Annotated in this window: 84 protein-coding genes, 2 tRNA genes and 2 pseudogenes; 39 read left to right on the forward strand and 49 right to left on the reverse strand. The window is 63.6% G+C overall.

The window, feature by feature from the left end; translation table 11 throughout:
- Nucleotides 1-119: 119 nt before the first annotated feature.
- Entirely contained in the window at nt 120-1,142 is a 1,023-nt protein-coding gene (gene cobT / locus BM075_RS13910) for a nicotinate-nucleotide--dimethylbenzimidazole phosphoribosyltransferase (RefSeq protein ID WP_093361301.1), read from the reverse strand.
- Between the two features lie 71 nt (nt 1,143-1,213).
- Here cobT and BM075_RS13915 point away from each other — a divergent pair, with 71 nt between their 5' ends.
- Nucleotides 1,214-1,969, forward strand: coding sequence for an adenosylcobinamide-GDP ribazoletransferase (locus BM075_RS13915; RefSeq protein WP_093361302.1), 756 nt, complete (start codon nt 1,214-1,216; stop codon nt 1,967-1,969).
- Nucleotides 1,970-2,096: 127 nt separating this feature from the next.
- Here BM075_RS13915 and BM075_RS13920 read toward each other — a convergent pair whose 3' ends face one another.
- The 5 genes from BM075_RS13920 to BM075_RS13940 all read right to left on the reverse strand — a co-directional run bounded on the left by BM075_RS13920 (nt 2,097) and on the right by BM075_RS13940 (nt 7,403).
- Nucleotides 2,097-2,606 carry a CarD family transcriptional regulator gene (locus BM075_RS13920; RefSeq protein ID WP_093361303.1) on the reverse strand — a complete coding sequence of 170 codons (510 nt, stop codon included), beginning with the start codon at nt 2,604-2,606 and terminating at the stop codon, nt 2,097-2,099.
- A 299-nt stretch (nt 2,607-2,905) separates the two neighbouring features.
- Nucleotides 2,906-3,241, reverse strand: a complete 336-nt coding sequence (fdxA, locus tag BM075_RS13925) for a ferredoxin FdxA (RefSeq protein ID WP_093361304.1) — start codon at nt 3,239-3,241, stop codon at nt 2,906-2,908.
- A gap of 48 nt (nt 3,242-3,289) precedes the next feature.
- The gene (locus tag BM075_RS13930; protein WP_093361305.1) at nt 3,290-3,664 is read right to left on the reverse strand and encodes an RNA-binding S4 domain-containing protein; all 375 of its coding nucleotides are present in this window, start codon (nt 3,662-3,664) and stop codon (nt 3,290-3,292) included.
- Nucleotides 3,665-3,679: 15 nt separating this feature from the next.
- Nucleotides 3,680-6,694 carry a helicase-related protein gene (locus BM075_RS13935; protein WP_093361386.1) on the reverse strand — a complete coding sequence of 1,005 codons (3,015 nt, stop codon included), beginning with the start codon at nt 6,692-6,694 and terminating at the stop codon, nt 3,680-3,682.
- Nucleotides 6,695-6,833: 139 nt separating this feature from the next.
- Nucleotides 6,834-7,403 carry a tetratricopeptide repeat protein gene (locus tag BM075_RS13940; RefSeq protein WP_245758851.1) on the reverse strand — a complete coding sequence of 190 codons (570 nt, stop codon included), beginning with the start codon at nt 7,401-7,403 and terminating at the stop codon, nt 6,834-6,836.
- 73 nt (nt 7,404-7,476) lie between these two features.
- Here BM075_RS13940 and BM075_RS13945 point away from each other — a divergent pair, with 73 nt between their 5' ends.
- From BM075_RS13945 to nusB, 5 genes are all read left to right on the forward strand, one after another.
- Nucleotides 7,477-7,764, forward strand: coding sequence for an SCP2 sterol-binding domain-containing protein (locus BM075_RS13945; protein WP_093361306.1), 288 nt, complete (start codon nt 7,477-7,479; stop codon nt 7,762-7,764).
- A gap of 47 nt (nt 7,765-7,811) precedes the next feature.
- The gene (locus tag BM075_RS13950; protein ID WP_245758852.1) at nt 7,812-8,729 is read left to right on the forward strand and encodes an alpha/beta fold hydrolase; all 918 of its coding nucleotides are present in this window, start codon (nt 7,812-7,814) and stop codon (nt 8,727-8,729) included.
- 114 nt (nt 8,730-8,843) lie between these two features.
- The gene (gene ribB, locus BM075_RS13955) at nt 8,844-9,950 is read left to right on the forward strand and encodes a 3,4-dihydroxy-2-butanone-4-phosphate synthase (protein WP_093361308.1); all 1,107 of its coding nucleotides are present in this window, start codon (nt 8,844-8,846) and stop codon (nt 9,948-9,950) included.
- Nucleotides 9,951-9,953: 3 nt separating this feature from the next.
- Nucleotides 9,954-10,505: a 6,7-dimethyl-8-ribityllumazine synthase gene (locus BM075_RS13960; protein WP_093361309.1), complete on the forward strand. Its 552-nt coding sequence runs from the start codon at nt 9,954-9,956 to the stop codon at nt 10,503-10,505.
- Complete coding sequence (nusB, locus tag BM075_RS13965) at nt 10,502-10,957, forward strand: transcription antitermination factor NusB (protein WP_093361310.1); 456 nt, start codon at nt 10,502-10,504, stop codon at nt 10,955-10,957. Before BM075_RS13960 ends, nusB begins: the two co-directional genes overlap by 4 nt.
- Before the next feature lie 744 nt (nt 10,958-11,701).
- Here nusB and BM075_RS13970 read toward each other — a convergent pair.
- Nucleotides 11,702-12,820 carry an NAD(P)/FAD-dependent oxidoreductase gene (locus BM075_RS13970; RefSeq protein ID WP_093361311.1) on the reverse strand — a complete coding sequence of 373 codons (1,119 nt, stop codon included), beginning with the start codon at nt 12,818-12,820 and terminating at the stop codon, nt 11,702-11,704.
- A 192-nt stretch (nt 12,821-13,012) separates the two neighbouring features.
- Here BM075_RS13970 and BM075_RS13975 point away from each other — a divergent pair, with 192 nt between their 5' ends.
- Both BM075_RS13975 and BM075_RS13980 read left to right on the forward strand, forming a co-directional pair.
- Entirely contained in the window at nt 13,013-13,336 is a 324-nt protein-coding gene (locus tag BM075_RS13975) for a hypothetical protein (RefSeq protein WP_093361312.1), read from the forward strand.
- 395 nt (nt 13,337-13,731) lie between these two features.
- The gene (locus tag BM075_RS13980) at nt 13,732-14,217 is read left to right on the forward strand and encodes an MmcB family DNA repair protein (protein ID WP_093361313.1); all 486 of its coding nucleotides are present in this window, start codon (nt 13,732-13,734) and stop codon (nt 14,215-14,217) included.
- 2 nt (nt 14,218-14,219) lie between these two features.
- On the opposite strand, the gene BM075_RS13985 is transcribed toward BM075_RS13980, so the two are convergent.
- Nucleotides 14,220-14,414: a DUF6324 family protein gene (locus BM075_RS13985; protein WP_093361314.1), complete on the reverse strand. Its 195-nt coding sequence runs from the start codon at nt 14,412-14,414 to the stop codon at nt 14,220-14,222.
- A 186-nt stretch (nt 14,415-14,600) separates the two neighbouring features.
- On the opposite strand from BM075_RS13985, the gene BM075_RS13990 reads away from it, so the two are divergent.
- Nucleotides 14,601-14,677, forward strand: a tRNA-His gene (locus BM075_RS13990).
- Between the two features lie 197 nt (nt 14,678-14,874).
- A complete protein-coding gene (locus tag BM075_RS13995; protein WP_093361315.1) occupies nt 14,875-15,738 on the forward strand; it encodes a branched-chain amino acid aminotransferase in 864 nt (287 codons plus the stop codon).
- On the opposite strand, the gene BM075_RS14000 is transcribed toward BM075_RS13995, so the two are convergent.
- Complete coding sequence (locus BM075_RS14000; RefSeq protein ID WP_093361316.1) at nt 15,735-16,490, reverse strand: hypothetical protein; 756 nt, start codon at nt 16,488-16,490, stop codon at nt 15,735-15,737. The two genes, BM075_RS13995 and BM075_RS14000, sit on opposite strands and share 4 nt — an antisense overlap.
- Before the next feature lie 228 nt (nt 16,491-16,718).
- Here BM075_RS14000 and BM075_RS14005 point away from each other — a divergent pair, with 228 nt between their 5' ends.
- The 10 genes from BM075_RS14005 (at nt 16,719) to BM075_RS14050 (ending at nt 25,580) form a co-directional block, all read left to right on the forward strand.
- On the forward strand, nt 16,719-17,174 hold the full coding sequence (locus BM075_RS14005; RefSeq protein ID WP_093361317.1) for a universal stress protein: 456 nt from the start codon (nt 16,719-16,721) through the stop codon (nt 17,172-17,174).
- A gap of 88 nt (nt 17,175-17,262) precedes the next feature.
- Entirely contained in the window at nt 17,263-17,829 is a 567-nt protein-coding gene (locus tag BM075_RS14010; protein WP_093361318.1) for a NifU family protein, read from the forward strand.
- A complete protein-coding gene (tsaB, locus tag BM075_RS14015) occupies nt 17,819-18,490 on the forward strand; it encodes a tRNA (adenosine(37)-N6)-threonylcarbamoyltransferase complex dimerization subunit type 1 TsaB (protein ID WP_093361319.1) in 672 nt (223 codons plus the stop codon). Before BM075_RS14010 ends, tsaB begins: the two co-directional genes overlap by 11 nt.
- 86 nt (nt 18,491-18,576) lie before the next feature.
- The gene (locus BM075_RS14020; RefSeq protein WP_093361320.1) at nt 18,577-18,900 is read left to right on the forward strand and encodes a GNAT family N-acetyltransferase; all 324 of its coding nucleotides are present in this window, start codon (nt 18,577-18,579) and stop codon (nt 18,898-18,900) included.
- A gap of 165 nt (nt 18,901-19,065) precedes the next feature.
- Complete coding sequence (locus BM075_RS14025) at nt 19,066-20,064, forward strand: BMP family lipoprotein (protein ID WP_093361321.1); 999 nt, start codon at nt 19,066-19,068, stop codon at nt 20,062-20,064.
- A gap of 81 nt (nt 20,065-20,145) precedes the next feature.
- Entirely contained in the window at nt 20,146-21,729 is a 1,584-nt protein-coding gene (locus tag BM075_RS14030) for an ABC transporter ATP-binding protein (protein ID WP_093361322.1), read from the forward strand.
- Nucleotides 21,729-22,832, forward strand: a complete 1,104-nt coding sequence (locus tag BM075_RS14035) for an ABC transporter permease (protein ID WP_093361323.1) — start codon at nt 21,729-21,731, stop codon at nt 22,830-22,832. The genes BM075_RS14030 and BM075_RS14035 overlap by 1 nt, the downstream gene beginning before the upstream one ends.
- Nucleotides 22,833-22,835: 3 nt before the next feature.
- Nucleotides 22,836-23,804, forward strand: a complete 969-nt coding sequence (locus tag BM075_RS14040) for an ABC transporter permease (protein ID WP_093361324.1) — start codon at nt 22,836-22,838, stop codon at nt 23,802-23,804.
- Between the two features lie 94 nt (nt 23,805-23,898).
- Nucleotides 23,899-24,819, forward strand: coding sequence for a sulfite exporter TauE/SafE family protein (locus tag BM075_RS14045; protein ID WP_093361325.1), 921 nt, complete (start codon nt 23,899-23,901; stop codon nt 24,817-24,819).
- Nucleotides 24,816-25,580 carry a TIGR02186 family protein gene (locus BM075_RS14050; RefSeq protein WP_093361326.1) on the forward strand — a complete coding sequence of 255 codons (765 nt, stop codon included), beginning with the start codon at nt 24,816-24,818 and terminating at the stop codon, nt 25,578-25,580. Before BM075_RS14045 ends, BM075_RS14050 begins: the two co-directional genes overlap by 4 nt.
- A gap of 33 nt (nt 25,581-25,613) precedes the next feature.
- Here BM075_RS14050 and BM075_RS14055 read toward each other — a convergent pair whose 3' ends face one another.
- Complete coding sequence (locus BM075_RS14055; RefSeq protein ID WP_093361327.1) at nt 25,614-26,114, reverse strand: Lrp/AsnC family transcriptional regulator; 501 nt, start codon at nt 26,112-26,114, stop codon at nt 25,614-25,616.
- Between the two features lie 199 nt (nt 26,115-26,313).
- Here BM075_RS14055 and trxB point away from each other — a divergent pair, with 199 nt between their 5' ends.
- Together trxB and BM075_RS14065 are read left to right on the forward strand one after the other, a co-directional pair.
- Nucleotides 26,314-27,318 carry a thioredoxin-disulfide reductase gene (gene trxB, locus BM075_RS14060; RefSeq protein ID WP_093361388.1) on the forward strand — a complete coding sequence of 335 codons (1,005 nt, stop codon included), beginning with the start codon at nt 26,314-26,316 and terminating at the stop codon, nt 27,316-27,318.
- Nucleotides 27,319-27,585: 267 nt separating this feature from the next.
- Entirely contained in the window at nt 27,586-29,298 is a 1,713-nt protein-coding gene (locus BM075_RS14065) for a bifunctional sulfate adenylyltransferase/adenylylsulfate kinase (protein WP_093361328.1), read from the forward strand.
- A 207-nt stretch (nt 29,299-29,505) separates the two neighbouring features.
- Here BM075_RS14065 and rplI read toward each other — a convergent pair whose 3' ends face one another.
- The 3 genes from rplI to rpsF are packed head-to-tail and all read right to left on the reverse strand — an operon-like array spanning nt 29,506 to nt 30,755.
- Nucleotides 29,506-30,129, reverse strand: coding sequence for a 50S ribosomal protein L9 (gene rplI / locus BM075_RS14070; RefSeq protein ID WP_093361329.1), 624 nt, complete (start codon nt 30,127-30,129; stop codon nt 29,506-29,508).
- Nucleotides 30,130-30,141: 12 nt separating this feature from the next.
- Nucleotides 30,142-30,369 carry a 30S ribosomal protein S18 gene (gene rpsR, locus BM075_RS14075; RefSeq protein WP_093361330.1) on the reverse strand — a complete coding sequence of 76 codons (228 nt, stop codon included), beginning with the start codon at nt 30,367-30,369 and terminating at the stop codon, nt 30,142-30,144.
- A gap of 29 nt (nt 30,370-30,398) precedes the next feature.
- Nucleotides 30,399-30,755: a 30S ribosomal protein S6 gene (gene rpsF, locus BM075_RS14080; RefSeq protein ID WP_093361331.1), complete on the reverse strand. Its 357-nt coding sequence runs from the start codon at nt 30,753-30,755 to the stop codon at nt 30,399-30,401.
- A gap of 253 nt (nt 30,756-31,008) precedes the next feature.
- On the opposite strand from rpsF, the gene BM075_RS14085 reads away from it, so the two are divergent.
- A complete protein-coding gene (locus BM075_RS14085) occupies nt 31,009-31,590 on the forward strand; it encodes a YceI family protein (RefSeq protein ID WP_093361332.1) in 582 nt (193 codons plus the stop codon).
- A 59-nt stretch (nt 31,591-31,649) separates the two neighbouring features.
- Here BM075_RS14085 and BM075_RS14090 read toward each other — a convergent pair whose 3' ends face one another.
- The 4 genes from BM075_RS14090 to BM075_RS14105 form a co-directional block, all read right to left on the reverse strand.
- Nucleotides 31,650-32,012 (reverse strand): hypothetical protein, encoded by a 363-nt coding sequence (locus BM075_RS14090; protein WP_093361333.1) that lies wholly within the window; start codon nt 32,010-32,012, stop codon nt 31,650-31,652.
- Nucleotides 32,009-32,944, reverse strand: coding sequence for a DnaJ C-terminal domain-containing protein (locus BM075_RS14095; protein WP_093361334.1), 936 nt, complete (start codon nt 32,942-32,944; stop codon nt 32,009-32,011). Before BM075_RS14095 ends, BM075_RS14090 begins: the two co-directional genes overlap by 4 nt.
- 207 nt (nt 32,945-33,151) lie before the next feature.
- The gene (tig, locus tag BM075_RS14100) at nt 33,152-34,483 is read right to left on the reverse strand and encodes a trigger factor (protein WP_093361335.1); all 1,332 of its coding nucleotides are present in this window, start codon (nt 34,481-34,483) and stop codon (nt 33,152-33,154) included.
- Between the two features lie 26 nt (nt 34,484-34,509).
- A tRNA-Leu gene (locus tag BM075_RS14105) sits at nt 34,510-34,594 on the reverse strand.
- Between the two features lie 210 nt (nt 34,595-34,804).
- Here BM075_RS14105 and BM075_RS14110 point away from each other — a divergent pair.
- Nucleotides 34,805-35,278, forward strand: coding sequence for a Hint domain-containing protein (locus BM075_RS14110; RefSeq protein WP_093361336.1), 474 nt, complete (start codon nt 34,805-34,807; stop codon nt 35,276-35,278).
- A gap of 73 nt (nt 35,279-35,351) precedes the next feature.
- Nucleotides 35,352-36,653, forward strand: a complete 1,302-nt coding sequence (locus BM075_RS14115) for an HlyC/CorC family transporter (protein WP_093361337.1) — start codon at nt 35,352-35,354, stop codon at nt 36,651-36,653.
- 314 nt (nt 36,654-36,967) lie between these two features.
- Here BM075_RS14115 and BM075_RS14120 read toward each other — a convergent pair whose 3' ends face one another.
- The 4 genes from BM075_RS14120 to BM075_RS14135 form a co-directional block, all read right to left on the reverse strand.
- A complete protein-coding gene (locus BM075_RS14120) occupies nt 36,968-38,818 on the reverse strand; it encodes a glycosyltransferase (RefSeq protein WP_093361338.1) in 1,851 nt (616 codons plus the stop codon).
- Between the two features lie 380 nt (nt 38,819-39,198).
- A complete protein-coding gene (locus tag BM075_RS14125; RefSeq protein ID WP_143089874.1) occupies nt 39,199-40,320 on the reverse strand; it encodes a hypothetical protein in 1,122 nt (373 codons plus the stop codon).
- 27 nt (nt 40,321-40,347) lie between these two features.
- Nucleotides 40,348-41,481, reverse strand: a complete 1,134-nt coding sequence (locus BM075_RS14130) for a hypothetical protein (protein WP_093361340.1) — start codon at nt 41,479-41,481, stop codon at nt 40,348-40,350.
- A 94-nt stretch (nt 41,482-41,575) separates the two neighbouring features.
- Nucleotides 41,576-42,745, reverse strand: coding sequence for a glycoside hydrolase family protein (locus BM075_RS14135; RefSeq protein ID WP_143089875.1), 1,170 nt, complete (start codon nt 42,743-42,745; stop codon nt 41,576-41,578).
- A 337-nt stretch (nt 42,746-43,082) separates the two neighbouring features.
- Between BM075_RS14135 and BM075_RS14140 the strand changes: the two genes are divergently transcribed.
- The 3 genes from BM075_RS14140 to BM075_RS14150 all read left to right on the forward strand — a co-directional run bounded on the left by BM075_RS14140 (nt 43,083) and on the right by BM075_RS14150 (nt 46,980).
- Entirely contained in the window at nt 43,083-43,838 is a 756-nt protein-coding gene (locus BM075_RS14140) for a hypothetical protein (protein WP_143089876.1), read from the forward strand.
- A gap of 47 nt (nt 43,839-43,885) precedes the next feature.
- Nucleotides 43,886-44,872 carry a hypothetical protein gene (locus BM075_RS14145; RefSeq protein ID WP_093361343.1) on the forward strand — a complete coding sequence of 329 codons (987 nt, stop codon included), beginning with the start codon at nt 43,886-43,888 and terminating at the stop codon, nt 44,870-44,872.
- 326 nt (nt 44,873-45,198) lie between these two features.
- Nucleotides 45,199-46,980: an SLC13 family permease gene (locus BM075_RS14150; RefSeq protein WP_093361344.1), complete on the forward strand. Its 1,782-nt coding sequence runs from the start codon at nt 45,199-45,201 to the stop codon at nt 46,978-46,980.
- A gap of 15 nt (nt 46,981-46,995) precedes the next feature.
- Here BM075_RS14150 and BM075_RS14155 read toward each other — a convergent pair whose 3' ends face one another.
- Genes BM075_RS14155 through BM075_RS14185 form a run of 7 tightly spaced genes read right to left on the reverse strand, consistent with a single transcriptional unit; the run spans nt 46,996 to nt 54,756 of the window.
- Entirely contained in the window at nt 46,996-48,054 is a 1,059-nt protein-coding gene (locus BM075_RS14155; RefSeq protein ID WP_177208356.1) for a glycosyltransferase family 4 protein, read from the reverse strand.
- Nucleotides 48,051-49,643 (reverse strand): ABC transporter permease, encoded by a 1,593-nt coding sequence (locus BM075_RS14160; RefSeq protein WP_093361345.1) that lies wholly within the window; start codon nt 49,641-49,643, stop codon nt 48,051-48,053. The genes BM075_RS14155 and BM075_RS14160 overlap by 4 nt, the downstream gene beginning before the upstream one ends.
- On the reverse strand, nt 49,640-50,443 hold the full coding sequence (locus tag BM075_RS14165) for an ABC transporter ATP-binding protein (protein ID WP_093361346.1): 804 nt from the start codon (nt 50,441-50,443) through the stop codon (nt 49,640-49,642). Before BM075_RS14165 ends, BM075_RS14160 begins: the two co-directional genes overlap by 4 nt.
- Entirely contained in the window at nt 50,433-51,431 is a 999-nt protein-coding gene (locus BM075_RS14170) for an ABC transporter substrate-binding protein (protein WP_093361347.1), read from the reverse strand. Before BM075_RS14170 ends, BM075_RS14165 begins: the two co-directional genes overlap by 11 nt.
- 54 nt (nt 51,432-51,485) lie before the next feature.
- Nucleotides 51,486-52,451, reverse strand: a complete 966-nt coding sequence (locus BM075_RS14175) for a lysylphosphatidylglycerol synthase transmembrane domain-containing protein (protein ID WP_093361348.1) — start codon at nt 52,449-52,451, stop codon at nt 51,486-51,488.
- Between the two features lie 2 nt (nt 52,452-52,453).
- Nucleotides 52,454-54,073: a sulfatase-like hydrolase/transferase gene (locus tag BM075_RS14180; protein WP_245758854.1), complete on the reverse strand. Its 1,620-nt coding sequence runs from the start codon at nt 54,071-54,073 to the stop codon at nt 52,454-52,456.
- Nucleotides 54,074-54,087: 14 nt separating this feature from the next.
- Nucleotides 54,088-54,756 carry a CDP-alcohol phosphatidyltransferase family protein gene (locus tag BM075_RS14185; RefSeq protein ID WP_177208357.1) on the reverse strand — a complete coding sequence of 223 codons (669 nt, stop codon included), beginning with the start codon at nt 54,754-54,756 and terminating at the stop codon, nt 54,088-54,090.
- A gap of 180 nt (nt 54,757-54,936) precedes the next feature.
- On the opposite strand from BM075_RS14185, the gene BM075_RS14190 reads away from it, so the two are divergent.
- Nucleotides 54,937-55,485, forward strand: coding sequence for a cytochrome b (locus tag BM075_RS14190; protein ID WP_093361351.1), 549 nt, complete (start codon nt 54,937-54,939; stop codon nt 55,483-55,485).
- Between the two features lie 179 nt (nt 55,486-55,664).
- Nucleotides 55,665-55,859 carry a hypothetical protein gene (locus tag BM075_RS14195; protein WP_093361352.1) on the forward strand — a complete coding sequence of 65 codons (195 nt, stop codon included), beginning with the start codon at nt 55,665-55,667 and terminating at the stop codon, nt 55,857-55,859.
- 33 nt (nt 55,860-55,892) lie between these two features.
- Here BM075_RS14195 and BM075_RS14200 read toward each other — a convergent pair whose 3' ends face one another.
- The 7 genes from BM075_RS14200 to BM075_RS14230 all read right to left on the reverse strand — a co-directional run bounded on the left by BM075_RS14200 (nt 55,893) and on the right by BM075_RS14230 (nt 62,526).
- Nucleotides 55,893-56,654, reverse strand: coding sequence for an ion channel (locus tag BM075_RS14200; RefSeq protein ID WP_245758856.1), 762 nt, complete (start codon nt 56,652-56,654; stop codon nt 55,893-55,895).
- A gap of 164 nt (nt 56,655-56,818) precedes the next feature.
- Nucleotides 56,819-57,850 (reverse strand): ABC transporter ATP-binding protein, encoded by a 1,032-nt coding sequence (locus tag BM075_RS14205; RefSeq protein WP_093361354.1) that lies wholly within the window; start codon nt 57,848-57,850, stop codon nt 56,819-56,821.
- Nucleotides 57,850-58,629, reverse strand: coding sequence for an ABC transporter permease (locus BM075_RS14210; RefSeq protein ID WP_093361355.1), 780 nt, complete (start codon nt 58,627-58,629; stop codon nt 57,850-57,852). The genes BM075_RS14205 and BM075_RS14210 overlap by 1 nt, the downstream gene beginning before the upstream one ends.
- Nucleotides 58,626-59,489 carry an ABC transporter permease gene (locus BM075_RS14215; RefSeq protein ID WP_093361356.1) on the reverse strand — a complete coding sequence of 288 codons (864 nt, stop codon included), beginning with the start codon at nt 59,487-59,489 and terminating at the stop codon, nt 58,626-58,628. The genes BM075_RS14210 and BM075_RS14215 overlap by 4 nt, the downstream gene beginning before the upstream one ends.
- Before the next feature lie 10 nt (nt 59,490-59,499).
- The gene (locus BM075_RS14220; RefSeq protein ID WP_093361357.1) at nt 59,500-60,531 is read right to left on the reverse strand and encodes an ABC transporter substrate-binding protein; all 1,032 of its coding nucleotides are present in this window, start codon (nt 60,529-60,531) and stop codon (nt 59,500-59,502) included.
- Between the two features lie 34 nt (nt 60,532-60,565).
- Nucleotides 60,566-61,486, reverse strand: coding sequence for a PfkB family carbohydrate kinase (locus tag BM075_RS14225; protein WP_093361358.1), 921 nt, complete (start codon nt 61,484-61,486; stop codon nt 60,566-60,568).
- A complete protein-coding gene (locus BM075_RS14230; RefSeq protein WP_093361359.1) occupies nt 61,483-62,526 on the reverse strand; it encodes an ADP-ribosylglycohydrolase family protein in 1,044 nt (347 codons plus the stop codon). The genes BM075_RS14225 and BM075_RS14230 overlap by 4 nt, the downstream gene beginning before the upstream one ends.
- Before the next feature lie 266 nt (nt 62,527-62,792).
- On the opposite strand from BM075_RS14230, the gene hmgA reads away from it, so the two are divergent.
- On the forward strand, nt 62,793-64,094 hold the full coding sequence (hmgA, locus tag BM075_RS14235) for a homogentisate 1,2-dioxygenase (RefSeq protein ID WP_245758857.1): 1,302 nt from the start codon (nt 62,793-62,795) through the stop codon (nt 64,092-64,094).
- Nucleotides 64,095-64,272: 178 nt separating this feature from the next.
- Here hmgA and BM075_RS14240 read toward each other — a convergent pair whose 3' ends face one another.
- The 4 genes from BM075_RS14240 to BM075_RS14255 form a co-directional block, all read right to left on the reverse strand.
- Nucleotides 64,273-68,691, reverse strand: a complete 4,419-nt coding sequence (locus BM075_RS14240; RefSeq protein ID WP_093361361.1) for a DUF4082 domain-containing protein — start codon at nt 68,689-68,691, stop codon at nt 64,273-64,275.
- Between the two features lie 393 nt (nt 68,692-69,084).
- Nucleotides 69,085-71,277 carry a GumC family protein gene (locus BM075_RS14245; protein ID WP_093361362.1) on the reverse strand — a complete coding sequence of 731 codons (2,193 nt, stop codon included), beginning with the start codon at nt 71,275-71,277 and terminating at the stop codon, nt 69,085-69,087.
- On the reverse strand, nt 71,274-72,389 hold the full coding sequence (locus BM075_RS14250; RefSeq protein WP_093361363.1) for a glycosyltransferase family 4 protein: 1,116 nt from the start codon (nt 72,387-72,389) through the stop codon (nt 71,274-71,276). The genes BM075_RS14245 and BM075_RS14250 overlap by 4 nt, the downstream gene beginning before the upstream one ends.
- A 161-nt stretch (nt 72,390-72,550) precedes the next feature.
- Nucleotides 72,551-73,798 (reverse strand): polysaccharide biosynthesis/export family protein, encoded by a 1,248-nt coding sequence (locus tag BM075_RS14255; protein WP_093361364.1) that lies wholly within the window; start codon nt 73,796-73,798, stop codon nt 72,551-72,553.
- Nucleotides 73,799-74,115: 317 nt separating this feature from the next.
- Here BM075_RS14255 and BM075_RS14260 point away from each other — a divergent pair, with 317 nt between their 5' ends.
- The 5 genes from BM075_RS14260 (at nt 74,116) to BM075_RS14280 (ending at nt 80,866) form a co-directional block, all read left to right on the forward strand.
- Nucleotides 74,116-75,333, forward strand: a complete 1,218-nt coding sequence (locus BM075_RS14260) for an O-antigen ligase family protein (protein ID WP_093361365.1) — start codon at nt 74,116-74,118, stop codon at nt 75,331-75,333.
- Nucleotides 75,334-75,660: 327 nt separating this feature from the next.
- The gene (locus BM075_RS14265; RefSeq protein WP_093361366.1) at nt 75,661-77,049 is read left to right on the forward strand and encodes a sugar transferase; all 1,389 of its coding nucleotides are present in this window, start codon (nt 75,661-75,663) and stop codon (nt 77,047-77,049) included.
- A 78-nt stretch (nt 77,050-77,127) separates the two neighbouring features.
- Nucleotides 77,128-78,177: a UDP-glucuronic acid decarboxylase family protein gene (locus tag BM075_RS14270; RefSeq protein ID WP_093361367.1), complete on the forward strand. Its 1,050-nt coding sequence runs from the start codon at nt 77,128-77,130 to the stop codon at nt 78,175-78,177.
- Nucleotides 78,174-79,373: a glycosyltransferase gene (locus tag BM075_RS14275; protein WP_093361368.1), complete on the forward strand. Its 1,200-nt coding sequence runs from the start codon at nt 78,174-78,176 to the stop codon at nt 79,371-79,373. The genes BM075_RS14270 and BM075_RS14275 overlap by 4 nt, the downstream gene beginning before the upstream one ends.
- Nucleotides 79,374-79,417: 44 nt before the next feature.
- A complete protein-coding gene (locus BM075_RS14280; protein WP_093361369.1) occupies nt 79,418-80,866 on the forward strand; it encodes an oligosaccharide flippase family protein in 1,449 nt (482 codons plus the stop codon).
- Here BM075_RS14280 and BM075_RS14285 read toward each other — a convergent pair.
- The gene (locus BM075_RS14285; protein ID WP_093361370.1) at nt 80,811-81,608 is read right to left on the reverse strand and encodes a LuxR C-terminal-related transcriptional regulator; all 798 of its coding nucleotides are present in this window, start codon (nt 81,606-81,608) and stop codon (nt 80,811-80,813) included. The two genes, BM075_RS14280 and BM075_RS14285, sit on opposite strands and share 56 nt — an antisense overlap.
- A 433-nt stretch (nt 81,609-82,041) precedes the next feature.
- Here BM075_RS14285 and BM075_RS14290 point away from each other — a divergent pair, with 433 nt between their 5' ends.
- A complete protein-coding gene (locus BM075_RS14290) occupies nt 82,042-82,665 on the forward strand; it encodes an acetyltransferase (protein ID WP_093361371.1) in 624 nt (207 codons plus the stop codon).
- A gap of 31 nt (nt 82,666-82,696) precedes the next feature.
- Here the strand turns inward: BM075_RS14290 and BM075_RS14295 are convergent, their stop codons facing one another.
- The 9 genes and pseudogenes from BM075_RS14295 to BM075_RS24445 form a co-directional block, all read right to left on the reverse strand.
- A complete protein-coding gene (locus BM075_RS14295) occupies nt 82,697-83,857 on the reverse strand; it encodes a DegT/DnrJ/EryC1/StrS family aminotransferase (protein WP_093361372.1) in 1,161 nt (386 codons plus the stop codon).
- Complete coding sequence (locus BM075_RS14300) at nt 83,854-84,849, reverse strand: NAD-dependent epimerase/dehydratase family protein (RefSeq protein WP_093361373.1); 996 nt, start codon at nt 84,847-84,849, stop codon at nt 83,854-83,856. The genes BM075_RS14295 and BM075_RS14300 overlap by 4 nt, the downstream gene beginning before the upstream one ends.
- Complete coding sequence (locus tag BM075_RS14305) at nt 84,846-85,973, reverse strand: DegT/DnrJ/EryC1/StrS family aminotransferase (protein WP_093361374.1); 1,128 nt, start codon at nt 85,971-85,973, stop codon at nt 84,846-84,848. The genes BM075_RS14300 and BM075_RS14305 overlap by 4 nt, the downstream gene beginning before the upstream one ends.
- The gene (locus BM075_RS14310) at nt 85,974-86,990 is read right to left on the reverse strand and encodes a Gfo/Idh/MocA family protein (protein ID WP_093361375.1); all 1,017 of its coding nucleotides are present in this window, start codon (nt 86,988-86,990) and stop codon (nt 85,974-85,976) included.
- A 71-nt stretch (nt 86,991-87,061) separates the two neighbouring features.
- A pseudogene (locus tag BM075_RS25180) lies at nt 87,062-87,292 on the reverse strand (DapH/DapD/GlmU-related protein); the annotation flags it as partial.
- A 60-nt stretch (nt 87,293-87,352) separates the two neighbouring features.
- A pseudogene (locus BM075_RS25185) lies at nt 87,353-87,616 on the reverse strand (hypothetical protein); the annotation flags it as partial.
- Nucleotides 87,617-87,817: 201 nt separating this feature from the next.
- Nucleotides 87,818-90,928: a DUF4082 domain-containing protein gene (locus tag BM075_RS14320; RefSeq protein WP_093361377.1), complete on the reverse strand. Its 3,111-nt coding sequence runs from the start codon at nt 90,926-90,928 to the stop codon at nt 87,818-87,820.
- Nucleotides 90,929-91,789: 861 nt separating this feature from the next.
- Nucleotides 91,790-92,053, reverse strand: a complete 264-nt coding sequence (locus BM075_RS24185) for a hypothetical protein (RefSeq protein ID WP_143089877.1) — start codon at nt 92,051-92,053, stop codon at nt 91,790-91,792.
- Nucleotides 92,054-92,066: 13 nt separating this feature from the next.
- Nucleotides 92,067-92,243 carry a hypothetical protein gene (locus BM075_RS24445; RefSeq protein ID WP_177208359.1) on the reverse strand — a complete coding sequence of 59 codons (177 nt, stop codon included), beginning with the start codon at nt 92,241-92,243 and terminating at the stop codon, nt 92,067-92,069.
- 146 nt (nt 92,244-92,389) lie between these two features.
- Here BM075_RS24445 and metK point away from each other — a divergent pair, with 146 nt between their 5' ends.
- Nucleotides 92,390-93,571 (forward strand): methionine adenosyltransferase, encoded by a 1,182-nt coding sequence (gene metK / locus BM075_RS14325; RefSeq protein WP_093361378.1) that lies wholly within the window; start codon nt 92,390-92,392, stop codon nt 93,569-93,571.
- A 61-nt stretch (nt 93,572-93,632) separates the two neighbouring features.
- Nucleotides 93,633-95,024 carry an adenosylhomocysteinase gene (ahcY, locus tag BM075_RS14330; RefSeq protein WP_093361390.1) on the forward strand — a complete coding sequence of 464 codons (1,392 nt, stop codon included), beginning with the start codon at nt 93,633-93,635 and terminating at the stop codon, nt 95,022-95,024.

Genomic DNA, 95,024 nt, shown 5'->3' on the forward strand with positions numbered 1-95,024 from the left:
ATCTGCAGATGCACCCTCGCCGGTTGGGCCGGGCCGCGCGCGTTCCGCGCGCGGGCGATTTTTCAGCCGAAAAAACGTGCCTCCGGCGGGGATATTTTCAGACACAAGAAGGCCTGAGGTCAGGCTTCGGACACGCCAGCCTCGCCAAAGGTGGCCATGCCGGAATGGCAAGCGATCGCCCCTTTCAACACCCCGATCGCGAGGGCTGCGCCGGTGCCTTCACCCAGGCGCAAACCGAGGCTGAGCAACGGCACCTTGTTGAGCCGCGAAAGAAGTGCCGCATGCGCTCCTTCGGCAGAAACGTGGCCGGCGACCGCGTGATCCAACGTACCGGGTGCTGCCGCTTCCAGCACCGCCGCGGAGGCGCAGCAGATGAAGCCGTCAAGGATCACCGGAACGCGGTGGTGACGCGCGGCCAGGATCGCGCCTGCCATCGCGGCCAGCTCGCGTCCTCCGAGGCAGCGCAGCACATCCAGCGGGTCGTCGAGCGCATCGCTGTGCAGCGCCAGACCGGCGTCGACGACGGCACGTTTGCGGGACAGCGCCTCATCGGTTACACCGGTGCCGCGGCCCACCCAGATCTCCGCACCGCCGCCATAGAGCGCGGCGGCCACCGCAGCCGCAGTCGTCGTATTGCCGATCCCCATTTCGCCCGTCACCAAGACGCCAGCCGCTGGGTTCACGGCCTGCCATCCGGCAGCCATCGCGGCCACGAACTCCTCTTCGTCCATCGCGGGGCCTTCGGTGAAATCTCCCGTTGGCCGGTCCAGATCCAGCTCAACAACGTCCATCGACGCGCCGAAGGTGTCCGCCAATTGGTTGATCGCAGCGCCACCGGCGCGGAAGTTGGCCACCATCTGGACCGTCACCTCCGGTGGAAACGCCGAGACCCCACGTGCCGCAACCCCGTGGTTTCCGGCGAACACGATCACCTGAGGCTCCGCCATCTCGGGCCGTGCGTCTCCCCGCCAGCCGGCGTACCAGATTGCCAGATCTTCCAGCCGCGACAGAGCCCCGGGCGGCTTTGTAAGGGCTGCGTTGCGGGCCTGTGCGCCCTCGACCGCCGCCGAGTCCGGCTGCGGCAGATCGGTCAGCGCTTCACGGATACCTTGGATATCGGAAAAGGGAGGTGTGGATGTCATCTTTCGCCTCAGACTTGTTTCCCCGCTTCTGCGCGCATATGCCCGCGCCTACAAGAGCTTGCGAGCCGAAGATGACATCACGCCCCACCCCGCTTCTCGACATCGCCCTAGCGACTGCGTTGCTGACGCGCTTGCCGATCCCGGTGCCACCGGATTACGCCGCGACACGCGGCGCGGGGGCGGCCTGGGCCTACCCTCTCGCAGGCGTCCCGGTGGCAGCAGCCGCTGGGATACTCGCGTGGGTCGGAATGCACCTCGGCCTTCCTGCGGCCACCACGGCGGGTCTCGTAATCGTGGTGCAGGTCGTGCTGACGGGGGCTATGCATGAGGACGGCCTGGCGGACACAGCGGACGGCCTCTGGGGGGGGTGGTCGCGGGAGCGCCGGCTCGAAATCATGAAGGACAGCCGAATCGGCAGCTATGGCGTCATGGCGCTGATCCTGTCTGTCGGCCTGCGGTGGAGCGCGCTGTCTGCGCTCGGCTCCGCAATGCTGCCCACGTTGATTGCCGTGGCGCTCATCAGCCGCGCTACCATGATCGGGACCATGACCATTCTGCCGAATGCCCGAGCCGACGGACTGTCGAAGTCCATCGGACGTCCCGGCCCAAGGTCTTTTCTCGTCGCGGCAGTGGTGGCATCGGCACTCTCAATGCTCACGACAGGAGGCATGACTTTCGCCCTGATAGCGTCGGCGACTCTGGCAGCCCTCGGCTTGGGGGCGATTGCGCGCGCTAAGATCGGCGGGCAGACGGGCGACATCCTCGGGGCCACGCAGCAGGTCTCCGAAATCGCCGCACTCGCGACCGCCGCTACCTTGACTCAATAGCAGTCTTCGGAGCGGTTGCGTCGCTGAGGGCTTGAACGGATCTCATGCTCACGGACGGTGATAAACCGAATGAAAAAAAGGGGGCCGTTGTCTGGCCCCCTCGGAATACCTCACGATGATGAAACCCTCAGGCCGCGCGGCCGACGAGGACGGCATCCACCTTTTTCTGCGCGTCGGTTTCGCCTACGCCGGAAACAGCCGCGACTTCGCGGGTCAGTCGCTCAAGCGCCGCCTCGTACAGCTGGCGTTCCGAATAGGACTGCTCGCGCTGGTCGTCGGTGCGATGTAGGTCGCGGACGACTTCGGCGATGGCGATCAGATCGCCGGAATTGATCTTCTGCTCGTATTCCTGAGCCCGGCGAGACCACATCGCGCGCTTGACCTTGGCCTTGCCTTTCAGCGTGGTCATCGCCTTGGACACCACATCGGGCGAACTCAGGCTGCGCATCCCGACTTCGCTGGCCTTGTGGGTCGGCACGCGCAGGGTCATCTTGTCCTTCTCGAAGGAGATGACAAAGAGTTCCAACGAAAGTCCGGCAATCTCTTGCTCTTCGATCGAAATAATTTGCCCGACGCCATGCGCCGGGTACACAACATAATCGTTCGGGCGGAACTCGGATTTTTTTGTTTTAGTCATATGAACCCCTCGAAAGAGACGCCGGAGGCCACAAAAAACAGCGCTGGAAAGGAGGTTTTCCAGCGTGGTTTGCTACAGGGCGCTATCGGTTCGCCATCGCGGCGATCAAGTCCCGATGGCGGGCTTCAGGCGTCAATCATCATCGTTCGATCAATATAGCAAATCGATACAGAATTTCAACGTTCCCCGCCGCAGCGCAGCAGGAAACGTGAAGATTCCCCGACGTCAATCGGCGGAAACCTGCGGAAAAGTTATGCTATCTGGGGGGCCGACATCCATTCGACGGCGCCACCAGGGTGTCAGCCGCCCTCACCCGGCGATTCGGAGAAGAGGTCCATCTTGCCGGGTTTGCCGTCCATCTCTTCCGCGCCCGGCAGTGGGTCCTTCTTGGTCACGATCACGGGCCAGAGTTCGGAATACTTGCGATTGAACTCCACCCACTTCTCCATTTCGGGTTCGGTGTCGGGGCGGATGGCGTCTGCGGGGCACTCGGGTTCGCACACGCCGCAGTCGATGCACTCATCCGGATGGATCACCAGGAAGTTCTCGCCCTCGTAGAAGCAGTCCACAGGACACACCTCGACGCAGTCGGTGTATTTGCAGGCGATGCAGTTTTCCGTGACGACATAAGTCATTGGTACGCTCCGGATCGAGTTGGGAGTGACCTATCCGCTCGAAGCGGCCTATTCAAGCGGCCCCGGGCGGGAATTGGCAAGTTGGCGGCGTTCTTTTTTGGTTGGCCGCGGACCACCCCGTGCGAGCGGGCTTTGCGCAGGCTGGGTTTCAGGGGGTGAAAGGTCTTCGTAGAGCGACTGTGCTTCGGGCGCGGGCCCGCGTCGCTCTCCGAGCGCCACGATCCGCACCACCCGGATTGCACGACCTTGGGGAAAGGTCAGCACGTCCCCGGGTACGATGGCGCGTGCAGGCTTGGAGATGCGCACCGAATTGACGCGCACCTTCCCCTCGGCGACCTGGCGGGCCGCGAGGCTGCGGGTCTTGAAGAACCGCGCCTGCCACAGCCACTTGTCGATACGCAGGGACGCAGCGGCATCAGCCATGCGCGGCTCGCCCGGTCACTTCTTCTCCGTCAGGCCCATAAGCGCAGCGGCGAAGGGGTTGTCGGGATCGATGGGCTTCTCCTTCTTCGGCGGGCGGGCCTGGTACACCCGCGCACCGTCCGGCTTGCCACCGCCCTTGCCATCATGGCGCGGCGGACGTTTTCCGCCCTTACCCTTCGGACCCTTGCCCTTTGGCTTGCCCGGCCGTTCGCCGCGCTCCCCATTCTGCGCTCTGCCAGCGTCCCGACGTGGACGACCGCCGGCCTGGCGGCGGGGAGCCCAGGTGAAGGTGTAGAACGATTCGACCTCTGGCTCGGACGAGTCGCTTTGCTCTTCCACCGCGTCTCCCTCGGGAGTCTCCGCGGCAGCGGTGACATACTCGGCGGGAGTCTCCTCCGCGTCGGTGGCAGCCTCCTGAGGCCCTGCGCCTTCTGGCGTCTCGGCGGCGTCCGGAATCGCATCCTCTTCACCGGGATTAGGCGTGGGGGCTTCGGCGGCGTCGGCCGCGGCCTCATCGACCGTCTCAGTTACATCAGGTTCGGGCGCCTCGGTGCCTTCGGGGGCGGCCGTCTCGTCAGGGGCGGATGCCCCCTCCTCGACGGCGTCAGCGGCCACGGCCGCTTCCGGCGGCGTGTCGTCGGTGCGCGGCGGCTTCACCTTCGCCCGCTCGCCCTTTTCGGCGTGGTAGCCGAGCCCTTGCATCAGGTCGGCGAACTGCTCCAGCGTCATGCCGGTGATGGAGAGCATGTCGGGCGTCGCCTCGAAACCGGCGCGGCTGTTCTCCGCCCGCAGCATGTCCGCGAGGCGCTCCAGCATGTCGATGCGAATCGCCCGCGTGCCGGCGATCCGGTAGCCCGACATCGCGGCATGTTCCTGCGGCGTACCTTCCGGCACCGGGACCGTCACCAGCCCCGGCGGCGGTGCCTCCGGGAAGATGTCGAGGTTATTCCAGAGCGACCAGAGCACCAGTCGAAGGCGGGTCGGCGCGGGTTTCAGCAGCAGCGGCAGGAAAACCGTGTACTGGCCGAACCGCACGCCGTGCCGGCGCAGCTGGCCGCGCGCATCCTGATCCAGCGCCTTCACGTCGGCCGCTACCCCGTCGCGCGGCAGCACCCCGAAGGATTCCATGAGCTGGAAGGCGAACCCACGCGGCAAGCCCGTCAGCGCCTCGTCCCGGCTCATCGCCAGAAGCGGCTCAAAGAGCGTGGCAACCTTGCGATCAATGAAATGCTGGAGCCGCCGGGTGACCTTCTCGGAGATCTCCCGTCCGGCATCCTCCTCGACGAAGGCCTCCACGGACGGCTTGAGCGCCTCCGCGCCTTTCACCAGCTTGCCCACCGCATGTTCGCCCCACATCAGGCCGCCCTGCTCGGTGAAGTCGATCTCGGTATCGGGCGCGTTGTAGAACCGGTCCGCCCGCAGGTGGAACTCCGGTCGGAGCGCGGTCATTGCCGCCTGGCGCAGCATCTTGGCTTCTTCCGGCGTGGCGGACTTGTCCTGACGGAAGCGGAAACCCTCCATCCGGCCCACATGCTGTTCCGCGACCGTCACCTCGCCGCTGTCGTTCACCTCGGCCACCAGGCCCTCCTTCTGCTTCAACCGCCGCAACAGAACGGACGTGCGGCGGTCTACAAATCGCTGCGTCAGCGCCCCGTGAAGGGCATCCGACAGGCGGTCTTCTACCGCGCGGGTTTCGCCGCGCCAATGGATTTCGTCGTCGAGCCACCCGGATCGCTGCGCGACGTACGTCCACGTGCGGATATACGCCAATCTTTTCGACAATGTGTCGATATCGCCGTCACTTCGGTCGATTCGCTTCACCTGGCGGGCCATCCAGTCGTTCGGCACCCGCCCGACGTCATGAAGAAAGCTGAAGATCTGGCCCAGAAGGGTGGCGTGCTCGGCATGGCTGATGCCGCGAAAATCGGGAATGCGGCAGACGTCCCACAGGAGCCGAACGTCACGGCCGCCACGGATACGGCCGGTGACCTCCGTGTCGGCCGCGAGCGACTTCAGCGCCATCAGGTCGTCGGCCTCCCGCGTTCGGGTGAGCCATTCGTCGTCCGTCCGCGCCTCCAGCGAGCCGATCAGACGGTCGACCGAGCCAAAGGACAAGTCCGCGTTGCGCCACTGCAGCTTGCGCACCGGCGCGAAGCGGTGGTCCTGAATCGCCTCGACGACTTCCTCGTCGAGAGGATGGGCCTCGCCGGTCACGCCGAAGCTGCCATGAGTCTTGTAACGCCCTGCCCGCCCGGCAATTTGCGCGAGTTCCGGCACCGAAAGGTCTCGCATCCGCCGCCCGTCGAACTTGCGCAGGCCGGAGAAGGCCACGTGGGTGATATCCAGGTTGAGACCCATTCCGATGGCGTCGGTCGCCACGAGGTAATCGACCTCGCCGGACTGATAGAGTTCCACCTGCGCGTTGCGTGTCCGGGGGGAGAGTGCTCCCATGACCACCGCCGCCCCGCCCTTCTGGCGCCGCAGCAGTTCGGCAATGGCATAGACGTTCTCCACGGAGAACCCGACGATGGCGGAGCGCGGCGGCATCCGGCTGATCCGGCGGGACCCGGCGTAAGTCAGCTCCGAGAATCGCTCCCGGCGCAGAATCTGCACCCCCGGAACCAGCGCTGCGATGGCCCCACGCATGGTGTCCGCCCCAAGAAACATCGTCTCGTGCAGGCCGCGCGCGTGCAGGAGGCGGTCGGTGAACACATGTCCCCGTTCCAAGTCCGCGCAGAGCTGGATTTCATCCACCGCGAGAAAATCCGCTCCGATCTCGGCGGGCATCGCTTCGACGGTGCAGACCCAATACTGCGTCCGCTCTGGAACGATTCGCTCCTCGCCGGTCACGAGAGCCACCACAGAGGGGCCACGCAGGGAGACGATGCGATCGTAGACCTCCCGCGCCAGCAGACGCAGCGGAAGGCCGATCACGCCCGTCCGATAGGCCAGCATCCTCTCGATCGCGTAATGGGTCTTGCCGGTGTTGGTGGGACCGAGAACGGCCGTCACGTGCGCTGCACGGGCCATCATGCGGCCCCTTTCCAGCGGAGCGCGCGCTTCATCTTCTCCGGCTTGCGCGCGGCTACGGCTTCCGAGCCGCCATCCGCCCTTCGGAGGGCCTCGGGATTCCGCCGCATCACAGTGTGTCCTCTGGGTCCGGGCAAGCTCAGATGCGCTCGCCCTCGACCTCTTTCTCCAGCCGTTCTATCGCATCTTTTACGTTCGGCCGGTGGGGATGTATAGCCTCCACCGCCCGGAAGGCCTCCAGCGCCTCGCGGTCGTATCCCAGTTCTTCGAGAATGATCGCCAGCCCCGACAAGGCCCCGAAATGCTTCGGGTTCAGCGCGAGCGCCCGCTCGATGTCGGCCAGCGACAGGCCGTATTCGTCGGCCATGAAAAAGGCCGTGGCCCGGGCGTTCCACCCTTCGGCAAAATCCGGCGCATGATCCGTCAGCGCCGTGAAATGCCCGATGGCCGTGTCGATATCGTTTTCCTCCAGCGCCTTTTCTCCCCGGTGGAGCAGAAGGTCCATGGCCGGAGAGCCGGATTTCGACCACTCCCGGACGATACTGTTCTCGATCTGTTGCCAGCCGGGCTGGTCCGGCTTGGCCAATTCGCCGAGAAGGCGTTCAATCTCCGCGCTGTCCGCCCCTTGCGCCGCCGCGGGCAGGCAAAGAAGAACCGTCGCGGCAGATGCGAGCAGGAAGCGGTTGAGAGATGCGATGATGCGACCCATAACAGGGGCAAGTCTAACGCCATCGCGGCAAATGCCAATCGGTTCCGCGATCACAACCCCCGGAGGTACTCGCGTGAGTGAAATGATCGACAAGGCCGTGGCCGCCCTGAGCGCACGGCTGAACGGCCCGGTAAACGGCACTGCCAAATTCGTCATCGAGGACGAAGGCAGCCTGATCATCGACGAGGCCGGCGTTCGCAAGGGCGATGCCGACGCCGACGTCACTCTGAAGGCCGATGCCGATACCTTCCGGTCGATCCTCGACGGCGAAACCAATCCCACTGTCGCGTTCATGACGGGCAAGCTCTCTGTCGAGGGCGACATGGGGCTGGCGATGCAGCTCGGCGCTGCACTCTCCTGACGCGCCCATTGGGAATGGAGCCCGCACCGTTCCATGATGACATCACCGTGGCACCCGAGGGCGCCGCGGCATTCGTGGTGGAGGCCGAAGACGGCATTCGCCTGCGCCTTGCATATCTGGCGCCGCCGCCCAAGTCCTGTCGGGGTACGGCGCTGATCTTTCCCGGCCGGACGGAATTCGTCGAGAAATACGGCCCCGCCGCGGCGGAACTGCAGGACCGCGGGTTTGCCTGCGTGTCGATCGACTGGCGCGGACAGGGCCTGTCGCAACGGTTGCTGGACGACCCCGCGACGGGCCACGTCACCCGTTTCACGGAGTATCAGCACGATGTGGACGCGCTCATGTCCCTTGTGGACCGGCTGCGGCTGCCCGGCCCGATCTTCCTGATCGCGCATTCGATGGGGGGCGCAATTGGCCTGCGAGCCCTGCACCGGAAGGTGCCTATCAGCGCGGTCGCGTTTTCCGCACCCATGTGGGGGATCAAGGTTCCCGTCGCCGCCCGCCCGCTCATCGGCCCGATTGCAGCGGGCGTCCACGCTGCGGGCTTCGGCACCCGCTACGTTCCATCAACGCGGCCTGTCACCTACATCGCGCACGCCCCTTTCGAGGATAACACGCTCACGACGGACCGGGGCATGTTCGACTGGATGAAGCGTCAAGCCGCGGCGCATCCGGAGCTTGCCCTCGGCGGCCCCTCGATCACCTGGCTGAACGAAGCGCTCCGCGAGACCCGGGAGCTGCGCCGCCTGACCCCGCCCCGCCTGCCCTGTCTTGCCTGGGTGGGCGGGCAGGAACGCATCGTCGAAACGCGCGCGATCCGCAGGCTGGTGGCGCGCTGGCCGGGCGCGGAACTGACCGTGATACCGGAGGCCGCGCACGAGTTGATGATGGAGCTTCCGCCAACGCGGGACAGCTTCTTCGACGCCTGCGCCGCGCTCTTCTCCCGCGCTGGCGGCACGGCCTGATACCGGAGGTGCGGCGGTGGCGCTCATGATCGGCCGATCCGGGCCGCCGGCGGTGCGCTCCCTCTGGCCTTCCTCGCCAGCATCGCCTATGTGCGCCCCCAAGGAAGGACCGCCATGACCGCCACGACCGAATCCGAATTCCGCCACGCAATCTCCCCGGTGGAGGAGATCCTCGAGGACGCCCGCAACGGCCGCATGTTCATTCTCGTCGATCACGAGGATCGCGAGAACGAAGGCGACCTCATCATACCGGCGCAGATGTGCACGCCCGACGCCATCAACTTCATGGCAACCCATGGGCGCGGCCTGATCTGTCTGTGCCTGACGGCGGCGCGTATCGACGCGCTCGGCCTACCGCTGATGGCCACGGTCAATTCCTCGCGCCATACGACCGCGTTTACCATCTCGATCGAGGCCCGTGAGGGTGTCACCACCGGCATCTCCGCCGCGGACCGTGCCCGCACCATCGCAGTCGCCATCGACAGCGCGTCGACGCCCGCCGATATTGCGACCCCCGGCCACGTCTTTCCGCTCCGCGCCCGCGAGGGGGGCGTGCTGGTGCGCGCCGGCCATACCGAAGCGGCGGTGGACGTCTCCCGCCTGGCTGGCCTGAATCCATCGAGCGTGATCTGCGAGATCATGAACGAGGACGGCACCATGTCCCGTCTGCCGGAACTTGTGGAATATGCGAAGAAGCACGGGCTGAAGATCGGCACCATCAGCGACCTCATCGCCTATCGCTTGCGGCACGACAACCTCGTGCACGAAACCGAGACCCGACCGATCACCTCCGTCTTCGGCGGCGAATGGACGATGCGGGTCTTTGCCGACGTGACGGACGGCACCGAGCACGTGGCGCTTGTCAAAGGCGACATCTCCACCCCGGAACCCGTGATGGTCCGCACCCACGCGCTCAATGCGCTGGAAGATCTGCTCGGCATCGGCGTCAAGCGCCCCGACACGCTGGGCCGGGCGATGGAGATCATTGCCCGCGAAGGCCGCGGCGTCGTGTGCCTCTTCCGCAATCCCGACAGGAAACTGATGCTGGACGGAGAGGACGAAGGTCCACGGACCGTCAAGCAGACCGGACTGGGCGCGCAGATGCTGTCCAACCTCGGCCTGCACCAACTGATCCTGCTCACAGATTCGCCAGCGACTCGTTATGTCGGTCTGGAGGCCTACGGGCTTTCCATCGCCGGCACCCGCCGCATCACGGAGTAACCCATGGCCGAGGCCGAAGCCCACCATATCCTGCCACGTCCCGAGTTCGACAAGCCGCTGAAGCTGCTGATCGTCGTGGCCCCGTACTACCGCGATATCGCCGACGAACTGATCGCGGGCGCGAAGGCGGAGATCGAGGCCGCCGGCGGAACCTGGGAACTGGTCGAGGTGCCCGGCGCCCTCGAGGTGCCCATCGCGATCCGCATCGCCTACAGGCAGTCGAACTTCGACGGGTTCGTCGCGCTCGGCTGTGTCATCCGGGGGGAGACCACCCACTACGATACCGTCTGCAACGACAGCTCCCGCGCCTTGACCCTTCTGGGCCTGGACGGCGCCTGCATCGGAAACGGCATCCTGACGGTCGAGACCCGCGCCCAGGCGGAAGTGCGCGCCGAAGCGCAAGGGCAGAACAAGGGTGGCCACGCGGCAGCGGCGGCGATGCACCTGATCGCCCTCTCCCGGCGGTTCGGCCTTGAAGAAAAACGTATCGGTTTCAAACCTCTGCGGGATGAAATTCAGCTTGCAGGCGAGGCCGAGGGGCCAACCCGCGCATGAGCGACCGACGGCAAAGACGATCCGCCGCGCGGCTCTATGCGGTGCAGGCGCTGTTTCAGATGGAGATCTCCGGCCAGACCACCGACGCGGTGGAAAAGGAGTTCGAGGACTATCGCTTCGGTGCCGAGTACGAGGGTATCGAGATGGCCGAGGGCGACCCGGCCACATTCCGTGCGCTGGTGGACCGGGCGGTGAACGAACAGGCGCGTATCGACCAGATGACGGACCGCGCCCTCGTCGCCAAATGGCCGATCGATCGGATCGACCCGACGCTGCGTGCCCTTTTCCGGGCGGCCGGCGCCGAACTGGTCGCGGCGGAGACCCCGCCGAAAGTGGTGATTACGGAATTCGTGGACATCGCAAAGGCATTCTTCCCCGAAGGTCGTGAGCCCAAGTTCGTGAACGCCGTGCTGGACCACATGGCGCGGGAGGCGCAGCCGGAGAAGTTCTGACCCGGCTCCGGCGGGCTCCCGCCCCTGTTCCGCGCCCTTTCGGGCTTGAAGTCAGGGTTGGGCCGGGCGCGCTTCGCGCGCGGTTGCGCGGGAGACCTGCCGCTTACCAGTGTATTTGATCCGTTTTCCCCGCCAGAATTGCGGAATCAGGGTCGTCGTAGAGCGGACGCTGATTGTCGCTCTCTCGCATGGGCGTTTCGCGCGGACGTCCGACAACGTCCCTTTGATTTGGTCACCGTCTTAGTACGACCGCCGCGCGCGAATGCACGCGGCATGGCCCAACAGGAGGCGCGGTATCGAAGATGCCGCAACGACGGGCGGGAGCCCTACCGAGGAGCTGACGTGCCTTTAGGTCACTCGCCTTTCAACAAGATCTTGAACCCGCCGAAGATCATGAGGCTCACGTCGAAAGGCATGGCTTCGGGTCCGAAATCCTTCCATCTAAGATCGGTCTCCATTGCTGGATCTCAGGCCGGACGCCGGCGGCTGGTGCTTACGGAGGCGGGACGCAACCTATCCCGGTCTCGCGTGCAACGCAGGACGCCGTGGAATCGTATTTGGCAGACCTGACGGACGAAATTCGGCGGGAGCTTAATGCGGTGCGTTCCCCGGCCAGATTGTTCCCACGAACCGCCCCGTAACGTTCCATGCGCGACTCAACTTAGGTAGGCCGCGAACGATGACGTAGGGTCGGCGGGCCGAACAGGTCAGCCAGGACTTCGCATCTGAGTTCCGCCGTCCGCGTCAGTCAGAAATAACGTCGGCCACATGCTCTGCGATGGCGAGGGAGGCGGTAAGCCCCGGGCTCTCGATCCCGAACAGGTTCACGAGGCCGGACACCCCATGTGTGCTGGCGGTCTCGATGGTGAAATCGGCAGCGGTCGCGCCGGGTGTGCTCAGCTTCGGGCGTATCCCGGAATAGTCCGGGTACAACGCGCCGTCCGGCAGCGCCGGCCAGTAACGGCGGACAGCCTCGTAGAACGCAATTCCACGGGCAGGGGGCACCCGGTAGTCAAGGTCCGCCTCCGCCAGATTGTCCAGCCACTCCACGTCCGGCCCGAACCGAACACGACCGGCCATGTCGATGGTCGCATGGACCCCGAGCCCGCCATCTACCGGCGCGGGATAGACCAAACGTTTGAAAGGCGCCCGCCCCTGCAGGCCGAAATAGCAGCCTTTGGCATAGCGCAAATCCGGGACCTCACCCGACACACGCCCGCCGATGAGGGTGGCAACCTCTGTGGCCGAAAGGCCGGCGGCGTTCACCAAGACGCTGGCCGTCACCTCCGTCGGATCGTCTCCGTCGGTCCAGACGCGAAACCCCTCGCCCTCCGGCTCGGCGCGGATGAACGGCGTCCGCAACGCAACATGGCCGCCCTGGGCCTCGATCCTTGCGACCAGCGTCAGCATGAAGGCGTGGCTGTCGAACACCCCCGTCTCCGGCGAGAGCATCGCCGCCACAGCGGAGACTTCGGGCTCGAGTTGGTGCAACTCGCCCTCACTCAGCATCCGTATGCCCTCGACGCCGTTTTCCCGCGCCCGGGCGGCCAGCGCTTCGATCGCCGGGATTTCCGTAGTTTGCGTCGCGACAACGATTTTTCCGCACTTCCGGTAAGGAACGCCACACGACTCCAAGGTGTCGTAGAGCATCCGCCGCCCGCGCACGCAGAGGCGGTGCTTCAGGCTGCCGGTCGGATAGTAGAGCCCGGCATGGATAACCTCGCTGTTCCGCGAAGAGATCCCCGCACCCACCGTCGGCTCCCGCTCGAGGACGAGCGCAGGCCGGCCCGCTTCCCCGAGCGCAGACGCACAGGCAAGGCCAACGACGCCGCCTCCAATGACGATGGCACCGAAATCGGGCATCTGACCTCCATCCAGTTCGTGCGCAGGCCTGATCCGTCTATGCCGCCTGGCGCGCGATGGAGCAAGAGCGGGGCCGGAATCGCACTGGCGTTCGGCTGGGAAGCGGCCATCACATTCATGAAACCGATTGGAAAGGCAGCCCGGATGCGCTACCCTCGTATCCATTCACAGCGAGGTTTGGGGGAACATCAAATGCCAGAACTTGTCCGCCTGTATATCCGCCAGGTCATCGTCGGTTTCGGGCTGTCCGCGGCGTTCGTGACCTTGCTCCTGTGGTTGAACGTCGCCAACCTCTGGCACCTCGTCACGCACGCACAGGGCGGCTGGATCGCCTTGCTCATGCTCTGGGTCTTCAACGGCATCGTCTTTGCCGGGGTGCAGTTCGGTATATCGATCATGCGGATGAGTCAGAACGACGACGATACGGGACGCGGCAAGCGTATCACATTCGCAACCCCGACGGTGCCGCGTGACGGCCCCGTCGCTGTGCGATCCGGAGACAGCTCCACGTCCTGAAGTTCGGCGCTGAAGGACATGCCGCCGTTTCAAGAACGGGTTGGCGGGGAGGATGCGTCTCAAAATCCTGAAAGTCTCAGCCCACTCCCCCGCCGCCGAAACGGCTGAGCGGGGGACGTGGGATTGCGGCGGGGACCGTACGCGACCGTGAGGGTGTTTCATTCCCGAGGACCTGTATATACAGGTGGGCGCCGGGTAACCGGACCAGGATCCGGACAGAGCCAACTCCCTCGGAATTGCTTAAGGCCACCGGAATTTAGCCCCGGCACGGGAAGGACAGATCCGCCAAACCCCTAGGTAGGAGAAGGTCCTGCCCCCGGCAAGGGGGATCGAAAGAAATTGCGAGCCGCTTTGTCGGCCTTGCAAAGTGTTCTCATATTGTTCACATTCACCGCATGTCGGCTCCACCCACCTCTCCGCTCGACCTCCTCATGCCCGGTCAGCTTTTGGCGCGGGGCGTATGCCGTCATCTTGTGGGCCACGGCTTCGTCACTGTGGAGGAGCTGGTGCCGCGCCCTGGATTGCGGGTGGATGTTATGGCGCTCGGGCCCAAGGGCGAGATCTGGATTGTGGAATGCAAATCGAGCCGGGCCGATTTCATGACCGACCAGAAATGGCATGGCTACCTGGAATGGTGCGACCGTTTCTTCTGGGCCGTCGATTCCGATTTCCCGACCGAATTACTGCCGGCGGAGTCCGGCCTCATTCTGGCTGACCCCTACGACGCCGAAATCCTTCGAATGGGGCCGGAGAGCAAGCTGGCGGGGGCGCGGCGCAAGGTCATGACGCAGAAATTCGCCCGCCACGCGGCGCGCAGACTACAGGCGTTCCGCGACCCCGGAGTCCGCGCCCTTCTGCCGGACGAGACGCCGCCCGGCTGAGCCTACTTCCGCTTGCCCATCTCGCGCGCACGCATGGCGGCGGCGCGAAGTTCCTCGGCGATCTCCTCGGCCTCCTCGGGATCGAAATCGAGCGGGAGGTCGATTCCCTCCCCCTCAAGATAGATCCGCACCATGCCGAGCGACGTCGGACCGATTTGCAGGTTGGCAGTGACGTCGCTTTCCTTGTTGATGCCCATTGCGGAAGCTCCCCGATATCTGGCCGTCCGGCAGTCACATGCCGCGCCCGGCTGGGTGCTCCCTCTATCGCGCCCGTGCCCGGACGACAAGCATGCAGGCCCCGGGCGGGAGGCGTCGAAAACGTCCGCCCAAGATGGACCGGGGGCTTGCGCTTACCCGCATCCCAAGCTAAATGACCGCCCTGTGCCGCCTTAGCTCAGTTGGTTAGAGCGCTGGATTGTGGATCCAGAGGTCCCCTGTTCAAGCCAGGGAGGCGGTACCACCTCCCCCCCCGGCATACGTTCCCGCATCCGCCAGACCGTTGTCATTGGCGACAAGATCGCGGGTATGGACATTGCGGCGCTCCGTAAGCCACGTGAGCAAGCGCGCGACCACGACAGGACTTCGCGTCAGGCGTCCGACGTCTGGACCCTGCCCCGCAACGCTCCTAAGTTGCGCCGCGCTTTAACGGAGATTCACATGGCGGTCGGCACAAACATCCGCACCTATTTCGAAGGCACCTGGCACGACGGGGACGTGCCGATCATGCGCGCGGCCGATCACGCCACATGGCTTGGCAGCTCGGTTTTCGACGGTGCGCGCATGTTCGAGGGCGTCACACCGGACCTCGATGCCCACTGCGCCCGCGTCAACCGCTCCGCCGAAGCGTTGATGATCACGCCGACGGTTTCGGTCGAGGACATGATGGCGATCATCCATGAGGGCCTCGCGGCCTATGGACCCGGCGCGGCAGTCTACATCCGCCCGATGTATTGGGCGCTGGAAGGCAACGAGCTCGGCGTACTGCCGCTGCCTGGGGCCACCGGCTTCGCGGTCTGCCTCGAAGAGATGCCCATGCCGCCCGCGCACAAGGCCACCACCCTCACCCGGACGCGCTTCTGCCGCCCAGTGATGGAATCGAGCGTCTGCAACGCCAAGGCGGGCTGCCTTTATCCCAACAACGCGCGCATGTTGGCGGAGGCCCAGGCCAAGGGCTTCGGCAACGCATTGGTGGCCGACGCGCTCGGCAATGTCGCCGAAACGGCGACGGCGAATGTTTTCATGGTGAAGGACGGCGCGGTCTTCACTCCGATCGCCAACGGCACGTTCCTCTCGGGCATCACCCGCGCCCGACACATCGCGAATTTGCGCGCGGATGGGGCCGACGTGATCGAGACCGTTTTGACCTTTGAGGATTTCGAGGCTGCCGACGAGGTATTCCTCACCGGCAACCTTTCGAAGATCACCCCAGTCACGGCGTTTGACGACGTCACCTACCAGGTTGGCCCTGTCGCCCGACGTGCCCGTGACCTCTATTGGGACTGGGCGCTTTCAGCCGCTTAACGATACCGGCGGCTGACGCGGTCGGCCGTCGTCGCCCACAGGACGTAGAGCGTAAAGGACAGGAAGCCCATTCCCAGCAGCAGCTCGAACGGCTCCTGCTCCTTGCCCGACACCATCTGCGGCTTCAGGAACTCCGCCACGCTCATGCCTTGCGGGATGGCGTAGAGATGGGGAACCAGCTCGTAGTAGATGTAGAGCAGCGCCGGCAGCAGGAAGTACAGCATCAACAGTGTCGGCGCCGTGAGCAGCTCGAGCACCCTGGGCGCTCTGTCCCGCAACAGCGGCGTGAGGAGCAAACGCGCGAAGGCTCCGTAAAGGCCGATGAAGATGAAGGCGCTGTGGAGCGGGAACCCCTTCATGTTATGGAGGTTGAACTCGTTCTTCTGGTTTATCTGTGCGACGGCTTCGGGCGTGCCATAATCGAAGATCCGTTGCCCCCAGCTCGCCTCCTCGCCCGCGATCACGAACAGGCCGGCTGCGAATACGAGATAGAGCGCGAAGAGCACCCAGCTCTCACGGCGGATGCGAAATGCGACCACAATGGCAATCACAGACGCCGCAACGTAGGCCAGGGCCGTCAGCCATTCGACAGGCCCGTCTTCGCGAATGATCCAGAGGTACTTCTGGGCGTTGCTCGCCTTCATCCCGAAGATCAGAATGGTCGCCAAAAGCGGCAGGCATGCCACGGCGGCAGCGACAGGTTTGTTAAGGGTGGGGTACGCGAGCGGCGCAATACGTTCCGCAGTCATCATGATTGTCCTCGTTACTACACACGCCAAATCGGCGGTCGGTCAAAGTTAGGTCGGCGGAATGAACATCATGGGGGCCGACACGAATGTCATAAAACATTTAACGATTTATGCATCATGGCGATTCGGGTTTGCAAGGGGTATCTGGCGCATAGCGGAACGCGGCTGGAAAAGGCCCATTGAATGCGGCACATGCCTCGTCCAACATCCGCCTGCCGGAGGGAGTAGCCGATGCGCAAGTTTCTCGTCGTTCTCGACGATACCCGTGAGTGCCTGAACGCGATGCGATTCGCGGCGATGCGGGCGGCACATACCGGAGGGGGCGTGGAGATCCTGTCGGTGATTCCGCCGGATGAATTCCAGCACTGGATCGGTGTGGCGGACATCATGCGAGCGGAGGCGCGCGAGCGGATCGAGGCGCATTTCGAGGTCTTTGCGAAGTGGATGCGCGACCGCCAGGGCGTGGACCCGCATCTCATCATCCGGGAGGGGGACCCGGTGCCCGAACTGCTGGCTCAGATCAAGGACGACCCCGCAATCGGTGTGCTTGTTCTTGGCGCGGGCACTGGCAAGGGCGGGCCCGGTCCGCTCGTCAGCCAACTGGTACGAAGCGCGGGAACGTTGCCCATCCCGATCACCATCGTACCCGGCGGGTTGTCCAAGGATCAGCTCGAAGCCGTGACCTGACACGGCTTAGTTTACAATTATTCTAAGTTATTGACTTGCCGCCATCGAAGGCGCATATACCACTGACTCTTTCAGAGAGGCTTGCCCCATGTTTATCCAGACCGAATCCACCCCCAACCCGGCAACGCTCAAGTTCCTGCCTGGGCAGACCGTTCTCGAGACCGGAACGGCAGACTTTCCGTCAGCCGACGGCGCAAGCGGCTCGCCGCTAGCTGCGCGAATCTTCGACGTGGGCGGTGTGACGGGCGTGTTCTTCGGCACCGACTTCGTGACCGTCACGAAATCCGACGAGGTCGATTGGGAGCATGTGAAGCCCGCCATTCTCGGCGCGATCATGGAGCACTTCCAGTCCGGCAAGCCGGTGATGGCGGAAGGGTCCGGCGCGGCGTCCGGCGGGCATGCGCTCCACGACGGAGAGGACGCGGAGATCGTCACCCAGATCAAGGAACTGCTCGACACGCGGGTTCGCCCGGCGGTGGCGCAGGACGGCGGCGATATCACCTTCCACGGCTTCGACAGGGGCGTGGTCTACCTTCACATGCAGGGCGCCTGCGCCGGCTGCCCTTCCTCGACGCTCACCCTCAAAATGGGCATCGAAAATCTGCTCCGTCACTATATCCCGGAGGTGGTAGAGGTTCGCCCCGTTGCGGTCTGACCCTACGATCCTGGCGTTCGACACATCGGCCGCGCATTGCGCGGCCGCTTTGCTGAGCGCGGGCGAAATTCGGGCCGAAAAGACCCTGGAGATGGGACGCGGGCAGGCCGAAGCGCTCATGCCGCTCTTGGAAGAGGTGCTGGCCCAGAGCGGTCTGGCAATGAGCCATCTCGACGCGATTGGTGTCGGCATCGGGCCCGGCAACTTCACAGGCATCCGGATTTCCGTCGCCGCCGCGCGTGGTCTTTCGCTGGCGCTCGGGGTGCCGGCGGTCGGGGTGTCGATGTTCGAGGTGATGGCCTCGGAAACGCCCGAAGGCGGTGCCCTCGTCAGCCTCCCGGCCCCCCGCGGGATGACCTACGTTCAACCGTTTCACGACGGCCGACCGAATGGGCCGGCCCAGCTTTTCAACCCGGGCGGACCACCGGAGCCAGGATTCGCCGGTCTGACCGTGATCGGCGCGGCGTCAGAGGAGATCGCCCGCCTGCACCACGGTGTCACTGCACCGGCAGACGCCCCCCCGATCGCGCCTCAAATCGCGCGCATCGCGGCTTCCCGCCTCGCTGAAGGCCACGCCCGCGGTGAACGACCCTGCCCGCTCTATGTCCGGCCCGCGGACGCGGCTCCGCCGGCAGATCCGCCGCCTGCCATCCTGCAGTGACGCCCGAAGAACTCGCCGCACTTCACGTCCGCTGTTTCGAGACACCTCGTCCCTGGACGGCCGCAGAGTTTCGGAACCTGCTCACCATGACCGGCGTTTTTCTCAACGCGACCGACGCCGGCTTCGCCCTCGGCAGGGTTATCGTGGACGAGGCGGAACTGCTCACGCTCGCCGTCGACCCACCGGCCCGCAGGCACGGCCTCGGCCGTGCACTTCTCGCCGACTTCGAGACGTCCGCCGCTAGCCGTGGCGCAACCTCGGCGCTGCTCGAAGTCAGCGCCGCCAACGCCCCGGCCATCGCGCTCTACACAGCCGCAGGCTTCCTGCGCACCGGCCACCGGCCGGGTTACTACCGCACCCCGCACGGCGCCCGCATAGACGCACTCCTGTTAGCCAAAGCGCTGTCCTGACGCAGGTTTCCGGCCCCCGGTCGCCTTGCGTAAACCGAAAAACCGGTTGACCCCCTCCGTTCGCTGCGGCCTTAATCGTCGCGTGATCCGAAAGAGATCCTTCAAGTTTGTCGCGTCGGGCCAGTCGGCCCTTCGCGTGAATAATATCCAACCGGGAGACACCCTATGACTTTCATGCGGAGCATCCTCGGCGCGGCTGCAAGCCTTGCGCTGATCGCCGGAGCGGCCTCGGCCGAACCCGCCGTCATTTTCGACCTCGGCGGCAAGTTCGACAAGTCGTTCAACGAGTCGGCCTACACCGGCGCCAAACGCTGGGCCGAGAAGACCGGCGAGAGCTTCAAGGAAATCGAGATGCAGTCCGAAGCGCAGCGCGAGCAGGCGCTGCGCCGGCTGGCCGAGGCTGGCGCGAACCCGATCGTTATGACGGGCTTCGCGTTCGGCAATGTGTTGACCGAGGTCGCGCCGGATTATCCCGACACGTCCTTCGCCATCATCGACGCCGTGGTCGAAGGGCCGAACATCCGCTCTGTGATCTTCTCGGAGCATGAAGGCTCCTACCTCGTCGGCACGCTGGCGGGGGAAGCTTCCAAATCCGGCACCGTCGGCTTCATCGGCGGGATGGACATTCCGTTGATCCGCAGATTCGCCTGCGGCTACGCGCAAGGCGTGCTGGATGTGAACCCGGAAGCAACCGTGCTGTCCAACATGACCGGCACCACGCCCGCCGCCTGGAACGACCCGGTGAAGGGCTCCGAGTTGACCAAGGCGCAGATCTCGCAAGGCGCTGATGTCATCTATTCCGCGGCCGGCGGCACCGGCGTGGGCGTTCTGCAGGCCGCGGCGGACGCGGACGGTGTGCTTTCCATTGGTGTGGACAGCAACCAGAACCACCTGCATCCGGGCAAGGTGCTGACTTCCATGGTCAAACGGGTCGACAACGCGGTGGAGAAAGCCTTCGACGACGGTCCCGGTTTCGAGACGGGCGTGATGGTCATGGGGCTGGACAACGAGGGTGTCGGCTACGCCATGGATGAAAACAACGGCGACATAGTTGACGCCAACTGGAAGGCCGCCGCCGACGAGGCTGCCAAGAAGATCGCCGCCGGCGAACTCGAGGTTCACGACTACTACGACGACAACGCCTGTCCCTATCTGCAGTTCTGATACCCGTCAGTCTGGAACGTGACAAAATGGGCCGCGTAGCGCGAGGCCGCGCGGCCCGTTGAAAAATGCGAGGTGTGGTCGATGAAGGACCTGGCAGAAAACTCTGGTCCAACGCCCGACGCGGGCCCGGACGCTCCCCCGGCGATCGAACTGCGCGGCATCTCGAAAGCGTTTGGCCCGGTTCAGGCGAACAAGGACATCTCGTTGAAGGTGGCCAAGGGTACGATCCACGGCATCATCGGTGAGAACGGCGCCGGCAAGTCGACGCTGATGTCCATCCTCTACGGCTTCTACAAGGCCGACTCCGGTGAGATCCTCATCGACGGCAAGCCCACCGAGATCCCTGACAGCCAGGCGGCCATCGCGGCCGGCATCGGAATGGTGTTCCAGCACTTCAAGTTGGTGGAAAATTTCTCGGTGCTGGAAAACGTGGTGCTGGGCGCCGAGGACGGCGCGCTGCTCCGGCCGACGCTTTCCAAGGCGCGCAAGCACCTGACCCAGATCGCCAAAGAATACGAGATGAACGTCGACCCCGACGCCCTGATCGAGGAGATCGGCGTCGGAATGCAGCAGCGGGTGGAGATCCTGAAGTCCCTCTACCGCCACGCCGACATCCTGATCCTCGATGAGCCCACCGGCGTGCTGACCCCGGCGGAAGCCGACCACCTGTTCCGCATCCTTCGGGGCCTGAAGGACGAGGGGAAGACGATCATCCTCATCACCCACAAACTGCGAGAGATCATGGAAGTGACCGACACGGTCTCGGTTATGCGGCGCGGGGAGATGACGGCGACGGTGAAGACGGCGGAAACGTCGCCGGAGGAGCTGGCGGAGTTGATGGTAGGCCGCAAGGTTCTGCTCCGGGTGGACAAGACGCCCGCGACGCCCGGGAAGACAATTCTGAAGGTCGAAGATCTGAAGGTCGTCGATGAGGACGGTGTGGAGCGCCTGAAGGGTGTGTCCTTCGAGGTGCGCGCAGGTGAGATCCTGGGTATCGCAGGCGTGGCGGGCAACGGCCAGTCGGAACTGCTGGAGGTGCTGGGCGGCATGATGGCGGGCACCGGCCGGGTGGAACTCAATGGCGAGTCAATCGACCTCACCGGCAAGCATTCCGACGGGCTCTCGCGGCGTAAGCGGGGCATCTCCCATGTGCCGGAGGACCGTCAGCGCGAGGGGCTTATCATGGACTTCGCCGCCTGGGAAAACGTGGCTTTCGGATACCAATACGACGACAGTTACAAGTCCGGCTGGCTGATGGACAACGCGGGCATCCGGCGGGACACCGAGGGCAAGATGGAACGCTTCGACGTGCGCCCGCCAAACCCGCAACTCGCCGCAAAGAACTTCTCCGGCGGCAACCAGCAAAAGATCGTTCTGGCCCGCGAGATCGAGCGGAACCCGGACCTGCTGCTGGTGGGCCAGCCGACGCGGGGTGTGGACATCGGGGCGATCGAGTTCATCCACCAAAGCCTCATCCAACTGCGCGACGCCGGCAAGGCGATCCTGCTGGTCTCGGTGGAGCTGGACGAGATCATGGGTCTTTCCGACCGCATCGCCGTGATGTTCGACGGCCGGATCATGGGCGAACGGCTGCCTGGCGAGACGACGGAGGGCGAACTGGGCCTCCTGATGGCGGGTGTTACTGACGGCGAAGGAGCGGCGTGATGGATGTGATGCCCAAATGGGCCGACGTGTTGCTGGTGCCGATCATCAGCCTGCTGCTGGCCTTCGCGATTTCGGCTCTGGTAATCCTCGGCATTGGCAAGGACCCGGTCGAAGCCGTCAAGCTGATGGTTTCTGGTGCCTTCGGCTCGACCTATGGCTGGGGCTACACGCTGTTCTATGCCACCAACTTCATCTTTACGGGCCTCGCCTTCGCCGTCGCCTCCCACGCCAGCCTGTTCAACATCGGCTCCGAGGGTCAGGCAACGCTCGGTGGGCTTGGCGTGGCGCTCGTCTGCCTCGCCCTGCCGTGGCCGCACTGGACGTTGGCACTGCCCGCCGCGATGATCGGCGGCGCGCTTTTCGGGGCGGCGTGGGCCTTCATTCCCGCCTGGCTTCAGGCCAAACGCGGGAGCCACATCGTCATCACCACGATCATGTTCAACTTCATCGGCGCCGCGGTTTTGAACTACATGCTGGTCAACGTGATGCGCCCGGAAGGCTCCATGGACCCGGCCTCCGCGAAGTTTCCGCCGGGGGCCAGCCTTCCGACTTTGCACGACATTCTCGCCGTCTTCGGCATTCCGTTTTCCAAGTCCGCCCCCGCAAACATCAGTTTCCTGATCGCCCTGCTTGCCTGCGTTCTGGTTTGGCTGTTGATCTGGCGCACGCGCTTCGGGTTTGAACTGCGCGCCTACGGCAGATCCGAGTCCGCCGCCGTTTACGCGGGCATCTCGCCCTCGAAGATCATCATCGTCGCCATGCTGATTTCCGGCGGGCTGTCCGGCCTGATGGCGATCAACAATGTGATGGGCGAGGCCGAGCGGCTTGTGCTGAACTCCGTCGAAGGGGCGGGCTTCATCGGCATCGCGGTGGCGCTCATGGGGCGCAACCATCCCATCGGCGTGGCCCTCGCGGCGATCCTGTTCGGTTTCCTCTACCAAGGCGGCGCAGAGCTCGCGCTCTGGATGTCGATCCCACGGGAGCTCATCGTGGTGATCCAGGGGTTGGTGATCCTGTTCACCGGCGCACTCGACAACATGGTGCGAATGCCGATCGAGCGGATTTTCCTCGCCCGTCGCCTCAGCGCCAAGTCGGGAGAGTGAGCCATGGACTTCTCCACCCTCATCCAGATCCTCGACTCCACGCTGCGCCTTGCCACGCCGCTGCTGCTGGCTTGCCTCGCCGGACTTTTCTCGGAGCGGTCGGGCATCTTCGACATCGGGCTGGAAGCCAAGATGCTGATCGCGGCCTTTTTCTCGGCCGCCGTTGCCTATGACAGCGGGTCGGTCTGGCTCGGGCTGCTGGCGGGCATCGCGGCCTCGATGGTATTTGCGGCCATTCACGGCGTTGCCTCCATCACCTTCCGTGGCAATCAACTCATCTCCGGCGTGGCGCTCAATTTCCTCGCTTCGGGCATGACGGTGCTAATTGCGCAGAACTGGTTCCAGCAAGGCGGCCGCACGCCATCGCTTCTTGGCAAGGCTCGGTTCGAGCCCCTCACCCTGCCCTTCGCCGACGCGCTGAAAGACGTGCCGATCCTCGGGCCGCTCTATTCGGATCTGCTGTCGGGCCACTCGATCCTCGTCTACGTCGCCTTGCTGGCGGTGCCGGCGTCGTGGTGGGTGCTGTTCCGAACCCGCTTCGGCCTGCGCTTGCGCGCGGTCGGCGAGAACCCGGCGGCCGTCGATACCGCGGGCGTCTCGGTGATCGGACTGCGGTATGCCGCCGTCGCTATCGCCGGGCTGCTCTGTGGCATCGCGGGCGCCTATCTCGCCACCGGCCTGCAGGCGGGCTTCGTGAAAGACATGACGGCCGGACGGGGCTACATCGCTCTTGCGGCGCTGATCTTCGCCAAATGGCGGCCGTGGTACGCGCTCGGCGCCTGCTTGCTCTTCGGTCTGCTTCAGGCGCTGGCGCTGAGGACGGACGTCGTCGCTGCGATCTTCCCGTTCAAGATGCCGGTACAACTGCTGGACAGCCTCCCCTACATCCTGACGGTCGTGATCCTCGCGGGCTTCGTCGGCAAGGCGATCCCGCCTCGGGCCGGTGGAGAGCCCTACGTCAAGGAACGGTAAGGCAGGCAACCGCTCGGGCGTAGCGCGCCCGCGCGCCTTGTCCTAGACTCGCGCCTGAGGTGCGCGTGCAAGGGCGCCGGAGCAGGAGTGCAGGATGCAGATCTACCTTCCGATCGCGGAGGTTTCGGTAAACGCCTTTTACCTGCTCGGCCTTGGCGGGATCGTCGGCATCCTGTCCGGCCTGTTCGGCGTCGGCGGCGGGTTTCTCCTTACGCCGCTCCTGTTCTTCATCGGCATCCCGCCTGCAGTGGCCGTGGCCACCGGCGCCAACCAGATCGTCGCGTCCTCCTATTCCGGGGTCCTCGCCCACTTGCGCAGAAAGACGGTGGACCTGCGGATGGGCGTCGTCTTGCAGGTCGGCGGGGTCATCGGGGCGGCCCTCGGTATCTTGCTATTCAACCTGCTGAAGTCGCTCGGGCAGGTCGACCTTCTCATCACGCTAAGTTACGTGGTCTTTCTGGGGATCGTCGGCGGGCTGATGTTCGTCGAATCCCTCGTCGCCCTGCGCCGCTCCCGCAAGCAGGGCGCGGCGCAACGACCGCTCCACCGGCGGCAGCGCAACTGGGTGCATACGTGGCCGTTCAAGATGCGCTTCCGCACGTCCGGCCTTTATATCTCCGTGATCCCGCCCATCCTCGTCGGCATGATGGTGGGGGTGCTGGCCGCGATCATGGGCGTGGGCGGCGGCTTTATCATGGTGCCGGCGATGATCTATATCCTGGGTATGCCGACAAAGGTCGTCGTCGGCACCTCGCTGTTCCAGATCATTCTCGTCGCGGCGTTCACAACGATGCTGCACGCCATCACCAACCATACCGTCGACCTGCCGCTGGCGCTGCTCCTGCTGGTCGGCGGCGTGTTCGGCGCACAGATCGGCAGCCAGTTGGGAACGCGGCTGAAGGCGGAGCAGCTTCGCGTCCTTCTCGCCGCGCTGGTCCTACTGGTCTGCGGCAAGCTGGCGCTCGACCTTTTGCTTGAGCCGAGCGAGCTCTACTCCGTCGCGGTGTCGGCATGAGACGCTGGGTCGCCTGCCTGCTGCTCGTCCTTGGGATGGCCAGCGCCGCGCAGGCGCAACAGGTGGTCGCGGACCTGAGCCAGAGCCGCATTTCCATCACAACGAGCTTTGCCGGGTCGCATATCCTTGTCTTCGGTGCCGTGCGGGAAGACCGTGATGCACCGCAGGAGCCGTTCGACATCATCGTCACGGTCTCCGGCCCGGTGGAGCGCACGCTGGTCCGGAAGAAGGAGCGTGTCGCCGGTATCTGGGTCAACACCCGCTCCGCGACCATCAGTGCCGCCCCAACGTTCTACAAGGTCTCCAGCACCTCGACCCTCCATCACATCCTGTCGGAAGAAGCGGACGAACGCTATTCGATCACCATTCCGCGGGCGATCCGGGCCGTCGGCCTCGCAGACGATGCCCCCACGGGCGAACCCTTCACCAAGGCGCTCGTGCGGATCCGAGAGAAGGACGGCACCTACACTGTGGACGAAGGCGGCGTGACCATGATCGGTGACGTGCTGTTCCGGGCCGACATCGAGCTTCCGTCGAACATCGTGGAGGGCAACTATTTCGCACGGATATTCGTGATGCGGGACGGCGAGGTCCTCGCATCCTTCACCGATCTTCTGGGGGTGCAAAAGGTTGGGCTGGAGCGCTGGATCTATGCGCTGGCGCAGGAACAGGCGGCGATCTACGGGCTGCTCTCGCTGGCCATTGCCATCGCCGCGGGCTGGGCGGCGTCGGCAGTTTTCACCTACCTGCGAAAGAGCTGAGACCGTTTCGCCGGCACCGCGGCGGTGAAGGCCTCACGCCAGACGGCTCAGCCGCTCTTCGAGCACCTCGAAGGGCACCGCAGGTTCGTTCTTTGCGTCCCGGATCACGAGCGACGTCTTGACGCTCGCCACGTTCGGAGCTGCCGTAAGCTGGCCGGTCAGAAAAGACTGGAAGGTCGATAGATCAGGCGCGACGCATTTCAGGATGAAGTCGATCTCGCCGTTCAGCATGTGGCACTCACGCACCAGCGGCCACTCCCGGCATTGCTGCTCAAACGCGGACAGGTCCGACTCCGCCTGGCTATTGAGGCCCACCATAGCGAACACCTGCACTTCAAAGCCCAATTTCCGAGGATCGACCTCCGCGTGATAGCCGCGAATGTATCCGGCTTCCTCCAGCGTGCGGACCCGGCGGAGGCACGGCGGCGCAGATATTCCGACCCGCCGCGCAAGTTCGACATTGGTCATCCGACCGTCGGCCTGCAACTCGGACAGGATATGACGGTCGATGGGGTCAAGTTTGCCACCCGACATTCAGCCCTCCAGTGAATTTTGCAAACCTTAGCGAGACCCCGCAATGAGCGCAACAAAGTTTCACAGTTGCGCAACTTTTGTCGGGTTTGTGCTGACCGCATAGCTCTGCGCAGGAAAGGCTTCCAGATCGCGAAACAGACCCCTATATCGGGCGGAGCGCAAAATGCGTGGAAGCGCACAGTTTCACAAGGGGCTCCAGATGTCCAGCAACCGCCACACCCGCGTTCTCATCATCGGCTCCGGGCCGGCCGGCTATACCGCCGGTGTCTATGCCAGCCGCGCGATGTTGGAGCCACTGTTGGTGCAGGGCCTTCAACCGGGCGGGCAGCTCACGATAACGACGGAAGTCGAGAACTGGCCCGGGGAGAAGGAGATCCAGGGGCCGGACCTGATGGTCAACATGGAAGCGCACGCGCGCGCCGTCGGAACGGAGATCGTCTCCGACGTGATTACCTCCGTCGACCTCTCAACCCGTCCGTTCGTGGCGCAGGGCGACAGCGGCACCACCTATACCGCGGACGCGGTGATCCTGGCGACCGGCGCGCAGGCGAAGTGGCTGGGGCTCCCCTCCGAGGAGAAATTCAAGGGCTTCGGCGTCTCCGCCTGCGCCACCTGCGACGGATTTTTCTATCGCGGTAAGGAGGTGGTGGTAATCGGCGGCGGCAACACCGCGGTCGAGGAGGCACTGTTCCTGACCAACTTCGCCTCCAAGGTCACGCTGGTTCACCGCCGCGACGAGCTGCGCGCCGAAAAGATCCTTCAGCATCGGCTGTTCAAGAATCCAAAGGTCGAGGTTTTGTGGGATCACACCGTCGAGGAGGTCCTCGGCACGGACACCCCGCCGGGCGTGACCGGGGTGCGGACGACGAACGTGAAGACCGGGGCCGAAACCGTCGTTCCCTGCGACGGCTTCTTCGTCGCCATCGGCCATGCGCCGGCATCCGAACTGGTGAAGGACCAGTTGGAGACGCACATGGGCGGCTACGTGGTCACCCGCCCGGATTCCACGGCGACCTCGATCCCCGGCGTTTTCGCGGCGGGCGACTTGACCGACCATATCTATCGCCAGGCGGTGACGAGCGCCGGGATGGGGTGCATGGCGGCGCTGGAAGCGGAGCGGTTCCTCTCCGAGCAGGGTCTCGACGAGGGCAAGGACGAGACCGCACCGCTGGGCTATGGCGCCCCGTTGAACGAGCAGGCCTGACAGTCTCTGTAAGTTCAGCGAGAGGACGCGCCGCTTCGAACGAACTCGCACGGGTCAACAAGGCAGGCGGTTCGGCCATGTCTGTCCCGAAGCGGGACACAACGGCGGCCTCGGTACGCGAAAAAGCGCGGCCTTTTCGCCGCACCTCCGCGCGTCCTCAGCGAACGGCTTGAACTCCCCTCCAAACCGGTCCTATAGGCGCGCAGCACGGGCCGGACGGGAGGCCGGTTTACGTCCGTATTGAATCAACGATAGCCGAGAGTTTAGATGTCCATAAATCAGCACGCTCCGATCCCGGAACTTTACGTTTCCTACGACAGCGCCCAGAAATTGAAGGTCGAAGCCGGTGACCTGCCGAGCTGGGACCTCACCCCCCGACAGCTCTGCGATCTGGAACTGCTGATGAACGGCGGCTTCAGCCCCCTGAAGGGGTTCCTGACGGAGGACGACTACAACGGCGTCGTGGAGAACATGCGTCTCGCCGACGGTTCGCTCTGGCCGATCCCGATCACCCTCGACGTGAGCCAGGAGTTCGCCGATAGCATCGAGATCGACCAGGACATCGCCCTGCGCGACCCGGAAGGCGTGATCCTGGCGATCATGTCCATCTCCGACCGCTGGACGCCGGACAAATCGCGCGAGGCCGAAACGGTGTTCGGTGCCGACGACATTGCGCACCCGGCGGTGAACTACCTGCATCACCACGCGGGTCCCGTCTATCTCGGTGGCCCCGTCACCGGCATCCAGGCGCCGATGCACTATGATTTCCGCGCCCGCCGCGACACGCCCAACGAACTGCGCGCCTACTTCCGCAAGCTCGGCTGGCGCAAGGTCGTCGCGTTCCAGACGCGCAACCCCCTGCACCGCGCCCACCAGGAGCTGACCTTCCGCGCTGCGAAGGAAAGCCAGGCGAACCTGCTGATCCACCCCATCGTCGGCATGACGAAGCCGGGCGACATCGACCACTTCACGCGCGTGCGCTGCTACGAGGCGGTACTGGACCAATACCCGGCCGCCACCACCACGATGAGCCTGTTGAACCTCGCAATGCGCATGGCCGGCCCCCGCGAGGCGGTTTGGCACGGGCTGATCCGCAAGAACCACGGCGTGACCCACTTCATCGTCGGCCGCGACCACGCTGGCCCGGGCAAGAACAGCAAGGGCGAGGACTTCTACGGCCCCTACGACGCGCAGGAGCTCTTCAAGCAGTACGAAGAGGAAATGGGCATCGAGATGGTGCCGTTCAAACACATGGTCTACGTCCAGGACCGTGCCCAGTACGAGCCGGCTGACGAGATCGAAGAGGGCGTCACCGTCCTGAACATCTCCGGCACCGAGCTGCGCCGCCGCCTGGCCGAAGGGCTGGAGATTCCCGAGTGGTTCTCGTTCCCCGACGTGGTCAAGGAACTGCGCCGCACACGGCCGCCGCGGTCCAGGCAGGGCTTCACGGTGTTCTTCACCGGCTTCTCCGGCTCCGGCAAGTCCACCATCGCGAACGCTCTGATGATCAAGCTGATGGAGATGGGCGGACGTCCGACCACCCTGCTCGACGGCGACATCGTGCGGAAGAACTTGTCCAGCGAACTGGGCTTCTCCAAGGAGCACCGGGACCTCAACATTCGCCGTATCGGCTACGTGGCCTCGGAGATTACCAAGAACGGCGGTATCGCCATCTGCGCCCCCATCGCACCCTATGCGACCACCCGTCGTGCGGTGCGTGAGGAGATCGAGCAGTACGGCGCCTTCGTCGAAGTGCACGTTGCCACGTCCATCGAGGAATGCGAACGGCGGGACCGCAAGGGCCTCTACAAGCTCGCCCGCGAAGGCAAGATCAAGGAATTCACCGGTATCTCTGACCCCTACGACGTCCCCGAGAACCCGGAGCTGAGCCTCGACACGGAGACCGTGGACGTGGATTATTGTGCCCAGCAAGTGCTGCTGAAGCTGGAAAGCATGGGGTTGATCGGCGCCGAATCCTGATCGCCGCACTTTCAAAGTTAGAGACGCGCCCCGTTCGATGGACGGGGCGCTTTCTTTTGCGATTACCTTTCCGGTCAACCGCCCTGCCCCGGATTTGACCCTCAGCCGGACCGTCATGCCAAAAAAATGGCGCGCCGCCGAAGCGACGCGCCATTCAAAACTCTGCGGTGTGGCCGCACGCTTAGGTGCGACCGTCTCCCGTCAAGATCAGTCCTCGATCGGTTCCTGAGGAGCTTCCTCGGAGGTCGCGCCACGCAGGTCTTCGTCGTCCACGGCAGCAGAGCCGATGTCGTCGAACAACTCGGCGATCTCGAATTCCGCGGCGGCTTCCTCTTCCTGCGCAAGTTCCTGGATGGACTTGCCGGAAGCTTGCAGCTCGGCCTCTTCTTGGGACCGGGCGACGTTCATGACGATGGTCACTTCCACTTCGGGGTGGAGGATGACGTGCACGTCATGCAGGCCAAGTTCCTTGATCGGCTTGGCAAGCGCGACCTGCTTGCGGTCCAACGAGAAGCCACCGTCGGTGGCAGCGTCCGCGGCGTCGCGGGTCGTGACAGAGCCGTAGAGCGCGCCGGAATCCGACGCAGAGCGAATCACGATGAACTGCTTGCCTTCGAGATCCTGGGCGAGCTTCTCGGCCTCTTGCTTGGACTCGAGGTTGCGGGCTTCGAGCTGCGCCTTCTCGGCCTCGAAGCGGGCCTTGTTGGCCTCCGAAGCACGCAGGGCCTTGCCCTGGGGCAGCAGGAAGTTGCGGGCAAAGCCCTCCTTGACGGAGACGACCTCACCCATCTGGCCAAGCTTGGCCACGCGTTCCAGTAGGATAACGTCCATGGGTCTGGCTCCTTACTTCACGGCGTAGGGAAGCAGGGCGAGGAAGCGGGCGCGCTTGATCGCGCGGGCCAGCTCACGCTGCTTCTTGGCCGAGACGGCGGTGATGCGGGAGGGCACGATCTTGCCGCGCTCAGAGATGTAGCGTTGCAGCAGACGGGTGTCCTTGTAGTCGATCTTGGGCGCGTTCTCACCGGAGAACGGGCAGACCTTGCGGCGGCGGAAAAACGGTTTCGTGGCCATGGTTTATGCTCCTTGTCTCAGGTGATGGTTCAGCGGCGGTCGCGACGGCGGTCGTCGCGGTCGTCGCGCTTCTGCATCTGAATCGACGGGCCTTCGGCATGCTCGTCAACCTTGATGGTCAGAACGCGCATGACATCGTCGTGCAGACGCATGAGGCGCTCCATCTCCTGAATGGCCGGCGCGGGAGCGTCGGTCCGAAGGAAGGAATAGTGGCCCTTGCGGTTCTTGTTGATCTTGTAGGCCATGGTCTTGACGCCCCAGTACTCCTGGTCGACGACCTTGCCCCCGTTATCGGCGAGAACCGTGCCGAAGTGCTCGATCAGCCCCTCGGCCTGCGCGTTGGACAGATCCTGACGCGCGATGAAGACATGCTCGTAAAGCGGCATGCGTGCTCCTGTCATTTCTATAGCGGCCTTCATAGGGCGGGCGTCCGGCTCCGCGGCCCGTCCACGAGAGGTGCCGCTGGTCACATTCGTATCGCGGAGATGCGGGCTGGTACGCCAATTGTGGGCTTGATGCAAGGCCGAAGGCGCTGCGCGCGGAGTGTAGCGACCCTGTGCGGCAGTGCGGAATTTCCCTGAGCGAAAATGCTGCCATGTCTTGGGGCGTCAAGACATTCACAGAAAATAGGACGACCTGATGACGCCCTTTACCAAGATCGCCACCCTGGCCGCGGCGACCACCCTTGCGATGACCGTTGCGGCTTCGGCCGAAAAATATGTGCTGGACCCCAGCCACAGCCAGGTGGTGTTCACCTACAACCACCTCGGATTCTCCACCACCACTGGCATGTTCTCCGGCTTCGAAGGTGAGATCGACTTCAATGCCGACGATCCGGCGACGAGTTCGGTCTCCGTTTCTTTGCCCGTGTCGGCGATGTTCACCGGCTGGGAAGCGCGTGACGATCACTTCGAGACCGAGGACTTTTTCGGGATCGAGGAGAACGACACTGTGACCTTCGTCTCCACCAGCATCGAAGTGACCGGCGAAGATACCGCGGAGATCACCGGCGATCTGACCATGAACGGCGTCACCAAGGAAGTCGTTCTGGATGCCAAGCTGAACACGATGGGCATGCACCCGATGGAGGAAAAGGAATGGGCCGGCTTCAACGCCACCACCACCGTCCTGCGGTCCGATTTCGACATGGGGATGTTCGCGCCGTATGTCAGCGATGAAGTCCAAGTCGCCATCTCGATCGAGGCGATGAAGGCCGAGTAAGGCGCCTCTCACCCCGCATCATTGGGCCACCGCCGGCAAGCTCCGGCGGTGGCCTTTTCTTATTGTTCGTCTGGCTCCGCCACTCCATGCCGTTGGTAGAGGATCGACTGAACCTCACGGCGGAGGGCATCCGGGCCTGCGTCCACCAGCGACAAAACCGCGTGAAGATCGGCCCGCAGCGCGTGGACCTGGTCGATCAGCCCCATGACGACGGCCAGTGCGTCCTCCTGCAGCTCCAGGCAGTCACCCAGTTCGCAAGCCAGCCGCAAGCGCGCCACGTCGATTTCCCGGAAGATGGGGGTGGCGCGGGTCGGCGCCTGAACCGGGATCACGACTTCCGCCGCGACGAACCGCACCAGCATGGCCCGGTCGAGTTGCGGCACTTCGGCCAGCACCTGCTCTTCGGTATATTCCATCATCATGCCGTCATTCCCTTACGCGGATCGTAGGAATTCTTCTTGCGCCAGTCCGCCATGAAATCGGCGAGAGCGTCGTCTACCTTTGGCGGGGCGACGATCTTCAGCTCCACCAGTTGGTCGCCGCGCGCGTCCTTTCCCCTTAGCGCCACCCCGCGCCCCCGCAGGCGCAGCACCTGGCCCGAACTGGCGCCCTTCGGCACCGTCACGTTGACCGGCCCGCTGATCGTGGGAACCTCCACCTTGGCGCCCAGTATCGCCTCGTCGATCGTGATGGGCAGTGTCACGCGAATGTTGTCCCCCTCCCGGCGAAAGAGCTTGTGCGGGGCCACTGACACCGTGATGAGCGCGTCGCCCGGCCGCCCCTTGCCGATGGGCGCCCCCCCCTTGCCGCGCAGGCGGATCGTCTGGCCGTCCGCGATGCCGCGCGGGATCTGCACCTCTAGCGAGGCGCCGTCCGGCAAGGTGATCCGGGTCGACCCGCCCAAAGCGGCATCCATGAAGGAGACTTCCAAACGGTATCGCATATCCGCCCCATCGGCGTGGAAGCCGCCATGCATATGATCGTGCCCTGCCCCGCCCCGCTCGGCGCGAGCCCCTCGGGTGAAGCTGGCAAAGAAATCGGACAGGTCCTCGTAGTCGTCAAAACCCTGGGTGCCCCTGTATGGGTTGTCCTGTGCGCCGGCATATTGGCGATAGAAGTGCTGTTCCGGCCGCTCCTGACCGGACGCATCGATCTCGCCCCGGTCGAAGCGGGCGCGCTTTTCGGGGTCCTTCAGCAGGTCGTAGGCCGCCGCCGCGGCCTTGAACCGCTCCTCGCCGGCCTTGTCGCCGGGGTTGATGTCGGGATGGCTCTCCTTGACGATCTTGCGGTAGGCCTTCTTGATCTCCGCCGCCGTCGCCGTCTTGCTCACCCCCAAAGCTTCATACGGATCCATTGGTGTTCCTATGCGAATGGGTTGCAGCAACGCGGAAGGCACACCGCGCGCGTTGCCCTTTGATATTGTACCGGAACGGGCCGTTTTGAAGTGCGCCCGAACGGCGCGCTTCCAGTCATCGTGCTCGGAAAAGAGACCTCGCAAAAAGAAAACCCGGCCAGAGCGGCCGGGCTTTGCATGTCTTGGTCTCACGGACGTGGAGAAGGATCACTCCTCGTCGAGCTTCTCGACGGCTTCCTTCAGGGCGTCTTTATCGGCTTCGACTTCTTCGATGGTCGCCAGTTCGAAGACATAGTCAACGACCTTGTCTTCGAAGAGCGGCGCACGGATCTGCTGCTGCACCTGCTGGTTCTGCTGCACGAACTCGAAGAACTCCCGCTCCTTGCCCGGGTACTGCCGCGCCTGGTTCAGGATCGCCTGGGTCATCTCGGCGTCGGAGACCTTGATCTCGTTCTTGGTGCCGAGTTCCGCCAACAGGAGCCCAAGTTTCACGCGCCGTTCGGCGAGCTTGGTGTGCTCCTCGGTGGTCTCGATTTCCGGATGGTCATGGCCGTGCACCTCCGGATTTTCCTCGTGCCACAGCTGGTGGGCGATCTGGCTGGCCTCCGCTTCGACGAGGGTCGGCGGCAGGTCGAAGGTCACCAGGTCGTCGAGCTTGTCCAGCAGGCCGCGCTTCATCACCGCGCGAGCAGCACCGGCATATTCGGCCTCAAGCCGTTCCTTGATCTGCTCTTTCAGCGCGTCAAGGCTCTCGGCACCGAACTGCTTGGCCAGGTCGTCGTTCAGCTCCGGCGCGGCGGGCGACTTGACGGCCTTGATGGTGCAGGTGAACTCGGCTTCCTTGCCGGCCAGATGGCTCGCACCATACTCCTCGGGGAAGGTCACGGTGACGACCTTTTCCTCGCCGACCTTTGCCCCAACGAGTTGCTCCTCGAAGCCCGGAATGAACTGGCCCGATCCGAGTTCCAGCGGGAAGTCCTCCGCGGAGCCACCTTCGAAGGCTTCGCCATCGACCCGGCCCACGAAATCAATTGTGACCTGGTCGCCATTCTCCGCCGCTTCGCCCTCGGCGCGGTCTTCGAAGTTCCGGGCCTGCTCGGCGAGCCCGTTCAGGGCCTCGTCGATCGCGGTATCGTCGGCCTTCACCACCAGTTTCTGCAGCGTGACCTGCGACAGGTCTGGCTGGTCGATCTCCGGCAGCTTCTCATAGGACATGGAGACAACGATATCGTCGCCTTCCTTCCAGTCCTCGCCTTCCATCTTGATCTCGGGCTGCATCGCAGGACGGTCGCCGGATTGCTCGAGGTGGTCGCTCATCGCGCCATCGACGGCTTCCTGCATAGCTTCGCCCAGAAGGCGCGTGCCGAACTGCTTCTTCAGAAGCGCCATCGGCACCTTGCCCTTGCGAAAGCCTTTCATCTCGATCCCGGGCTGGGCCTCGGTCAGTTTTTCGTTGACCTTGGCATCCAGTTCGTCCGCAGTGATGGTAATCTGGTACCCGCGTTTCAGGCCGTCGTTCAGGGTCTCGGTGACCTGCATGGCTCTTTATTCCTTCCTCACGTTCCTGGTGCGGGTGAAGGGACTCGAACCCCCACGCCTTGCGGCGCCAGAACCTAAATCTGGTGCGTCTACCAGTTCCGCCACACCCGCGCTGTTCTGAAACCGGAAGCGACCGCGCGCCGTTTCCAGCACCGCAGCCGCCCGATCCAAATTCGCGCCCTTCTATCAAGGGTGATGGCCGGATGCGAGAGGAAAAACATCCCTGCAACGGTCGCCGAAATAGTTAACATCCGTCTGGCGAGATGCGCCGCGCGGGCCTAATCTTATTGACAAAATCATAAGGGCCATCCGAGCAGAGCCATGCATATTCCCTTCTTCCGCGGAGCCGCGGCGCGCAATCTCGGCGCATCGGTGCTGCCTGCGCCCGACCGAGCCGTCGGAATCACCGGCTCCATCATGCTCTATACGGCAAACGGAGCGGTCCCGGCCGAGCACCTGACGCCGGGGGATCGGATCATCACCCGCTCCAGCGGACAGGTGGTTTTGCGGGATGTGCGCGTCACGGAGGTACATGGCCTGATGGTCCGCGTCGGCCCGGCCACGCTCGGTCGCGCACGACCGGAGACCTTCGTGCTGCTTCCGCCCGACCAGAAGGTTGTCCTTCGCACCGCCACCGGCGCCGGGCGCGACGGCATCTTTGCTGCCCGGGCGCTGATCGACGACACGCATGTGACATGGCACGAGACCAAGGCCCCGGTCCGGATCGTGCACCTTTTCTTCGACGGCCCGGAAATCGTCCATGCCGGTGGCCTGGAACTGGTCATCGACGGCTGATCGGCCCTGCACGGCTTGCAGTGCCTTTCGCGCCCGCCCATAACGATGCGCGACCCCTGCCTGAGAGCCTGTAATGGATACCGCCACATTCGCCGACGTCACCTTCTGGATCACCGCCGGGGCGATCCTCGTGCTTCTGGTCCTGTCCGGATTCTTCTCGGGCTCGGAAACAGCATTGACCGCGGCCTCCCGTGGGCGGCTGCGCAGCGCAGCAGACAAGGGCGATGCGGGCGCGCAAGCGGCCTTGGCACTGAAGGAGGACAATGAACGGCTGATCGGCGGTATCCTCCTTGGCAACAACCTCGTCAACATCCTCGCCACATCGTTGGCAACCGCCGCCTTCACCCGCGCCTTCGGAGACAGCGGCGTTGCGCTGGCAACGCTGGTGATGACGCTGCTGGTGCTGATCTTCGCGGAGGTGCTTCCCAAGACCTATTCGATCTCCGACCCCGAGCGCGCCGCCGCCCGCAGTGCCCCCCTGATTGGCCCCGTCATAACGGTACTTTCGCCGATGGTGACCGTGGTTCGGGTCATCGTGCGCGGAGTGCTGCGGATCTTCGGAATGCGGGTCGACCCGGATTCGATGCTGAGCGTCCGAGAAGAGATCGTTGGGGCGTTGCAAATCGGCCATTCGGAAGGCGTGGTCGAAAAGGAAGATCGCGACCGCCTGCTCGGTGCGCTCGACCTGAGCGAGCGGACCGTGGAGGAGATCATGCTGCACCGCTCCCAGATCGAGATGATCGACGCCGAGGCGGCCCCCGAGGAGATGGTGCGCCAGGTGCTGTCCTCCGCCTATACCCGCCTGCCGGTCTTTCGCGGAGAGCAGGAGAACATCGTCGGCGTGGTCCACGCCAAGGACCTGCTCCGGGCGCTGGAACAACTGATGCGCCAGTCCGAGTCGATAGACGCGGCAATGGAAAAGTTCGACGTGATGGCCGTGGCCAAGGCCCCGTACTTTGTGCCGGAGACGACGACGCTGGACGACCAGATGCGCCAGTTCCTCCGCCGCCACACGCATTTTGCGCTGGTCGTGGACGAATACGGTGCTCTGCAAGGGCTCATCACGCTGGAGGATATCCTTGAGGAAATCGTCGGCGAGATCACCGATGAGTTCGATGTGGATGCCGAGCACCCGATCCGACGGACGGAAACGGGCGATTTCCTGGTTGACGGCGCGATGACCATCCGCGACCTGAACCGGGCCAAGGACTGGCACCTGCCGGACGACGAAGCGAATACGGTCGCCGGCCTCGTCATCCACGAAGCACAGACGATCCCGACCCCCGGGCAGGTCTTTTCCTTCCACGGATTCCGCTTCGAGGTCGTCGCCCGCGAACAGAACCGCCTGACCCGGTTGAAGATCCGTCCGCTTTGAGCCGATCGGTGGCGGAGTCGAGGGGTACGGACCTAGGTGCTTGCCCCGAACCTAGGGCTAACGGCACGAATGAATAGCAGCCGGGTCGAATCCATCGTGTCGCACGTCCTATCAAATGCGCTCGGAGTTGCAGAGGAGCAAAAACAAGGGCGAAAGCTTCGTATTGGTCACGCCTTTCGGCGGGTGCTACTGAGCTTGCAAGCCCGTGCCGGACGTGCCTGCCGAGTAGGATAAGCCGTCCTCTCGAGTGCTAGGACATCCGGGACCGGCATCGCCACCCGTCGGTTTGACCTACAGCCGCAGGCCCTCTGCCGTCAGGGCGACGGACGCTCACCGAGCTTTAGCGTTCGCTCCCAATAATCATCGGTGGCGATTCGCCTATACCCAGCCTGCCAGTCCTGTCTCAATCGGCCATAGCAGCGGATGAATCGGAGACCATTGCGCACCATTCTGCGGCTCTGGCGGAAAGCGCGGGACTTGGAATGGCTGACGCTAATCGAGGTATTCTCGACACGATTGAGATAGATTGCATGCTTTGCGCCCCAGATCCGGCAGAGCATCGCCTGTTCACCGGCGAGCAACACCTTTCGCGTCGCGAAGGCCCGGAAGAATGGCAGGAGGTGGCCGTTTAACGTGAACTTCATCAACAGCACCGTCCAGCGGCCTGCGTCGTCAGCGTCAGGTGTACGGGGGGGCATCGCGCCATCATGCTGGCTATAGCCTTCCGCCTTGGTCAGCGCCTTGATGTCGGCGCGACGTCTGGCAATGTCAGCGTTCCGAGCGAAGAAGTCCGGCCCTTCCATCACGTCCTCGATCGCTAAGTTCAGAGCCTCCAGCGTCTCGTAGCGACAGTAGCACATCGCCCTGGCGAAGAACCAAGCCGCGATCTTGACAGTACGCAGAGCGCCGATGTCCATCGACGGCAATGACAGGTGGTGCACCATATGGCTGCGCAAGTCGAGGTATTCTGTCAGGGGGGTAATTTTGTCAGTAAAATCGGCGTCTTGAAAAGTGATTACTCCGGGTAGGGTCGTCATACGAAAGCCGTTGGCCAGCGAAAAGCTGACGTCGTCGCCACGAACAAAGAACGGAAATGGGGGGTGCTCTACACAGGCGGTGGGAAATGCGAAGTACCACCATCCTCCGTAAAAGTTCCAAGGGACCCCGATGCTCTCGGCTTCCATTGACAACAAGTGATGGAAATTGCGCATGTCGACGTCGCCAAACAATCGATTGCACTTGGCGAGAAACGTGGCGCCGTTTTCCCAAAGGGCCCACTTGTCGGTTGCCCGCGCAAGCGCGCCGGCGATGGCAGTACGCTCATCCTTGGCATAGGCGAGGAAGGTCCAGGTACGTTCGATCGAGGACATATGGATCTTGGCTTCGTCATCCATAAAGAGGGTATGGGTCGCGCCCCGCCTGCGTGCCTCGATCAAGCCCCGCGCGAAACCGCCCGATCCACCGAGGTTCTCGTTGTCCATCGGGGACACGTACTGGTCTGCCTCGATACCGGCGCTCTTACCGTTATCCACCACGATGACATGGACATGCTCCCCAATAGAGGAACTGGCAAGATAGTGCCTAAACCGGTCGACCGCTTTCCGCACGGCTTCCTCGCGCCGGAACGTCGTGATGACGACAGCTATTTCGGGAGTCCGTACCGGGGCTTGTGCCGTCATCCAGTTGGCCGATTTTAGGCGTCCAATGCCGAGAGACCGAAGTTCGAAGAAGAGGACTCCACCATTCGCTATCGACGGGATCCCGGAAATGTCCAGCTCGAACGGCTCATCCGGCTGGAAGGTTATCAGTTCGTTGTACACCCTTTCGTGCGAGCTATCGGCAATCGCCTGCGTCACCCTAAGTTCAAAGGTGCCCTCGCCAATGAGTACGAGCCTTATATCCGTCAACCCACAATGGTGCTGCCACTTCCCGAGGCTGAAGAGGTTGAATAAGGTATCGAATTCAGCCACGCCGCCGGGACCAAAGACGACATGGCCGCTTTCACGCGAAACGGCGCAGGCACCGCGTTGACGGACGTAAAGATCTGGTTCGGTGCAGATGCCGGTTTCCGCATGGACGAGTCCTTGCAGCAGGTTGAGTTGCCCCGTCGTCTCCTCGTCCAGCAATGGAAGTTTACTCGAATGATGCATCTGTCCCATCAGCATTTGCCAACCTCATTTTGAAATCTGCGTTCGGACATGGGGAAGAATTCGCCGAGGACGCTTGGTTGATCCGAACGGAGCGACGCAGACGCCTGTAGGATGGACGGCTTCGCGAGCTCCAGCGCCGAAATGATCGACATTTCGTTCGCGTCCCACATGAATGGCAACGTCCAGTTGATCCACTTCGATGCCCCTGCTCGAGTATCGCGCTTCTCCGGTGCACGCCTATCAGCAATCTGTACCGGAACGCCCTTGTTTGCACCAACACATGCAGCAACTCGGAACGCAAAGACAAGCAGGTTTCAGGACAAGCCAGCAACCGACGGACCTAAAATTACGACAGATGCTGACAACCTCCGCGGTACGGCCTCAGGTCGCGACACTCAATGCCCAGCGGCCAGCTTTCGCAACAACTCCCAGGCCGGCGGTTGCGGGCGCGCTCTTTCGGGAAGCTCCAAAAGCAGTTCCAGAGCGGCCCGGCTGGCGACCTCCTCCGGCACAGGATGGGCAATTCGCATTTCGTCGATGTCAGGAAAGAACGGCGAGCGGTTCGCGACCTGGCCGACATAGGAGTGGATCGGCTCAAAGGCGTCCGCCAGAAAGGTGCGCGCTCCCTGCCCTAGCACTTCCACCTCGGCGTTTTTGTGGACCTCCTTGGCGATGTTCGTCGATTCGAGGAAGTGCATGAAGCGCTCCGCATCGGGACGATCCAACTCTTGGTTCGCTCGGCGCATGATGTCGTAGAAGGCATACGGGATGCTTTTGTTGGCCCGCGGCGCGGGTACGAGTCCGCTCGGAAAATCGATCCCAACCTGCTGGACGAAATCCTCGCAGGACCCACCTACCGCGAGGACATCGGAGTAATTCCTGATGTGGAAGACCGCATCGGGAAAGGCCTCCGTCCAGGGTTGGAGGAGCGTCTGATAGTCGAAGTGAACAGTGTGGATGTACTTCTTGGCCACCTCGCCCTCCAGACGCCCCCACCTGTAGCCGAAGCGGAACCGTTGACCGTGCCAAGACGCGAGATACTCGTCTGGGCGGCGCAGCGTTAGGTAGATTTCGAAAGAGGCGCCCGGAAAGAAACTTCTCAGTTGCTGGGTCAGGGCCGGTGACTCGTGACCAAAATTCGACATCACCTCCGAGCACAGCACGACGGCTCTTGGCGAAAGGTTGTCGATTTGCTCCCGGATCGCACGGGCCATCTGAAACACGGCGGGAGGCCGGTCGATGAAGGCCGGCAGCTTAAAGCCTCCAGCTTCCGCGATCATTTTGAAAACGAGAGTGTTGTGAGGCTCTCGTTCATTGAGAGTCAGATCGCCGTCGTCGTCTTTGCCGGCCATTGCCCGGGCAAGGCAATTCGCCATGCCTTCAAATTCGACCATCGGATAAAGGATGCCGCCATCCCGGATGAGCTTCAGCCAGTTGCGGGAAAGATAGGTCTGCAACGCGGTCGAGCCGACCTTGTGGTGCCCGATGTAGATGATAACTTTCATGATCTTCGCCAATTCTAGCCGAGCGAGGCTCGCAGTCAGTCAGCCATCGCCGTGCATCTCGGCCAGCCGCCGCTTATGGAAATACTTGACCCACGGCGTTTCGCCGTTCCCCAACATCTCCTCGATAATCTGTGAACACAGCAGGAGGCTGCGTATCTCCGAAGCTGAGAAGATATCCTCGGCGCAGGAGGCTTGCGGCACCGAGCATGCGCTATCGATATCAGCCTGAATGGTCTTTTCCATTAAGGGAGCCCCCCCGAACATTGCCTTGTCAAGTTCGCGGGCGTCCTCGAGGTAGTGCTCGCCGGCACGTTCGGCCAAGTCCCGGTGAATGCGCACCTTGGTTGTCGTCTCCCCGTTGGGCATCGCTCCAATGACCCGTGCTAGCATCCATCCGTAGTTGTGATGGAAGCCGCCTCCTTTCTGGCCGATCTTCCCGTGCAGGTATTTCACTCGGAGAAGATCCTCCAACGAGAGGGACTCGTTCTGGTTATCGGACTGCGCCAGTGTGAAATCGACCTGCCCTAGCGAGGCTACGATGAAGTCATCGAGAAGCGACCCGTTTTCGAGTGCCGAGCGCAGAAACGGACGCAGCACAAAGTCGTCGCCAAAGACCTCGCACCATTGTTTGAAGCGTGGGGCGTAGAGGAACAGCTTTTCTCTCATGCAGAGATCGAAAAAGGATTCCAGATCATCGGAATACGCGCCGATTTTGATACGCTCCGCATGGCTGGACACCAGACGTTGAAGATGTGGGCGAACGTAGGCGACAATCCGGATCCGGTCGAACGAGCCGCCGAAATACTTGTTGAGTAGTTGATGCAGGCGAACCGGATTGAACGCCTCGAACTGCTCGGCCGAGATTACCGAGACGCGGGGACCCGGTTCAGCCAACTTCTCGGCGAGTTGCGAGAGGCGCTGATGCGCCTTCTTACCGTCGGGACTGTTTGGAGTGTCCAGAACCGCACGGAACAATCCCGGAAGGTAGTTGTGGTTGAGCGGCGACGTGTAGACCGGGCATTCCCCTCCGATCAGCACCTGTTTCTTGGCGAAAGCGTGCTGGATCGTCGTAGAGCCGGTCTTGTGATCCCCGACATGAACGATCAGCGTCTTTTGGGCGAGGGAAGCAGAAACATCCCCCTCCACGTTGGCTTGCGCGCCTCCAGTTTGCATGATTCCTGCTCCGACGGGCCGTTGGTGCTCAATTTTCATCCTGTTAGCGCATCTGCATTTTTCGCACAACGCGCTCTCGCCTTCGTCGGCAGGACTAGTTCCTCACGTCATCAAACTCGCACGCCGGCCCACCCAGAACAAATTTTTCCAAGATGTCGGGCGTGAAATTCGTGCAGCGGAGGATGTCATTCTCCTTGTCTCCGCTCTCTTTCGATCCGCGTTGCCTGGCATGAAAAATGATATCGACGAGCTTTCCGTCCCCATCTGTCACCGGGAAAGGCCTCCCGATATGGGTATAGTTCTTCGAGCTCTCAGCTACGAACGGCCTTACGTCGCTCCCGTCGCTCCGCAAGACCTTTTCGCAGCCCGCCATGGGAGAGGCGCAGACGGCGACAAAGCCGCCGTAGTTGCTCTCGGAGCGGTACGCGCCGGCAGAATAGAGCAAGAAATGCGTCCCGTTCGGGGAGGCATAGCCCCACGCACCTTCTATGAGGCTGCCATTGCTTTCCAGACGGATCTCGGAGGGCATCGGGCGCGCCCGGTCCCACCCGGTTTTGTCCACTTTTTTCGGAACCTTTCTGCCAGGGCACAACAGCGCCTTTCCCTTGTCCTGTACGACGAGGTCGGACTGCACCTGTTGCACGCGAATACAGGTAATCCAGTCATCGTCGCCCCTAAGGTCCCGGCGGTCGTCGATGTAGACATAGACATTTCCGCGGTGCACGAACGGGTCGCCATTGTATGTGGACTTTATCATCGGCGTATTATCGCGCATCTTCCAATCGAGGGGAAAACCGCCTTCGGTGCGCCGCGTGTCGCCTCGCGGTTCGAACACGTAGACGCTTCGCCCTCGTTTCTTCGGCTCGTCCCTGTCAAAGTCGGACGCCTGCTGCAATGAGGCGATCAGCACCACCCCGTCGGACGAGCGAAAGAACTTCTTGCCCCACGCGTTGAAGCCGGATTTGCGTAACAGCCGTTTGCCGTTGGGAGAGAAGAGCCGAATTCTATATGGCGTCCCGTCGTCGGCGTTGAAGGTGCCAGGACGCACGTCGGGGTATTCGATGATATTGGAATTGGTGCCAGAGAGGATGTATGTGCCGCCGTCCGCTCGGAAGACATTTGGGTCCCGCAGCCAGACAGTTCCCTCGCCTTTCCAGACGATCGGGGAGACCTCCTGGCTCCACCCCGACCCCGTTGACAGGGAGATCGACAGCCCTGCGAGAAGCATCGCCGTTGCCCATGTGAAACCTGTGGATCTGCGCACGTTATGGCCCTCGCCTGCATCATCGAAACTTCGGGCACTATGTAGCGGTTCCGCAGCCAAAGGAACCGGGAAGTGGGCGTCTGGTCTGCCTTAAACAAATGGGGCCCGGACGGCGCTCGCGTTCGCCACCTATTATGATGACTGAGGGACCGGATGAGACAAAACCGGTAGAGCAGGTGATGGTCGCCAAGGTCTTTACCGGGTTCAACACGTGCGGCACCAGCGCCTGACATGGCGGCTTCGCCGCGGTCATGCTCTCCCAAGAGGGTACCTTGTCCGCTCAGGGTCGATACAGTAGTAGTTGCTGCGCCATAGGAACGACAGGGACAACTCTCCGATGACGGCACCCAGGCCGGCGCAACTGGCTCCCACGCTGGAAGCCTTTCAGTTCTTACGCCGAAACTCCGCGATCCCAGAGACATTTTTCGTAATGGGAGAGCGTTGTTCGGGCACAAATTTCCTCAATGCGGTCGTGCGCCGGAACCTGCCGGTAAAGCCGATAGAGTTCCACTTCTGGAAACACGGTTTCCCTACGTTCGACGTGATCGGTGAGACAACGGTCATTCTGATTTCCTACCGCAATGCAGCGTCATGGGTGCGCAGCCTTTACGTAAGCCCTTGGCACGCCAGCGAGGAGATGCAGGCCCTGGATTTCTCGGCCTTCCTGCGCTGCCCATGGGACACCGTCATCGATAACCGCTTCATGCGCCGGAAATACAAGGGCTCGCCGCTCCTCGGTTTGCCCCTGCAGATGGATCGCCACCCAATTACGGGCGAAGTATTCGAGAACGTTTTCCAAATGCGAACTGCGAAACTGCGGGCCCTCGAGGGGATGCGCAACCGCGGCTGCAACGTGGTTTACGTTCGGTTGGAGGATGTCGTCTCCCGTACGGATGCCTTCCTCGACCAATTCAGCGAGGCCTTTGGTACATTGCGCACGCGGAACTCCACCTTCATCCCCGAAAAGCGTCTAGGCGGGTGGCCGGAGGACAAGAAGCGGACGTCGGTACAAGCGCTGTCAGATGACGACTGGTCATTCATGAAGAGTCAACTCGACCTCGAACTGGAAGCCCGCTTCGGTTACCAGTACTGAGCGATCCTGCGCATTCCGGATCATTCACCCCAAGGAAACCAAACCTGATGACTGAGCCGAGACGGATCGCTTGCCTGACCATGCTGCGGGACGAAGAATTCTTCTTCCCGATCTGGTATCGTTACTACGCGTCGTTGTTCGGTCCGCAAAACTTGTTTGTCATAGATCACAAGTCGCGCCGTCGGCCGACAGCGCCGGAGACCGGGCATAACCTGAATATCGTGACAGTGCCGTTCGAACACGCACTCGACAAGAACCGCAAGCCACGAAAGCTCGACGGATCTCGCTTTCAGCTTATATCGCGACTGGCAGAGGGTCTCCTAACGTACTACGATGCTGTCATTTTTAACGACACCGACGAGATCTTCGTCGTGGACCCGGCACGCTTCGCCAATCTGAAGGACTTTCTGAACAGCCCCGAAGGCCAGGCGCCGGTCCTGGCAGGCATGGGACTGGATGTAATTCAAGATCCGGAGGAAGAAACTCCACTGGACCTGACCCAGCCAGTTCTGCGCCAGCGCCGTCATTTCGTCTATTCGCCGGTGTGGGCAAAGCCACACATCATCGCGGAGCCCTGCAACATCGCCCCGCACGGCGTTTCAATTCCATTCCGCTATCACCCCGATCTCTACCTGGTGCATCTGAAGAACGCCGATCTCGCGGAAATCATGAAACGGCAGGCCGAGCGGCAAGGCGCAGTCGATGCGAATACCATTGCAGTGAACTGCACCTGGCGGATGACAGCCGAGCAGAAAAAAAGCGAACTCGCCAGCCTGCTCGACCTCCCGCAGAAATTTGGGGAACTATCCCATCGTGAAATGATCAAAGACGACTTCGATGGCAAAGATGGTTTGCTCGGTGGCGATGACGGTCCCAGCCGGCGTCGTAAGGCAAAGTTCTTTCCGTGGGCGTACAAAGTACGTGAGTTCCTGACGCCGAACACGGTAAGCGCCCTACAATCGCACCGGTACCTCCTTCCAGCACGCTTCCAAAGCGCGTCAGACTTTTTGGAGACCGATGCAAGTCGCGATTGACGCGGTGCAAGGCGTCGCAACGGACTAGTTCGGGCCAGTGTAAGCCTCGGTTTTGGTCTCTAGGCTCGAAGCAGTTCCGGTTGCCAACCAATTAACGATCTCGCGGACCGATTACAGATGCGTAAAAAAAAATCTGCCGGAACGGGCCCGGATAACTAGCTTTTCCTCTTGTCGGCGTCCGGTGCAGATCCATCGTGACATAAATCTTCTGAAGAAGCAGAGGAGCCCGGTGGATTACCGAAATATTTGGGCTGCGCGAAGATCTGAGTCGCGACTTCGCGTTGCCCGCGAGAAAACGAAAGGGCGACACTGAAGGAGCGTTCCGCATGACTGCCGACCAGATCATCCTCTTTTGCCTGTTCGGCACCGTCTTCGCGCTCCTCCTTTGGGGCAGGCTGCGCTACGACCTGATTGCCTTTTCGGCGTTGATGGCCGCGGTGGTGCTCGGGGTCCTGACACCGGAGGAGGCCTTTGCCGGGTTCGGCCATCCCGCCACGCTGGTTGTCGCGCTCGTCCTGGTGGTCTCCGCCGGGCTTGTGCGCTCAGGCGCGATCTATCTCATCACCCGGACCCTGGTGGATTCGTCCCGCAGCCTCGGCGCGCATATCGCCTTCATGGGCGCTATTGGGGGGGCGCTTTCGGCCTTCATGAACAACGTTGCGGCCCTGGCGCTGCTGATGCCGGTGGACGTCCAGACTGCCCGCAAGGCCGGGCGGTCCGCGCGGCTGTCCCTGATGCCACTATCCTTCTGCACCATCCTGGGCGGCATGGTCACGCTGATCGGAACGCCGCCCAATATCGTCATCGCAACGATCCGACGCGACCAGTTGGGCGAGAGCTTCGGTATGTTCGACTTTGCCCCCGTGGGAGCGGTCGTCGCGGTGGCCGGGCTCTTTTTCGTGGCGATCGTGGGCTGGCGTCTGATCCCGCGGGCTACGGGCGCGGGGGCACTCGCGGAAGCACGGGAACGGGTGAAGGACTACATTGCCGAACTGAAGATTCCGACCGACTCCGACCTGATCGGCAAGCGCCTGTTCGAGTTCTACGAGACGGCCGAGAAAAACGACGTTGCGATCTTGGGCCTGACGCGCGCCGGCAAACGGCGCTACGGCATGCAGCGCAACACGGTGCTGGAGGAAGGCGACGCCTTGGTGATCGAAGCCCGGCCCGAAGCGTTGGACGAGTTCCGCGCGGCGCTGGCGCTGGAATTCACGGATAGCGACGAGGCGGAGCACCTCGGCATCGCTGGGGAAGGCATGAGCATCGTCGAAGCCGTCGTCCCGGAGGGGGCACGGATCGTCGGCAAGACAGCACGAAGCCTCAACCTCGCCCGTGGACAGAGGACGGTCCTGCTGGGCATTTCGCGCCGTGGGCGTGGTATCACCAAGGAAGTTCGCCAGACGGTTGTCCGCGCGGGCGACATCCTGCTTTTGTTGACGCCGGAGGGGGATGACGATGTCGTAACGGACTGGCTGGGCGTCCTGCCCCTGGCGGGGCGCGGCCTCGTGGTCACGGATTTCCGCAAGGTCTGGTTGGCGATAGGGATCTTTGCGGCGGCGGTCGCGGCGGCGTCGTTTGGTTTGCTCTATCTGCCCGTGGCCCTCGGGATCGTCATCATTGCTTACGTTCTGACCGGCATTCTGCCACTGGCGGATATCTACACCCATATCGAATGGCCCGTGGTGGTGCTGCTCGGCTCGATGATCCCGCTCGGCGCGGCGCTCGATAACGCGGGCGGCACCGCGCTGATCGCGAACGCCATCGTGGGGTTCACAGCCGGCTGGCCCGCATGGGGTGTCCTGACCGTCCTGATGGTGGTGACCATGTCCCTGTCGGACGTCCTGAACAACACGGCGACTGCGGTCGTGGCGGCGCCGGTGGGGATTCAGGTGGCCCAGGGGCTCGGCACCAACCCCGACCCGTTCCTGATGGCCGTCGCGGTCGCCGCCTCCTGCGCCTTTCTCACCCCGATCGGGCACAAGAACAACACCCTCATCCTCGGGCCCGGCGGCTATGCCTTCGGCGACTACTGGCGCATGGGCCTGCCGTTGGAAATCCTTGTCGTCGCGGTGGCTGTTCCGATGATCCTGCTGGTCTGGCCGCTCTGACCCCGGCGCCGAGGCCTACCCCAAACGCTCCGCCGCCAGCGTATCGAGCACCGCCCCCGCCAGCCGCGCCTGGTCCGCCCAGCTCGGCGCATCGGCCCCTGCCCTCAACGCGGCTTCGGCAAGGGTCGCGCGCAAGTCTCGGTCCTGGAGAAGGCGGGCGAGAGCGGCGGCGAAGGCGTCCGGATCGTCTGCGGGCACCAGCATGCCGGACGAAGAAGGAACCGTGTCCGGCACCGCCCCCGTGCGGCAGGACACGATGGGCAATCCATGGCTGAGAGCCTCGTCGAACACGATCCCGTAGCCTTCGTACCGCGTGGCGAGCGCGAAGATAGCGGCCGTTTGGTAGAGGTCTTGCAGCTCCTCTGCCGGAACCTTCCCGGCCAGGCGCACCCTGCCGCCAAGATCCAGCTGGTCGATCTGGCGCTCCAAGGCCACCGCAAAGTCCGGGTCCCACGCGTTCCCAACGATGACGGCACGCCACTCCAGCTGTCGAATCCTGTCCAGCGCATCGATCAGCACGTTGTGCCCTTTCCGCGGGTGCAGGATGCCCACGGACAGGATCAGAGGCGGCTCTGCGGGTCGCGGTGGGCCCGAGGGCGGCTCGACCCCGGGCCGGATGACCGTGATGCGCTCCGACTTCGCGTCGTACTGCTCGACCAGCACACGCCGGGTGTGGGGGCTCGGAACGAAGACATGGGCGGCGAGGGTCAGGTTGTCCCGCTCGGTCCGGAACAGGTGGATCCGGCTGGCCTCGTCGAGCCCGCTTTCGAGGGCGAGCGGGTGGTGGATCATTGCGACGATGGGCGCCCGGACGCGCGACAAGCCCGCCGTATCGATGGCGCCAAAGACGAGCCCGTCCACGATCAGCGGGCGCGTCGGCTCTACGTCTTCGAGCGCAGCTATGGCGGCGGCCATATCCTCGTCGGAGGGGGCGGGAAACGTCTCCGCCAGGCGGATGTGCTGCACGCCGTGTCCGGCGGCGCGCAGGCCCTCCAGCAAGCGCCTTTCGTAGATGAACCCGCCCGTGAGCGTTTCGATGTCGCCCGGAATCGCGAACGCGGCGGGCACGGTCATCGGGTCATCTGCTCGGCGGCATAGACCGACAGGACCCGCCGTTCGACGGCCCCGACCCCCGCGTAGCCCGCCACGGACAAAAGCGCCACGATCACCACCGAACTCCACAGCATGTCGTAGTCCGAAAGCGAGGCGGAGAGCGCCATCAGGCTGCCGATGCCGCGCCCCGTGGCAAGCCACTCGACCACCGTGACCGCCAGAACCGAGGCCGGTACACTCATGCGGGCGGCGGCGAAGAACGCTGGCAGCATCGCCGGCAGCTGCACGTGCCAGAGCCGCGCGATTGGTCCGGCGGCGTAGCTGTCGAGCACGTCGATCACCTGCCCCGGCGCCTGCCGCAGCCCGTGCAGGCAGGCAACGAAGGTCGGGAAAAAGACCATGACGGCCACCAGCACGATGGTCCCGACCGCACCCCGCCCCAGCAGCAGCACGACGAGCGGCGCCGTGGTGACGATGGGAACAGACCGCAGCGCCACCGCCACGGCAGTTGCCCCTGCGCCGATCGCGGGCAGCAGCGTCAGGGCGACGGCCATTCCCGTGCCGAGCGCCAGACCAGCCGCAAAGCCGGGCAGCAAGTAGACCGACGTCTCCCGCAAAGCCTGCGCCAGCGTTGCGCGGGTTTCGGCCGCGTCAGGGGCGGTAACGAGCGCCGCCCAGACATCGTCAGGCCGCTTGGCGAAGAAGCGGTTGAGGTCGAACAGCTCCATCGCCCCCCACCACAGCAGCAGCGCGAACCCAAGGACTGCGGCGGTCGTCAGCACGATGGCCCTGCCCCGAGCGCCGCCCGTCCGCGGCATGGGAGGTGGTGACAGAATGACCGGTGGCGGCTCCGTCAGCACGGCGCGGGCAATCACTCCGACCGCGGCGTAGACGGCCATGGATGCCGCCGCAGCGACCGTGGCAAGCGCCCAGATTGCGTCCACGTCCAGTGCCCGCGTGGCGCGGATCGTCAGCACGCCCATACCTCGCTCTGCGCCGGTGAACTCGCCCACCATGGCCCCCAGAAACGCCGCCGGCGCCGCGATCTGGAGCCCGGCGAACAGATACGGCAACGCGGCGGCGGCGCGGATGTGGACAAGCTCCGCCATCGCGCCCCGGCCGTAGCTCCGCACGAGGTCGAACCAACTCGATGGCGCGGCGCGCAGGCCCACCAGCAACGGCACAAAGGTGGTGTAGTAGACGGCCAACGCCGCGAGGGTGATTTGGGGGCCCGGTCCGGGACCGTAAAGCACCCGCAAGATCGGCCCCGTCGCCACCAGCGGCAGGCAAAAGATGAGCAACGCAAGGCCCGCGATGACACGCTCACCCCGTGGCCAGGCCAGCGCGAGCGCCGCCAGCATAACCGCCGCCAGATTGCCGGCCACGAACCCGGCCGCGGCATTGCCCAAGGTCACCCGGAACGCCCGCCCGAGAAGGCCGGCGTTCTGCACGATCCAGACCGCAACGTCCGAAGGGGCGGCGAGGATGAATGCCCCTTCCAGCGCGCGCGCCGCAAGTTCCCATCCGACAACAAGCGACACTACGCCGAGCAGGCCCGTGAACCGGCGCGCGGTTGTGGGGGCTACGCCATGGTCTGCAGCGGCGCTCATTGCGCGGCGAGGGGCGTCGTCGAAGCCATCCCCCTGGCGAGCCCGGCCGACACCTCCTGCACCGCCGCGCGGAAGGCCGGCGTGCTATCAATGCCAGCGGGCCGCGGGCGCGGCAGATCGACCGGGATGTCCTCCACGATCTTGGCCGGTCGAGGCGACAGCACGAGAATGCGGTCGGACAGCATCACGGCCTCGCTAACCGAGTGGGTCACGAGCACCGTGGTGGTGCGACGCGGCTCCCATATGCGCGGCAGATCCTCGGCCAGTTGCCGGCGGGTTAGCTCGTCGACGGCCCCGAACGGCTCGTCAAGCAGCAGCAGGCGCGGCTCCGTTACCATGGAGCGTGCGATTGCCACCCGCTGGCGCATCCCGCCGGAAAGCGCCGCCGGGCGGGTGTCTGCAAAGCCTTCCAGCCCTACAAGGCGGATCAGGTCATCCACCTTGCGCGGGTCGGGCGGCTTGCGGGCGAGCTTGAGCGCAAGTTCGATATTGCCGCGAACCGTCCGCCAAGGAAGCAGCGACGGGTCCTGAAACGCCACTGCAAGGGCAGCTTCCCGAAGGATGACAGAGGGTGGCGCGCCGCCGATAAGGATTTCGCCAGCGGTCGGTGCCTCAAGCCCCGCGATCAGGCGAAGCAGCGTTGACTTCCCGCAGCCGGACGGGCCGACAAGCGCGGTCGTCTGACCGCCCTCCAAGGTCACGTCGAGTGGCCGGAGAACCTCCACACCGCCGGGGAACACCTTGCTTACGCCACGGCAGACGATGCCGGGCGACGTCGGTATCTCGGCGTCAGCTCCCATGGACCTCTTCTAGAATGGAGCGGTCCCACAGGTCCGGCGTGACCGTGCGCCCCAGCAGGGCAAGGGTTGCGATATTCTCCGCCACGGCCTCGTCGGTCCACCAGCCAAAGCCGTGGGTATCGGTCAGTTCAGAGAACATCAGCGGCACCTGTCGCTCCGCCTGCAGCTTCTGGGTCTCCAGGTCCAGTCCCGCGTCGGGGAACATCTCGACCGTCAGGGCCGCGGCTGCGTCGGTGTCCTCGCGATAGGCTTCCCAGCCACGCACCTCCCCCGACAGCAGCGCCACCAGCTCGCCGCGGCGGTTGGCAAGGCTGTCCTCAGTCGCGATGTAGGTCTGCGAATGCACGGCGTAGCCATGATCGGCCATCAGCATTGTCACGCTTTCGATGCCCTGAATGGCCATCGCCACGGGCAAGTCCGTCTCCCAGCACAACAGGCAGTCGACCTCTCCGGAGGTCAGCGGCTGTGCCGAGTATTGCGTGGGCACCACCTCGATCTTGTCGATATCAACGTCGTTCAACGTACAAAGCGCCTGCAAAACCGGCGTATTGGCGAGTGCCATGCCGATCTTCTTGCCCTCCAGATCGGCGGGCACCTTCACCGGATTGTCCGGCAATGACGCGATGACGAACGGGTTCTTTTGCATGGCCACCGCGATGATCTTGAACGGCGCGCCCTGTTCGACGGCAGCAGCGGTATAATCCGCCGCGGAAATGCCGACCAGCGCCGCGCCGGAGACCACCGGCGGCTCCACGGGCGCGTTCGGCCCGCCCTGGAGGAGCGACACGTCGAGGCCGGCTTCTTTCCACCAGCCGCGCTGCAGGGCGATGTAGCTGCCGGCGAACTGGACGGAATGGAGCCACGACAGTTGCAGGCTGACGGGTGACTGCGCAAAGGCGCGGGGCGCGCGCAGGCCCAGGCCCGCTGCCGCCAGGCCGGCGGTACCCGAGGCGAGAACGGCGCGGCGCGAAATCAGGGGTCTGGTCATGCTACCTCCTTTGGTCACACTAAGAGCTTAGCGGTTGTGGGAGGCGCGGCAAGCTCAGAGGCGCCCTCGACCCTCAGGAATGCCGACGGGCAGCGGAGTGCGGCCACCGTAAAGGATCAGCGCGCCGGGCAGCACGCTCGCCAGAAACACCAGCCCAAAGGCAACGCTCGCGGCGAGCCCGGCGGAGGCACTGGCGCCGGCAAGCGGGAACAGCGCCGCAGCCGCGCCTTCGCGAAAGCCCCAGCCGCTGACGGAGGCGGGGATCAGCATGGCAAGCAGGATCAGGGGCACGAGCGCCATGACCGCAGACGGCGCCAACGCGGTGCCGGTTGCGCGCGCGCAAAAGGCAAAGGCCAGCAGGTTGCAGGCAGTCGTGCCAATGCTCAGCAGGAGTTGTGCCGTCACCGCGTGGCGCCCACCGAAGGCCTGCCCCAAAGCGCGATGCAGGTTGGCGCCTGCCCGTCCCAATCGGCCAGGAAGCGCCGGTGCGAGCCTCAGGGCGACGCAAACCACTGCAGCCACCGCTCCGGTTACGGCGACGAGGCCGAGCGTCCATGTTGGCAGAATTGCCCCGTGGTGAGTGATCGCCACCCACCCCAAGCCAACGACCATGGCGATAACCAGCATCGCCTGCCCGGCCACCCGCTCGAAGATCACCGCCTGACTGGAGGTGAGCAGCCCGCCGCTCTGCCGTGCCCGGTAGGCGCGGCTGGCGTCTCCGCCCATGCCGCCGGGCAGAGTCTGGTTCAGGAACTGCGCGAGGTAGTACTCGCCAACTGCCCTGCGGAACGGAAGGACCTGCCCCAGCCGGGTCGCCGTGAACCGCCACCGCTGGGCCGAAAGCCACGTCTGCACGGTGAGGGCCGCCACGGCCGCAAGCAGCCAGCCGCCATCCGCCGAAGCGATCAGGCGCAGCGCCGCACGGCCGTCGACCGCCCGCCAGACCAGCACCACAAGGATGGGCGCGATCAGGAGCTGTCCAACAGAGAGGACCCGTTTCAGGGTCGGAAGTCGGTTCATTCTCATCCTCCGGCCCGGACTTCGGGCGCCGTACTGTAGGCGCGAAGGATCATGTCGCGCATGCGCGCCATCGGTATCACCGGCGTGGGCGCCGGGACAAGACCTGCATTCCAGCCCCAATCCTCTGCCCGATCCACCAATGCGGGGGGACCAACGAGGTGAACGGGGACGTGCGGGCGCTCGTCCATCCCGATCCAGCCCGCCGTTTGGTGATCCCCGAGGATGACCATCAAGGGCGGATCGTCCGCCCGCCGCGCCGCATAGTCGAAGACCGCGTTCAGCGCGTAATCCAATGCCTTACGGTATTGAATCCTCACCCTTTCCTTGTCGCGCCATACGACGTCCGGCGGGTCGCCCGACGTAGCAACGGCGTCAAAGACCCGCCCATCGCCGAGTTCCTCCCACGCGACCAGCTCCGGCACCGGCACCCAGGGTGCGTGGGACGAGATGAGGGAAACTTCGGCAAAAATCGGCCGAGAATCGCTGTTTCCCGACATCAGGAGCCTGTCAGCCGCGGCCAAAGTGAACTGATCGGGCATGGTCACCCAATTGAACGGCTTGCCGCGATACCCGAGATCCTTTGCCGCTAGGATGGTCTCGAACCCCATCTGCTCGGCCTCCGGCCACGCCATCGTGATCGCGGGGGCCACGACCGCCGTGTGGAACCCGTTCCGCTCCGCGATATGAAACAGCGTGTCCCGCCCGCTCGACAACGCCGCGAGGTAAAGCGCCTGATCGTCGATCCACAGGCCGTTCGCAAAGGTCGCATGCGACAGCCAGCTTTGCCCGCCGGTCGTGGGCGCCTCCAGAAAGGCGGATCGCATGGCCAGCCCCAGCCCTGACAGGCGCGCATCGGCGGCTTCGAGTGTTGCCTTGTGACGCTCGGCATAGAACGGCACGTCTAGGCTGGCACGGCCGTAACTCTCGACGAAGATCAACAGAAAATCGCGGTCGATGGCGTCGAGAAGACGGGGGACGCTGGCGAAGGTGTCCTCGCGGGCGGCCTTGGCGAAGTCGCGCAATCCCATAGCCGTCTCCTGTGCCTGTTCCGCCTTTGCGGCAGCGAAGCGGAGGGCGAATGCATCTCCCGGAACCTGCCTGCCGTTCCAGCGCGGCGACAGCAGGCCCGCATCTGCAGAGCTTACCACAATCGCCGACACACAGCCCGCGGCAGCTGCCCAGCGGGTTGGCGCGGGCAGCCGGAGTCGCGACCACACGCCGGTTGCCCACCAGACGGCAGCCGCCACGCCCACGATGATAAGCAGAGCGCAAACCACCGCGCCGAGCGCCGCGACCATGCCGAAGGAGCCCGCGATCAGCCGCACCCCTGCATCGACCAAGGTGAGGTCGGCCACTGGATTGAAACTTCGGCCGAGCGCCGCATATGCGGCGGCATCTGCAGTCCGGAGAATAAAAATCCCCGTGATCGCTAGGACCGTTCCGGCACGGACCATGCGGCCCACCGCGCTGTTTACTGAGGCAACCAGAGCCAAAAGGATCGCCGGCAGTTCCAGCGGGACGCGCCAGAGCGCGCGGAAGTCGAAACCGGACGGATGGGCCGGCTGGACGAGCAGCAGGTGCAGCACAAGCACCGCCAGACCGGCACGGAGCCACGCCACCACCGGCCGGCTCCTCGTCACCGGCGCGCCCGGAGCCATATGATGTCACGCGCGAAGGAGCCGAGGACCGCGACGGAGGCGAAGACCGCGAGCCACGTGAACGCCGGCCCGGTCAGCGGCGGCGCCAAAAAGGCGACCAGCACGCTGATCTGGAGAACGCAGACGGCCTTGCGGCTGAACCGTTCCGGCAAGGGGCGCCCCAGCCAAGGGTAGACCGAAATGGCCGCCACGAAGACATAACGGGTGCAGCCGAGGACGACGGCCAGAGGCCACGGCATGCCGTTCGCCAAGGCATTCATCGCCAGCGCGAGGGCGAGCAGTGAATCCGCCTCCATGTCGAACCGCGCGCCATAGCGGGAGGTCAGCCCGGTGCGCCGCGCCAACCAGCCGTCCACGGCGTCAAGCGACAGCGCAACAGCCGCAAGAGCAAACACGGTCCAACCGGCGGCACTCCCGGCGGCCGCCGGTGTCAACAGAACCGCTGCGAGCGCCCCGCGAAACAGGGTCGCCGTGTTGCAGGCGCCGAACCGGTCATGCGGGAAATGCGCCGCCAAATGTCGGTCCAGAACCCAATAGCCTGTCACGAGAACGGCGAGCGCGAGAGTCCACAGCGGCACAGGGACATCCGCGAAGGCGACTAAGTGCACCGCCGCCGCCATCACAAGGGCGGCGCCACCGGCAGCCATCAAGCCGCGACGCGGGTTCGGCTTGGGCGGACGTTCTCTGACGCGCCCTACCTCCGGTGGTATGCCTTGGTGAACAAATGCCATGTCGTGTTATAGTTCGTTTCAGATCCTGCATTCGGATCATATTCAACACCATGACAGCCGATCCTTGAGCGGCCGTCCAGCGGGAAGCAGCGTCGGATGATAGAACAACGGCAGGGATATTCCACGACCGCCCGGGTGATGCACTGGATCATCGCCGTACTTGTTCTGCTGATGATCCCGGCCGGGATCACGATGATTCAGGAAGGGATCAGCCGGCCGCTGCAGGACACGCTCTTTCTGTTCCACAAGAATACCGGCGTCATTGTCTTGCTCCTGATGGTGGCGCGCCTGCTTTACCGCCGAGCAAAGCCGCCCCCGCCCTTGCCCGCGACCGTCCCAGACTGGCAGCGCCGCGCGGCCGGCCTTTCGCACGGCGCGCTCTACGTCCTGCTCTTCGTGATGCCAATTTCTGGGTACGTGCGGGTCCGAGCCGAGCGTTATCCTATCGAGGGGCTCGACGCGCTTGGCATCGGCACGCTGCTGCCGCACTCAAAAGCCCTCGCCGGCTTTGCCCAAGGGCTGCATCAGGCGGCCGCTTTCCTCCTCATAGCGGTGCTGCTCGTCCACATCGGGGCGGCGCTACAACACGCCTTCATCCGCAAGGATGGCGTGTTTTCCCGGATGTGGCCACCGTTCGAGCGCTGAGGCCGCTCGCTGGCAATGCTCCATTTCGTAGCATTCGCAAACATCCTCGCCCACTGCACGGGCGCCCATCGCCGGCCTTGCCCCAAACGCCGCAGCGCAGCGGTCCTGGTCTGGCAAGCCAGTTTCCCTTCCGGCACCCTGATGGCAAGGAGGTCCCGCTTCGCAAGAAGGAGCGCACCATGTGCCTGACCACCGAAGCCTTGTTTCTCTTCCTGAGCCTGCTGCCGCCGGACATCGTCGAGTCGTCGGAGTCTCGGATTATCGTGCGTTCCGAAGTCCGAGATGCCGTATGGGAGCCGCGCGACGGCATGTGGTGCACCCGGGCACCCAAGATCGACTCCCAACTGAGGTTGAAGCAGGGCGAAGAGGTCTGAGCCGGCACCCCGACGGGCGCCCTGCACTTTCGCCTACAAATTCCCTTCCGTGGGGATGTGAATGACCGTGCCGCAGTGCTTGCAGTGCACGGCATCCGGGTCGTGCAGAACGAGGCCGCAGACCTCGCATTCATGCCGCACCTTCGGCGGGCGGAACAGCACCTGAAGCAGCCGCAAAAACAGCGTGACGCCGAAGATCATCACCGCGACGGCAAGCAGCCGGCCCCACGTCCCCTCCAGGATGATGTCGCCAAAGCCGGTCGTCGTCAGCGTCGTTACCGTGAAGTAGAGTGCATCCAGGTAGTTGCCGATATCCGGGTTTATGTTGACCTGCGAGGCATAGATCAGCCCCGTCATCACGAACAGGAACACGCCCAGATTGATCGAGGCGAGGATGATGTCCTCGTGCTTCCGGAAGAAGCTGAAATCCTGCCGTAGCCTTACCAGCAGCTGGTAGGTGTGCAGCAATCGCAGCGTCCGCACGATCCGCAGGAAACCCACACCCTCCCCGGCAATGGGGGCAAGGAAGGACAGGATCGACGCAATGTCGGCCCAGGTGGACAAGCGCAACAGAAACCGCCCGCGTTCCGCTTGCAGCCAGACGCGGATCACGAAGTCGATCAGGATCAGAATGCCGAAGACCGCATCTGCCGTCTCCACCCCACGGTTTCGCGGGAAAAAAGACGTGACGATGACGAAAAGAATGGTAACGATATCAAACGCTAACAGAGCATAGCGAAACTGATGCGCCGCCGGAGTGTCGCCCTCGTAAAGCGATCTGATGCGGTCGAACACGGGCTTCCCCTTCTCGGGCCGGACACGGGCCGCGGCAGACGTACGTCGCCGGCACACGGGCCCGGGATTGGGCGCCAAGCCCTTCATATCGCAGCAAACCCCGGCACCCCTGAAAGGTCAAGCGCTGCTATTTTCCGGATCAGGTAGGGCGGCGAACGCACCCCTCAAGCCGCCCCGATCGGGATCGTGTCCTCCGCGTCCCAGCTCAGCCACACTGCGGCCCCCTCCGGAAGCTGTGGCAAATCGGGATCGCGGTCGATGACCTTCCAGGTCCCCCCGCCGCCGATATCGACCACGCATGTCGCCATCGACCCCGCGAAGACCCGCTGGACCAGCCGTCCCGGCAGGGCGTTGACGTCATCCTCCGGCGGCGTCGGCGTCAGGGTGAGCGCTTCGGGACGCACGGCATAGGCTGCAGCCCCCTCAGGCAGGGCGAGGCGCGCGCCCTCGGCAAACGTGTCGGGCAGCGGCGAGGGAAGCAGGTTGGCCTCCCCCAGAAACCGCGCGGCGAAACTGTCCACTGGCGCGTTATAAACCTCCCGCGGTGGCCCGGCCTGTACCAGACGCCCATCGCGCAAAATGCCGATGCGGTCGGCCAGCGTCAGCGCCTCCTCCTGATCGTGCGTCACGAAGATCGTGGTGATGCCCACCTCCCGCTGGATGCGCTTCAGCTCGATCTGCATGTCCACGCGGAGCGCCTTGTCCAGCGCGGAGAGCGGCTCGTCCAGCAACAGCACCTTGGGATTGGTGACGATGGCCCGCGCCAGGGCCACCCGCTGGCGCTGCCCACCCGACAATTCCTTCGGCCGTCTCCGGCCGAGGCCTTCCAGCTGCACGAGTTCCAACACCTCGCCCACCCGCCGCCGTTCCTCGGCGCGGTCCACATGGCGCACGCGAAGGCCGAAGCCCACGTTCTCCGCCACGGTGAGGTTCGGAAAGAGCGCGTAATTCTGAAACATCATCCCGATCTCGCGCTTCTCTACCGGCACCCGCTCCACCGGCTGACCCGCTATCCGAACCTCGCCTTCGTCGGGAAACAGGAATCCCGCGATCACTCGCAACAGCGTGGTCTTGCCGCTCCCGGACGGACCCAGAAGGGCGAAAAAGCCGCCATCCACGAAATCCAGTGTCACGTCGTCCAGAGCCTTGAGCTCGCCGAAGCGCATGGTCACGCCCCGCACCGACACCTCGGCCATCAGCGATGCCCCCCGAAGCTGAAGAACCGCGCCACCACCAGCATCAGCGCCATGGAGGCGCCGATGATGAGGGTGGAGACGGCGTTGATTTCGGGCGTGAAGCCCTTGCGGATCGCGGTGTAAATCAGCACGGGCAACGTCGCGTCGCCCGGTTTGGCGAGGAAGTAGGACACAACGAACTGATCGAAGCTGACCGCGAAAGCAAAGAGCGCACCGGCCACCACACCCGGTGCGATCCAGGGCAGCGTCACGCGCCGCGTCACCGTCCACGGGCCGGCGCCGAGCGCGCGCGCGGCCTCCTCCAGTGTTCGGTCGAAACTGGCGAGGCGGGCATTCACGACGACAATGACATAGGGCAGCGCGAGCGCGACATGCCCGATCAGCACCGCCGGCGTGCCGCGCCCAAGCCCGATGGCAAAGAAGAAGATCAGCATCGCCGTGCCGGTGATGAGCCAGGGGATCGCGATGGGCGGGAAGAGCAGCACCTGCAACACCCGCTTGCCCCGAAAGTCATAACGGAAAAGCGCCAGCGCCGCAGCCGTGCCGAGCACGGTGGCAATGGTCATGGCGGCGAGCGCGATCAGCACCGAGCGGGTCGCGGCGGCGCGTATTGCAGTGTTGGCGGCAAGATCCTCGTACCAGCGGAAGGACGCCTCGAACGGGAGCTGGTAAAACGGCGAGGCGTTGAAGCTCATCGCCGCCATGACGAAGATCGGCGCGTAGAGGAACACCAATACCAACGCGAGCCAGGCGTATCCGGCAATCCGAAGCCCACTCATTGCAGCCCCTTTCGCAGGATCGGGCTGGACAGGGCGAGGATCAGCAGGACGACCGCGAGCAGGATAAATGACAACGCCGCGCCGAGGGGCCAGTTGAAGACGGCCACAAACTGATCCTCGACAACCGTGCCGTAATAGGTCCCGAACCGGCCGCCGAGAATGCGGGGCTCCATGAAGGAACCGACGACGGGGACGAAGATCAGCACCGCCCCTGCCAGCAAGCCCGACAGCGACAAGGGCAGAACGAGGCGGCGCAAGATGGTCAGCCGCCCTGCCCCGAGGGAGCGCGCAGCCGCGATGATATCGTCGTCGATGGCCTGCAACGCCAGGTAGCTGGTGAGGATGACGTACGGGAGATAGGAGTGCACCAGCCCGATCACCACCGCCGCCGGCGTGAACATCAGCCCCAGCCGCACGTCGCCGGGCCATACGAGGTCCAGAGCCCGCTCCAGGACACCATTGCCGCGCAGCACGATGGCCCAGGAGAATATCCGCACCAGCGAGTTCGACCAGAACGGCAGGATGACGAGCAGGAACAACGCTTCCCGCGCACGACCCCGGATCTGCTTCGCCAGGACCAGCGCGCAGGGGTAGCCGATGAGGATGCACAGCCCCGTGACCCACAAGCCCAACTTCACGGACTTCCACAAGAGACGCCCGTAAGTACCTGTTTCAAAAAAGGCAAAGTAGTTTGCAAGTGTCGCCGCAACTGGCTCGTTCCCGAACGGCGGCGCGGTAAGGAAGCTGAAAAAGAGCATGGCCGAGAGCGGCATGAACACCGCGAGCGTCAGCCACAGGTAGGCTGGAGCGAGAAGCCCCGCCGCCCTGCGGCCCTCGCCCGCATTCAACGTCCCGGCCATGCCCGCGGCCTTACTGGCGCGCCTTCAGACCCTGCCAGAGCGCCAGGTATTTTTCCCGCGTGGCATCGTCCACCGGGTCCTGGAACTGTATCCGCATGACGACCTCGGGATCGCCTAGAACCTGCTTGTTGAAGGAATCGTCCGGCAGCGCTTCGGCGGCGGCGGCGTTAGCGGAGGCCGGGGCGCCTTCCGCGTCCCATTTCACGTAGAACTCCGGGTCGATCATCCAGTCGATAAAGGCAACGGCGGCCTCCTTTTTGGTGGAGCTGTCGGGCACCGACAGCCCGTCGAGCCACGCGACCGCTCCTTCCTTCGGCACGACGAACTGCACCGGCAGCCCCATGTCGGCGGACCGCGCAGCGGAGCCGGACCAATAGGTGGCCACGTCCAATTCGCCTGCTGCCATGAACTGGTTCCAGTCGTTCTCCGAACTCCAGAACGTCCGGATCTGCGGCATCAGCTCGGCCAGCTTGGCCTCCACCACGTCGAGGTCGGTAATTTCGTTGACATCCTGTCCAGTGGCGAGAGCGCCGAACTGCACCGCCTCAAGCGCGTCGTCGCGGATCGACACGCGGCCCTCGTGGGCAGGGTCCCAGAACACCTGAATCGTGTCAGGAGCATCCTCGAAGGCATTCGTATTGATTGCAAAAGATGTCAGGCCCCAAGTCCACGGCACGCCATAGACATCGCCGTCGATCACCAGTTCGCCCTCCTTGAAGCTCTCCGACACCGTGTCGAAGTTCTTCATGCCGGAGGTATCGATTGGTCCGATCAACCCCTCGTCCTTGGCCTGGCGGGTGAAGGCGGCGTTGATGAGAACAACGTCGTAAGCACCTGGATTCGTGCGGAGTTTCGTCAACATCTCCTGTTCGGAGGTGAAGTATTCGTGCACGACGCTGTGGCCCGTCGCTTCTGTGAACGCTTCAGTCGCCCAGTCCAGATCGGTGCCGTAGCCCTGCCAGTTCAGGACGCGGATCTCGTCGGCCATCGCGCCGCCAGCCGTCAGGGCAAGCAGCGAGGTGAGCAGAAGTCGTTTGGTCATTCTGGTGTCCTCCTCGTGGGATATGGAGAAATGTCTAACCGGTTTCGACGGAAGACAGCAATGAAAGGACGCGGTTTTGCTCCGGAGCGGTCGCCGGTCCCTTGGCCGTGGTAGAAAGTGCTGCGGCGATGTTCGCGTAGCGGGCAGCGGCAAGCGCGTCGCCCGTTGCGTCCAGCCGGGCGAGAAAGCTGCCGATATGTGCGTCCCCGGCGCCGTTCGTGTCCACCGGCGCGACCGGGTATGGCTCTACGTGGGTGACCGCGCCGCCCGTGGCCAGCCAACACCCCACCGCCCCGGCCCGCAGGACAGCTCCTTCGCGGCCTTCGGCAAGCACTGCCACGGCCGCCTCGGGGTCCGCCTCTCCGGTCAGGTGGGTCGCCTCCCGCGCGTTGGCACTGATCCAAGCCGCACGGCTCAAGACTGGGTTCAGAATGCCTGTCGGGATTTCCGCCACCAGCGGGCACGGGTCCAACAGCAGGGGTGGGAGATTGGGGGAGGTCTCTATCCAGCGCACCAGCGCCGCCCCCGCCCCGCGATAGAGCAGAGTGTAACCTGAGACCATGACATAGCTGACGCCGGAAAGGTCCATGGCCAGCAGATCCGCCAAGGTCAGATGACCCTCCGCCCCCTCGGCGGCGACGAACGTGCGCTCACCCGACGGCTCGATCATGACCGTACAGCAGCCGGTGTCGCGCCCCGGATCGCGTGGTCGGGCCACGGCGATGCACTCGGCCGCCATCCCGGCTAGCACAAGCTCCGAGAATGGTCCCGTCCCGATACTGCCGCCGCAAATCGCCGCCATTCCGGCCCGCCGCGCGGCAACCATGGCGTTGTAGCCGCCCCCGGGGGCCATGGCGAAGCCGGTGACCACCGCTTCCTCTCCCGAACGTGGAACGGCGGCGACGTCGTAAAGCAGGTCCACCACAGGACCCGTCATTTGGAGGAGCGCGCTCACTCTGCCGAACCGTGCTGCGCCGAGCGAGTTCGGAGCGCCAGCAATCCCTCGGCGGACCCGTCGAGACCAAGGGTGTTTGCAGCGCGAAGGCGGGCCACCTTGTCCGCCGGCATAGCCGCCGCGCCGGAACAGGCGCCGCAAATCGCCCCGGCGATGGCGCCGATGGTATCTGTGTCGTCCCCCAGATTGGCCGCGAGGCAACCGGCGCGCCATGCGTCCCCATCTGCCGCGGCCACCACGGCGAACGCCGCCGGAACGGACTCGTAGCTCGCAACGGATGTCCCGATCCGGTCGGCAATCGTCCCGGGATCGCCCGCGCCGATTTTCAGCGCCGCCTCGATCCGGTCTGCCATATCCCGCACGCCCTCGCGTGCACCTTCCGCCTGCCCCAGCCGTGCAGCCTGCATCGCCTGCGGTATCGCCCCGCGCCAGTCCGACCCGTCCACGCCCGCACTCACCATTGCGGCGACAGCCGCTGCCCCCGCTATGGCCTCCCCGGTGTTGTGGGTAACCTGGCAAGTCTCCGCCACGCGCGCAACGAGCGCCGAAAGCTCGTCGCACGGGGTCGCGATGCCAACGGGGGCAATCCGCATCGCCGCGCCGTTCGTCGTCCCCTTCCGCCCGGTCTCGGACGCGGGCGTGCCCGCAAGCAGCGACGTGAGCGCCGCCTTGGTCGATGGCCCCAGCAGGTCCCGCAGGCCACGTTCCCGAACGTCCGCCTCCCAGGCCAGCAGGTCACGCGCCCAGGCGTCCGCGTCGAACCGCTCGGGCGAGGCGATCAGCCGGTTGGCCAGCAGCAGCGCCTGTTCCGTGTCGTCCGTCACTTGCGCGGCGGCAAGCCCATGGGAAACAGGATGATCGTCGAACGGCGCCACGAAATCCACGATCACGCCATAGCGGTCGAGGATCTCCTGCCGGGTCAGGGTCTGGGACGGCATTCCAAGCGCATCACCGAGGGCCAGCCCCTGCAGCGCGCCTCGGGCGCGGTCGACCGCGTGCGGGGCTCCCGGCGCAAGGTCGCCCTCTAAGCTCTTCGTCATGCGCGATATTCCCAGCAGCGGAAAGCCGTGGCATCGAACGCGGGTTTGTCCGGACTGTCAATGCGTTTCCCCAAAGACGATCCATGGCCAGAGCGTTTTGCGCCGTCCCCAAGCAAGGGAAACGCCGCTCCCGCCGACACCACTCTGCCATTGCCGGAAGCGCGTGCTAACATGGCCCAGAATCCAGGGAGGCAGATGTGAACGAACAGCCGAAATTCTCCAGCCTAACCAGTGCCGGGACGCCCGTGGGCACCGAACCCGGCTACATGCCCGGCTTCGGCAACGACTTCGAGACCGAAGCCCTGCCGGGCGCGCTACCGCAGGGGATGAATTCGCCCCAGAAGTGCGCCTACGGGCTTTATGGTGAGCAGCTTACGGGTACCGCGTTCACCGCGCCCAGCCACCAGAACGAGCGCACCTGGTGCTACCGCATCCGACCGTCGGTCAAGCACGTCGGCCGGTTCCACAAGATCGACGTGCCTTATTGGAAATCCGCCCCCTGCGTCGACCCCGACGTGATCTCCCTCGGCCAGTACCGCTGGGACCCGGTGCCCCACGGCGACACGGAACTCAGCTGGGTGACGGGCATGCGCACCATGACCACGGCGGGCGACGTGCACACGCAGGCCGGAATGGCCGCGCACATCTACCTCGTCACGGCCTCGATGGAGGATACATATTTCTTTTCCGCCGACAGCGAGCTTCTGGTCGTGCCGCAGGAAGGCCGGCTGAGGTTCTGCACGGAGCTCGGCGTGATCGACCTGGAGCCGAAGGAGATCGCCATCCTGCCGCGTGGACTGGTCTACCGGGTCGAACTGATCGACGGGCCGGCGCGGGGCTTCGTCTGCGAAAACTATGGGCAGAAGTTCGAACTGCCCGGTCGCGGGCCGATCGGGGCCAACTGCATGGCCAACCGGCGCGACTTCAAGACACCGGTCGCCGCCTTTGAGGACCGCGACGTGGAAAGTCGCGTCATCATCAAGTGGCAGGGCCAGTTTCACGAGACGACCATCGACCACAGCCCGCTCGACGTGGTCGCCTGGCACGGCAACTACGCCCCAGTGAAATACGACCTGAGCACCTACTGCCCAATCGGCGCGATCCTGTTCGATCACCCGGACCCGTCGATCTTCACCGTCCTGACCGCGCCCTCCAGCGTGCCCGGCACCGCGAACATCGACTTCGTGCTGTTCCGCGAGCGCTGGATGGTGATGGAGGACACCTTCCGCCCGCCGTGGTACCACAAGAACGTCATGTCCGAGTTGATGGGCAACATCTATGGCGAGTATGACGCCAAGCCACAGGGATTCGTTCCCGGTGGCGTGTCGCTGCACAACATGATGCTCCCCCACGGGCCGGACAACGAAGCCTTCGAGAAGGCGACCTTCGCGGATCTGCAACCGAACAAGCTCGACAATACCATGTCCTTTATGTTCGAAACCCGCTTCCCGCAGCACCTGACGCCCTTCGCCGCCACGGAGGCACCGCTGCAGGACGATTACATCGACTGCTGGGACAGCCTGAAGAAGAGGTTCGACGGCACGCCCGAGGGGAACTGGACCGACTGATTCAATTTGGGCCGACGCGTCTGTGGACGCGTCCGGCCCGAGCGGCTTAAGCGCCGTCGCGCGCGACGGGGAGTGTGCAACCGGGTCGCGTGAGCAGCGCGCTCCCTATTTCGGCGCCCTATCTCGAGAGCACTGCCGGCCCCGATGGTTCGGGGCCGGACAATCTGAAATGTGCGCCCTACACGATTGCCAGCGGATCGACCGTCAGATCGACCCAGTAGTTCGATGCATTGTAGGACTGCGTCGGGAAATCGCCGGTCGAACCAGCGCTGAAGACGCCGTTGCCGCCGCTCGACGGCGCGGTCAGGTTCCCGTCGGGGCCGGTCCAGTCGGTATCGAAGAAATTCCCGGTGAAGGCGTAGTTCTGCGTCGTGCCGTAGGACACGACGTAGATCTCGTCGGCGGCGATCTCCACCGGCGCGGACAGGATGCCGGACTGCCAACCGGACTCGCCGGGATCGGACTGAACCACCACGGAGGCCAGCTTGTTGCCAGCCGCATCCCAGAGGTTGAGCGTGCGCACGTCGGTGTCCGTCGCATCCGCCGCGCCGCGATAGTAGCGCAGACTAGTGACCTGACCGGCGGCGGCCGAGGTGAACTCGACCCCAAGCTCATAATCCGTCGGATCATAGGTGACGATGGCATCCGGCACTGCCGTCGGCCCGAAGAGAGACCAGCCGCCAGCGATGGCCTCGTCTACGTCGGCGACGTTGATGAGCAGCGACTGTTCGACTGCAGGATTGATCCCGTCGCTGACCGCGACGAGCAGTTCGTAGGCGTTGTCGCCATTGGCATCGGCCGGCGCCTCGTAGTCCGGTGCGGAGGCGAACGTCAGGAGGCCGGTATTCGGATTTATGACGAACTGGAACTCATCCGCCCCGCCGGCGATGGCGTAGGTCAGCGCATCGCCGTCCGGGTCGGACGCCGTGAGGGTCAGCGCGCCGGTCTGGTTCTCGTCCACCGTCACGGTGGTGGAGGCCAGCGTGAAAGTCGGCGGGTCGTTCGGGATCGTCTCGTCGATGTCCGCCACGTTCACCACGAGCGCCTGCGTCACCGCCGGGTTGACCCCGTCGCTGACCGACACCGTCACCTCGTAGGCGTTGTTGCCGTTCGCGTCCGCCGGGGCCTCGAAGTCCGGGGCGGAGGCAAAGCGCAGCACGCCGGTCGTCGCGTTGATGACGAAGGCCGACGCATCCACCCCGCCCGCGATGGCGTAGGTCAGCGTGTCGCCGTCCGGGTCCGATGCCGTCAGCGTCAGCGCGCCGGTCTGGTTCTCGTTCACCGTCACGTCGGTGGAGGCCAGCGTGAAGGCGGGGGCGTCGTTGGTGACCACACCGGGCGTGAACTCCACGTCCGTCCAGTAGTTGGAGGCGTTCCACGTGCCCGTGGGGAAGATCCCCACCCCGCCCTGCGCGAAGACCCCGTTCGCCTCGCCGCCGCCACTGGCGGGCGCGATAAGGGAGCCGTCGGCGCTGGCGTGGGCCGTCGAGAAGAAGCCGGCGTCCGCCACGTAGTTGCCCGTCGTGCCGTAGGAGACGACGTAGGTTTGCCCGGCCACCAGCCCAACCGACGAGGTGAGCGCACCGGTCTGCCATCCGGACTGCCCCGGAAGCGAGGTCACCGCGACCGACGCCAGCAGGGTGCCGGTATCGCTCCACAGGTTCAGGGTGCGCGTGTCGGTATCGCCGGAGTCCCCGGTGCCGCGGTAGTAGCGCAGGCCCGAGATCTCGCCGCTCACGGTCGCTTCGAACCGCGTGCCGAGCTCATAGGTGACGAAATCGTTGAAGACCGTCCCGGTGGGCTGGGTTGACGGACCGAAAAGCGACACCGTCGCACCACCGCTCTCGTCCAGATCGGTGACGTTCACGACGAGCGCCTGCGTCACCGCCGGGTCGATCCCGTCGCTGACCGAGACCGTCACCTCGTAGGCATTGTCGCCGTTCGCATCCCCAGGCGCCTCGTAGTCCGGCGCCGATGCAAAGCTCAGAACCCCGGTCGACGCATTGATCACGAAAAGCCCGGCATCATCGCCGCCCGCAATGGCGTAGGTCAACAGATTGCCATTGGAATCGGTCGCCGTCACCTGACCGGCGACCGCGGTGTTCTCCACCATTGAGAAGCTGGAGGGCGAGGTGATGATTGGCGGAACGTTCACAACGTCGCCCACTGCGAAGGTCACGTCCACCCAGTAGTTTTCGGTGTTATAAGTCTGCTGCGGGTAGACGGCCCCAGAACCGCTCGCAAAGGCATAGACACCGTTGATGCCGCCGGGCGCCGACAGGATGCCATAGGGTTCGGTGTAGCTCGTTGAGAAGAACCCCTGGGAGCTGACGTAGTTGTCGTCTGTACGGTAGGAGACGGTATATTCCTGGCCGACCTGCAGGGAGATGGGGGTGTCGAGCGTGGCCAGTTGCCAGCCTGTTTCACCGGGTGTCGAGGTGAAGGTTACGGTCGCGAGGAGTTGACCGTTGGAGTCCCAAAGGTGGCCTTCGCGGACGTCGGTGTCGCCGGAGTCGCCTTCGGCCCGGTAATAACGCAGCTGGGTAACTTCCCCTGCCTGGTTAGCCGTGAACCGCATGCCCAATTCATAGGACGTGCCTTCCGCGTTCATACCGCCGTTGAATGCGGTGAAGGGCTCGAACAGGCTGACAGAGCTCGGAATGACCGGTGCCGTGACGGTGACCAATTCGGAGTCCAGCCCCGTCAGGTTCGGCATGTTGAGACTATCGTCGATGGCCCGCACGAGGATGTCGAAATCGCCCTCCGTGGTGGGCACCCACGAATAGCTCCAGTTCGTCGTGCCCTGGGCGGTGCGCCAGGTCTGGCCGCCGTCGAAGGAGACTTCGACCAACGCCACAACGCCGTCCTCGGTTGCGGCATTGCCATCGTCGTCGGTGGCGGTGCCGGTGATCGTCACAGTGCTGAGGGCGGACACGTCGGCGGGCAGATCGTCAATGGTGGCCGTCGCGGCGACCCCATCGTTGGAGGCCGTGGCGCGCACCAGCCCCTGCGAGGCGAGGACAGCGTCCGCGACGGCGGGTTGAATCCCCATATCCGCGAACAGGTTCACAACGAACTGCTGCAGGTCCGTGTTTTCGATGTTCGCGATGTAGGGTTCGCCGTCGTGGACGTCGCTCAGCGCCCAGGACCAGAACACCGTGCCGGCGCCAAAGACCAGCGCCCCGCTTTCCGCGCGATAAAGCGAGAGGTTGTGGGTTTCCACGCCGGGCGCGACGGTATTGCCCTCGTCGACGAGAATGCCCGACCAGGGAAGGGTCGTCTCCGACAGCTTGATCAAGCCGTCCGGCGTGTATTCGTCATCGAGGACAACGTTCCATTCGTACCCGATGATGCCTTCCGCGATGTCGAGCGCGCCACCGTTGGCGATGCTCGTGTCGCGCCAGACGCGCAACCCGGAATACTCCTCCGGGACGTCCAGTGCGCCGCCGAATTCGCCCGTCCCGTCGGGGCCGAAAAGCTGGCCGGTGAGCGAGTTCTCAGGCTCGTTATCTCCGCCGGCAAGCGGGTTCTCGACGAAGCGCACGTCGCGCCACGTGCCCGTCCATTCGTTCGCCGGGTCGAGATTGTAGTAATCTTCGGGGTTGTTGCCGGACTGGTTTGCCCATGTCTCCTTGTAGCAGACCAGCGTGCGGTACTCGACGCCATCCACGATGCTCGTCTCGTAGCGGGTTTTCCAGTAGACCTCGTTGCCGCTCCAAAAGAGCAGGTTCACCCCGGAGTCCCGGGCCTCCTCGACGTTGGAGCGTTGGTCGCCCGACCAGTATTCGTCGTGGCCCACGGAAATGTAGGCGTCGTACTTTTTCAGGTAGTCAGCGCCGAGACGGTCGGTATCGACACCGGAAATGTAGGAGACGTCGTAGCCGTTCTGCTCCAGCCACTGGATGGCGGCATAGTCCGCCCCGAACAGGTAGTCCTGAGCTCCCGCTGCCGGACCACCCTGCGAGCCTTCGATTCCGCGGGTGATGAACGGGCGGTTATAGCTGACGGCATAGGCGCGAGGAGTCTCGATCTCGCCGCTGGCGTCCCCGTAGAAGTTGGCACCGATCTGGCCATTATTCCCGAACCAGCCGTTATACGCATGCCACGTGGTATCCGACGTCTGGAGGACGACGTCGGCCGGACGATCGTCCTCCCGCAAAATGAAGGGAATCTGGTTCGCGGCGCCGTCGATGGGATCGCCATTGTTGTCGAGCCGCTGGACTCGCGCGAGGTACACGCCAGAAACAGCGTCCGTCGGGGTCAGCCAACTGTCCGTAACGGACCAGTTGCCGGCATCGACCAATGCTCGCTCCGCGTCATACGCCGCATCGGGTTGCACCGTGGCATCGGAATTGACCCATTCGGCAACTTTGCGTGCGCCGGCACCTCCGTAGTAGCCGAGGCGAAAGACTTCGACGAGGTAGTCGCTGCCCGCGCCGCCATTCACGTTGATCTTGAAATCGATCTGGTCACCGGCGTTCACGCTGAAATCGGTCGTGAAGCCTTCGATTTGCGTCGAGTGCGGCACATCCCAATAGGATTTTGCCGTCACCCCATCTGTACGGGCGTTCTCGAGTGTAATTGCGTTGTCTGCCATAATCGTCGCCTCCAAGACGTCTCAAATCAGGTCTGCGGACGTTGCCGCGTTGGTTCGGGCACGTTGCCCGGGCCGGTTTCTTATTGGGCGCACGCCGTCATGGCGCGCGCCACAGTCACCTCGGCACCGAGGTCAGGGGCAAAATTGCCGGCCAGTCGAACCCGGGACGCGATCCGGCAACGCCAAGCTCACCGAGGTCGTTCTTCGCACCCGTCCAGGACGAACCCTTTGTCCGCAGCGCGGCATTCGAAAATCTTGGATCGGGACCTCGTATCGTCGCCACCCGAGCGAACGGCGGTGCCGCATCTAGAATGCCCGCCGACTGCAGGCCTTCAAACGCAGCACCCTGCCGATCCATCGCAAGACCCCCCTCCCACTGTCCCGCTCCCACGATCATCTTACCACCTTTTGTCTCCCGCGAGCCGCCAGACTGATCCTGTCGGTAAATCCGTAGAGGCGGTGGCGACGGAAATTCACGTCCGTTATCAGCGAAAATACCTTCTTTATCCGCGCCTTCCCCAGGAGGCCGGCCAGCAGTTCCGCCTCCGGGCGTTGTGTGCGCCCCCACCGCATCACGAGCAGCGTTCGGGCAACGTGCTGTGCAATCCGAATCGCCACCCCGTCGTGGAGGGACGGTCCGTCTACAAGGGTCACGTATCCCTCGGCATGGGCGTGGAAGAGCAGGTCATCGAAGGATTGGCGGGTCTGTGCATCGCGGAAGAAGTTTTCGTCGAGCACCAGCCGCGCCAGTCCGGTTTCCGGGTTATGCAGGATCTGGCGCGAGAGCTGACCGCCATCCGCGTTCGCCTGACGGCCTGCGCCATGCCCATGGTGTCCTGCAACGACATCCACGAGCAGCACCTGGCGGCCCGTCGCGATGAGCTCCATTGCCAGCCATTCCGACACTCGATTGCCAGCCTCTTCGGTGCCGACGACCAGAAGGCTCGACGGAAAAGTGCCATCGTCGGCGCACTCGATCATGAAGACAGTGTCGCTCAGCCATTCCGTAACCGGGCTTCGTGCACGGGATCGGATAGTCTCCGGCAGGTTCTTCTTCTCCTGCCGGCGCAGTTTCGGCAGGAAGCCAACCGGGACAAACTGATCGAGATACGACAACTCTTCATGCGAGCGCACGGTATGGTCGCGCATCTCGCGGATCGCGGCAGCGGTCAGCCCAAGCAACAGCCCCGCAAAAGCAGCCCCGAGTAGCAGCGACTTCCTGCTCTTGCCGGACGGTGCCATCGGGACGGTTGCGGGCGACAAGATGTCGATCCGCATGGGCGAGATATGGCTTTGTGCGACCAGTGTTTCCCTGTGAAGCTCCAGCTTCGACACCGCCTCTGCCTGATCGACGGAGGTCTTGATCAGCAAGCCGAGGTCCGGGACGGCGAGGCGCTGCGTTTCAAGCATCGTGCGCAGCTCCGAGAACTCCCGCTCCAGATCGCGTGCGCGTGCGTCGAGGTCTGCGTCGCGCGCCTCAAGCGATTTGCCATACCGAGCGAGTTCGCCAGAAAGCTCCGACCGCAGCGCCTCGATACTGGCCCGGCGGGAGGCGATCCCGTCGTATCTCTCGCCGAAGGTAGACAGCAGTCCATCGAGTTCCTGCTGCTTCTTCTGCAGGTCCTTGCGCAGGTTGGAGACCGTCGGCGGCTCATCGGCCAGAACCATCGTCTCCGGCGATCCATTTGTCGCCGAAATCGCATTCAACGGCTCGCGCAGATCGAACCGTTCGCGCGCAATCTGGTCCAGTTCCTCCTGGATCGCGCGGATGCGGTCGCGGTTATCGATCGTGGCATTTTCCAGGGTAAGCTGCGACCGGTATCGCATCTCCGCCAGCAGGGCGCGCGTACTTTCAAGCTGGTCCTTGGCGGCAGCAATCTGAGAGTCCAACCATTCCGTCGCCCCCTTCACCTCCGCCTGCCAGCGTTCATCGCTGCGCGTCTGGTCTATCTCGGCGATCGCGTTCGGGATGGCGGCTGCCAGCTCGGGATCCTCGGATCGGAAGCTGATCGTCACCACGTCTATGTCCTCCTGCCGCGAGATCGACAGAGCGCCATAGTAATTCAGCAGAATGGTGTTTGTGTCGTCCGCGGCCGCGTCCTCTTCCTCCAGTTCATCGGACGAAAACTGGGACAACAGGAACCCCCGAACCGCGTCTTCCAAGGCCCCGAGGGGGCCCGCCTCCTCCGGTGCGGGATTGAACTCTTCCCTCTCGTCGAGGTTGAAACGTTCGATCACCGCCAGCGCCATGTCGCGCGACCACAGGCGCTGGATCTGCGTTTCGACCTCCAACTCTTCCTTGTCGGAAATGATGTCTTGCCGAGGCTGCGCGAGGTCGAAGGTCTTCGACTGGATATACAGCACGCGGGCCTGGCCGGAGTACGTGACCTCCTTGCCGAGGATCAGCGGCAGCGCGATGAGGATGGTAATGAAAGCGACCGTGAACACCAGTTTCCAGCGGCGTCGAAACAGGGCGAAGATCGACAGGAACTTCAGGTCGCCGTCGTGCCCCCGCAGCGGCTCCGGCGCCGCGGAGGACAGGGAGATGAACTTGTTCGGGGTTCCGACGTTGAAAGGCGACGTCATGCCGACCGCACCTCCTCCAAGCGTTGCCCGGAGAGAGACGTGAGCAAAGCTTCCAGCCGCCGAACATATCCGTCCATGCTGAATTCGGAGAGGAACAGACGCCGCCCCTCCTCAGCTAGGCGGTCCCGAAGGTGCGCATCCTCGATAAGTTCGGACAGGGCTGCCGCAAGGGCGGGCACGTCGCCCACGGGCACGAAGAGGCAGGTCCGTTCGTGCTCCAGCAACTCGTCATGCGCTCCCACCCGCGTGGCAACCACGGCGAGGCCATGCGCCAGCCCCTCCAATATGGCCATCGCAAAGCCTTCTCCGTGGGAGGGCAGCACCAGGATGTCGGCCGAGGCGCACAGGGCGTGCGTCGTGTCGCTGTCGAGCCAGCCTGGCAAGGACACCCGGTCGCCAAGGCCGCGGGATTGCACCTCCGCCGTATATTTCTCCACGTCGCCGTCGCCTGCGAGCGTGGCGCTCCATCCCGCTTGCGGCATCGCTGCGTCGGAGAACGCTGCCAGCAGCTCGGGAACCCCCTTGCGCTCGCCGAGTGTCCCGAGGAACAGAATCCTGACTGTGTCGCCGGGTTCAGTCGGCGCCTTCCTCCCCGGATCCGTGACGCAGTTGCGCAGCACCGAAACGCGATCCCGCGGCACGCCGAGGAGCGTCTCCACGGTGGCACGGTCACGTTCGCCAAGAACGATCACATGCTGCGCGCCCCCGAACAGATTCCGTATCAGGCCGCGCTGCCAGTCGGGGCGGCGCTCGAAATCTGTCGCGTAGTCATAGTCGTGCAGGTGAAGCACATATCGGGCACCGATCGCCTGTGCGGCAAGCCCCAGCACGACCTTGCGCGCCGTGCTCCCCCGTCCGGCGACGTGGAGATGATGCACCGCTCCGGGGTCCATCACCCGGCCGCTGACCAGTGCACCCAAGGCACGGGCCAACATCAACGGCGAGGCCAGCGCACTCCACCGGGGACCACGCGTATCGACGACTTCGTGGCGCAGCGAAAGGTCCGGCGCGGTCTGGATATACCTCACAAGCCGCCCGATACCACCACCGTGTTCGGTGCCTCCGGGGAGGTAATGTCGGACCACATTCGCCTCCGAATGAAAGACACTCATGGGAAATCCTGAAATCGACAATCTCTACTACCTTGTCTCAAATATCGGCTTTGTCGCAATTCGCGTCTTTCGATCCGCGGTTCATCAATTTGACCTACCCGCCAGCTACGCTGGCGACTGTGCTGCGCATACGCCCCGACCGGCTCATTACGGCTCACCGGCTACCCCCCGATGAGAGCCGACTCGTCGAGGACCTTGATGTCGAGAACGTCCCCCGGTTCGACAGCGCTGTCGAACGTGGCGTCGACCTTCTGAACCTTGCCGCCGACCGTCCGGTGGATCGTCACGTCCGCCGTCAACTCGGCCTTGGAGCCGTTGCCGGCAATCTGGACGCCGGCCGCCAATAGCCGTGCCCGCTGGCCCTCCAGCGCGGCCTCCTGCCGGACACGTTCCAGTTCCTCTTGCTGCAACTGTGCTTGCAACTCGATCTTCAACTGCGCACGCTCGTCCAACCGCTCGAACTGCGCCGTCTGCTTTGCCTGCCGCGCGCGGGCGGCATAGGCGTCAGTCGACAGGACATCGCGGCTAAGTTGCGATTTCTCCCGCAACAGTTCCTGCAGTTGCTGTCGCGGCATAAGCCCGCGCTCGACCAGGGACCGGGCGTTCGCGACCTCGTCGGCCTGGAGCTGGATCTCCTCATCCTGAAGCTTACCCTGGTCGTCGAGCAGGTTGAGTTCGAGTTCGAGCAAGTCCAGCACGGCCTCCCGGTGTGCGCTGGCTCCGGTCTCCCTCTGCGCGCGTTGCTCCATCAGCGACCGTTCACGCTCCACGATCTTGGCACGGTCATCACGCGCGACCTCGGAGACTCCGGGGATGTCGTCACTGATGCTTTCCGCGTCGGCCAGTTCCGCCTCCAGTCGGGCGATGCGGGCGCGCGTCTGCATGAGTGCATAGGCGGAGGTGCGCAGTTCGGCGATCGCGCCGATCAGTTCGCCGGGGGGAATACGATCCTCCTCGAACGGCGATCCCAGCCCTCCCGCGACGACGACCGCCTGCCGAACCGTCATCCCGGGACTGAACTCGATGGCACGCGGTTCGGACACGTCTCCGTTGACGTAGACCGGACGGTACGCGGCAATTTCCACCAGAACGGTCGCGAACGGCATGATGTCCCGGTCGCGCAATTCGCGGGTGATCAAATCACGGATCTGGTCGACGTCCTTGCCGGCCACGTCCAGACCGCCTAGCATCGGCAACATGACACGCCCGTCCGCGTCCACGCGCGCATCCCGGGACAGGTCGGGCGCATTCAGCACCTCGACGCGCAGCGCGTCGCCCCTTGCGACTGCGGTGCCCGCCCAGAGCGGAGCGGCCGCAAAGGTCAGTGCGGCACACAGCACTGCAAGACCGGCCGCCAACCGGGCATGGGTGCGTTGCTGCGAAATGGACTGGCGCGTCAAGGCAATCATCAGATTTCCACTCAAAAAAAATCGTCACGTCATAGGCAATTCGCTAAGCGATCTTAGGAATCGGGCCGCAAAATCGGAAACTGGCCAATGGTTGAATGGCTCCGGCGAACCTACGTCTTTTGGTCGGTTCAAGCGCATCTAGGTGCCGAATGGTTGAAAGCCGCAGCCAATAAAACGAGTTTTCGCCGCCTCAGGGCGGACCGACACTCCGTGTCGTTATTTCGTGCGCGAGCAATGCTTTGAGTCATTCGGTTTGGAATTCGTCCATTACCTATAAGACAGGTCTCTGGCGCCGCCTGGAATGGGTGGCAGTCTCGGTGTGCCTGTTCATCAACAGCGGAGCGGTGTTCCAACTGTTGATGATGTATCCAGACGAGATTCTGGACGACATGGAGCGGGCAAAAATGCGCCTGCTAAAAATCCCTATCTACCTGCTGACATTGATTTTTCTGGCACCGCACGTGCGCCAACTCGCGCTCGTCGCGGTGCGCAACCTGCCGTTCATCATGCTTATAGTGCTGTCGGCTGTGTCGACCCTTTGGTCGGTCAACGGGTCGGTCACATTGCGGCGGTCCGTCTCCCTATTGATGGCGACACTACTGGCGATGCTCATCACCGCCCGCTTCACCCCACGGCAGCAAGTCATGCTGTTTGGCGGAACATTCGGTCTCTGCACGATCCTCAGCCTGCTCCTGGCACTGACGGCACCGGCGATGGCCTTCGCGCCGGGCGAATCCGAGTTGCGGGGGATCTTCACGCACAAGAATGTCTTTGGCTGGATCGCCTGCTACACCGCCGTCTTTGCGGTGGCGATGCTACGGGACCCGTCGCCGGTCGTCAGAAAGCTGGGATGGACGCTTTTCGCGACGGGCTTCACCGGAATCGTGCTTTCGCAATCTGCCACCAGTTTGCTCGGAGGCATCTTCGCGATCATTTCCGGATTTGCCCTCCAGACCGTCGCGCGCCGGGACGGCGCCTCGCGTCTCGTGACCCAATTGGTCCTCTTCCAGGTGATTGCGATCGTCGTGATGGTTCTTACGTTCAACCTGCAGGTATTGCTCGAGACTCTTGGCCGGGACCCGACGCTGACCGGGCGCACCGAACTCTGGGCAGCAGTCGATCCTTGGATCGGTGACAAGCTGCTTTTCGGCTACGGTTACGCGGCGTTCTGGACGGAGTCCAACCCCGCCGTCGCGCAAATCTGGGATGCCATCGGATGGGACGCGCCGGGTGCGCACAGCAGTTACCGTGACCTGATGCTGAACTTCGGATTGGTGGGCGCGACGCTGTTCTGCATCGTCCTGATACAGGCCATCCGGAAGGGCACCGTTCTGCTGACGACAGAGCCGAACGAGGGCTGGCTATGGTGCCTGCTCATCATCGGCACGTCGATGTTGTCCGGCCTTTCCGAAACCATCATGCTGGATCAAGACGACGTACTTTTCCCGACCGCCGTCATGACCATCGCCTTCCGCTATGCAGAACTGACCGCTGGCCTGCCGCGTCACCGGCGCGTCGCCATTGCCGCGGCCTGACGCCATGTCCAACGATCTCCCTCAGGTTGCAGGTAGTATTATAGGTCCGCGCCTCGCGTGCCTGCTGCGAAGAAAGACCGTGCAAGCGCCGAAAACTTCCCAAAAGGTTAATTGCAAGGCGCAAGTGGTTAAGTCCGAGGCGGTCCCCGCCTTCTTTTGGTGAACTTCTGATGCATCCCAAGCTGAATTAATCTCGTGGGAATATGTTGATCGAGTTTCGAGGGTGAGCATGGTCGGAGCGCCGCTACAGACGGATTTCAATGTTCATCCCGCAGACCGGTGCCGGCTTCGCGTTTCGTCGAACACGCCTTTAAGTAAGTACGATTTATGACAACCCATATTACGAACTTCATCCCCCCAGGCCACGATCTGACCGGCTTTACCGAAGCAACCGATGCGTCCGGCAGGCGCGTCGGCCGATATCTGATCTCGGCCGGCCTCTCCCTTGGCATTGCTGATGTCGTGGCGATCTTCGCCGCTGTGAAGGGGCTGGGACTGGTCGCGCCGGATCTGGCCGAAAACCACGCAGTCCAGCCCGCCCTGATACTGGCAGCCGCAATCCAGATCGGCCTCAAAGCGTTCCAGGGGATGTACCCCGGCTACGGCCTTCATCACGATGCAGCGCTCAAGCGTGGGGCGCGGGCCTGGTGCGGTGCCGTGTCGATTGCCGCAATCGCGGCCATGCTATTCGTCGACGCCAACTCGCCCGCGCTCACCGCTATCGCGCTGACGTTTGTGGTCGCGGGTATCCTGCAGATCGTCTTTGCGAGCGGCACCCGGCTGGCTCTGACGTGGGCCGGACTATGGGGACAGAAAGTGCACCTGCGGGGCGACGCCCAGCGCGTGGACGCCCTCCAACACCATCTCACGAGCGACCGCCGCCTTGGACTGCGACCCGTTCCGCTGCACCAGAAGGCCTCCGTGCTGCTCTGGGCCGGCGACGCCGCGACCGATCCGACCGCACTGGCGCGGCTCAAGAATACCTATGCGGATGTGATCCTGGTCTCGGACCTGCCGAAGGTCAGCCTGTCGGGGTTCCACAATTCCCACCACGGCGGCGAGATCGGCCTGCGGCTGTCTCGACAGGGGGCATCCACGGGCGGGACCATCCTGAAGCGGATCTTTGACCTCGTCCTGACGGTTCCGATCGTCATCGCGGCGCTGCCGATCCTTGTGCTCGCGGCGATTGCCATCCGCCTCACCGATCCCGGACCGATATTCTACACGCAGGTCCGCGAGGGCCTTGGCGGGCGAAAGATCCGTATCCTGAAGCTCCGCACGATGTACCGCGACGCCGACAGATTGCTGGCGGAGTTGCTGGAGCGGGATCCGGAGGCGCGGGCCGAATGGAATACCCACTTCAAGCTTCGGAACGATCCGCGCATCCTGCCCGTCGTCGGCACGCTCCTGCGCGAATTCAGCCTCGACGAGCTGCCGCAGGTCTTCAACGTCATTCTTGGCGACATGAGCCTGGTCGGCCCGCGGCCGTTCCCCGAATACCACCTGGCGGCGATGTGCCCCGAATTTCGCGCACGCCGGGCATCCGTGGTTCCTGGACTGACCGGCATCTGGCAAATCTCGGACCGCAGCCAGGCCGATGTCGCCCTGCAGGAGCAACTTGACGGATATTACCTGAACAACCGGTCATTCTGGCTCGACGTGTCCATTCTCTATCGCACCGTGGGAGCGGTTTTCGGACGGAACGGAGCCTACTGAGCTTCGCGAGTACATTTTTTATCGCTGCCTGGCGCGCTGTTTCATGTGTCGGTCAGACTTCTGGAAAGGGCATTTCGAATGCGGAAATCCAAGAGGATCCTGGTTACCGGAGGCTCCGGCTTCCTAGGTTCATTCCTGTGCGAAAGCCTGTTGGCGGACGGCCACGAGGTGATCTGCGTCGACAACTTCCAGACGGGGTCGCGCAGGAACGTCATGCACCTGCAGGGCAACCCCCACTTCGAAATCATGCGGCATGACGTGACGGTCCCGCTCTACGTCGAAGTGGACGAGATCTTCAACCTCGCCTGCCCTGCCTCGCCCATCCATTACCAGATCGACCCAGTGCAGACGGTGAAGACCAGCGTCATGGGTGCGATTAACATGCTCGGGCTGGCCAAACGCACGAAGTCGAAGATCTTTCAGGCCTCCACCTCGGAGGTCTATGGCGACCCCAGCGTGCACCCGCAACCGGAGGGCTACTGGGGCAACGTCAATTCGATCGGTCCGCGCGCCTGCTACGACGAGGGCAAGCGCTGCGCCGAGACGCTGTTCTTCGACTATCACCGTCAATGCGGGGTAAACATCCGGATGGCCCGGATCTTCAACACCTACGGGCCGAGGATGAGCCTGAATGACGGGCGCGTGGTCTCGAACTTCATCGTTCAGGCGCTAAAGAACGAACCGATCACGATCTACGGCGCGGGCAACCAGACCAGGTCCTTCTGCTTCGTGGAGGATCTGATCCGTGGGTTCCGCGTATTGATGGATGCCCCGGACGGGATCGAGCTTCCGGTCAACCTCGGCAACCCTGGCGAATTCACGATCCGCGAACTCGCCGAGCAGGTGATCGACCTGACCGGCTCGCGCTCCAAGATCGTGACCCTGCCACTGCCGAAAGACGACCCGCAGCAACGCCAACCCGACATTACCAGGGCGCGGGAGGTTCTGGGTTGGGAGCCCACGATCAACTTGCGGGAGGGACTGACGCGGACGATCCCCTACTTCGCCTCCATGTTGGAGCTGCAAGACAGCCGGGAATCCAGCTCCTATATTGCGGCCGCCAGTTCGCGCATGGCGCCGGCCCCGGCGAGCATTGTGTCCCGCGGGCCGAACGGGGCCCGTCAATGAAGCTTTTGGTCTTCGCGCATCACCTGGAACTCGGTGGTACGCAGATCAATGCAATAGAGCTTTCTACACGCCTCCGCGACATGCACGGCTTCGACGTCGTCGTGCACGCGACCGAGGGTCCTGCCCTGTCGATCCTGAAATCGAAGGCGCTTCGCTACATACCCGCGCCGGATGCCCGGCTGCATCCATCGCCTGCCCGGATCGCGGCGCTCCGCAGCGTCGTCTCGCAGGAGCGCCCGGACCTGATCCATGCCTGGGACTGGTGGCAGGGGCTCGAGGCCTATTACGGTGTACACTTGATGCGTGGCACGCCGCTCCTGATCACCGACATGATGATGGATCTCACCCGGTCGATGCCTCGCCGCATTCCGACGACGTTCGGTTTCGCGGGCCTCGTTCGCAAGGCCGACGCGGCAGGCTGGAAGAACACGCACCTCCTCCTGCCGCCGGTCGATGTGGATTTCAACGCAGCGGGCATCGTGGATGGTAAGGCATTCCGCACCGCGCTCGCCGTGCGTGACGAGGACATTCTGCTCGTATCCGTCTCTAGGCTGGCAAATCACATGAAATCCGAATGCCTGGAGCGCGCGATTGCCGTTGTCGGGGAACTCGGCGCGTCGCTGCCGCTTCGCTTGGTCTTGGTTGGGAACGGCGAAGCAGGACCGCGATTGCAGGCAATGGCGGATGCCGCGAACCGGTCGCTCGGCCGGGAGGCGGTGACGCTATACGGCGCCATGTCGGACCCGCGAGCGGCCTACGACGCCGCCGACGTCGTGATCGGCATGGGCGGGTCGGCGCTGCGTGGCATGGCGTTTTCCAAGCCGTTGATCGTGGTCGGCGAGAAAGGCTTCGCGCGAACGTTCACACCGGAGGCGGCGCCGGACTTCATCGAAACCGGCATGTTCGGCATTGGTGATGGCGACCCGAGAAACGTTGCGCTTTCCCAGGCGATCCGGGGCCTTGCCACATCGTCTGGCCCGCGCACGGAGCTCGGCGCATTCGGCCGCGACTTCGTTACGGGCAACCACGGTCTCGATGCGGTCGCGGCGACCCTCGCAGGATATTGTCGGAACACGGTCGCCCAATCCCGGCGGAGCCTGAACAATACAGCGGCCGATGCCCTGCGAACCGGCTTCTACTACATGCGTGAACGGCGTTTCAGGGTTCCGTCGCGCGATGTCACGGCTCAGACCTGAGCCGATAGTGTGATATTTCGATTGATACATTTAAGGTTCTGAACATGGTTCGCCGGTCCTTCGCTTTCGCCTTCGCCGACAAAACCACTGCATTGGTGCTGCAGCTGGCGACCATGGCCGTCGTCTCGCGCCTGATGACTCCGGCCGAGGTTGGCCTGTTCATGATCTCCAGCAGCCTCGTGATCATGATCGAAGCCTTTCGCGACTTCGGGGTGGCGTCGTTCCTGATCCAGGAGCCGAAACTCGAGCCCGAACTGGTTCGCAGTGCGGTGACGATCATCGGGCTTCTGTCGCTCGGGCTGGGTCTGCTGACGTTCCTCAGCGCCGGCCTGTTCGCGGCCATATATGGCGACCCCGAACTCGGTGGGCTTATCAGGCTCGCGTCCCTGGCGTTCCTGGCAGCCCCGATCAGCAACCCGCTCCTTGCGCTGTTGCGGCGCGATATGAACTTCGGCGCCGTTGCGCGCATCAATATCGCGGCCATGGCTGCCAACGCCGTCATCACCATGTCACTTGCATTCACGGGCCATGGGCCTGTCAGCTTTGCCTGGGGCGCCTTGTCGGCGGCCTTTATCAATGCGGCCGGCGCTGCGCTCTACCGGCCGGAGTGGTGGATCTTCAAGCCGTCCCTGAAACACTGGCGGCGCGTCGTTCCGTTTGGCGCGTGGACGAGCGCGGTCACCTTGCTCCACATGCTCTACGAGGCGATGCCGCGTCTGTTGCTAGGCCGGATTCTGGGATTTAACGCCGTGGGTCTGTTCACGCGGGCTGTGTCGCTTAATCAACTTCCCGACCGCCTTCTGCTCAACGCCGTGCAGCCGGTTGTCTTGCCCGCCTTTGCCGCCAAGGCACGCAACCACGAGAGCTTGTCGCCGCCCTATCTGCTGGGCCTATCGATGATTTCCGGCCTCCAATGGCCGGCGCTGTTGGCGCTCGCCCTGCTGGCCGATCCGATCGTCCGGTTGCTGATGGGCCAGCAGTGGATGGAGGTCGTCCCGCTCGTCCGTATCCTTGCAATTGCGATGCTGCCGCTGGTTCCGAGCTATCTCGCCTTTCCGCTGCTCGTTACCCTGGGCCGGATAAAACTCATGGCGATCGTCACGCTCGTGACCTTTCCCATCGCCACCCTGATCGTTCTGGTATGTGCGCAGTTCAGCCTGACCGCTGTTGCCTGGGGCATGCTTGTCGCAAATACGGTTCAGGTGGGTGCAATGCTCGTCGCCGTGCGCCGACATGCAGCTTTCAACTGGAGCGATTTCGGCATGATCGCTGTCCGCAGCGGCGCGGTCGCCCTGTGCACCGCTGCCTTCCCGGCGGCTTTGGTTGCGATGCATGGACCGGCCTTGTCCGTTCCCCTGCTGGCCGCCGCCGTAATTGGCGCGGCGGCCTGCTGGGTCATCGGGCTGATGGTCGTGTCTCACCCGCTGTCGGCTGAGATCACGCGGTTGGTCGAGACCCTTCGCCGGTTCCGCTTAGGCTCGAACGTCGCTTAACCGTCGCCTGGCTCCGCTGGTCTGAACCGCCGGCTTGCGCGCCCTCCGGTTTCAGGGTGCCGCTGGCGATCTGGCTCAGCTTGAAGGCAGCCTCCGTCCGGTTGCTGGCCTTGAGCTTCCGCATGATGTTGCGGATGTGAACCTTCACCGTGCTTTCGCAAAGATCGAGCTCATACGCGATGATCTTGTTGGCCGCGCCACGCTGCAGGGCCTCGGCAACGTCGAGCTGTCGGTCCGTAAACCATCGCGCCAGCTCCGAGCCGGGTTCCGGCTGCGAAGTCGGCATCACCTGCCGCAACAGCATGACACTCTTGCGTGGCATCAGGATGTTGCGCGCGGAAGATATCCGGATCATCTCGACCAGATCCTCCAACCCGACACTTGGTGAGATGTACCCCACCGCGCCGCACTCGATCGCGTCAAACCAGGCAGACATGTCCTCGCTCTGCGCCAGCACGATGACCCGACGCCCCGAGACCCTCGCGATGAATGCCTTCAGCTTGGCTTTCGTTTCCTCGTCGGACAGATGGCCTGCGCCAATGCTGTAGAGCACAACCGATTTCTCGGCCTCCGCACAGGTGTCTGCACTCCAGTCCGCTTCGGATTCGAGGCTGAAAATCTCGTACGCCGGAAACGCGTGGCGTAACGACTGCGCGAGGCAATCCCTCTCGAATGACGCTGTGGAAATGATGCAGATCGTTCCGCTGTCTGTAGGCTTCGGAACACCTCTATCGATGGACATTGCTAACCCCTTCACTCATTACTTTTGACAAACTAAAAAAGCCCCACCCAACACTAAACTTCATAGTACACCCCCACTGAAAAATCTACCACCGGATCGTCTGGCACTCGCCTAAAGGCCTAAATCAATGACATTGATCGTGCCCGATCGGTCTATCTTCCCTCCACCGCATGTCCCTGACGCTTCGCACACACCTCTACCCTACCAGACGCATTATTCGTCTTTTCAATCGGGGGTAGGCCCTGTGCGCTACGATTCGTCCTTAACAAAGGTTAACATATATCGAACGAGGGTGCTTAGATTTATCGGCAGGTAAAGTGGGACGCGAAGAACGTAAGATCCCCTGGACAAAAGGATTATTTTTCAACCTTTCGGCGTAGGCGACCACCTCGGCCCTGCCCCCCACTACCCCTTTCGGAGGTGATTTGACGTTATGGCCAATCCCGACCTCGTCGCCGTCGGCATGTGTGGAAACCTGCTGGAGATCTGGGAAGCGCTCGAGGCCTCCTACCGGATCACCGCGATACTGGATGATAATCCGGCTCTTCAAGGCACGGCGTTCGAGGGCGTACCGATCCGTCCCATGGCGGAAGCTACGGCTTTTCCGGACGCGCGGTTCCTGTTCCTGATCGGGTCCGAACGCACCTTCCGCATCAGGCATGAAATCGTAGCTCGACTGGGTCTGCCAGCGTCGCGGTTCGCGACCGTCGTCCATCCAAGCGCGGCGGTTAGCCGGTTCGCCACCCTGGGGCACGGCGTGGGCATCTACGCCGGCGCCGTCGTGACATCCAACGCCGTGATTGGGGAGCATGTCCTGATCCTGCCGCAGACGGTCGTTCACCACGACGTCACGATAGGCGCCTGCAGCCTGGTCGGATCTGGCTGCATCCTCGCCGGCGGCGTGCAGGTCGGAGAGCGCTGTTATATCGGTAGTGGCAGCCGGATCCGCCCCGGGATTACCGTCGGGGGTGGATCTCTGGTGGGGATGGGCGCGGTCGTCACTCGCGACGTGGCGCCGGGGAGCGTCGTTGCCGGCGTCCCCGCGCGCCCCGTCTGAGATCGCAACGGATCGCGTTGAGCGCCACCGCTCAGCCCGCCCGGCGGACCCGTGACGTCTGAATGGCAGCGTCCAGTGCGGAGATCACCTCGTCCTGCTCCGCATTGGTCATCTGCACATAGAGCGGCAAGAGCACGCAGTGATCCCGCGCGGCTTCCGATCGGGTCAGCGCGTGCGGCCTCGGCACGTCGGCCTGGGCCTCCTCCTGGTGCATGTTCATGATACCGCGCCGCGTCGCGATGCCAGCATTCAGCATGGCCTGCATCACTGACACCTGGTCGAGGTCTTCGGCGAGCCAAACGCAGTAACTCTGCCAGTTGGACCGCGCCCAGTCCGGTTCATGCGGAGGCGTAACGCCATTCATTCCGCGGAGCGCCGCCCGGTACCGCTCCGCAAGAGCCCGGCGGCGTGCAATGACGTGGGAAAGCCGCCTCAATTGCTGCCGCCCGACGGCGGCCTGAATGTCCGTCATGCGGTAGTTGTAGCCGCGAACCGGGTAGTCCTCGAAAATGACGGTCGCGCTCGAATGCCGGGCCCTGTCGGAGACGGACATGCCGTGCTGCCGCCATAGCCGGAAGTTCGCGTCGTACGCGTCGCTCTCCGTGGTCAGCATCCCCCCCTCGCCAGTGGTCAGTACCTTGCGCGGGTGAAACGAGAAGCAGACGATATCGCCCATGGGTCGACCGATCTTGCGCCACGCGCCGTCGAACAGGATTTCCGAGCCGATTCCACAGGCCGCGTCTTCGATGACCGGGACGCCAAGGTCCCTGGCAACATTCAGCACCGCCGCCATGTCGCACGGCATCCCCATCTGGTGGACGACCATGATGGCGCGTGTCCGATCGGTCGCCGCATCTGCGATCGCCTTGGGGTCGATGTTGAAGGTGTCGGCGTCGATGTCGACGAAGACCGGCACCGCCCCGCACTGGCGGATGGAGTTCGCGCCCGCGATGAAAGAATGGCTGACCGTGATCACCTCGTCCCCCGGCCCCACGCCGACGGCAAGCAGCGCGAGGTGGAGCGCCGTGGTGCAGTTCGACACCGCGCACGCGTGGCGCGCGCCGACGATTGCGGCGAAATCCGCCTCGAAGGCCGCAACCTGCGGCCCTTGCGATACCCAGCCGGACAGCACCGCCTCGCGGGCGGCCTCGGCCTCTTCCTCTCCCAGCAGGGGTTTTGCGATGGGGATCATTCGGCGGCCTCAGGAACCATGGTGCTTTCGTTCCGCCACCAATTGATCAGGTCGAGAAGCCCGTCCTGAGGCGTGATCGAGGCCCGGAAGCCGAGCATCTCCTCCGCCTTGCCGCAGGCCGCCAGGCGACGCGGCACCGGGTTGACCTTGCGCTCTTCCGCGTGCTCCGGAACCAGATCTGGGCGGCCCATGCCTTCGGACAGAAGGCGCGCCAACCCAAGCAGGGAGGTCTCGCTTTCACTTCCGACATTGAACACTTCATCAGACGCAGCCGCCTTCGCCGCAAGGATATTGGCGCGCGCGACGTCGCGCACGTCGATCATGTCCATCGTCTGCAACCCGTCGCCGAAGACGATGGGCGGCTCGCCCCGCTGAATGCGCTCCATCCAGCGGACCATGACTTCGGTGTACTTGCCGTGCAGGTCCATCCGGGGCCCGTAGACGTTGAAGTAGCGCAGCGCGACGTAATCGAGCCCGTACATATCGTTGAAGGACCGAAGCAGCCCCTCGCCGAAACTTTTGGCCGCGCCGTAGAGAGTCCGGTTGTCATAGGGCGGGTCGCTCTCCGGCGTTGGGAAATGGGGAGCGAGGCCGTAGATGGACGCGGAGGACGCATAGACGACCTTCCGCACCTCGTGCTTCACGCAGAGCTGCATCAGATCGTAGGTCGCCTGCACCATCACCGCCATCGCGGTGTCCGGCTCCGCGGCGCAGTGGGTGATGCGAAGCGCCGCCTGATGGAAGACGGTGTCGCACCCTGCGACGAGCTCGTCCATCAGGGCCGTGTCCCGGATGTCACCCTCGATGAGCTTCACACGCGGATCGGGCAGCGCGTTGGCCAGGTTCTCCCGGCGACCACGCACCATGTTGTCGACGACGATGATCTCGCCGCAGTTCTCCTCCAACAGCAGATCGACGATGTGAGAGCCGACGAACCCGCTGCCGCCGGTGACGAGAATGCGCTTTCCTTCGAGGCTAACAGACTGGGTCACACTGCATACTCCTTCAACGGCCCCGCGGCGGCCTCGATTTCCGTGTTCACGACATCGATCACCTGCGCGATCTCGTCATCCCTCAATTCCGGGAAGATCGGCAGCGACAGGGTGCGATCGGCGTAGGCCTCCGCCACAGGGAAGCTGCCGCGGCCCTCGCCAAGTTCGGCATAGGCCGGCTGCAGGTGCACCGGGTACGGGTAGTGGATGTTGCACCCGATCCCGGCCTTCATCAGTGCGTCGCGCATCGCTTCACGGTCTTGGGGAACGATTGCATAGACATGGCCAACGTAGTCATCGCCAAAGGGTCCGTGCGCCCGCAACAGTTGGCTGGAAAGCCCCTCGTGATAGGCGTTCGCCACCCTGCGCCGCCCGGCGTTCCACGCATCAAGATGCTTCAGCTTGACGTCGAGAACGGCCCCCTGAACCCCGTCCATGCGGTAGTTGTAGCCCTTGACCTGATGGACGTAGCGCTCGCTCTGCCCCCAGTCGCGAAGCTGCCGGAGGCGCCGGGCGAGTTCGGGATCGTTGGTCGTGACCGCACCGCCCTCCCCCGCTGCACCGAGGTTCTTGCCGGGATAGAAACTGAAACAGCCCAGAGCGCCGAATGTCCCGGCCCGCTTGCCGCCGCGGCTGGCACCGTGCGCCTGTGCAGCGTCCTCGATGACAACGAGGCCATGCGCCTGTGCGACCCGCTGGATCGCCTCCATATCGGCAAGGCGGCCATGGAAGTGGACTGGCATGATGGCACGGGTGCGCGGCGTGATCGCGGCCTCGATCCGGGCGGGGTCCATGCACCAGGTCACGGGATCGATATCCACCAGCACGGGCGTCGCATTGGCATAGAGGATCGCCGCAACCGTCGCGACAAACGTCGTGGGCGTGGTGATGACTTCGTCGCCGGGTTCGATACCGGCGGCCAGCAGGGCTAGATGCAGGGCAGACGTGCCAGAGCTGACCGCGATCGCGTGGTCCGCGCCGCAGTATGTCGCAAAGGCATTCTCGAACGCCTCAACCTGAGGTCCAAGGACGTAGGCGGAACTGCGCAGCACCTCCTGCACGCGGTCCTCAATCTCCGCTCCGATGGTGGCGTACTGCCGTTTGAGATCAAGAAAGGGAACCATTTACGCAACCTTCAGTTGGACAAGGTCGATGGGATGGCCGCGACGCTCGACCGAACGGGAGGCTGCCGCCAGCATCTCCACCACTCGCAGGCCGTTATGGCCGTCGGTGATCGGCGTGGCGCCGGTTTCGATGCAGCGAAGGAATTCCTCCGAGGCGGCCAGAAGCGCCTCGCGGCTTGAGATGGCCGGAGAATACATATCGCCGAGCCGATACGAGATGAGATGTTCGTAGTTGTCCTGATTGAGCGATGCGCCGCGGTCGTAGATCTTGACCTTCTCGCTGGGCTGCATGTCGTCGTAGATGACCATCTTGCGGCTGCCGCCGATGACCGTCTGCCGGATCTTCACCGGCGCGAGCCAGTTGACGTTCAGATGCGCCATGGCGCCACTCTCGTAATACACAGTCAGGTGCGCCATGTTCTCGGGGCTGTCGCTGATGAAACTCGCCGCGCTGGCGGAGATGGCCGTGGCCCGCGACGGGATCAGGTGGTCCATGATCGCGAAGTCATGCACCGCGAGGTCCCAGATCACGTTCACGTCGTGCTGAAAGAGACCCAGGTTCACGCGCGTGGAATCGTAATAGTAGACCTCCCCAAGTTCGTCCGCCCGGATCAGATCGGAGATCTTCTGGACGGCACCGGTGTAGATGAACGTGTGGTCAACCATCAGCACCAGGTTCCGCCGGGCCGCCTCGTTGACCAGCTCCTGCGCGGTGGCGACATTGTCCGTGAGTGGTTTCTCGACGAAGACATGCTTGCCGGCCTTCAACGCGGCCATTGCGAGATCGTAATGGGTCTGCACCGGCGTCGCGATCATGACGGCGTCGACGTTCGGGTCGCGGATCATCTCGAAGAGATCACCGGTGAGACGTGCGGACGGGTGGCGGAGGGACGCGCGGCTACGCGCAGCCTTCGACTGGTCGGCAATCATCTCCACCCGCGCGGCCCCCGTTTCCGCCATCGAGCGGGCGAGGTTGGGGCCCCAGTAGCCGTATCCTGCAATTCCTACGTTAATCATGACGAACTGACCTTAATTTCTTGTTCCGAATTCTGATCCGACCCAGCCGCGCGGCGGCGGACGTCGCCGATGATCCGCGCAGGCACGCCGACGACGACGGCGAATGCCGGCACATCGCGCGTCACCACCGCCCCGGCACCGACCATCGCGCCCTCACCGATCGTCACACCGCCAAGGATGGTTGCGTTCGAGCCAAGCGACGCGCGACGACCGACGCGCACAGGGGCGCAGTTCCAGTCCTCGCCGCCTTTGAGGCTGCCGTCGCTGTTGGTGCTTTCCGGGAAAAGGTCGTTGGTGAACATTACACCGTGACCGACGAACACCTCATCCTCGAGGGTCACCCCTTCGCACAGGAAGCTGTGTGAGGAGACCTTGCACCTCGCGCCCACGACACAGTCGTTCTGGATCTCGACAAATGGCCCGATCCGGGTCTCCGACCCGATCCGGCATCCATAGATATTGACCAAGTCAGGCTGAAAAATCTTCGCATCCGGTGCGATGTCGCAATTCTTTATCGGCAAAAGCGCTCCTCCGACTGGATCGAGCTGAAACAATAAACGCGCTACGGTAATCTTCAGAGGATAGTACCGAGATCGCGCCTGCGGATCATCGGGCCAATCGGGCATCCGGCTTCATCCGAAACGTCAAACGCGGCGGTGCGTTATCCACCTTTCGGCCAATTGCGGTCGGGTCCGCGCCACCACGAGCGGTGCCGCGCACAGGTCGTCGTGCGGAGTCGATGGCACTGTCCCGGCAAAAACGGCACGCCAAAACAAAAGCGGCCGGGCATTTCTTCCCGGCCGCTGTTGCGTTCGTTCAGGTGGCGGTCAGGCCACGAGCAGGTCTGGAATATCCGCTGCGTAGATCAGCCCGGTATCGAAGCCGGCGTACCCGACGACCTCGTGACAGTGGGCGGTCTCCCGGTCCTTCGACGTCTCCTCCGTGATCTCGATCGTCGCGCCATCGGCGTCGACGGCCAGAACACCGACGGTGGCGCTGTTCCCGCCGTCTCGCGTCTGCATGTCGGTCAGGAACGCAAACGACTCGTCGACCATGCCGGCGGCGAAACCGATGGAGGTCGCGTCGTGGCAGATGGCATCGTCCGTGACGCCCGCCAATTGGGTTCCATCCGAGGACGCGCCCTTCTCGATGGCGATCCAGTCGAAGGATTCCGCCGAGATCTTGCCGACCGAGGCCTCCTGCTGTTCCAGGCGCACCGCGAACCCGTTCGAGCCCACACGCTCGATCCGGTCGTTGACGGCGAAGGCATTGCCGTCGTCGGTCACCTGGCCGAAGACCACCGCGTTCTTGCCAAAAGACACATCGCCGAAATCGACGGATGTCCGGTTCGCGCCGACGGTCGTTTCCCCGGCGGCGATCGTACGGCCGTCCGCGAGGGTATGAACGCCGCTCTCAATGGCAACCCAGGCAAGTGTCTCGGCCATGTGTTTCCCGTCGAGATAGTCCCACTCGTCGATCTGGTACTCGAACCCGTGATCCGTGACGTTGCGAACGCGGATGGTGAAGGGGTCGGCCCCGTTCTGGGACATCGCGCTCATCACCACGGACGGATTGTCCAGTGTCTCCGAGAAGGTCACGGTCTGCCAGACATTGGCGCTCGACTGCGATGCGACGACAACGCCGGATTCACCGATCAGCGCGGAATGGTCCACGGCATCGGAGTTGTCTGGCGTTCCGGTGTCGCCAGTGCTTCCGCCGCCGGTTTCTACGTTACCGGTTCCACCGGTCCCGCCCGCGGAGCCGGAGCTGTCGCCGGTCGACGGCTCCGTCGAGCCGCCACCCGTGTCGAGCACGACGTCGACCCAGTAGTTGCTGGCCGCGTAGCTCTGCGACGGGAAGTTGCCGCTGTCGCCATATGCATAGACACCAGCATTGCTCTCGAGGCTGATCGGCCCGGGGTCACTCGCCCCGGTGAAGAACCCTTCGCTGACGGAGTAGTGACCGCTGGTCGTGTGGTAGGAGACGATATAGCTCTGGCCAGCCTCCAGCGGAACGGCGTTGTCCAGTTTGATCTCCTGCCAGCCCGATCCCGACAGCGCGCCCACGTCTTGTGTCGCAAGCAACTTGCCGTCCGCACTCCAGATGCTGACGGAATTCACCCCGGTATTCTCGGCGCTCTTGTAGAACCGCACCGCGTCGACCTCGGACGCAACATCGGCGTGAAACTTCAAGCCGAGCTGGACAGAGGTTGCGTCCGGATCGGAGGCAATATCCGGCCTGGCGGAGTCGCTCCAGATCGTGAAGACCTCGTCGGTCACCTCCCCACTTCCTGAGGATCCGCCGGTGCTATCGGGGGTGCCATCTGTGCCGCTGCCGGTCGTTCCCCCGGTGCCGCCTGTCGTGCCGCCTGAGCCGCCGCCAGACGATGCCCCGCCGCCGCTATCCGTCGTCCCGCCGGAGCTTCCGCCAGTATTCGGCGCTGCCTGCACCTCGATCGTAACGCGCGCAGTGTCGGTTGCGCCGGAAGCGTCCGTCGCGGTGTAGGTGAACGCGGCGGTCCCCGAGAAATCGGCGTCCGGCGTGAAGATCACATTGCCGGACCGATCCAGTGTGACGGTCCCGTTGCTTGCCGAACCCACAGAGGACACCGACAGGATATCGCCGTCGGGGTCGGAGTCATTGGCAAGAAGCGTCGAACTCGCCAGGGTTAGCGCCTGCCCCGCTTCGGTCGTGAAGCCGCTGTCGTTCGCGGCATTCGGCGCGGAATTTGCCGGTTCCGGCGCGGACCCCGGGCCCGAGCCGTTCTCGTAAGCGCCGATGTCGACTGTTCCAACCGCCCGCCATCCGCCATCCAGGTCGATGCTGGCGAGACCGCGCGCAGACGTTCCGGCGTCGATCGCCGCCGACGCATTAGCCAACTTGAAGTTGCCGTTCTCCGGGTCGATGAAGAGCGGGTTGACGCCGAGAATATTACCGTCCGAGGTACGGAACGTCGCGCCATTCCACAAGGCAACGGCCGACTGCCCGTTCACTCCGTTGAAACTGAGGTTGTTCTCGACCACGGCGCTGGAATGGGCGATTGAGAACGCCGTGTTGTTGGAGTTTATCGAAGGATCGGCAACAGCAATGTTGTTCACCACCACCGCATTCGCCGCGGTCTGGGTTATCGTGATTTCACCGCGTTCGATCCCCGGAATTTGCAGGTCCTGGTTGTTGTGATAGGCGGTGTTGTTTCGCACCGTCACATTATCACTCATGAAGACCTGGATACCCTTGCCGCCGTTTTGATAGACTAGGTTATTTTCGACGAGGGTCGGGTAATCGTAGGCCGGATACCCCATTCCATCGTTTCTGAACCAGTCAATAATAATTCCGTTTCCATCCGTGTGATATCCGGAAATAGCGTCCGTTTCGGTATTGTCGTGACTGATATTATTCCGAACAATTGTCCGGAATCCCGTCGTCGTGGTGTCGCCGGAGATATTGATGTTCGAATTGATCGCAATACCGCTGGTGTGATATCCGCTGGTCCCGGCGTTCCCATAAACCAGATTGTTTTCGATCAACTGGAATTCGCTCAAATACATCGCAATGCCGCTTCCGCCACTGTCGTGCGCGATGTTGTTCCGAACGATAATATGGTGGGCTTCCTGGCCGAGAATTGCCGGGCCGGTACCACCCACGACATCGAAACCGTCGATCTCAAAATAGTTCGCGTGGATGTTGACCGTCGTTATGGTCCCATTTGGCGGACGGATCAGGGCCTCGCCGGGCACTTCCGAGCGCAGCGTGATGTAGTTGTCTTCAGCACCGTTTTTGGTCACCCAAACCTCTTCGGTGTAGGTGCCTGGCCTTACGACGACTTCATCCCCGGGTCGGAGGTTGGAGGCCATCGCGTGGTTGATGGTCTTCCAAGGAGAAGAGGAACTCCCGTCGGCACTGTCGCTTCCATCTTTCGCCACGTAGTACGTAGTCATCTGGACATTCCTGTAGGTTCGGTTGCGCTTTGCGCACCAAGTTTCGTTTTGTTGAACGCGGCTTTTGCCGTTTGGGAACCACTGCTTGTTATTTCGTCGCCTCAATAAATCCCAAATGGGAAAAAATTAGGGCAAAGCCTGTCCCGGACGGGACCGGGAAATCGCCCCATTAACCGTAGGCACTCGTCGCGACCCACCTTCACCGTGCGACCAAAGCACATTGGCAGCCTGCGTTATCGCTTATATCGATGTTGATATGGTCGTGCGGGATTGGGGTCCACACCCCCGCGGCGGCGGCCAAAATTCATGGCAAGATCGCGCCAAAAGTAAGCAACCTTCCGCTCAAGTTCCAATGATCTGTGGCCCGCAATTCCTTCCCAGAAACGCGAGGAAACTCGCGGGCCGCTGACCAATCGGGATGCCATCCGTCAGCGTTTTCAATTACATCACCGCGTGGACGGTTTCACGGTCCGAGCCTGAACGGACGCCAGTGAAACCTGCACCACGAAGCCGGCACCGCGTGGGTCGATGAGCTGGCGAAAAGCCTCTCAGGGAGGACGACAGGAGGGGTCAATCGGCCGATCAGAAGCTGGCGGCTAGATCCCGCTTTCGTCCTCCAGTTGTACACGCAAGTGAATACTCCTGCATCAGGACGGAGGCGCTTGGATGGCTCGTCCAACCGACACTTCAGCACCAAGGCCACACTTCCCCAATGGAGAGCAGGGACTGGCGATATTCGGCCAACCCTGCACGGCTGTGAACAGTTCCGCCCTACGAAGCGCCACTCTTCCCGCCAAGTTCGTGCAGCGATGAAGTCCGCAACCGTAGGGGGGACGCATGCGTAGCCCGCACCGGTTCATGTCACGGACAGCCCGCCTGTGTCTGCCGGCTCCCGACGTCTTCCAGCCACCATCCGGCCGCTTTACCCGGAACGCTTCCCGGGAAGGTTGTCCCCCGAAAGGTGGATGCCGGCCCACAGATTTCGCGTTTCGGATAAGTCGAATACCCGTTTGGCGCGATGATCCCTAACGTCAATCTCTGTACCATCGACCGATATTGCTGTTGCGCGTTTTTGTCCCGTTCGACCCTGTCGGAGGAGTGTTTTTTGCCGATTTTCTTTTTCAAGTCATCCTCTCGTTTACAGGTTGTCCACTGCCGGATCTCGAACCTTTCCGGACATGGCGGCGATCTTGACGAGCTTATGGGATGCGCCCTGACCGATAGGCATGGTGCGCGGGGGATTGGCCTGAGGCGCTCGTTCCTTATCTCGTGTCACAAATTCATCGGCGACGCCGTTCAGAACCGCGTCAGCCATTTCCTCCAAATCCCGCTTCAGGAAATCGGCCCGAACCGAAGGCGTGCTTTGGTGGAGTGATGAGGAATTTAGCCGGCAGTGGCGCGTTCGACACCGGCTCCTTCACCCGTTTGGACGTCGATCGCCAAAGTAATGAAAGAGGGACAATGAAAAGCAAATCGTGGCTATTCACCAGCGAATCCGTCTCAGAGGGGCATCCGGACAAGGTTTGCGACCGGATATCGGACGCGGTTCTCGATGCGTTTCTGGCCGAAGAGCCGCATTCCCGTGTCGCCTGCGAGACCTTGGCGACGACCGATCATGTTACGATCGCGGGTGAGGTGCGTGGCCCCAACTCGGTCCTGCAGCGCGTCGAAGAAATCGCACGGGAGGCGATCCGGGATATCGGCTACGAGCAGACCGGGTTCTCCTGGAAGACCTGTTCGGTCGCCAACCGTTTGCATGAACAGTCGCCCGACATCTCGATGGGGGTGGACGAAGGCGAAAAGGGCGAGGAAGGTGCCGGAGATCAAGGGATCATGTTCGGCTACGCCTGCAACGAGACGGCGGACCTGATGCCAGCGCCGATCCTGATTTCGCATCGCATTCTGCGCCTGATGGCTGAGGACCGGAAATCGGGTGCCCAGCCTGGCTTCGGCCCGGATGCGAAGAGCCAGGTCACGCTGATCTACGAGGATGGAGCACCGGTGGGTGTTGACACCGTTGTCGTGTCGACCCAACACGCCGAGAGCATGTCCGGCCAGGATGTGCGAGACGCGGTCGAGCCCTATGTGCTGCGCGCCCTGCCGGAAGCACTTGGCCGACCGCAGAGACTGATCGTGAACCCGACCGGGCGCTTCGTGATTGGCGGGCCGGACGGCGACGCCGGCCTGACCGGCCGCAAGATCATCGTAGACACATATGGCGGTGCAGCCCCCCATGGCGGCGGAGCTTTTTCCGGAAAGGACCCGACCAAGGTGGACCGGTCGGCCGCGTATATGGCGCGCTATCTGGCCAAGAACGTTGTCGCCGCCGGGCTGGCGGCCAAGTGCCAGATCCAGCTCGCCTATGCCATCGGCGTCCCGGAGCCGGTCGCGGTCTATGTTGACACGCTCGGCACGGGGAATGCTGACGAGGCGGAGATTGCAGATATCCTGCGCGGAATGGTTCGACTGACCCCGCGCGGCATTCGAGAGCGCCTCGACCTTCTCAGACCGATTTACGCCCGCACGTCGGCATACGGCCATTTCGGCAGAACGCCCGACGAGGACGGCGGTTTCAGTTGGGAACGCACGGATCTGGCGGAGGAACTCGCCCGAGCATTCGGCGCGAGTGTGGCCGCCGAATGAAACGCCGCATCATCAGGAACAGGATATCGACGTGAACAAGCCCGACAGGATCACGATCACGATGGACGGCTCCATCATCAAGGATATTGCCCTGGCAGATTTCGGGCGCAAGGAGCTCGATATTGCGGAGACGGAGATGCCGGGGCTGATGGCGCTGCGGGCGGAATATGGCGACGCGCAGCCGCTGCGCGGGGCGCGGATTGCCGGCTCGCTGCACATGACCATCCAGACCGCCGTGCTGATCGAGACGCTGGTGGCACTCGGGGCGGATGTGCGCTGGGCCTCCTGCAACATCTTCTCCACCCAGGACCACGCCGCCGCCGCCATCGCCGCGGGCGGCACGCCGGTCTTCGCCGTCAAGGGCGAGACGCTGGAGGAGTACTGGTCCTACACCGACCGGATCTTCCAGTTCCCCGACGGCGGCGCGAACCTGATCCTCGACGACGGCGGGGACGCGACGCTCTACATCCTGCTCGGCGCGCGGGTCGAGGAGGGAGAGCCGGACCTGATCGCCACGCCCCAGTCGGAGGAGGAGACGGCCCTCTTCGCGCAGATCCGCAAGCGCATCGCGGAGACGCCGGGCTGGTTCGTGCGCCAGCGCGAGATGATCAAGGGCGTCTCGGAAGAGACCACCACGGGCGTGCACCGCCTCTACCAGCTTATGGAAAAGGGCCTGCTGCCCTTCCCGGCGATCAACGTGAACGACAGCGTCACCAAGTCGAAGTTCGACAACAAGTACGGCTGCAAGGAATCGCTGGTGGACGGCATCCGCCGCGCGACTGACACCATGATGGCCGGCAAGACGGCCGTGGTCTGCGGCTATGGCGACGTGGGCAAGGGCTCGGCCGCGTCTCTGCGGGGCGCCGGCGCCCGGGTGAAGGTGACGGAGATCGACCCGATCTGCGCCCTTCAGGCCGCGATGGACGGCTACGAGGTTGTCCGCCTGGAGGACGCGGTGGAGACCGCCGACATCTTCATCACCACCACCGGCAACCGCGACGTGATCCGCCTGGAGCACATGCGGGCGATGAAGGACATGGCCATCGTCGGCAACATCGGCCACTTCGACAACGAGATCCAGGTGGCCGCGCTGAAGAACATGAAGTGGACCAACATCAAGGACCAGGTGGACATGATCGAGATGCCGAACGGCAACCGCCTGATCCTGCTCAGCGAGGGCCGTCTGCTGAACCTCGGCAACGCCACCGGCCACCCCAGCTTCGTGATGTCGGCGTCCTTTACCAACCAGGTGCTGGCGCAGATGGAACTGTGGCGGAACGGCGGCGACTACCGCAACGAGGTCTACATCCTGCCCAAGCACCTCGACGAAAAAGTCGCCCGCCTCCACCTCGCCCGCATCGGCGTCCGACTCTCCGAACTCTCCCCCGAACAGGCCGACTACATCGGCGTCACCGTCGACGGTCCCTTCAAGCCGGACCACTACAGGTACTGA

It is taken from the genome of Tropicimonas isoalkanivorans (assembly GCF_900112335.1).
GTDB classification, from domain to species: domain Bacteria; phylum Pseudomonadota; class Alphaproteobacteria; order Rhodobacterales; family Rhodobacteraceae; genus Tropicimonas; species Tropicimonas isoalkanivorans.

Excerpts from the sequence above, each read along its gene's own strand:
- cobT (WP_093361301.1), bottom strand. The coding sequence starts at position 1,142 with ATGACATCCACACCTCCCTTTTCCGATATCCAAGGTATCCGTGAAGCG.
- BM075_RS13915 (WP_093361302.1), top strand. The coding sequence starts at position 1,214 with ATGACATCACGCCCCACCCCGCTTCTCGACATCGCCCTAGCGACTGCG.
- BM075_RS13920 (WP_093361303.1), bottom strand. The coding sequence starts at position 2,606 with ATGACTAAAACAAAAAAATCCGAGTTCCGCCCGAACGATTATGTTGTG.
- fdxA (WP_093361304.1), bottom strand. The coding sequence starts at position 3,241 with ATGACTTATGTCGTCACGGAAAACTGCATCGCCTGCAAATACACCGAC.
- BM075_RS13930 (WP_093361305.1), bottom strand. The coding sequence starts at position 3,664 with ATGGCTGATGCCGCTGCGTCCCTGCGTATCGACAAGTGGCTGTGGCAG.
- BM075_RS13935 (WP_093361386.1), bottom strand. The coding sequence starts at position 6,694 with ATGGCCCGTGCAGCGCACGTGACGGCCGTTCTCGGTCCCACCAACACC.
- BM075_RS13940 (WP_245758851.1), bottom strand. The coding sequence starts at position 7,403 with ATGGGTCGCATCATCGCATCTCTCAACCGCTTCCTGCTCGCATCTGCC.
- ribB (WP_093361308.1), top strand. The coding sequence starts at position 8,844 with ATGACCGCCACGACCGAATCCGAATTCCGCCACGCAATCTCCCCGGTG.
- BM075_RS13960 (WP_093361309.1), top strand. The coding sequence starts at position 9,954 with ATGGCCGAGGCCGAAGCCCACCATATCCTGCCACGTCCCGAGTTCGAC.
- nusB (WP_093361310.1), top strand. The coding sequence starts at position 10,502 with ATGAGCGACCGACGGCAAAGACGATCCGCCGCGCGGCTCTATGCGGTG.
- BM075_RS13970 (WP_093361311.1), bottom strand. The coding sequence starts at position 12,820 with ATGCCCGATTTCGGTGCCATCGTCATTGGAGGCGGCGTCGTTGGCCTT.
- BM075_RS13975 (WP_093361312.1), top strand. The coding sequence starts at position 13,013 with ATGCCAGAACTTGTCCGCCTGTATATCCGCCAGGTCATCGTCGGTTTC.
- BM075_RS13980 (WP_093361313.1), top strand. The coding sequence starts at position 13,732 with ATGTCGGCTCCACCCACCTCTCCGCTCGACCTCCTCATGCCCGGTCAG.
- BM075_RS13985 (WP_093361314.1), bottom strand. The coding sequence starts at position 14,414 with ATGGGCATCAACAAGGAAAGCGACGTCACTGCCAACCTGCAAATCGGT.
- BM075_RS13995 (WP_093361315.1), top strand. The coding sequence starts at position 14,875 with ATGGCGGTCGGCACAAACATCCGCACCTATTTCGAAGGCACCTGGCAC.
- BM075_RS14000 (WP_093361316.1), bottom strand. The coding sequence starts at position 16,490 with ATGATGACTGCGGAACGTATTGCGCCGCTCGCGTACCCCACCCTTAAC.
- BM075_RS14005 (WP_093361317.1), top strand. The coding sequence starts at position 16,719 with ATGCGCAAGTTTCTCGTCGTTCTCGACGATACCCGTGAGTGCCTGAAC.
- BM075_RS14010 (WP_093361318.1), top strand. The coding sequence starts at position 17,263 with ATGTTTATCCAGACCGAATCCACCCCCAACCCGGCAACGCTCAAGTTC.
- BM075_RS14020 (WP_093361320.1), top strand. The coding sequence starts at position 18,577 with ATGACCGGCGTTTTTCTCAACGCGACCGACGCCGGCTTCGCCCTCGGC.
- BM075_RS14025 (WP_093361321.1), top strand. The coding sequence starts at position 19,066 with ATGACTTTCATGCGGAGCATCCTCGGCGCGGCTGCAAGCCTTGCGCTG.
- BM075_RS14030 (WP_093361322.1), top strand. The coding sequence starts at position 20,146 with ATGAAGGACCTGGCAGAAAACTCTGGTCCAACGCCCGACGCGGGCCCG.
- BM075_RS14035 (WP_093361323.1), top strand. The coding sequence starts at position 21,729 with ATGGATGTGATGCCCAAATGGGCCGACGTGTTGCTGGTGCCGATCATC.
- BM075_RS14040 (WP_093361324.1), top strand. The coding sequence starts at position 22,836 with ATGGACTTCTCCACCCTCATCCAGATCCTCGACTCCACGCTGCGCCTT.
- BM075_RS14045 (WP_093361325.1), top strand. The coding sequence starts at position 23,899 with ATGCAGATCTACCTTCCGATCGCGGAGGTTTCGGTAAACGCCTTTTAC.
- BM075_RS14050 (WP_093361326.1), top strand. The coding sequence starts at position 24,816 with ATGAGACGCTGGGTCGCCTGCCTGCTGCTCGTCCTTGGGATGGCCAGC.
- BM075_RS14055 (WP_093361327.1), bottom strand. The coding sequence starts at position 26,114 with ATGTCGGGTGGCAAACTTGACCCCATCGACCGTCATATCCTGTCCGAG.
- trxB (WP_093361388.1), top strand. The coding sequence starts at position 26,314 with ATGTCCAGCAACCGCCACACCCGCGTTCTCATCATCGGCTCCGGGCCG.
- BM075_RS14065 (WP_093361328.1), top strand. The coding sequence starts at position 27,586 with ATGTCCATAAATCAGCACGCTCCGATCCCGGAACTTTACGTTTCCTAC.
- rplI (WP_093361329.1), bottom strand. The coding sequence starts at position 30,129 with ATGGACGTTATCCTACTGGAACGCGTGGCCAAGCTTGGCCAGATGGGT.
- rpsR (WP_093361330.1), bottom strand. The coding sequence starts at position 30,369 with ATGGCCACGAAACCGTTTTTCCGCCGCCGCAAGGTCTGCCCGTTCTCC.
- rpsF (WP_093361331.1), bottom strand. The coding sequence starts at position 30,755 with ATGCCGCTTTACGAGCATGTCTTCATCGCGCGTCAGGATCTGTCCAAC.
- BM075_RS14085 (WP_093361332.1), top strand. The coding sequence starts at position 31,009 with ATGACGCCCTTTACCAAGATCGCCACCCTGGCCGCGGCGACCACCCTT.
- BM075_RS14090 (WP_093361333.1), bottom strand. The coding sequence starts at position 32,012 with ATGATGATGGAATATACCGAAGAGCAGGTGCTGGCCGAAGTGCCGCAA.
- BM075_RS14095 (WP_093361334.1), bottom strand. The coding sequence starts at position 32,944 with ATGGATCCGTATGAAGCTTTGGGGGTGAGCAAGACGGCGACGGCGGCG.
- tig (WP_093361335.1), bottom strand. The coding sequence starts at position 34,483 with ATGCAGGTCACCGAGACCCTGAACGACGGCCTGAAACGCGGGTACCAG.
- BM075_RS14110 (WP_093361336.1), top strand. The coding sequence starts at position 34,805 with ATGCATATTCCCTTCTTCCGCGGAGCCGCGGCGCGCAATCTCGGCGCA.
- BM075_RS14115 (WP_093361337.1), top strand. The coding sequence starts at position 35,352 with ATGGATACCGCCACATTCGCCGACGTCACCTTCTGGATCACCGCCGGG.
- BM075_RS14120 (WP_093361338.1), bottom strand. The coding sequence starts at position 38,818 with ATGCTGATGGGACAGATGCATCATTCGAGTAAACTTCCATTGCTGGAC.
- BM075_RS14130 (WP_093361340.1), bottom strand. The coding sequence starts at position 41,481 with ATGCAAACTGGAGGCGCGCAAGCCAACGTGGAGGGGGATGTTTCTGCT.
- BM075_RS14140 (WP_143089876.1), top strand. The coding sequence starts at position 43,083 with ATGACGGCACCCAGGCCGGCGCAACTGGCTCCCACGCTGGAAGCCTTT.
- BM075_RS14145 (WP_093361343.1), top strand. The coding sequence starts at position 43,886 with ATGACTGAGCCGAGACGGATCGCTTGCCTGACCATGCTGCGGGACGAA.
- BM075_RS14150 (WP_093361344.1), top strand. The coding sequence starts at position 45,199 with ATGACTGCCGACCAGATCATCCTCTTTTGCCTGTTCGGCACCGTCTTC.
- BM075_RS14155 (WP_177208356.1), bottom strand. The coding sequence starts at position 48,054 with ATGACCGTGCCCGCCGCGTTCGCGATTCCGGGCGACATCGAAACGCTC.
- BM075_RS14160 (WP_093361345.1), bottom strand. The coding sequence starts at position 49,643 with ATGAGCGCCGCTGCAGACCATGGCGTAGCCCCCACAACCGCGCGCCGG.
- BM075_RS14165 (WP_093361346.1), bottom strand. The coding sequence starts at position 50,443 with ATGGGAGCTGACGCCGAGATACCGACGTCGCCCGGCATCGTCTGCCGT.
- BM075_RS14170 (WP_093361347.1), bottom strand. The coding sequence starts at position 51,431 with ATGACCAGACCCCTGATTTCGCGCCGCGCCGTTCTCGCCTCGGGTACC.
- BM075_RS14175 (WP_093361348.1), bottom strand. The coding sequence starts at position 52,451 with ATGAACCGACTTCCGACCCTGAAACGGGTCCTCTCTGTTGGACAGCTC.
- BM075_RS14185 (WP_177208357.1), bottom strand. The coding sequence starts at position 54,756 with ATGGCTGCCGGTGGCGCCGCCCTTGTGATGGCGGCGGCGGTGCACTTA.
- BM075_RS14190 (WP_093361351.1), top strand. The coding sequence starts at position 54,937 with ATGATAGAACAACGGCAGGGATATTCCACGACCGCCCGGGTGATGCAC.
- BM075_RS14195 (WP_093361352.1), top strand. The coding sequence starts at position 55,665 with ATGTGCCTGACCACCGAAGCCTTGTTTCTCTTCCTGAGCCTGCTGCCG.
- BM075_RS14205 (WP_093361354.1), bottom strand. The coding sequence starts at position 57,850 with ATGGCCGAGGTGTCGGTGCGGGGCGTGACCATGCGCTTCGGCGAGCTC.
- BM075_RS14210 (WP_093361355.1), bottom strand. The coding sequence starts at position 58,629 with ATGAGTGGGCTTCGGATTGCCGGATACGCCTGGCTCGCGTTGGTATTG.
- BM075_RS14215 (WP_093361356.1), bottom strand. The coding sequence starts at position 59,489 with ATGGCCGGGACGTTGAATGCGGGCGAGGGCCGCAGGGCGGCGGGGCTT.
- BM075_RS14220 (WP_093361357.1), bottom strand. The coding sequence starts at position 60,531 with ATGACCAAACGACTTCTGCTCACCTCGCTGCTTGCCCTGACGGCTGGC.
- BM075_RS14230 (WP_093361359.1), bottom strand. The coding sequence starts at position 62,526 with ATGACGAAGAGCTTAGAGGGCGACCTTGCGCCGGGAGCCCCGCACGCG.
- hmgA (WP_245758857.1), top strand. The coding sequence starts at position 62,793 with ATGCCCGGCTTCGGCAACGACTTCGAGACCGAAGCCCTGCCGGGCGCG.
- BM075_RS14240 (WP_093361361.1), bottom strand. The coding sequence starts at position 68,691 with ATGGCAGACAACGCAATTACACTCGAGAACGCCCGTACAGATGGGGTG.
- BM075_RS14245 (WP_093361362.1), bottom strand. The coding sequence starts at position 71,277 with ATGACGTCGCCTTTCAACGTCGGAACCCCGAACAAGTTCATCTCCCTG.
- BM075_RS14250 (WP_093361363.1), bottom strand. The coding sequence starts at position 72,389 with ATGAGTGTCTTTCATTCGGAGGCGAATGTGGTCCGACATTACCTCCCC.
- BM075_RS14255 (WP_093361364.1), bottom strand. The coding sequence starts at position 73,798 with ATGATTGCCTTGACGCGCCAGTCCATTTCGCAGCAACGCACCCATGCC.
- BM075_RS14265 (WP_093361366.1), top strand. The coding sequence starts at position 75,661 with ATGACAACCCATATTACGAACTTCATCCCCCCAGGCCACGATCTGACC.
- BM075_RS14270 (WP_093361367.1), top strand. The coding sequence starts at position 77,128 with ATGCGGAAATCCAAGAGGATCCTGGTTACCGGAGGCTCCGGCTTCCTA.
- BM075_RS14275 (WP_093361368.1), top strand. The coding sequence starts at position 78,174 with ATGAAGCTTTTGGTCTTCGCGCATCACCTGGAACTCGGTGGTACGCAG.
- BM075_RS14280 (WP_093361369.1), top strand. The coding sequence starts at position 79,418 with ATGGTTCGCCGGTCCTTCGCTTTCGCCTTCGCCGACAAAACCACTGCA.
- BM075_RS14285 (WP_093361370.1), bottom strand. The coding sequence starts at position 81,608 with ATGTCCATCGATAGAGGTGTTCCGAAGCCTACAGACAGCGGAACGATC.
- BM075_RS14290 (WP_093361371.1), top strand. The coding sequence starts at position 82,042 with ATGGCCAATCCCGACCTCGTCGCCGTCGGCATGTGTGGAAACCTGCTG.
- BM075_RS14295 (WP_093361372.1), bottom strand. The coding sequence starts at position 83,857 with ATGATCCCCATCGCAAAACCCCTGCTGGGAGAGGAAGAGGCCGAGGCC.
- BM075_RS14305 (WP_093361374.1), bottom strand. The coding sequence starts at position 85,973 with ATGGTTCCCTTTCTTGATCTCAAACGGCAGTACGCCACCATCGGAGCG.
- BM075_RS14310 (WP_093361375.1), bottom strand. The coding sequence starts at position 86,990 with ATGATTAACGTAGGAATTGCAGGATACGGCTACTGGGGCCCCAACCTC.
- BM075_RS14320 (WP_093361377.1), bottom strand. The coding sequence starts at position 90,928 with ATGACTACGTACTACGTGGCGAAAGATGGAAGCGACAGTGCCGACGGG.
- BM075_RS24445 (WP_177208359.1), bottom strand. The coding sequence starts at position 92,243 with ATGGCTGACGCGGTTCTGAACGGCGTCGCCGATGAATTTGTGACACGA.
- metK (WP_093361378.1), top strand. The coding sequence starts at position 92,390 with ATGAAAAGCAAATCGTGGCTATTCACCAGCGAATCCGTCTCAGAGGGG.
- ahcY (WP_093361390.1), top strand. The coding sequence starts at position 93,633 with ATGGACGGCTCCATCATCAAGGATATTGCCCTGGCAGATTTCGGGCGC.